We start from the raw sequence: 114,079 nt of genomic DNA on the forward strand, positions 1-114,079 counted from the left end.
AGGCGCAGCGCCAGGCCGAGCTCGAGCAGCACGAGGCCGAGCAGGCCGAGCCCGGCGGTGACCAGGACGGCGCGGTCGCGCGGGGTGCGCGGCGCCTTGGGGGCCTTGGGGGCCTTGGGCGCCTTCTGCTGGACGGGCGCGGGGGCCGGGGCCGCCGCCGGCGGCGGGGGCGGCGGCGTGCCGAAGAAGGAGTCCAGTGGCCCGGTCGGCAGCGGGCCGTCGGCGGCCGGGGCCGGGGTCACCGGCGGGACGACGGCGGTCGGCGCGTCGCCGGCCAGGGGCTGGGCCACCGGCTGCGGCGCGGTGGTCGGGTAGGCCGGCGGCGGCAGCGGCATCGAGGGCGGCACCGAGGGCGGCACCGAGGGCGGCGCGGGGGCCGCGTGTGCCGGGGCGCCGGCGTGAGCGGGGACGTGGGCGGTGGCGTGGGCGGGGGCGGCGTGCGCGGCGGCGTGGGCCGGTGCGGCGTCGGGAGCGCCCGCGGCGGTGGCGCCGTGCGGGGCGTCGGCCTCCGTCGGTACGGCGATCTCCTGCGTGCGCGGGCCGGCCGGCGGCGTCGAGGCGGTCACGGTCGTTCCTTCCTGCGGGGGGCGGGGCGGTCGGCGGCGGACCGGGTCGGGCCCTCCCCGCACGCTAACCGCGGCGGCGGGCGGGACCGCGCAGGTGCGGCGGCGGGTCCGGCCGTCGCGCCGCGGGTCCGCGTCACACCTAGGGTCGGGCGGGTGGTCACGCGCGCGGGCATCGTCGTCACCGGCACCGAGGTCCTCACCGGCCGCGTGACCGACCGCAACGGGCCGTGGCTCGCCGAGCAGCTCCGGCAGGCGGGCGTCGACGTCAGTGCCGTCCTCGTGGTCGGCGACCGGCCCGACGACATGCGCGGCGCGCTCTCCTACTTCGCCTCCGCGGGGGTCGACCTGGTCGTCACCTCCGGCGGGCTCGGGCCCACCGCCGACGACCTGACCGCCGCCGTCGTCGGCGAGGTGCAGGGCCGCCCGCTCGACGTCGACCCCGAGCTCGAGCAGCGGGTGGGCGCCGTCGTGGAGAAGCTGATGAGCCGCCGCGGCTGGCGCGCCGACCCCGAGGCGACGGCGGCCGGCGTCCGCAAGCAGGCGCAGGTGCCGGCCGGCGCCACGGTGCTCGAGCCGGTGGGCACCGCGCCCGGGCTGGTCGTCCCGCCGGCCGACGGCCGCGGCGGCCCCGTCGTCGTCGTGCTGCCCGGGCCGCCGTCGGAGCTGCAGGGCATGTGGCCGGCGGCGCTGGACGCCGCGCCGGTGCGCGCGGCCCTCGCCGGGGCCGCGGAGCTGCGGCAGGAGACGGTGCGGCTGTGGGGCACGCTCGAGGCGCAGCTGGCGGCCACCCTGCGCGAGCACGACGACGAGCTCGCCGGCCTGGAGATCACCACCTGCCTGCGCGAGGGCGAGCTGGAGATCGTCACCCGGTACGCGCCCGGCGCCCAGCCCGCCTACGACCGGCTGGCCGCGGTGCTCGCCGAGGAGTACGCGGCGACGCTGTTCTCCACCGGGCCGACGCTCGACGACCTGGTCGCCGACGCGCTGCGGTCCCAGGGCCTGACGATCGCCACCGCCGAGTCGTGCACCGGCGGGCTGCTGGTCGCGCGGCTGATCGAGCGGGCGGGCTCGTCGGCGTGGGTGCTCGGCGGGATCACCTCGTACGCGAACTCGGCGAAGGAGCACCTGGTCGGGGTGCCGGCCGGGATGCTGGCGGAGTTCGGCGCGGTGAGCCCGCAGGTGGCGCTGGCGCTGGCCGAGGGGGCGCGGGAGCGGTTCGGCGCCGACGTCGGCGTCGGCATCACCGGCATCGCGGGGCCCGGCGGCGGGTCGCCGGACAAGCCGGTGGGCACGGTGCACCTGTGCGCGGTCGGCCCGTCGGGTCAGCAGGCCCGCTCGGTGCGGCTGCCCGGCTCCCGGACGGCGGTGCGCGAGCGCTCGGTGGTGCTCGCCCTGCACATGCTGCGGCAGCTGCTGCTCGGCGGCCCGCCCGCCTGACGTCCGGGAGGACCACGTGACCACGCTGACCCTGCACGCGAGCGGGCCGGTCGCCCCGGCCGAGGCCTGGGAGCGCTACGCGGAGCCGGCCCGCTGGCCCACGTGGGCGCCGCAGATCCTCGGCGTCCAGGTGCCGGAGCCGCGGCTGCGGGCCGGGCTCGAGGGGCGGGTGCGCGGGCCGCTCGGGCTCACGCTGCCGTTCGTCGTCGAGGCGGTGGACGAGGCGGCGCGGCGGTGGGCGTGGACGGTGTCGGCCGGGCCGGTGCGGCTGCGCCTGCTGCACTGGGTGTCCGACGGCCCCGACGGCGGCAGCACCACCGGCCTGCGGGTCACCGGCCCGGCGCCCGTGGTGGTCGGCTACGCGCCGCTGGCCCAGCTGGCGATCGGCCGCCTGGTCCGCCTGCTGACCTGACCCCGCCACCCCGCCACCCCGCCACCCCGCCACCCCGCCACCCCGCCACCCCGCCACCCCGCCCGCGCGTCCCCGGCCGCGCCCCTGACCGCGCTGCGTGCACACGGCGCGGTGCGGCGGCCCTCCGTGCCGCGGTACGTGCACACAGCGCCGTTCCACGTGGAACGCCCGGTGTGAGCGGGGCGACACCGGGACGTACGGTGCCCGCCGTGGGCGCCACGCACGAGGTCACCAACCAGGTCCCGCCGCTCGCCGGGTACGACCCGGTCGCCGGGGACGCGGCCCTCGCCGAGGCCTGCGTCCGGCACGCCGACGAGGCGACCCTGGCCTCGCTCGCGGACCTCGGGCGGCTGGCCGGCAGCGAGCAGGCGCGCGAGTGGGGGCGGCTGGCCGACGAGAACCGCCCCGTCCTGCGCACCCACGACCGCTACGGGCACCGGGTCGACGAGGTCGAGTTCCACCCCGCCTGGCACGAGCTGATGCGGACGGCGTTCGCGCACGGGCTGGCCGGCGCGCCGTGGGCGGCGGCAGAGGCCGGGAACCGGCACGCCCACGTCCGCCGCGCCGTCGGCTACCTCGCCTGGACGCAGGTCGAGGCCGGCCACGGCTGCCCGGTGACGATGACCTACGCCGCCGTCCCCGCGCTGCGGGCCGCCCCGGAGCTCGCCGCCCGCTACGGGCCCGGCCTCACCGGCACCGGCTACGCCTTCGGCCTCACCGACCCCGCCGCCAAGCCCGGCCTCGTCGCCGGCATGGGCATGACCGAGAAGCAGGGCGGCTCCGACGTCCGCAGCAACACCACCCGCGCGGTCGCGGCCGGCGACGGCACCTACGCGCTCACCGGGCACAAGTGGTTCACCAGCGCCCCGATGAGCGACCTGTTCCTCGTCCTGGCCCGGCTCGACGAGGGCGTGTCCTGCTTCCTCGTGCCGCGGGTGCTGCCCGACGGCAGCCGCAACGTGTTCCGCCTGCAGCGCCTCAAGGACAAGCTCGGCGACCGCGCCAACGCCTCCAGCGAGGTCGAGTTCGACGGCACCACCGGCTGGCTGGTCGGCGACCCCGGCCGCGGCGTCCCGACGATCCTCGAGATGGTCAACGCCACCCGGCTCGACTGCGTCATCGGCTCGGCGGCCACCGTCCGCGCCGCGCTCACCCAGGCGCTGCACCACGCCCGCCACCGCCGGGCCTTCGGCGCCCTGCTCGCCGACCAGCCGCTCATGCAGAACGTGCTCGCCGACCTCGCCGTCGAGAGCGAGGCCGCCACCGCACTGGCCGTCCGGCTGGCCGCGGCCGTCGACGGCGGGGAGACGGCGTTCCTCCGGCTGGCGGGCGCGGCGGCGAAGTTCCTCGTCTGCAAGCGCACCCCCGCCGTCGTCGGCGAGGCGATGGAGGTCCTCGGCGGCAACGGCTACGTCGAGGACTCCGGCCTCCCGCGGCTCTACCGCCAGGCGCCGCTCAACAGCATCTGGGAGGGCTCGGGCAACGTCATCGCCCTCGACGTCCTCCGCGCGCTCGGCCGCTCGGGCGAGGCGCTGGCCGCCGTCACCGCCGAGCTCGAGCTCGCCCGCGGCGCGGACCCCCGCTACGACGACGCGCTCAAGCGGCTGGCCGCCGAGCTGGGCGACCCCGGCGCGCTGCCGCTGCGGGCGCGCCGCATCGCGGGCCTGCTGGCCCTGTGCCTGCAGGGGTCGCTGCTGCTGCGCCACGGCCCGACGGAGGTCGCGCACGCCTTCTGCGCCAGCCGGCTGGGCGGCGACTGGGGCAGCGTGCTCGGGACGCTGCCCCACGACACGCCCGTGGGCGCGCTCGTCGAACGTTCAACGATCGCCCCTGTCTGAGGAGGCATCGCTCCACTACCCTCGGGTACGCGTCGCGCACGGACCGACTTCCCATCCCGTCCCGGTCCGTACCCGGGACACCCCCCAGGGGGCAGGACCCGGAGTGCGGCGGGGGGAGAGAGATCAGCGTGCACCAGTCCGACCACGCAGGCGCGGTGGCACCACCGGACCTGCTGGCCAGCGTCCCCGACGCGGTCTGCCACCTCGACCGCGAGTGGCGCTTCACCTGGGTGAACACCCCGCTCGAGGAGCTCCTCGGACGCCCCGCGCACGCCCTGCTCGGCCGGACGGCGCTCGCCTGCGTGCCCGACCTGCGCGGCTCGGAGTTCGAGGACCAGCTGCGCGGGCTGATGACCGACGGGCGGCCCCGCGTCTTCGAGTACCTCCACCGCCCCCGGGACCGCTGGTTCGAGGTGCGCGCCTCCGCCGACGCCACCGGCCTCGTCGTCTTCATCCGCGACGTCGACTCCCGGCACCGCGAGCAGGCCGCCCAGGCGCACGCCCTCCGGCAGACCGCCGCCGTCCTGGACGCGCTGCCCTCCCCCACCGTGCTGCTCGACGGCGGCGGCCGGATCCGCAGCGTCAACCGCGGCTGGTCGGCCAACGACGACCTGGTCCGCGCCGCCGGCTGGCAGGTGGCCGGCACCGGCGACGACTACCTGGCGCAGATCGCCCAGGGGCTGCCCCCGTCCGACCTCGCCCGCATCGCCGAGGGGCTCACCGAGCTGCGGGCCGCGCCGCCCGGCTCCACCGACCGCGTCTTCGCCTGCGACTACGCCCAGCAGCTGGCCGACGGCGACTCCTGGTGGCGCCTGCAGGCCGCGCGGGTCGACGACTCCGGCCAGCTCGTGGTCACGCACACCGACATCAGCGAGCGCGTCCGCGACCAGCACCGGCTGGCCTGGCAGGCGTCGCACGACGACCTCACCGGCCTGCCCAACCGCGCCCGGCTGCTCGAGCTCATCGAGCAGGCCCTCGCCGACGACGACGGCCGCACCGCGCTGCTGTTCCTCGACCTCGACGGCTTCAAGACCGTCAACGACTCCCTCGGTCACGAGGTCGGCGACGAGCTGCTGCGCCGGGTGGGCGCCCGCCTCGCCGGCCAGGTACGCCCCGGCGACGCCGTCGGCCGGCTCGGCGGCGACCAGTTCGTCGTCCTCGCCCGCTCCTGCGACACCCCCGAGGCCGCCTCGCTGGCCTTCCGGCTGCAGCGCTCCTTCGCCCGCCCGTTCACCGCCGCCGGGCTGACCGTGCCGGTGTCGGCGAGCATCGGCGTCGCCGTCGCCCAGCCGGGCCTGCGGCACGCCCACCAGCTGCTGAGCGACGCCGACGCCGCCGGCTACGCCGCGAAGGCCGCCGGCCGCGACCGCGTGCACCTGTTCTCCCCGGGCCTGCGCGACGCCGCCCGGTGGCGGATGGACGTCGCCAACCGGCTGCGCGACGGCGCCCAGGACCAGTTCGTCGTCCACTACCAGCCGGTCGTGCGCCTGGACACCGGCGAGGTGGAGGGCGTGGAGGCGCTGCTGCGCTGGCAGCACCCCGAGCGCGGCCTGCTCGGCCCCGACGCGTTCCTCTCCGTCGCCGAGGAGACCGGCCAGCTCATCCCCATCACCCGCTGGCTGCTGCACGAGACCACCCGGCAGGCCGCGGAGTGGGCCGAGCAGGGCCTGGCGCTGCGCATGGCGGTCAACATCAGCGCCCGCCACTTCTCCGCGGAGACCCTGGTGCGCGACGTCCGCGCGGCCCTGCGCGACTCCGGCCTCGCCCCCGAGCAGCTGATGCTCGAGCTGACCGAGACCTGCGTCGCCGAGGACCCCACCCGCGCCGAGGACCAGCTCGCCGTCCTGCAGGGCTTCGGCGTCCGGGTCGCCATCGACGACTTCGGCACCGGCTGGTCCTCCCTCGCCCAGCTCATGGCGCTGCCCATCGGCACGCTCAAGATCGACCGGTCGCTGATCACCGCGGCCGAGCGGTTGGCCGCCGGCGGCACCGGCGCGGTGCTCGGCGCGATCGTCGAGCTGGCGCACACCCTCGGCATCCGCTCGGTGGCCGAGGGCGTGGAGACCGCCGACCACCTGCGGATGGTGCGCGAGGCCGGCTGCGACTCCGCCCAGGGCTACCTGCTCGCCCGCCCGATGGCCGCCCGCGACGTCGAGCGGTGGGCGAACCGGGTGTCCGACGGCGGCGGCGACTCCTGCGCGCTGGCCCTCGCCGGCCGCCTGGGCTGAGGCCGCGGGGGAGCGGGCGCGCATGACGGGACCGGTGCGCCGCCGGGCGGTCCGCCGGGCGACGTCCCCGGCCGGGCCGCCCGCGCCCGCCCAGCCCGCGCCCGCCCAGCCCGCGCCCGCCCAGCCCGCCCCCGAGCCCGCTCCCGCACCGGGGGCGTCCGCGCCGGTCACCGGGCCGACGGGGCAGACTGCCCCCGTGACGGTGACGAGCGGGCCCGACGGCGCGACCACGGGGACGGCGACCCTCCCCGACGAGACGCAGGGCCGCGGCCGGCCGGCGCTGGACCTGCTCATCTGGGACGCGCCGAACATCGACATGACCCTGTCCACGGTCATCGGCGCCCGCCCGACCGCCGCGTCCCGCCCGCGCTTCGACGCGATCGCCGCGTGGTTCGTCGACGGCGCAGGCGACCCGGCCGCCGCGGACGCGCCCGAGGTCGAGGCCTGCGTGTTCGCCAACATCCCGCCCGTCGTCGGCTCGCTGCAGCGCTGGGTGGAGGCGCTGCGCGGCTTCGGCTACGCGGTGTTCGCCCGCCCCAAGCAGCAGCCCGACGACGACATCGACCAGGCGATGCTCGACCACATCGAGGTGCGCACGCACAGCCACCGGCTGCGCCGCCTGGTCGTCTTCTCCGGCGACGGCCGCAACTTCGCCGAGCCGCTCGAGGAGCTCGCGCGGGCCGGCACGCAGGTCGTCGTCGTCGCCTTCAGCGAGGTCGCGGGCTACGCGATCGGCTCCGACCTGCTCGAGTTCATCGACATCGAGGACGTGCCCGGGGCGTTCACCGCGCCGCTGGACCGCGTCCGGCTCGACGCGCTCCCGGCGGACGGCGCCTGGCTGCGCCCGACCCGCAGCCTGCGCGACTTCGTGTCCGGGTGGACCGCCCGCAACGGCTGACACGCCGGTCGGCGGTGTCCGCGGGCGCCTCCCGGGGAAGGGAGGCGCCATGGCGGTCTGCGAGGTCTGCGGCAACGACTACGCGATGAGCTTCGAGGTGGTGGCGCAGGGCGTCACGCACACCTTCGACAGCTTCGAGTGCGCGATCCACCGCATGGCCCCGATCTGCGAGCACTGCGGGGTCAAGGTGGTCGGCCACGGCGTCGTCGTCGAGGGGCAGTTCTACTGCTGCGCGCACTGCGCGCGCGCCGAGCACGAGGGCGCCGCGGTGGCCGACTCCGCCTGAGCCCGCCGGCGGCCGGGTCAGTCGCGCGGGAACTCGGGCGTGCGCGGCTCGGGCACGCGGTCGCCGATGCCCTCGAGCGGGGCGAGCCCCGAGGGCAGCCGGGACCAGACGTGCTTGCGGCCGGGCCGGCGCTCCCAGCCGTAGGCCACCGACAGCTGGGCCACCAGGTGTAGCCCCATGCCGCCCAGGGACGGGTCGCGGTCGACGGCGGGCACCGGCGGCCGGTCGGGCGCCTCGTCGCTGAGGTCGAGCAGCCACCCGGCGGGGCTGGCCACCACGAGCGCGCGGACGTCGCCGCCGCCGTGCCGCAGCGCGTTGGACGCCAGCTCCTCGAAGACCAGCAGCAGCCCGTCGCGGGCGTCCTCGGTGGAGGACGTGCTCACCGACGGGTGGGCGATGCGCGCCCGCAGGTCGGCCCGGACGCGGGAGACGACGTGCATGGCCTCCAGCTGCCAGTGCCAGACGTCGCCGGCCACGGAGGGCACGGGTGTGAGCGGCCACGCCTCCTGGCCCATCGTCCACCCTCCGTCGCTCCGCAGCACCGGCGCCCATCCTCGCCGAAACCCCGTCGTCCCGCAGCGGAGGGTCCGCCGTGGGTCGCCGGACGCCCCGAACGGGGGGTCCCAGGGCAGGATGGGCGCGTGGAGGACCTGTGGAGGGCGCTGAGCCGGCTGCGGCTGGCCGACCGCGAGCTGTCCGACGTCCTGGGGGAGGTGACGCGCCTGGCGACCGAGCACGTGCCCGGCGCCGAGTCGACGTCGATCACGCTGGTCCGCGGCGACGTGCCCACCACCGCCGCCCACGACGGCGACATGGCGCTGGCGGCCGACGAGCTGCAGTACGCCCGCGGCTACGGGCCCTGCCTGGACGCCGGCCGCGGCGGGGTGCAGCTGCGGGTCGACGACATGCGCACCGAGACCCGCTGGCCCGACTACACCGCACGCGTCCTCGCCGTCGGCGTGCGCAGCTCGCTGTCGACGCCGCTGCCCTACCAGGGCACCACGATCGGCGCGCTGAACATCTACTCGACGCGGCCCGGCGCCCTCGCCTCCGACACCTCGGCGGAGGCGGCCCGCGAGGTGGCCGAGGCGGTGGCCGTCGCCGTCGCCAACGCCGACGCGCACGCCCTGCTCGGCGAGCACGCCCGCAACATGGAGCTGGCGATGCAGTCGCGGGCGGTGATCGAGCAGGCCAAGGGCGTGCTCATGGCGCAGCGCCGGGTCGACGCCGACGCCGCCTTCGACCTGCTGCGCGACGCCTCGCAGCGCTACAACCGCAAGCTGCGCGACATCGCCGCCGGGATCGTCGCCTCCGTGGCGCAGCCGGCCGGGGGCGTCAGCCCCGACGGGCGGCCAGGTCGCTCAGGCGGCTGACCAGGAACTCGACGGCGGCCGGGCTGTCGACGGTCTCGGCGACGTCGACCGCGGTGGGGGAGTCCGACACGGTGCGGCGGTCGACCAGCGTCTGGCCGCGTCCGGCGCCGCGGGTGGTGTCGACGACGACGTCGCGCCGCACGGTGCCCAGCGTGCCCGGCGCGATGGCCTCGGTGAGCGCCAGCGCGTCGTGCACCACCACGCCGGTGGTGCCGTAGGAGCTGCGCGCGTGGTCGAGGTACTGCTGCAGGATCGCCGCCGCCGTCGCGCCGACGGGGCCCGCGGCGGCGAAGCGGGCGATGCCGCCCTCGTCGAGCACGGTGGGCAGCGTGACGTCGAGCCCGACCAGCACCGTGGGCACCGTGGCGCCGAGCACCCGGGCCGCGGCCTCGGGGTCGGCCCACACGTTGAACTCCGCCGCCGCGGTCACGTTGCCGCCGCGGCCCGCCGAGCCGCCCATGAGCACCAGCCGGCCGATGCGGGCGGCGGCCTCCGGGTAGGTGGCCAGCAGCAGCGCGACGTTCGTCCACGGGCCGATGGCGGCCACGGTCACCGGGGTCTCGGACGCCAGCAGCAGCTCGGCCAGGGCGACCACCGCGGGCCGCGGGTCGACGGCGGCCGGCGAGGGCGGCAGGTCGACCCCGCCGAGCCCGGTCCGCCCGTGCACGTGCCCGGCCCGCTCGGGCTGCGCGTAGACCAGCGACTCGGCGGCACCGGCGGCCACCGGGACGTCGGAGCGGCCGGCCAGGTGCAGCACGCGCAGCGCGTTCTCGGTGGTCTGCGCGAGGTCCACGTTGCCGTGCGTGGTGGTGACCAGCCGCAGGTCGACCTCGGGGCTGGCGAGGGCCAGCAGGATGGCGAGGGCGTCGTCGATGCCCGGGTCGGTGTCGATCACCAGGGGGGTGGCAGCCACCCGCCCATCCCAGCAGACGCCGCCGGGCCCGGTCCTCCCCGCCGGTCGCCACCGGTGCCGCTGCGGTCCCGTCAACCGCCCCGCGCCCCGGACCGCAGGGCCTCCGCCTGCTCGACGACCGCCCGCGCGGCCAGCGCGGCCGCCCGGTCGGGCGGGCGCCGGGTGACCACCAGGGTCCGCCGGCCGGGCCAGGACGGGTCGTCGATCGCGACGACCCGCACGCCGGCCGGCACGGCGGCGGCCATGGTGCCGGGCAGCACCGTGACACCGAGCCCGGCGGCCACCAGGCCCAGGCGGGTCGTCCAGTGCCGGACGGAGAAGGCGACCCGCGGCTCGGCCAGGGTGGGCCACGGCCCGAACTGGGGCTCCCCGGGCGCGCCGGTGCCCACGATCCACGGCACGTCCGCCAGGTCGCCCGGCCGGACCACCGGCGTCCGGGCGAGCCGGTGCCCCTCGGGGACGGCGACCAGCAGCCCGAGCGGGACCAGCGGGGAGACCTCCAGTCCCGCGAGGTCCGGATCGGGCAGCCCGGGGCCGGCGGCGACGACGGCGACGTCCGTGCGCCCGGCGCGCAGCCGGCGCAGCGCCACCGGGCTCGCGGCCTCGTCCAGGACCACCTGCAGGGTGGGGTGCGCCGCCGCGAGGTCCGCGACGGCGCGGGGCACGAGCACCGCGGCCGCGGTCGGGAAGGCGCTCACGGTGAGCCGTCCGGCGAGCCGGTCGTGCAGCCGGGCCAGCTGCTGGCCGGTGGCGTCGAGCTCGGCGAGCGCGCGCCCCGCACCCCGCAGGACGACCTCACCGGCGGCCGTCAGCTGCACGCCGCGCCGCCCCCGGGTGAACAGCCGCTCGCCGACCGCGGACTCGAGCGCCGCGATCTGGCGGGACACCGCCGACTGCGTGTAGCCGAGCTCGACGGCAGCCGCGGCGAAGGAGCCGCTGGCCGCCACCTGCCGGATCACCCGCAGCCCGAGCACGGTCACCTCGCCGGTCACCGGACCAGCGTGCCATGCGTGTCCCGCATGGCTGGGATGCCGATCCCTCGCTACCGCGCAGACCAGATTGGGCGGAGGGTGGAGGCATGACGACGACGTGGTTCATCACCGGGGCGGGCAGCGGGTTCGGGCGCGAGTGGGCGGAGGCCGCCCTGGAGCGCGGCGACCGGGTGGCGGCGACCGCGCGCTCGGCCGACCGGCTCGGGGAGCTGGCCGACCGGTACGGCGACGCCGTCGTCCCGCTGGCCCTGGACGTCACCGACCGCGAGCAGGTGCGCGCCGTGGTGGCCGAGGCGCACGACCGGCTGGGGCGCCTCGACGTCGTGGTGAACAACGCCGGCTTCGGCCACCTCGGCATGGTCGAGGAGCTGGGCGAGGACGAGATCCGGGCGTCGCTGGAGACCAACCTCCTCGGGACGCTCTGGGTGACCCAGGCCGCCCTGCCGCTCCTGCGGGCGCAGGGCAGCGGCCACCTCGTGCAGGTGACCAGCGAGGGCGGGGTGACCGCCTTCCCCCAGTTCGGCGCCTACCACGCGGCCAAGTGGGCGGTGGAGGGCCTGTCGCAGTCGCTGCGCCAGGAGGTCGCCGGCTTCGGCATCCGCGTCACCTGCGTGGAGCCCGGGCCCTACGCCACCGACTTCGCCGCCCGTGGCCTGCGGCGCAGCGACGAGCTCGCCGCCTACGACGACCTCCGCGGCTCGATCGACCGCACCGCCTGGCAGCTCGGCGACCCCCGGGCCACCCGCGCGGCGATCCTGGCCGTGGTCGACGCGGAGGAGCCGCCCGCGCGGATCGTGTTCGGCCGCGCGCTGGCCGGCATCGAGGCCGACTACGCGGAGCGGCTGGCCACCTGGCGCCGGTGGGAGCCGGTCTCGCTGGCCGCCTTCGGGGAGGGCGCGGGCACCGCGGCCGTCTGACCGAGCGGCCGTCTGACCGAGCGGCCGTCCGACCGAGCGGCCGTCCGACCGAGCGGCCGTCCGACCGAGCGGCCGTCCGAGCGGGCCGCCGGCCGGCGACCGGGCCGGCGTGCGGCAGGATCGCGCCGTGCCCGACGTCCTGCTCGCCAGCTGTGCCGAGGCCGCCGGGAGGGACGAGGACGAGCCGCTGCTCGTCGCCGCCCTGGCCGCCGAGGGCCTCACCGCCTCCGCCGCCGACTGGGCCGACCCGACGGTCGACTGGTCCGCCGCGACCGCCGTCGTCGTCCGGTCCACCTGGGACTACGCGCCGCGGCGCGACGAGTTCCTGGCCTGGGCGCGGCGCGTGGAGGAGGGCACCCGGCTGGCCAACCCGGCCGCGGTGCTGGCCTGGAACACCGACAAGCGGTACCTGCGCGAGCTGGCCGGCGCCGGGGTGCCCGTCGTCCCCACCGCCTGGGCGGAGGGGCCCGGCGACGTCGACGGCGCGCTGTCCCGCTGGCCCGGCGACGTCGTGGTCAAGCCGGTGGTCTCCGCCGGCGCCCGCGACACCGTGCGCTTCCCCCCGGAGCGGCGGGCCGGCGCCCGCGAGCTGGCCGAGGGGATCCTCGCGAGCGGCCGGGCGGTGATGGTGCAGCCCTACCTCGCGCGGCTCGACGCGGAGGGCGAGACGGGGCTGGTGTACGTCGGCGGCGTGTACAGCCACGCGTTCGGCAAGGGCGCGCTGCTGGCCGGTGAGGCGCTGGGCCCGGGGCTGTTCGCCGAGGAGACCATCACCGCCCGCACCGCCGGGCCGGAGCAGCGGGCGCTCGGCGACCGGGTGCTGGCATGGGTGCGCGAGCGGACGGGGGAGACCCCGCTCTACGCGCGCGTCGACCTGGTCCCCGGCGACGACGGCGCGCCGCAGGTGATCGAGGTCGAGCTGACCGAGCCGAGCCTGTTCCTCACCACCGACGACGGCGCGGCCGCCCGGTTCGCCGCGGCGATCAGGAGCCGGATCGGCTGACCCCCGCGCCCGGCGACCCCGCGTCCTCCCGCGCGGCCGCCCGGCGCCGCGGCAGCGCCGTCACCAGGTACAGCAGCAGCCCGACGGCGACCAGCACCCCGGCGAACGCCCAGGTGCGGGCCTCCTGCTGCCAGAGCAGCACCAGGCAGGACGCGACGCCGAGCACCGGCACCACCGCCGGCACCCGGAAGTGCGGCACGTCCACTCGGTCGCGGCGGAGCACCAGCACCGCGGTGTTCGTGCTGATGAAGACGAACAGCAGCAGGAGCACCACGGTGTTGGCCAGCGTGGCGAGGTCGCCGAGCAGGCTCAGCCCCATCGCCACCGCGGTGGTGACGGCGATGGCCACCCACGGCGTGCGCCGGCGGGGCAGCACCCGGCCGAGGGCGGCCGGCAGCAGCCGCTGCTCGGCCATCCCGAACGCCATCCGGCTGGCCATGATCATGGTGAGCAGCGCGCCGTTGGCGACGGCGACGAGCGCGACCACGCTGAAGAGCTGGTCGGGGATCCCGGCGTCGGCGGCGCGCACCACCTCCAGCAGCGGCCCGGTGGAGTCGGCGAGCCGCTCGGGCGGCAGCACGACCGCCGCGGCCAGGCCGACCAGCACGTAGACGGCGCCGGCGGTGAGCAGCGCGCCGAACAGCGCCCGCGGGTAGACCCGGCGGACGTCGCGGACCTCCTCGGCCACGTTCGCCGACGTCTCGAACCCGACGAACGAGTAGTAGGCCAGCAGCGCCGCGGCCAGCACCGCCGTCCCCGCCGACACCCCGGGCGGGAACTCCAGCGCCCGCGCCGGCTCGCCGTCGCCGCGGAACAGCACCACCGCGCCGAGGACGACGACGAGCACCAGGCCCGACGTCTCGACCAGCGTCATCACGAGGTTGGCGCGCAGCGACTCCTGGATGCCGCGGGCGTTGAGCAGCGCCACGGCCAGCAGGAACACGATCGCGGCCGGCGCGGCGGGCACGTCGAGGAAGACGCCGAGGTAGTCGCCGGCGAAGGCCAGCGCCAGCCCGGCGGCGCTGGTGACCCCGGCAGCGAGCATGCAGAAGCCGACGAGGAACGCCACGACGGGGGAGCGGAACGCCCGCTCGGCGAACACCGCGGAGCCGCCGGCCCGCGGGTACTTGGTGACCAGCTCGGCGTAGGAGGCCGCCGTCAGCAGGGCGAGCAGCAGCGCCACCAGCAGCGGCACCCAGATCGCGCCGCCCACCTCCCCGGCCACCTCGCCGACCAGCGCGTAGACGCCGGCGCCGAGGACGTCGCCGAGGATGAACAGGTACAGCAGCTTCCCGGTGACGGCGCGGCGCAGCCTGGTGTCCGGCGCGCCGTCGCCCGGGGAGTCCTGTGCGCCGACCGCCGTCCGGGAGGCGCCCGTGGCGCCGGAGTCCGTCACCGCACGATCGTGGGCACCCCTCCGGGCACCGGCAACCGGGCGGCACGGACGGGCGACCCCCGCGCCGGGCCCGACACGCCGGGCGCGGCGGGACGTGTCGCGGGGTGACCGGAGGCCCCCCGGGGCCCTCCCACGCTCAGGGGCGGTCGACGGGTCGACAAGTGCTCGCCGTCAGCACACGGTCACCAACCCGCAGGTCAGAGCGTCACAACGGTTGCGTCACGGGGGCTGCGGGACGTGTCCGGAACGGCCGTCCGCGGGGGTGGCGGTCCCTACCTTTCTCCTTGTCCGCGGCACCTTCCCCGGCCGCGGACACAGACCCCCAGGAGGACGGCATGGCGATCGACCGGGCACCCGCCCCGGCGTCGGCGACCCTGCCCGACGACCTGGTCCCCGCCGGCTGGGTCGAGCTGCTCGAGCGGGCCGAGGCCCTGCCGCACCGCCGCCGCCCGGCGCGCGCCGCCACCGTGCGCACCAGCGGCACCCGGGTCGCCGGCAGCCGGGCCGCCGGCGCCGCCCCGGGCCGCGCGCTGCGGCCGCTGCCGGTGACCCGTCCGGTGCCGGTGCCGCGCCCGCGGCCGGTCCCGCCGGCCACCGCCGCCGCGCCGGCCGCCCCGGTCCGCGCCCAGCAGCCCCCGGCCCCCGGCTCCCGGCTGCGCGCCCGGCTCCGCGCCGGCGTCCGCCGCCTCGCGATGTGGGGCGCCGGCCCCGACGGGGCGCACGCCGCCTGGCCGACCGCGCCGGTCGCCGTCCCCCCGCGCGGCCCCGGCCTCGTCCGGCGCCTGGCGATGTGGGGTGCCGGCCCCGGCGGGGAGCACCTCGCCTGGGGTGCACCCCGTCCCGCCGCCCCCGTCCTGCGCCGGCCCGGCGCGGACGGACCCGTGGTGCTCACCGAGATGCCGAGCACCCCCACGATCACGCCCGCGGTGTCTTCCCCCACCGCGGCGTCTCCTCCGGCCGGCACCGCCCGGCCGGTGCACCCGGTGCCGCGGCCCCGCCCGCCCGGCCCGGCGCTGGCCCCCGCGGGCTGGCCCGCCCGCCCGTCGGCCGCCCGGCCGACCGCGCGGGCACCCGACCCCCCACCGCCGGCCGACGGCGCGGTGCGCACCCGGGGCGACCCGGTGCCACCGCCGGCCCGGGGCTCGCCCCGGCCACCGCCACCCGCCCCCGGCTGACCCCCTGCGCGCCTCCTCCCGGAGACCGCGCGTCCGCTCTCCTCGTCGACGTGCTCGACGGGCCCGGCTCCCGCCCCGGAGCCGGACCGCCGGCCCGCTCCCGCGAGCAGTTCCTCCCCGGCCCCGTGGCCGCCCCCTGACCCCTCCGCGGCACCCGCGCCGCCGGCAGACCCCACCGCACGACGATCCGGCCTCGCCCCTCCCGCCGACTGCCCCGCCCGGGGACAGCGCGCGGGCCCTCCCGGGAGGCGCGGACGCGACGCGGCGGGTGGTGCCCGGCGGCAGCGGGACCCCTGCCGCCGGCGAACCCCACCGCACGACGATCCGGCCTCGACCCTCCCGCCGACTGCCCCGCCCGGGGACAGCGCGCGGGCCCATCCGGGAGGCACGGACGCGACGCGGGACGGCGCCGGCAGCAGCCGCCGGCGGAGGCGGACCAGGACCTGCCGGTGCCCGGCACGGACGACCCGCCCCGTCGTCCCCCGGGTCTCTGACCGGCACGGCCTGGCAGGACGGCGCCCCGGAGACCGGCGCGGCCCCGCCGCCCGAGGAGCGCTCCCGGACCCGGCCCGCGGTCCCCGGCCCGGCGCCGCGACAGGAGACCGCAGGACGCCGGCCCGCGAGCCCGCGGCGCAGGGACACCAGCGGGGACACCAGCGGGGACACGACCTCGACGGGCGCTCCCGGAGCGCCGGACCGGCAGCCCGCCGGCCGGCCTCCCGGGGCGCCCGTCCGGCGTTCCGGACGGCCCCGGCCCGTTCGAGTTGCGTATCCCCTCCGTGCACGGTTCGTTGCCCTCCGTGGAGTCGCTCACCCGGCGGCTCCTGGCCCACCGAGGGGACGAGGGATGCACGCACGCACGAAGGCAGTGCTCGCCGGAGCCGCTGCCCTGCTCACCGCCGGCCTGGTCGCGCCGGCACCCGCCGGCGCCGTCACCGGCGGCATCGAGGACCGGACGAACATCTACGACAACGTCGGCATGCTCGTCTTCTACGACGGCACGGGCGGGCGCTTCCGCTGCTCCGGGACGCTGGTGTCCGAGGACGTCGTCCTCACCGCCGCGCACTGCACCGCCGGCACGGTGGGCCGGACCCTGGTCACCTTCGACCCCGTCGTCGACGAGGCCGCGCCCGCCGACCTGCCGGTCGCCGACCCGGCGGTGGGGTACCTCGGCTCCGAGGAGACCGACGCGGTCGACTGGGTGTCCGGCACCGCGTACACGCACCCGGACTACTCGGACTTCACCGACACGGACAACTGGAACGACGTCGGCGTCGTCGTGCTCGACGAGCCGGCGCCCGCGGGCGTGGAGCCCGCGCAGCTGGCCGCGCCGAACGAGCTGGAGCAGTACCGCCAGCCCGCGCTCAACCGGACGCTGTTCCGCGCCGTCGGCTACGGCACCGAGGTGCGCCAGCCCGACTCCGGCCCGCAGAAGCCGACGCCGCAGAGCTACCCGATCCTGCGCCGCTACACCGACGTCGTCGGCCAGAAGCTGACCGCCCAGATCCTGCAGGTCAACGGCAACGAGCACGACAACCGCGGCGGCGGCGGCACCTGCTTCGGCGACTCCGGCGGCCCGAGCTTCGGGCCCTCGGGCAACGTCGTCACCGTCACCAGCTACGGCTACACCGCCAACTGCCGGTACATCGACGGTCTGCAGCGCGTGGACATCCCGGTCGTCCAGGACTGGCTGGCGACCTTCGGGGTCCAGCCGGCCGCCTGACCGCACCCCCGGGGCCCCGGTCCGCCCTCGCGGGCCGGGGCCCCCGCCGTGTCGTCCCCGGCACCCCGGTTGTCGCGCCCGCGCCGCGCATGGGAGAAAGGACGGCGTACCGCAGCTCTCCCACTGATTGGACCCGCACCCCCGTGACCGTCCCCGAGCAGCGCCCGGGGCCGCCGGGGAAGGCGTCCCGGCCGCTGTCCCTGCTGCCCGACGACCCCGACGTCAGCCGGATCCGCTTCGAGCTGGCCATCGACGCCGCGGGCATCGGCAGCTTCGACTGGGACCTCGTCACCGGCCGGCTGTCCTGGGACGACCAGCTGATGGCGATCTTCGGGTACCGGCCCGGGGGCTTCGACGAGTCGATCGACGCCTTCGCCGCGCGGCTGCACCCCGACGACCGCGAGCGCACGCTGCAGGCGCTGCAGGACGCCATCGACGACGTCGGCGTCTACGACGCGGAGTTCCGGGTGGTGCTGCCCAGCGGGGAGACCCGCTGGGTGCAGGGCCGCGGCCGGGCGCTGGCCGACGACCGCGGCACGGCGGTGCGGCTGCTCGGCGCCGGCATCGACACCACCCGCCTCCGCGAGGGCGACGCCCGCGTCTCCCGGGTGCTCGAGACCATGCGGTCGGCGTTCTTCGCCCTCGACCGCAGGTGGCGGTTCACCTACGTCAACGCCGAGGCCGAGCGGGTGCTGCACCGCTCCCGCGAGGAGCTCCTCGGCGGCGTCGTCTGGACGCTGTTCCCGGCGGCCGTCGGCAGCGCCTTCGAGGTCCACTACCGCGCCGCGATGGAGGGCGGCGAGGAGCGGGTCTTCGAGGCGTACTACCCGCCGCCGCTGGACTCCTGGTACGAGGTGCGCGCCTGGCCCGGGCCCGACGGCCTGTCGGTGTACTTCCTCGACGTCACCGAGCGCCGCGCCGCCGAGCAGCGCGCCCGGGACAGCGCGGCCCGGCTGGCCCTGGTCGCCGAGGTCAGCGCGCTCATGTCCGCGACGCTCGGCTCACCGGCGGGGGAGCGCACCGCGCTGCAGCGCGTGGCCGAGGCCGTCGTCCCGGTGCTCGGCGACTGGGCGATCCTCACCCTCGCCGACGGCGCCGACGGGCGCATGCACGACGTCGCGAGCTGGCACGCCGACCCGGCGCTGCGCCCGGTGACGGCGACCTACGCCGCGCTGCGCCTGGCGTCGATCGCCCCCGACGCCCCGGTACTGCGCGCGCTGGGGTCGGGCCGGCTGCTCACCGTGGCCGACGTGCCGGCCGCGATCCGGCCGACCCTGCCCGAGGGCGAGGTGCTCGACGCCTTCGACGCGCTGGCCCCGCGGACCGCGGTCACCCTCCCGCTGCTGGCCCGCGGCCGCACCCTCGGCGCGCTGAGCGTCTACCGCGGCGCCGGCCGGCCGGCGGCCACCGACGAGGACGTCGCCGCGGCCCGCGAGGTGGCCGACCGCGTCGCGCTGGCGCTGGACAACGCCCGGCTGTTCGACCAGCAGCGGCGTCTCGCCGAGGCGCTGCAGCGCAGCCTGCTCACCGCCCCGCCGCAGCCCGACGAGGCCGAGATCGTCGTCCGCTACCAGCCCGCGGTGCAGGTCGCCCAGGTCGGCGGCGACTGGTACGACGCGTTCCAGCAGCCCGACGGCGCCACCGTGCTCGTCATCGGCGACGTCGTCGGCCACGACACCGAGGCGGCCGCCGCGATGGGCCAGCTGCGCGGGATGCTGCGCGGCGTCGCCCACCGCGGCGACACCCCGCCGGACGCCGTCCTCGCCGAGCTCGACGCCGCCGTCGACGCGCTCGGCCTCGACACCATGGCCACCGCCGTCGTCGCCCGGGTGGAGCAGACCCCGGAGCAGCGGGCGGCCGGGACGACGACGCTGCGCTGGTCCAACGCCGGGCACCCCCCGCCGCTGCTGCTCACGCCCGAGGGGGAGGTGCGCCGGCTCGGGGGCGAGCGCGGGGAGCTCATGCTCGGCGTCGACCCCGCCGCCCGCCGCACCTCGCACGAGGTCGAGGTCCGCCGCGGCTCGACGCTGCTGCTCTACACCGACGGGCTGGTCGAGGGCCGCGACCTGTTGCTCGACGAGGGCATCGAGCGGCTGCGGGACGCGCTGACGGAGCTGGCCGGGCTGCCGCTGGAGCGGCTGTGCGACGCGCTGGTCCGCCGGCTGCGGCCCGAGGGACTGCAGGACGACGTCGCCCTCGTGGCCATCCGGCTCCACCCCCAGCCGGAGGGCCCCCGGCCCTAGCGGGGCAGGACCGCCCAGACGGTCTTCGCGTCGCCGTCGACGTACCAGCCGTGCGCCGTGGACAGCTCGGCGATCAGGTAGAGGCCCAGGCCGCCCTGCGCGGGGTCGCGGTCGACCGCGGGGGTCGGCGCGGTGCGCGTGTCGCCGTCGGTGACCGCCACGAGGAACGCGTCGCCGGTGCGGCGCACGGCGGCCTCCACCGACCCGCCGCCGTGCCGCAGGGCGTTGGACGCCATCTCGTCGAGGACGAGCAGCAGCCGGTCGCGCAGGTCCGCCGGGACGCCGACGGTGCGCGACCGCCGCAGCTCCGCGCGCATCCGGGGGAGCTCGGCGACGTCGGACAGCTGCCAGGAGACGCCGTCCCAGGCGGGGGGTGGGGGAGCCGACGGCCAGCCGAGGCCGGCCGGTCCGCGTCTCACCCGTGTGCTCCCCGTGACTGTCGGGCGCCCGTGCGGGCGCCGTGGTCGAACACCTGCGTATGGCTCGCGCGGGGCCCGCTCAAACACGGTTGCGAGGAGCGTCACACCGGCGGGACCGGAACGGACCCGCCACGCGCCCGGAACGTGCCCGGAACACCGCGCCGGGACGCTGCTGCGGGTACCCGCCCCCCTGCGGCCGAGGAGTCCCCCCGATGGTCCTGTCCTCCGTGCGGTCGCGCGCCGCCGGCACCGCGCCCCGCGGCACCGCACCCCGCAGCACCGACCCGGCTGACCCCGACAGCCGCCCGCCGTGGCGGGTCGCGGTGCCGCTCGGGCTGCAGCACGTGCTCGCGATGTTCACCTCGAACCTGACTCCGGCGATCCTGCTGGCCGGCGTCATCGGTGCCACGACCGGTGAGGCCACCCTGCTGGTGCAGGCCGCGCTGCTGTGCGCCGGCCTGGCCACCCTGCTGCAGACCGTCGGCATCGGCCCGGTGGGCAGCCGGCTGCCGCTGATGATGGGGTCCGGCTTCGCGTTCATCGCCGTCGCGGTGCCGCTGGCCGAGGACCACGGGCTGTCGGCGGTGCTCGGCGGCGTGCTGGTCACCGCCGCCGTCCAGGTGGCCATCGCGCTCGGCATCCACCGGGTCGCCGCGCTGTTCCCGCCGGTGGTGACCGGCACGATCATCCTGGTCATCGGCCTGGGCCTGCTGCCCAGCGGGATCACCCTCGCCGCGGGCGGCGCCAACTCACCGGACTTCGGCTCGCCGGTGAACCTCGGCATCGCCGCGCTGGTCTGCCTGCTCGCCGTCGCGCTCAACCAGTTCTGCCGCGGCCTGCTGTGCAGCGCGTCGGTGCTGGTGGCCGTCGTCGTCGGCTACCTGGTGTCCATCCCGTTCGGCCTGCTCGACCTCTCCGGCGTCGGCGACCGGCCGCTGGTCGCCGTGCCGCTGCCCTTCGAGTTCGGCCTGTCGTTCCCGCTGGTGGCGGTGCTGTCGATGGCCGTGGTCGGTGTGGTCAACATGGTCGACTCCGTGGGCACCGTGCACGCGGTCACCGAGGGTGGCGCCGGGCGGCCGGCCACGCGTCGGGAGCTGCGCGGCGGCATCCTCGCCGAGGGCGGCAGCGCGGTGCTCGGCGGCGTCTTCGGCGCCCTGCCGACGACGATGTTCAGCCAGAACATCGGCCTGGTGGCGCTGACGAAGCTGATGAGCCGGCACGTGGTGACCATCGGCGCGCTGGTGCTGGTCGGCCTCTCGCTGCTGCCGCAGGTCGCCGCGGTGCTCGCCGCCATCCCGCCCGCGGTGCTCGGCGGCGGCGTGCTGGTCCTGTTCGGCATGGTGTGCGCGATCGGCGTGCAGATGCTCGCCAAGGACGGCCTGGACACGCGCTCGCTGCTGATCGTGGCGCTGTCGCTGGCCCTCGGCCGGGGCATCGCGTCGGTGCCCGGGGCGCTGGACCGGGTCACCGGCGAGTGGGGCGCGCTGTTCGACTCGGGGATCGTCGTCGCGGCCGTCGTCGCCGTCGTGCTCAACCTGGTGCTCCCGGGCCGCCCGGGGGCACGTCAGGCGGCGGCGAGCGCCGCGCAGTAGTCGGCGACGACGGCGGGGTCGCGCATCGCCGGCCCCATCACCGCCACGCCGGACGCCCCGGCGGCGAGGCAGCCCGCCACGTCGCCGGGGCGCACGCCGCCCAGCGCCAGCACCGGCGGGGCGCCGGGGCCCCGCGCGGCGACGTGGGCCGCCAGGCCCGCCGGGCCCAGCGCGGGCCCGTACCCCGGCTTGGAGTCGGTGGCCGCGAACGGCGACAGCGTCACCCAGTCGCAGCCCTCGGCCGCCGCCCGCGCCAGCTCGGCCGCCGAGTGGCAGGAGCGGCCGACCAGCGGCGGGCGGGCGTCCGGGAACGGGTCGGCGGCCGACAGGTGCACCGGCAGTCCGGCGGGCGCGCCGGCCGCCCCGCCCCACACCAGCAGCCCGCCGACCGGGTCGAGCAGGTCGCGCAGGTCGGCGGCCAGCGCGGCCCGCTCGGCGGCGGGCAGGTCCTTGTCGCGCAGCAGCACCGCCCGCGCCCCGACGGCCACCGCCGCGGCCACCGTCTCGAACAGCGGGCGGGCCGCCTGCGTGCGGTCGGTGACGACGAGCAGCCGGGGGGTCACAGGGCGGGCAGGCCCTCGAAGGAGGTGGAGGCCTCGGCGTGCCAGCGGCGCGGGATCCGCCCGGCGAGCCGCGCCAGCCGCCCGCCCTCGACCGCCTGCCGCATGGCCAGCGCCATCCGCTCGGGGTCGCGGGCGCGGGTGACCGCGGAGGCCAGCAGCACCGCGTCGCAGCCGAGCTCCATGGCCAGCGCGGCGTCCGACGCGGTGCCGATGCCGGCGTCGAGGACCACGGGCACGTCGACGGCGTCGCGGAGCAGCGCGATCGAGTGCGGGTTGCGGATGCCCAGGCCGCTGCCGATCGGCGAGCCCAGCGGCATCACCGCGGCGCAGCCGGCGTCGGCCAGCCGGCGGCCGAGCACCGGGTCGTCGGTGGTGTAGGCGAGCACGGTGAACCCCTCGGCGACCAGCTGCTCGGCGGCGTCGAGCAGCTCGACGGCGTCGGGGAGCAGCGTGACGTCGTCGCCGATGACCTCGAGCTTGACCCAGTCGGTGCCGAACGCCTCGCGGGCCAGGCGGGCGGTGCGCACCGCCTCCCGCGCGGTGCGGCAGCCGGCGGTGTTGGGCAGCAGCCGGACGCCGGCGCGGTCGAGCACCTGCATCATCGAGCCGGCCGCCGACGCCTCGACGCGGCGCAGCGCGACGGTGACCAGCTGGGTGCCCGAGGCGCGGACGGCGGCCTCCAGCGCCTCCAGGCTCGGCACGCCGCCGGTGCCCAGCAGCAGCCGCGAGGTGAGGGTCTGCCCGCCGAGGACGAACGGGTCGCCGGCCTCCTCGGCGGCGAGGGCGGGCGCCAGCCGCCCGGTGAGGTCCTCGGTGGTCATCGTCAGCCTCCTGCGGTCGGGGCGAGCACCTCGACGGCGTCGCCGGGGGCCAGCGGGGTCTGCGCCCAGCTGCTGCGCGGGACGACGTCGCCGTTGCGGGCGACGGCGACGCGGTCGTGGCCGGACGCGCGCTCGGCCAGCAGATCGGCCACGAGGTCGGCCACGGTGGCGCCGTCGGCCAGCTCGGCCGCGTCGCCGTTGACGGTCACCTGCACTCAGGTCCTCCCGAAACGGTCGGTCGTGAACGGCGCCGCCACCCCGGGCAGGGCGCCGGTGGCGAGCAGCTCCGCGGTGGCCTCGGCGGTCACCGGGGTGAGCAGCACGCCGTTGCGGTGGTGGCCGGTGGCCAGCACCAGGCCGGGCAGCGGGCCGGGGCCCAGCAGCGGCGCGTTGTCGGGGGTGCCGGGGCGCCAGCGGGCGAGGGTCTCGACCAGCTCGAGCTCCTCCACCTCGGGCACCACCTCGACGGCGTCGTGCAGCAGGTCGTGCACGCCGCCCGCGGTCACCCGGGCGTCGAAGCCGCGGTCCTCCACGGTGGCGCCGACCACGAGCCGGTCGCCCCCGTACGGGACGAGGTAGACGTGCCGGCCGCGGACCAGCGCCCGCACGGTGCCCCCGAGCAGCCCGTCGGCGCCGGCCAGGCGCAGCACCTGCCCCTTCACCGGGCGCACCGGCAGCGCCGGGACGCCGGGGAGCGCGCCGCTGTGCGCGCCGAGGGCCAGCACGGTGGCGCCGGCGGCGACCGGCTCCCCGGACGCGAGCACCAGCCCCGCGGCCCGCCCGCCGTCGACGGCGACGTCGGCCACGCGCTCCCGCCGCAGCTCCACCCCGGCTGCCTCCGCGGCGGCGAGCAGCGCGGCGTGCACCGCCCGGCCGTCGACGGAGTGGTCGCCCTCGACCAGCAGCCCGCCGCGCACCCGGGTGGCCAGCGCGGGCTCCCGGCGGCGGGTCTCGCGCGGGGTCAGCCGCTGCGCGACCAGGCCGAGCTCGCGCTGGAAGGCGTGCAGCGCGTCGAGCTCGCGGACGTCGTCCTCGTCGAAGCCGACCACCAGCGTGCCCGCGGTGCGCAGGCCCACCTGCAGGCCCGAGTCCGCCTCCAGCTCGGCGGCGAAGGCGGGCCACCGCTCGAGCGAGGCCGCGCCGAGCCGCAGCAGCGCCTCCTCGCGGTACCCGGCCTCGGTGACCGGCGCGAGCATCCCGGCCGCGGCGAGCGAGGCGCCGGTGCCGGGGGCGTCGTCGACCACGGTCACCGACAGCCCGCGCCGCGCCGCCCGCCAGGCCACCGCGAGGCCGACCAGGCCGCCGCCGGCGACGGCGACGTCGGTCACGCGGCGGCGCGCTGCCGGCGGCCGCGCAGCACCAGCGGCAGGGCGAGGGCGACGGCGACGGCGAGACCCACCAGCGAGGCCGACCAGCCGTTGCCCGGGTCGATGCCGAGGTCGGCCTGGCGGGCGCTCCACCACGCCGTCCAGCCGGCGCCCGGGCCGGGGAAGTAGGTGGGCAGGGTGAGCTGGTAGGCGACGAACCCGGCGGCCCACGGCAGCAGGTACAGCGGCCGGGCGGGCGCGGTGTCGGAGGTGTCCCAGGCCCCGCGCGGGGTGAGCCAGTAGGCCACGATCAGCACGCCGGCCAGCGGCACGAACACCGCGCCGATGAGGAAGAGGAACGGCTCGTAGGCGACGACGTCGAGGGTGAGCGCGAGCAGCGTGGCCGCGGCGCCCACGCCCACCACGAGCACCCGCCGGTCGAGCCGGCCGACGACGTTCTGCGCCGACACCGCCGTCGAGTACAGGTTGGCGAAGGCCTCGTCGAGCTCGACCGAGACCAGCACGAGCACCGCCACGGCGCCCAGCGGCACCGCCAGCAGCGCGCCGATGACGTCGAGGCCGGAGCTGCCGTAGGCGGCCAGCGCGAGGACGCCGAGGGCGAACATCACCACGGTGGCCAGGCCGTAGCCGACCGCGGAGCCGACGCCGGCGGCGCGGGCGCTGCGGGCGTGGCGGGTGTAGTCGGCGGCCAGCGGCAGCCAGGACACCGGCAGCGCGATGACGATGTCGGCGGCGGTCCAGAACGACGTCGCCCCGCCGTCCTCCAGCGGCGGCAGCGGCTCGGCCAGGACCTGCACGAACAGGTAGGCGACGGCGGCCAGCGCAGCCCAGACGGCGTAGCGGGCCAGCAGCCGGACGACGCCGAGCGGGCGCAGCGCCATCGCGGTGGCCAGCACGCCCGCGGCGAGGACGAACGGCCAGCGGGGCGCGTCGAGCACCCGGGCGGCGGCCTCGGCGATCACGACGATCTCGAAGGTCGCCCAGCCGATGCACTGCACGAGGTTGAACGCCGTGGGCAGCCAGGACGTGCGCCGGCCGAGCAGCCCGCGCAGCAGCACCATGCCGGGCACGCTCTCCCGGGCGCCGGCGGCGGCGACCGCGCCGAGCAGCAGCGAGCCGACGACCGCCCCGACGACGACGGCGGCGAGGGTCACCCACAGCGGCCGGCCGGGCAGGACGACGAACACCGCCGCGACCGGCAGCAGGAGGCTCACGCCGAGGTTGGCCCACAGGCCGAGGGACTCGCCGAGGCCGAGGGTGCGTGGCGGCGCCTCGTCGAGGGTGAGGGGCGCGTCGGAGGTGCGGGCGCCGGTACGGACACGGTCGGACGTGCTCATGGCTGCTCCCTACGCCGGCATTACCCGGTCAGGTTCCAGCGGTCGGCGGCGCGCTCAGCCGCCCTCTCAGCCCGGTTGCCCCGAGCTCCCGCACATGGCGCCGCCACGATAACCACCCCGTAGGGTCGGCCGCCGTGCCGGTCGCCGACCTGCTCGCCCGCCACGCCGACGCGTGGGGCCGAGCCACCCGCTCCCCGTTCCTCGACGCCGTCCGCGACGGCACGCTGCCCGACGCCTCCTTCGACACCTGGCTCGTGCAGGACGCCCACTTCCTCGGTGACCTGCTGCGCTTCCAGGCGCGGCTGCTCGCCCGCGCGCCGCGCTCCGCGCAGGCCGTCCTCGCCGACGGCTGCGTCGCGCTGGTGCAGGAGCTCGACTGGTTCGGCCGGGTCGCCGCCGAGCGCGACCTCGACCTCGCCGCGCCGCAGCTGCCGGCCACCATCGCCTACGGCGACCTGCTGTACCGGCTCGACGTCGCCGACGTCGGCACCGCCCTGACCGCGCTGTGGGCCGTGGAGCGCGCCTACCTCGACGCCTGGTCCGGCGCCCGCCCCGGCGCCGGGCAGTACGGGCCGTTCGTGGAGCACTGGACGACGCCGGGCTTCGCCGGGTACGTCGCGGCACTGGAGACGGCGGCCGACGCGGCGGGCCCGGGCGACGAGCCCGCCTTCCTGGAGGTCGCCGCCGCGGAGGCGGACTTCTGGGCGATGACCGCATGAGGACCGCGTGAGCCTCTCGGCCGACCTGTGGCGGGGCAGTGCCGCCCTCGCCGCGGCGTCGCTGGACTCGCCGTTCGTCCGCGGGGTCGCCGACGGCACCCTGCCGCGGGAGCGGTTCGCCGGGTACGTCGCCCAGGACGCGTTCTTCCTCGAGGCGTTCGCCCGCGCCTACGCGCTCGGGGTGGCGCACAGCCGCGACCGGGCGACGCTCGACGCCTTCGCCGGCCTGCTGGCCGGGGTCCGCGACGAGCTGCGGCTGCACGACGGGTACGCCGCGCGCTGGGGCATCGACCTGGCCGCCGTCGAGCCCGCCCCCGCGACGACGGCCTACACCGACTTCCTGCTGGCCACGGCCGCGCTCGGCGAGCTCGGTGAGGTCTGCGCGGCCATGACGCCGTGCATGCGGCTGTACGCCCATCTCGGCCAGGCACTGGTCCCCGTGGCGGTGGGTGCGTACCGGGAGTGGGTCGACACCTACGCCGACCCGGGCTTCGAGGAGCTGGCGCGCACCCTCGAGGCGCTGCTCGACCGGCTGGCCGCCGACACGCCGGCCGTGCGCCGGGCCTACCGGCGGGCGATGGAGCTGGAGCTGGCGTTCTTCGACTCGGCCTCCTCCGGCGGGCCCGCACCGGCCGGGGGTACCGTCGCCGGTCAGTGACCCGGGGTGTCCGCCGTCCGGCGGGCTGAGAACACACCCGTCGAACCTGTCCAGGTCATGCTGGCGAAGGGACGTCACGGTGGATGCCGCCGCTCTGACCGCTGCCCGGTCCGCCCTCGCGGGCCGCGCGCCGCTGGTGCACTGCCTCACCAACACCGTCGTGCAGACGCTGACGGCCAACGCGCTGCTGGCCGTCGGCGCGGCGCCGGCGATGGTCGACGAGCCCGCCGAGGCCGAGGGCTTCGCTGCCGTCGCCTCGGCGGTGCTGGTCAACGTGGGCACCGTCAACCGGGCCACCGCGGAGGCGATGCGGCTGGCCGCCCGCTCGGCCGCGGCCGCCGGGACGCCGTGGGTGCTCGACCCGGTCGCCGTCGGGGCGCTGCCGTTCCGCACGGAGCTCGCCGCCGAGCTGCTGGGGTCGCGGCCCGCCGTCGTCCGCGGGAACGCCTCCGAGGTGCTGGCGCTGGCCGGCGCGGGCTCCGGCGGGCGCGGCGTCGACTCCACGGACAAGACCGACGACGCGCTCGACGCGGCTGTCGCGCTGGCCGGGCGCACCGGCGGCGTGGTGGCCGTCAGCGGCGAGGTCGACGTCGTCACCGACGGCACCCGCACGGTCCGGGTGGGCGGCGGATCGGTGCTGCTCACCCGCACCACCGGTGCCGGGTGCGCCCTCGGCGCGCTGGTCGCGGCCTACCTGGGCGCGGGCGCCGACCCGCTCGCCGGCGCCGTCGCCGCCCACGCGCACGTGGCGCTGGCCGCCGAGGCCGCGGCCGCCGTCGCCGCCGGGCCGGGAACCTTCGCGCCGCTGTGGCTCGACGCGCTCGACGCGGTGACCGACCTGTCCGCCGCCCGGGTCGACGCGTGAGGCCCGCCTTCGACCCCACGCTCTACCTCGTCACCGACACGGCGCTGTCCGGTGAGCGCGGCGTGGCCGAGGTGGTGCGGGCCGCGGTCGCCGGCGGGGTGACCGCGGTGCAGGTGCGCGACAAGACGGCGTCGTGCCGGCAGCTGTACGCGCTCGCGCTGACGGTGCGGGAGGTCCTCGCCGGCACGGGCGTGGCGCTGTTCGTCAACGACGACGTCGAGGTCGCGCTGATGGCCGGCGCCGACGGCGTGCACGTCGGGCAGGACGACACCCCGGCCGCCGAGGTCCGCGAGCGGATCGGCCCCGACCGGCTGCTCGGGCTCTCGACCGGGTCGCCCGACGAGCTCGCCGTCGCGCTGGCGCTGCCGCCGGGCACGGTCGACGTCGTGGGCATCGGGCCGGTGTGGACCACGCCCACCAAGCCCGACGCCGGCAGCGGCCTCGGGCCCGAGGGGGTCGCGGTCCTGGCGGCGGAGGCCGCGGCGGGCGGGCTGCGGTCGGTCGCCATCGGCGGCATCGACGTCGAGCGGGCGCCGCTGGTGACCGGGGTGGACGGCATCTGCGTCGTCTCGGCGATCTGCGCCGCCCCGGACCCGGCGGCCGCCGCGCGCGCCCTGCGGGCTGCCCGGTGACCGGGCGGTCGGGGGTGCCGGTCGCGCTCACCGTCGCGGGCAGCGACCCCAGCGGCGGCGCCGGCGTCCAGGCCGACCTCAAGACCTTCAGCGCGCTCGGCGCCTACGGCACCGCGGTGCTCACCGCGCTGACCGCGCAGAACACCCGCGGCGTCACCGGCGTGCACCCGGTGCCCGCGGAGTTCGTGGGCGAGCAGATCGCCACCCTGCTCGACGACGTCACGGTGCACGCGGCCAAGACCGGCATGCTCGGCACCGCCGCGGTGGTGCGCGAGGTCGCCGCCCGGCTGGCCGGCCGCGCCGCCGGGCCGGTCGTCGTCGACCCGGTCATGGTGGCCACCAGCGGCGACCGGCTCGTCGACGACGACGCGGTCGCCGCCGTCCGCGACGTGCTGCTGCCGGTGGCCGACCTGGTGACGCCGAACGTGCCGGAGGCGGCCGCGCTGCTCGGCACGGCGCCGGCCACCACGGTGGACGAGCTGCCCGGCCAGGCGCGGGCGCTGCTGGAGCTGGGCCCGCGCGCGGTGCTGCTCAAGGGCGGCCACCTCGGCGGCGACGTGTCGGTCGACGTGCTCGCCACCGCCACCAGCGTGGTCGAGACCGTGCGCCCGCGGATCGACACCCGGGCCACGCACGGCACCGGCTGCACGCTGTCGTCGGCGATCGCGGCGCTGCTGGCCCGCCGGCGCGCGGCCGCCACCGAGGACGCGGAGCCGGACTGGGCGCCGGTGGTCGAGGGCGCCCGCGACTACCTGCAGGCCGCGCTCGCCGGCGGGGCGGCGCTGGGGATCGGCTCCGGGCACGGCCCGGTGCACCACTTCGCGGGCATCTGGGCGGTCTGAGGAACCGCGTTGCGCCCCGGGCTACAACGGACGGGTGCGCATCGTCGAGACCGGCCCGGACGGCGCGCTGTTCGCCGCCTGGTGCGAGGTGTGGGCCGCCGCGCAGCGCGCCGACCGCCCCGGCGAGCGGCCGCGGCCGGCGCGGGAGCACGTCGCCCTGGGGCGGCGGCTGACCACCCCCGGCGGCGCGCAGCGGGGCACGCACCGGGCCGCGGTCGACGGCGGCCGCGTCGTCGGCGCCCTGCGCGTGCTGCTGCCGGTCCGGGACAACACGTCCGTGGCGTACCTCGACGTCGCCGTGCACCCGGGGGCCCGCCGCCGCGGGACCGGCACCGCTCTGCTGACCGAGGGCCTGCGGCTGGCCGCGGCGGCGGGGCGCACGACGGCGGTCGCCGAGGTCGACGAGCCCGGGCCGGGCACGGCCGGCCGCGCCTTCGCCCGGACCGCCGGGTGGACGTGCGACCTGCAGGAGACCCGCCGCGACCTGCTGCTGCCCGCCGACGAGGAGCGGCTCGCCGCGCTGGAGGCCGCGGCGGCCGCCGCGAGCGCGGGGTACGAGGTGGTCACCTGGCGGGACCGGACGCCGGACGCGCTGCTGGAGGACCGCGCCCTGCTCAGCCGGCGGATGTCCACCGACGCCCCGACCGGGGACGTGCCGGTGGACGAGGAGGTCTGGGACGGCGCGCGGGTGCGGGAGATGGAGGCCCTGGTCCTCGACCGCGGGCGCACCGTGCTGTCGGCCGGCGCGCTGCACCAGGGGCGGCTCGTCGCGTTCACCGACCTGCACGTCCCGCTGGAGCAGCCGGAACGGGCGAACCAGAGCGGGACGCTGGTGCTGCGCGAGCACCGCGGGCACCGCCTCGGCGCGCGGATCAAGGCCGCCGTCGTCCGCGAGTTGGCCGCCACGATGCCGCAGGTGCGGCGGATCAGCACCTACAACGCCGACAGCAACCGGCCGATGGTCGTGGTCAACGAGGCCCTCGGCTTCCGGCCCGCGGGCGGGCTGTCGACCTGGTCGACCCGGATCTCCCCGTGAGGGGTTCTCCCCGGCTGATCGCCGGCCGCTGGTCGGGTCGGCTTGACGGGGTCGTCCCGCGGCCGGGACCGTGACCCATGGCGACTGACCGCCCGCGCCCCGTCTTCAGCCGCTGCTACGACCGGGTCAGCCGGCGCCTGGAGGACGCCGGCATGGCCGACCTCCGCCGGGAGCTGCTGGGCGGGCTGGCCGGCGTCGTGGCCGAGGTCGGCTGCGGGAACGGGCTCAACTTCCGGCACTACCCGCCGGCGGTCACCCGCGTGGTCGCCGTCGAGCCCGAGCCGCGGCTGCGGGCCGCCGCCGAGCGGGAGGCGGGCGCCGCCGGGGTCGCCGTCGAGGTGCACGCCGGCACGGCCGAGGAACTGCCGCTGCCCGACGGCGCGGCCGACGCCGCCGTGCTGTGCCTGGTCCTGTGCAGCATCCGGGAGCGCGCGCGGGCGCTCGCCGAGGTGCGCCGGGTGGTCGGGACCGGCGGGGAGCTGCGCTTCCTCGAGCACACGGTGGCCGAGGACCGGCGGCTGCGGCGGGTGCAGCGGTTCGTCGACGTCGCCGGCTGGCCGCTGCTCGCCGGGGGCTGCCACACCGCCACCGACCAGGTCGCCGACATCGAGCGGGCCGGCTTCACGGTGCGCCGGGCGCGGCGGTTCGACTTCCCGCCCGCGCGGGTCCGCGTGCCGGCCAGCCCGCACGTGCTGGGCGTCGCGGTCGCCTGAGTCAGTCCCCGGCCGCGCCGAAGAGCCGGTCCAGGCGGTAGGCCACCACGCGCTGCGCGTCGGCGACGTCGCGCTGCTGCCCCAGCACGCTGCTGACCAGGCCGTTGGTCAGCGCCAGCAGGCCCACCACCTCGATCCGCGGGTCGACGCCGGCCGGCACCTCACCGGCGTCGACGGCGCGCTGCAGCACCCCGGTGAGCCACCGCTCGAGCGCGTCGGGGGCGTAGCGGCCGTCGACGGCCTCGGCCGGGTCGGTGAGCCCGGCGGCGTAGTAGGCGGTCCAGGCCAGCTGGTCGGCGCGGCTGGCCTCGTCGGTGGGCAGGATCGCGCCGAGGACCACCTCGAACACGGTCCGCGGCGGGAGCCCGGTGCCGATCGCCGCCGCCCGCTCGCGCACCCGCCGGTCCAGCCGGGCGGCGAGCTCGGCGATGCCCGAGAGCATCAGCGTGCGCTTGTCGGTGAAGTAGTACTGCACGACCCGCAGCGAGACGCCGGCCTCGGCGGCGACCTCGCGCATCGACACCGCCTGCAGGCCGCGGGTGCTGGCGATGCGCAGCAGCGCGGCGGTCAGGTGCCGGCGCCGCTCGTCGTGGTCGACGCGTCTCGGCACGGGCACCCCTTTCGTGGTACGACTGTATCCCCATAGACCGCCCGGGAGGCAGCCGTGCCCATCCTGACCGCGCGTTCCGGTGATCCGGACACCCCCGTCGAGATCGCGTACGAGGTCCTCGGCCCCGCGGACGGCGACCCGCTGCTGCTGGTCATGGGCCTGGGCGCCCAGATGGTCGGCTGGCCCGACGGGTTCTGCGCCGAGCTGACCGCCCGCGGCTTCCGCGTCGTCCGCTTCGACAACCGCGACGTCGGCCTGTCCACCCACCTGGACACCCCGGTCCCGGCGCAGCCGTGGCGGCGGGTGGCCCCGGCCTACTCGCTGTCGGACATGGCCGGCGACGCGCTCGCGGTGATGGACGCCGTCGGGTGGCCCGCCGCGCACGTGGTCGGGGCGTCGATGGGCGGGACGATCGCCCAGGTGCTCGCCGTCGAGCACCCCGCCCGGGTGCTGTCGCTGACCTCGGTCATGTCCACGCCGTCGCCGCGGATCGGCCGGATGCGGCCGCGCACGACGCTGGCCCTGGTCCGCCGGGCGCGGCGGCTCGCGAGGGAGCGGGGCCCGGCGACGACGCCGGAGGCGATGGCGGACGTCATGGTCGCGATGCAGGAGGTGACCGGGTCGCCCGGCTACCCGGCCGACCGCGAGGACCACCTGGCGGTGCTGCGGGTGGCCATGGCCCGCGACGCGTCCGGGCTCACCGGCCCCGGTGCCCGCCGGCAGCAGGCCGCGCACCGGGCCTCCCGCGACCTGCGCGCGGAGCTCGCCGCCGTCCGGGTGCCGACGCTGGTCGTGCACGGCGACGCCGACGTGATGATCCGGCCCGAGGGCGGGGAGGCGACGGCGGCCGCGGTGCCGGGCGCCCGGCTCGTCGTCCACCCGGGGATGGGGCACGAGCTGCCGCGGGCGCTGTGGCCGCGGCTGGCCGAGGACGTCCGCGCCACCGCCGACCTCGCCGCAGCCCACCGGACCTGACGCGACGGCCCGACGCGACGGCCCGACGCGAAGGGACCCGACGCGAAGGGGCCCGACGCGGAGGGGCCCGACGCGGTGCGCGCGGCCGGGCGCGCTGGTTGACTCGGCGGATGGTCTCGCCGATCCCAGAACCGGAACCGGTCATCGACCCGACGGAGCCGGTGCCCGACGACCCGGGTGAGCTCCTGCCCGACGCGCCGGAGCCGCTGCCGCCCCCGCCCGTGGAGCCCACCCCGGGCGACCCGGGCGGCGACCCGGGCGGGGTACCCGAGCCGGCCTAGACACGGAGCCGCGACACCGTGCGCGGAGGTGCAGTCCGACCGGCGCGGACTGCACCTCGGCGCACACCGTCGAGCCCGCGCGGCCTAGGAGACGAAGCCGATCAGCAGGTGGGCGTTGAGGCCGATGATCAGCGCGGCCACCACCGAGCCCACCACCGTCGTGGTGCGGCGGTTCACCCAGCCGCCCATGAGGTCGCGGCGGCTGGTCAGCCACAGCAGCGGCACCAGCGCGAACGGGATGCCGAAGCTCAGCACCACCTGCGACCAGACCAGCGCGGTGGTGGGGTCGCCGCCGAGCACGAGCACCGCGAGGGCCGGGGCGAGGGTGATCAGCCGCCGGGCCAGCACCGGGATGTGCCGCTTGAGGAAGCCGGCCATCACGACCTGGCCGGCGTGCGTGCCCACCGACGACGACGCGAAGCCGCTGGCCAGCAGCGCGATCGCGAAGGCGAGGGCGGCGCCGGTGCCGAGCTGGTCGCCGAGGCCGGCGTGCACGCTCTCCAGCGACGCGATCCCGTCGTCGGCGGTGAACAGCTGCGCGGCGATGATCAGCATGGCCGCGTTGACCAGCCCGGCGACGCCCATGGCGACCAGCACGTCGAGGCGCTGCGCCCGCAGCAGCCGGCGCCGTCCCTGCTCGGTCTTCCCGGCGGTGACGACGTCGCCGTAGCGGCCGGGCGTGAGCGCCGAGTGCACGTAGATGACGTGCGGCATGACCGTCGCGCCGAGGATGCCGGCGGCCAGCACCAGGCTGTCGGGCCCCTCGAAGGTCGGCACCATCCCGCCGGCCACCCCGCCGAGGTCGACGCCGGAGCCGACCAGCGTGTAGCCGAAGCCCAGGCCGATGACCAGCAGCAGCCCGGCGATGACCCGCTCGAAGGGCCGGTGCCCGCGCGACTGGGCGCCGAGCAGGACGAAGGCGACGACGGCGGTGATGATCCCGCCGACCGGCAGCGGCACCCCGAACAGCAGGTTCAGCGCGACGGCGCCGCCGACGATCTCGGCGAGGTCGGTGGCGATGGCGACGGCCTCGGCCTGCAGCCACAGCCCGCGGGTGACCGGCTTCGGCAGGCGCTCGCGGCAGTTGGTGGCCAGGTCGCGGCCGGTGGCGAGGCCCAGCTTGGCGGTGAGGCTCTGGATGAGCATCGCCATGAGGTTGGCCGCGACGATCACCCACAGCAGCGTGTAGCCGAACGAGGCGCCGCCGGAGAAGTTGGTGGCGAAGTTGCCCGGGTCGACGTAGGCGACCGCGGCGACGAACGCGGGGCCGAGCAGCGGCCAGATGCGGCGGCGGCCGGTCGCGGGGGGCGGCGGGGTCCTCGGGGTGCCGACCAGCGTCGTCGGCAGGACGGCGGCCTCGGTCTTGGACAGGTACACGGCGGCCTCACAGGGGCGGGGGCTGGTCGGGCGGGCTCTGTGCCGGTTCTGCCCGCCGGGGGTGTCACGGTCGGGCCAGGAGGTGGCCCGCGCGGGCCGAGGTGAGCCTTGCCTGCGTCCCGGGGCCGCGGACCGCGTCCGCGGCCCCGGGAGGCGCTCAGGCCGCCGGGACGATGAGCCCGGCGGTGGCGGTGCGTGCCCGGGTGAAGCGGTCGGTGACGTCGGCCCAGTTGACGACGTTCCACCAGGCCTTCACGTAGTCGGCCTTCACGTTCTGGTACTGCAGGTAGAAGGCGTGCTCCCACATGTCGAGCAGCAGCAGCGGCACCAGGCCGACGGCGAGGTTGCCCTGGTGGTCGTAGAGCTGGCAGATGACCAGCTTCTGGCCCACCGAGTCCCACGCGAGGATCGACCAGCCCGAGCCCTGCACGCCGTTGGCGACGGCGGTGAAGTGCGCCTGGAAGCCGTCGAAGGAGCCGAAGTGCTCGTCGATCGCGGCGGCCAGCTCGCCGTCGGGGCGGTCGCCGCCGTCGGGGCTCATGTTCGGCCAGAACACCGAGTGGTTGACGTGCCCGGCGAGGTTGAACGCCAGGTTCTTCTCGTGCAGGTTCGCCGTGCCCAGCCCGTCGTTCTCCCGCGCCTCGGCGAGCTTCTCCAGCGCGGTGTTCGCGCCGGTCACGTAGGTCTGGTGGTGCTTGTCGTGGTGCAGCTCCATGATCCGGCCGGAGATGTGCGGCTCGAGGGCGGCGTAGTCGTAGGGCAGGTCGGGGAGCGAGTACTCGGGCACGGGGTTCCCTCCGTCGGGCTGGGCGGACGCCCGTGCTCCTGCCCGGCGGGGCTGACACGCGCGGGCCGACTCGTGGCCCCCGCGGGCCAGGAAGCGGCGGTCGTAGCGCTGATGGCCCGTGACGCTCCGGGCGCGGGCGACCAGGGCGTCGATGCGGCGGGCGTGCGCGCCGCGCCAGTAGACGCGCCCGCAGCCCGGGCAGCGGGTGAAGTCGGTGGCGGTGCGCCGGGTCCCGGGCTCGAGCTCGCCGGCCACCTCCGCCGCGGCCACCGGCACCGGGACGCCGTTGCAGGCCGGGCAGCGGGTGAGCGGCGCCAGCGGCGGGCGGAACCGGTCGAGGACGTCGTCGAGCTGCGCGTCCGGGCCGCCGCCGCGCACCCACGCCCCGGCGGGCAGCGCGCGGCGCATGAGCAGGCCGCGGTCCTGGGTGAGCAGCACCCGGTCCTCGGCGACGGCGGCCGCCACCAGCTCGGCGTCGTCAGCGTCCGGGGCGCGGGCCTCCGGCGACCAGGCGGTGTCGAGGCCCAGCAGCCGCATCCGGCGGGCCAGCGCGCCCAGGCCGACGTCGCACAGGAAGCCGCCGGCGGGGACCGGCTGCGGCCGGGGACGGGCCCGGACGACGACGACCGCGCCCGGCCGGGCGCCCGGCCCGACCGGGACGCCGTCGGCGAGCAGCTCGCCCACCTCCGTCAGCGGCACCCCGGCGGCCTGGACCAGGTGGCCGACGGTCGCGTCGGGGCCGGCGGCGAGCACCCGCCGGCCGGCCGCGCGGTCCCGGGCCGGCAGCAGCGGGCGCAGGGCGTCGTCGACGACGACGGCGACGGGGACCGGATCCACGGGCGCCTCCTACCCGCCGATGCGGGTCGCGGCCGTCCCGGATGGGCATGACCGGGGCGACCGCACCACCTCGATCCCCGGGAGTCCTCGTGACCGTCCCCACCGACCGCCCCCTCGCCCTCGTCACCGGGGCCTCCAGCGGCATCGGCCTGGAGCTGGCCAAGCAGTTCGCCGAGCACGGCTTCGACCTGGTGGTGGCCGCCGAGGACGACGAGCTCGACGCCGCGGCCGAGACGCTGCGCGGGATGGGCGCGCACGTCTCCCCGGTGCGCGGCGACCTGACCAGCTACGACGACCGGGAGCTGCTCGTGGCCGCCGTCCGCGGCTCCGGCCGCCCGCTGGCCGCCGCGGCGCTGAACGCCGGCGTCGGGGTGGGCGGCGCCTTCGCCGAGACCGACCTCGACGCGGAGCTCGGCATGGTGGCGCTCAACTGCGGCTCGACGGTGCACCTGGCCAAGCGCGTCGTCGAGGACATGAGGGCGCGCGACGAGGGCCGGATCCTGTTCACCTCGTCGGTGGCCTCCCAGGCGCCGCAGCCGTTCCAGGCCGTCTACGGGGCGACCAAGGCGTTCGTGCAGTCCCTGGCCCTGGCGCTGCGCGAGGAGCTGTCCGGCACCGGGGTCAGCGTCACCGCGCTGCTGCCCGGCCCCACCGACACCGAGTTCTTCGACCGCGGCGACCTCACCGACACCAAGCTCGGCGCCAGCGACGCCAAGGACGACCCGGCGCTGGTGGCCCGCCAGGGCTACGAGGGCCTGATGGAGGGCGAGGCGTCGGTGTTCGCCGGCTCCCTCACCAGCAAGGCGATGGGCCGCGTGTCGGCGATGACCCCGGACACGGTGGCCGCCAAGACCATGAAGCCGATGTCGGCCCCGGGGTCCGCCGAGAGCTGAGCACCCCGGCACGATCGGAGGCGTGCGCGCCCCCGACGAGCTGCCCGCCGGCCCGCTGCTGCTGCGCCCGTGGCGGGCCGGCGACCTCGACGCCGTCTGGTCGGCGATGCAGGACCCGGCGCTGCGGGCGTGGAGCGCCACGCCGCTCGACGGCAGCCGGGAGACGGCGGAGGAGTGGCTCGCCCGCCGCCTCGACGTCGACGACCGCCCGTTCGTCCCCTGGGCGGTCGCCGACGCGGCGGACGGCGGCCTGCTCGGCTCGGTCGCGCTGCACTCGGTCGACCTCGAGCAGGGCGACGCCGAGGTCGGCTACTGGACGGTGCCCGCCGCGCGGGGCCGCGGGCTGGCGGCCCGCGCCGTCGACGCCGCCGTCCGGTGGGGCTTTGCGGCGCTGCCGGTCGACCGGGTCGAGCTGGTGCACGCCGTGGACAACCCGGCGTCGGGCCGGGTGGCGGCGAAGGCCGGCTTCACGCTGGAGGGCCGGCTGCGCCGCTCGTTCCGCTACGCCGACGGCGTCAAGCACGACGAGCTGCTGTGGGCCCGCCTCGCCGACGACGACGCGCCCGACCTCAGCACCCGCAGCTGACCGCCCGCGGTGCGGTGAGCGGGTCGACGTCGGGCCGGGTGAGGCCGTCCGCCGTCGCCACCGGCAGCCCCTCGCGGGCCCAGTACTCGAACCCGCCGATCATCTCCCGCACCCGGTAGCCGAGTCCCGCCAGCACGAGCGCGGCGCGGGTGGCGCCGTTGCAGCCCGGGCCCCAGCAGTAGGTGACGACCGGGACGGACCGGTCCAGCTCGGCCTCCGCGCGGTCGGCGAGCTCCCGGCCGGGCAGGTGCACCGCGCCGGGCACGCGGCCCTGGTCCCACGACTCCCGGCTGCGGCTGTCCAGCAGCACGAACCCGGGGTCGCCGGTCTCGAGGGCGGCGTGCACGTCGGAGACGTCGGTCTCCACGGCCAGCCGGCGGGCGAAGTGGGCGGCGGTCTCGGCGGGGTCGGTGCTCCAGTCCATGCGGCGATCCTGCGGGCGGGCGCCCGGCCCGACGAGGCCCCGGACGGCCAGCAACCGCAAGAGAAGGGCCGTTGTCGCGCTTCTCGCCCTTGACGGGCGGACATCTGACATCTGAGATGTCAGTTGTGACCGCTCCGCTCGCCCCCGTCGGCCGGGTGCTGCTGCGCGACCAGGCGCTGACCCGCATCCGCGCCGCGATCGTCACCGGCGAGCTCGCGCCCGGCGCGGTCGTCAAGGACGCCGAGCTGGCCGGCCGCCTCGGCCTCTCGGTGGCGCCGGTGCGCGCCGCGCTGGCCAAGCTGGTCGACGAGGGGCTGGTCGAGGCCAAGCCGCAGAGCCACACCCGGGTCACCCCGCTGCGCCCGCGGCAGGTGCGCGACGCCGCCGCCGTCGTCCGGGTGATGCACGAGCTCGCCGCCCGGGAGGCGGCCGGCCGGGTGACCGGGGACGACGTCGCCGCGATGCGCGCGGCCAACGCGCGGTTCGCCGCGGCCGTGGACGCCGGCGACCTCGACGCGGCGCTCGCCGCCGACGACGAGCTGCACGGCGTGCTGCTCGCGCGGGCGGGCAACGGCGCGCTGACCGCGACCGTCGAGCGGCTCACCCCCGCGATCCGCCGGCTGGAGCGGGCCCGGTTCGCCGCGGCGCACGGGCGGGGGTCCGTCGGGCTGCACGAGCGCCTGATCGCCGCCTGCGCGGCCGGGGACGTCGACGCCGCCGTCGCCACGACCACCGAGATCTGGACGGCGCTGCTGTCCGAACTGGAGGAGACCCATGACCACTGACCACGCCCCTCCCGCCGCCCCGAGGGCGACGACCCTCGCCGACTTCCCGCGGCACCCGCTGCTCTTCGGCCCCTCGCCGGTGCACCGCCTCGACCGGCTCACCGCCTCCCTCGGCGGCGCCGCCGTCTGGGCCAAGCGCGAGGACTGCAACTCCGGCATCGCCTACGGCGGCAACAAGACCCGCAAGCTCGAGTACCTCGTCGCCGACGCCCTCGCGCAGGGCTGCGACACGCTCGTCTCCATCGGCGGCGTGCAGAGCAACCACACCCGCCAGGTGGCCGCCGTCGCCGCGCACGTCGGGCTGTCGTGCGTGCTGGTGCAGGAGAGCTGGGTCGACTGGCCCGACGCCGTCTACGACAAGGTGGGCAACATCCTCGTCAGCCGGCTCGCCGGCGCCGACGTGCGGCTGGTGAAGGCCGGATTCGGCATCGGGTTCAAGGAGAGCTGGGAGTCCGCGCTCGCCGAGATCGAGGCCCGCGGCGGCACGCCCTACGCCATCCCGGCCGGCGCCAGCGACCACCCGCTCGGCGGGCACGGGTTCGCCAACTGGGCGCTGGAGGTGGCGGAGCAGGAGGCCCAGCTCGGCGTCTTCTTCGACACCGTCGTCGTCTGCTCGGTCACCGGGTCCACCCAGGCCGGGATGGTCGCCGGGTTCGCGCTGCTGGAGGAGCAGGGCGGCCGGCCGCGGCGGGTGCTCGGGATCGACGCCTCCGCCAAGCCCACCGAGACCCGCGACCAGGTGCTGCGCATCGCCCAGCGGACCGCGCGCGCGATCGGCGTGCAGCGCGAGCTGACCCTGGACGACGTCGAGCTCGACGAGCGCTACCACGGCGGCGTCTACGGCATCCCCGACGAGGCGACGATCCGCGCCATGGAGACCGCCGCCCGCACCGAGGGCATGGTCACCGACCCGGTCTACGAGGGGAAGTCGATGGCCGCGACGATCGACCTCGTGCAGCGGCGCGAGATCGACCCGTCGTCGACCGTGCTCTACGCCCACCTCGGCGGCCAGCCCGCGCTGAACGGCTACAGCGCGCTGTTCTCCTGAGCCGGCGGTCCGCCTCCCGCGCGCGGGAGGCGGACCGGGCCGTCGAGCGCGGGGGCCGCGTCCGGGAGCCGGTCGAGCGCGGCGGTGATCCGCCGCTCCTCGAAGGAGAAGTGCGACTCGGCGATCGCGGCCAGGCCGTCGAGCTCGCCGGCCAGCCGCGGGGAGCTGCCCGAGGCGGCGAGCTCGCCGGCCAGCTGCTCCACGCGGGCGAGGATGCCGGAGATCATCTCGTGGTCCTCGGCCATCTTCGCCAGCACCGGCGCGAGCTCCGGGAAGCGCTCGGCGAGCAGCGGGAAGACGGCGGCGTCCTCGCCGGTGTGGTGGGCGGCGAGCGCGGCGCAGAACGCCAGGCAGTGGGCGGGCAGCGTGCGGCGCGCGTCGGCGGGCGCGCCGCCGGCCGCGGCCGCCTGCAGGGCGCGGAGGTCGGCGCGGAGGGTGTCGTGCACACGGCGCAGCTGGGCGCCGAGGGGATGGGTCATGCGGGGTCCTGTCCAGGAGGGCGAGCGGGGAGGGGAGGACAGGACGACGGGGCGGGCCGCGGGCCCGCCGCGGGCTCACCCGGCGGCCGGGGACCCGTTCCGTGCGCGGCGCGAGGCCGACCCGGCAGTCACGCGGGGCAGGCTAGCGGGGCTCACAGCGGAACGGCCAGCCCCTCCGGCGGCGTCGCGGCGAGGGCGCCGCGGACGTCGTCGCGCCACGGCGCCAGGCCCGACCCGGCGAGGACGACGTCGCGCACCAGCCCGTGCCACCGGCCGACGGCACGGACCATGCCGTGCCCGCCGGGGAGGGTGAACCGCGCGACCCGGACGCCGGCCCGCGAGGCGCGCACCGCGAACTCCGCGGACAGCCGGGCGGGCACCCACCGGTCGCCCCGGCCGTGCGCGAGCACGACGGTGCGCCCGCGCAGGTGGGCCACCGGCTCGCCCGGCGGCGTCCAGGGCGCCAGCCCGCAGACGGCGGTCACCGACGGGTCGTCGCCAGCGCGCAGCACCGCCCGGCCGCCCATCGAGTGCCCGACGAGCACCACCGGCACGTCGCCGTGCCGCTCGCGCACCTGGTCGAGTGCCCAGCGGACGTCGGCGTGCGCGTCGGCGGCGGCCCCGTTCCAACCGGCCACCCGGTAGCGGACGAGGTAGGTCTCCACCCCCCGCGTGGCCGCCGCCCGCGAGACGGCCTCCTGGATCGCCCGCATCCGCACGAGCGACAGCGCCCGCTCCCGCGGCGGCTCCACGCTGGCCACCGTGCCGCCGTGGGCGAAGACGGCGACCGCGCGGGTGGGCGCGGTCGCCGCCAGGTGGTCGAGGGCGGGGACGCGGGCGGCGGTCGTCACCGGCGCCGTCGGCCGCCGCCGCGCAGCCGGGCCCGAGCCCGGTCGCCGAGGTCACCGGCCTGCAGCAGCGCCCGGCTCAGCGGGGTCGAGCCGCCGCGCCGCTCGAGGGTCTGCCCGAGGCGACGGAGCAGCCCGGTGGCCAGGGGGACGACGACGGTCACGATCAGCCAGACGCGCAGGCGCCGGGTCAGGAACAGCCACATGCCCGGCCCCTTCCCGGTGCCGGCCCGCCTCAATCCGGGTCGGGTGCCAGCCGGACGACCATCTTCCCGGTGTTGGCCCCCTTGAGGAGGTCGAGGAAGGCGGGGACGGCGTTCTCCAGGCCCTCGTAGACGGTCTCCCGCACGGTCAGCTCGCCGGAGCGGATCCACCCCGACACCGTCTCGGCGAACTCGCGGTAGAGGTCGGGGTGGTCGCTGACGAGCAGCCCGGAGACGGCGAGCCGCTTGCTGATCATCAGCGAGCTGAAGTTCGCCGGCCCCGGCACGGTCTCCGTGGCGTTGTAGGTGGAGATCGAGCCGCAGATGACCGCGCGGCCGTGCACGTGCAGGGCGCCGAGCGCGGCGTCGAGGTGCTCGCCGCCGACGTTGTCGAAGAAGACGTCGATGCCGTCGGGCGCGGCCTGCGCGAGCAGGTCCTTGACGCGCCCGTCGTGGTAGTCGAAGGCGGCGGTGAAGCCGATCTCGCGCAGCCAGGCGACCTTCTCCGGCGTGCCGGCGCTGCCGACCACGGCCGACGCGCCGCGCAGCCGCGCGAACTGGCCGACGGCGCTGCCCACCGCGCCTGCCGCGCCGGAGACGAACACGACGTCGCCCTCGCGGAAGGCGCCCACCCGGAACAGGCCGGCGTAGGCCGTGTGCCCGGGCATGCCGAGGATCCCCAGGGAGTAGGTCAGCGGCAGGTCGCCCGTCGGCGGCAGCTGCCGCACCGAGCGGGCGTCGAGGACGGCGACGTCGCGCCAGGCGGCGTCGGCGAGCACCAGCGCGCCCTCGGGGACGTCGGGGGAGCGGGACTCCACGACCCGCCCGACGGCGCCGCCCTTCATCACCTCGCCGACCTCCCACGGCGCGGCGTAGGACGGGCCCAGGCGCATCCGCCCGCGCATGTAGGGGTCGACCGACATGGCGACCATCCGCACGACCACCTGGCCCTCGGCCGGGTCGGGGTGCTCGACCTCGACCAGCGCGAAGTCGTCGGGCGTCGGCTCGCCGTGGGGCCGGGCGGCGAGGTGCCACTCGCGGGCGGTGATCGGCACGGGCGCTCCCTGCGTCGTCGGATGGGGTGCGGGACCGATCCTGCCCTCATGGCATAGGAAGCTCTACGCACGTCCTGGGCGCCAGGACGGAGGAAGAGCTTCCACTGCCTCGGGAGGTCGGGAATGGACGTCGTCCGCACGCCGGAGGAGCGGTTCGCCGCGCTGCCGGACTTCCCGTACCCGCCGACCTACGTCACCTTCGACGCCGGCGAGGGCACGATGCTGCGGGTCGCCGTGGTCGACGTGGGGCCGGCCGACGGCGAGGTCGTCGTCCTGCTGCACGGCGAGCCGTCCTGGTCGTTCCTCTGGCGGCACGTGATCCCCGAGCTCACCGCCGCCGGCCTGCGCGTCGTCGCGCCCGACCTGGTCGGCTTCGGCCGCTCCGACAAGCCGACCGACCCGGCCGCCTACAGCTACGCGGCGCACGTCGAGTGGATGCGCCAGACGCTGTTCGAGGGTCTCGGCCTGGTCGGCGTCACGCTGGTCGGCCAGGACTGGGGCGGGCTCGTCGGGCTGCGGCTGGTCGCCGAGCACCCCGACCGGTTCGCCCGCGTCGTCGTCGCCAACACCGGCCTGCCCACCGGCGACACCCCGATGAGCGAGGCGTTCCTCGCCTGGCAGCGCTTCGCGGCCACCGCGGACGCCTTCGACGTCGGCCGGGTCGTCGCCAACGGCACCGTCGCCCCGCTGCCGCCCGAGGTGGTCGCCGCCTACGACGCGCCGTTCCCCGACGAGGCGTCGAAGGCCGGCGCACGGGTGTTCCCGAGCCTGGTGCCCACCGCGCCCGACGACCCCGCCGCGGCCGCCAACCGGGCCGCGTGGGAGGTCCTGTCGCGCTGGGAGAGGCCGTTCCTCACCGCGTTCTCCGACGCCGACCCGATCACCGGGGGCGGCGACCGGGTCTTCCAGCGGCTGGTGCCCGGCGCGCAGGGCATGCCGCACACGACCCTGCGCGGCGGCGGGCACTTCCTGCAGGAGGACGTCGGCCCGGAGCTCGGCCGGGTCGTCGCCTCCTTCGTCGCCGCCACGTGACCCCTGACGAGGTGCTCGCGCTGCTGCGGCGCGAGCCCGACGTCGAGGCGCCCGACCTGGTCGCCGTCGACGCCACCGACCGGCTGCTGCTCGACACCGCCCGCGAGACCGCGCCGGACCTGTCGCGGCAGCGGGTGGTCGTCGTCGACGACGCGTACGGCGCGCTCACCCTCGGCGCGGTCGCGGCCGGTGCCCGCGACGTCCGCGTGCACCAGGACCTGCTGGTCGGTGAGCAGGCGCTGGCCCGCAACGCCGCGCGCACCGGGCTGGCCGGCGCGTACGGGTCCGGGCCGCTGACCGCCGAGCTGTTCGACGGCGCCACGCTGGTGCTGGCCAAGGCGCCCAAGGCCCTCGACGCGCTGCGCGAGCTCACCGAGCTGGCCGCCGCCGCGGCCGACCCCGCCGTCACCGTGCTCGTCGGCGGGCGGGTCAAGCACATGACGCACGGCATGAACGACGTGCTCGGCGCCGGGTTCACCGAGGTGTCGGCGTCGCTGGCGCGGCAGAAGTCGCGGCTGCTGGTGGCCCGCGGGCCGCGGCCCGGCGTCCGCTCCTCCTTCCCGCGCTGCCGGCACGACGACGCCCTCGGCCTCGACGTCTGCGCGCACGGCGCGGCCTTCGCCGGCACCCGGGTCGACGACGGCACGCGCCTGCTGGTCGCCGCGCTGGAGGGCGCCGCGCCGGAGGCCCGCACCGCGCTCGACCTCGGCTGCGGCACCGGCGTGCTCGCCGCCGTCCTCGCCCGCTCCCGGCCGGACCTGACGGTCACCGCCACCGACCAGTCCGCGGCCGCCGTCGCCTCGGCGCGGGCCACCCTGGCGCGCGCCGGGCTCGACCGGGTGCGGGTGCTCCGCGACGACGCGGCCGCCACGCTGCCGGACGCGGGCACCGACCTGGTCGTCTGCAACCCGCCGTTCCACCTGGGCGCCGCGGTGGTCACCGCCGCCGCCGACCGGTTGTTCACCGCCGCCGCGCGGGTGCTGCGCCCCGGCGGGGAGCTGTGGGCGGTCTGGAACAACCGGCTGCCGCACCGGGCGGCGCTGCGGCGCGTGGTCGGCCCCACACGGACGGCCGCGCACGACCGCCGGTTCACCGTCACGGTGTCCACCCGCCGCTGACCGGGGACGCGCACGCTGGACCCGCGGCCGCGGGCGGGCCACGGTGCGGGGGCATGACGACGTCCCTCCCCGGTCCCGAGGCGCTGTCCGAGCGGCTCGTCGCCTCCGTCACCGCAGCCCTCGAGGTCGCCGCGGTCGAGCTCGGCCGCCGGCTCGGCTGGTACCGCGCGCTCGACGGGGCCCCGGCGACCGCCGCGCAGCTGGCCGAGCGCACCGGCACCGACCCGCGCTACGCCCGCGAGTGGCTCGAGCAGCAGGCCGTCGCGGGCGTCCTCGCCGTCGACGACCCGGCCGCCGCTCCCGAGCAGCGCTGCTACGCCCTGCCGCCCGGCTACGGCGCCGTGCTGGTCGACGAGCTCGACCCGCTCTACACGGTCCCGCTGGCCTGGGCGGCCATGGCCTTCGTCCGGAACGTCCCGCGGCTGGAGCGGGTCTACCGCGAGGGCACCGGCCTGGGCTGGGCGGAGATGGGCCGCGACGCCCGGGAGGCGCAGGCCGCTGCCAACCGCCCCTTCTTCGCCGGGCCGCTCGGCTCGGAGGTGCTGCCCGCGCTGCCCGACGTCGACGCCGCCCTGCGGGCCGGTGGCCGCGTGGCCGACGTCGGCTGCGGGCTCGGCTGGTCCTCGATCGGCATCGCGACCGCCTACCCGGCCGCCCGGGTGGACGGGTTCGACGTCGACACCCCCTCGATCGAGCAGGCGCGCGCGGCGGCCGAGACCGCCGGGGTGGCCGACCGGGTCACCTTCACGGTGGCCGACGTCGCCGCCCTCGGCGAGCGGGACGGCGGCTACGACCTGGTCACGGCGTTCGAGTGCGTCCACGACCTCGCCGACCCGGTCGGCGTGCTGTCGGCGGTCCGCGGGCTGGTCGCGCCGGAGGGGACGGTCCTGGTGGCCGACGAGAAGGTCGACGAGACGTTCACCGCGCCGGGCGGGGACGTGGACCGGCTGATGTACGGCTACAGCCTCACCTGCTGCCTGCCCGACGGGCTGTCCACCCGGCCCTCGGCGGGCACCGGCACCGTCATGCGGCCCGCGACGCTCGCCGCGTACGCCTGGGAGGCGGGGTTCGCGGGCGTCGACGTGCTGCCCGTCGAGCACGACTTCTTCCGCTTCTACGTGCTGCGGCCGGGCTGACCTGCGGCGTTTCCGCTGTAGTCGCTCCAGCGGATGCCGATGGACCTCGCGACGGCACCGGCCGTCCCCTCGCGAGGAGGCCCCCGTGGTCCGCTCCTGGTCCGACCGCCCGCTGGGCGTCAAGCTCGCCGCGCTCGTCGCCGTCGGGGCGCTGGCCCTGGCCGCCTTCGCGGTCCTCACCGTCTCCGCGCTGCGCGGCACCGGGGAGCGCACCGACGTCCTGCTGGTCACCACGCGCGCCACCGGGCAGGCGCTGGAGGCGGACATGATGCACGACGCCGTCCGCGGCGACGTGCTGCAGGCGCTGCTCACCGGCACCGGCGAGCAGTACGCCGGCGCGGTCGCCGACCTCGCCGCGCACGACGCCACGTTCCGCGAGGTGCTCGCCGCCGTCGGCTCCTCCGGCCTGGGCGACGACGTCGCGGCCGCCGTCGAGCAGGTCACGCCGGAGGTCGAGGCCTACCTCGCGAGCGCCGACCGCATCGTCACCCTGGCCGGCCGCGACCCGGCCGCCGCCCGCGCGGCCTACCCGGAGTTCGCCGCCGCGTTCGCCGTGCTCGAGGACGACCTGCCCGCCGTCGGGGAGGCCGTGCACGCGCGGGCCGACGACGCCGCGCGGGCCAGCGCCGACCAGCGGGACACCGCCGTCACCCTCGCCGTCGTCGTCGCCCTCGCCGGCGTGCTGGTGCTCGCGGCGCTGGGCTGGGCGGTCACCCGCTCGGTGGTGCGGCCGCTGCGCCGGGTCGCCGCCGTCGTGGCCGGGATGGCCGACGGCGACCTGCGCGGCGGCAGCGGCGTGACCAGCGGCGACGAGGTCGGCCGGATGGCGGTCGCGCTGGAGACCGCGCTGGCCGACGTGCGCGGCGTCGTCGCCGCGATCGGCGACGGGTCGGCCACCCTCGCCGCGGCCACCGAGCAGCTCTCGGCCAGCGCCGCGGACATGGCCCGCCTGGCCGACAGCTCCTCCACCCGCAGCGGCGTCGTCGCCACCGCCGCCGGGGAGGTGTCCACGACCGTCTCCACCGTCGCCGCGGGCTCGCAGCAGATGGGCGCGAGCATCCGGGAGATCGCGCAGAACGCCGCCGAGGTGGCCCGGGTGGCCGGGCAGGCCGTCGCGGTCGCCGGCGAGACGACGGCCTCGGTGGAGCGGCTCGGCACGTCCTCGGCCGAGATCGCCGACGTCGTCCGGGTCATCACCGGCATCGCCGAGCAGACCAACCTGCTCGCGCTCAACGCGACGATCGAGGCGGCGCGGGCCGGCGAGGCGGGCAAGGGGTTCGCCGTCGTGGCCACCGAGGTGAAGGAGCTGGCGCAGGAGACCGCGCGGGCCACCGAGGACATCGCGCGGCGCGTGCAGGCCATCCAGGCCGACACCGACGGTGCGGTCCGGGCGATCGGGGAGATCACCTCGGTCATCTCCGTCATCGACCGCTCGCAGGGGACCATCGCCGCGGCGGTCGAGGAGCAGACCGCGACGACGGCGGAGATGGACCGCAACGTGGCCGCCGCGGCCGGGTCCGCCGAGCTGATCGCCGCGAACATCGCCGAGGTCGCGGGCGCGGCCGGCGCGACGACGCAGGCGATGGGCGACGCCCGCGCCGCCATCGAGGAGGTGGCCCGCATGGCCGCCGGGCTGGCGTCGTCGGTCGCGCGCTTCCGCTACTAGGAGGACCCTCCTGTCCCCCGCCACTCGCACGCTCGCGGCGGGACCCTGCAGGAGGGCCGACCCGGCACGTCGCAGCCGCGGCTCAGAGTCCGAGGGCCAGCACCGGCTCGTCGTCGGCCATCTCGCCGGTACGCGCGAAGCCGAGCGAGCGGTAGAACGGCTCCGGGCCGCCCTCGCCGTCGACGACGCTGACCCGCAGCTCCCGCACGCCCTGCGCGCGCACGTACGCGGCCACCTGCCCGACCACCTGCCGGCCGATGCCCCGGCCCTGCGCCGAGGCGTCGACCATCAGCCGCCACAGCATGTGCCCGAGCTCCTCGGGGGAGTCCCAGAGCATCACGAAGCCGACCAGCCGCCCGTCGGAGCGCACCGCGCGGCACCAGGCCTGCGGGTACACGTACGCCTCGGCGATCGAGACGGCGTTGGGCGCCACCAGGTGCTCCTGGCCGGGGGCCACGCGCAGGTCGCACACCGCCCGCACGTTCTCCGGGGTGAGCGGCTCGAGCTCGACCGCCATCAGTGCGGCGGGCGGGCGCTGCGGGTGCGCACCGGGGGCTGCGAGGACCACGGGAAGTCGATCCACGCGTCGGTGCGGCGCCACACGTAGTCGCACTTGACCAGCGACCGGGACTTCTCGTAGACGACCGCGGTCCGCACGTCGGAGACGTAGCCGGCGCAGAAGTCGCGCACCAGCTCCAGCGTCTTGCCGGTGTCGGCGACGTCGTCGGCCACGAGCACCCGTGCGCCGGTCAGGTCGACGGCGTCCAGCGTCGGCGGCAGCACCACCGGCAGCTCCAGCCGCTCGTCGACGCCGGTGTAGAACTCGACGTTCATCACGAACAGGTTCTTGACGTCGAGCGCGTAGCCGAGCGCCCCGCCGAGGAACAGCCCGCCGCGGGCGATCGACAGGATCAGGTCGGGCTCGAACCCGTCGTCGGCCACCTGCTGCGCCAGCTCGCGGGCCGCGCCGCCGAACAGCTCGTAGGTCAGGACCTCGCGCTCGTCGCTCACGGGTGCCACCTCAGCAGAAGCCGGGCGGCGCCGGCCACACGGACCTGCCCGGGTCGACATGGCGAGCGGCCGGGGACGGGTCACCGCACTTTCCCGGATCTCCGCTCAACGCCGCTCCGATCCGGGCGAAGTCTCCCCGGACGGACGGCACCGCGGACACGAGGAGCAGGGATGACGGGACGGCTGCGCGGACTCCGGGTGAGCACCCGGTTGCTCGCGCTGGTGCTGGCGGCGGTCGTGGGCATGGCCACGGTCGCGGTCATCGGCGCACTGGCCGTGCGCGACACGATCGAGGAGGAGCAGCGCGCCCAGGCGCGCACGGCGGTGGAGACCGCCCTGGGCACCGTGGCCGCCTACGGCGCGCAGGAGGCCGCCGGGGTGCTCACCCGGGAGCAGGCGCAGGCCGCGGCGATGGACGCCGTGCGGGAGCTGCGCTACGCCGGCGAGGAGTACTTCTGGATCAACGACATGTCGCCGACGATGGTCATGCACCCCATCAAGCCCGAGCTCGACGGCACCGACCTGTCCGGGAACCGCGACCCCGACGGCAAGGCGCTGTTCGTGGAGATGGTCGACGTCGTGGCCCGCGACGGCAGCGGCTTCGTGGACTACATGTGGCCCCGCCCGGGCGAGGAGGACCCGCAGCCCAAGATCTCCTACGTCGCCGGCTACGAGCAGTGGGACTGGGTGGTCGGCTCGGGTCTCTACGTCGAGGACCTCGACGGCGCGGTCCGCAGCGAGCTCGCCTCGATGGCGCTGTGGTCGGTGCCGGTGCTGGCCGCCATGCTCGGCCTCTCCCTGCTGGTCTCGCGCAGCATCACCCGCCCGCTGCGGGAGATGACCGAGGTCCTCGGCACCGCGAGCCTCCGCCAGCGCCTGGCGACCGGGGGCACCGGCAACGAGTTCGACCGGCTCGGTGCCGCGGTGAACGACACCCTGGACCGGGTCGCGGGGGTCGTCGCCGAGGTCGGTGCGGCCTCGAGCGCGCTCGAGCGCTCCGCCCGGGAGCTGTCGTCGACCAGCGAGGCCATCGCCGGCACCACCGAGCGCTCGACCGAGCAGGCGGGCAGTGCCACCGCCGCGGCGACCGAGGTCAGCGCCGGCATCGAGGCGGTCGCCGCCGGAGCCGAGCAGATGGGCGCCTCGATCCGGGAGATCGCGCACAACGCCGCGGAGGCCGCCCGCATCGCCGGGACCGCCGTCGCGGCCGCGGAGAGCGCCAACGCGACGGTCGCCGAGCTCGGGACGTCCTCGGAGGAGATCGCCACCGTCGTCAAGACCATCACCAGCATCGCCGAGCAGACCAACCTGCTCGCGCTCAACGCGACCATCGAGGCGGCGCGGGCCGGGGAGGCGGGCAAGGGGTTCGCGGTCGTGGCCAACGAGGTCAAGGAGCTGGCGCAGGAGACCGCGCGGGCCACCGAGGACATCGCCCGCCGCGTGCAGGCCATCCAGGGGGGCACCCGGGGTGCCGTCCAGGCCATCGGCAGCATCGCGGAGGTCATCGCCCAGATCGACGGCATCCAGACGACGATCGCCGCGGCCGTCGAGGAGCAGACCGCCACGACCAACGAGATGAGCCGGTCGATCGGCGAGGCCGCCCGCAGCGGCCGGGCCGTGGCGGCCTCCGTCGGCGACGTCGCCTCCGCGACCCGGGAGACGGACGCCGGCCTCGGCGGCGTGCGCGCGGCCGCCGCAGAGCTGGTGGGCACGTCGCGCGAGCTGCAGGAGGCCGTCGCCGCCTTCACCGCGGGCTGAGCGCCGCACCTCCCGCCGGGGCGGTCGGGACGACGACCGCCCCGGCGGGACCGGGGGTCAGCAGAAGCCCGGCGTGCCGAGCCAGGCGACCTCCGCCGGCGGCACGTCGTCGCGCAGCACCGTGCCCTCGATGAGGCCGTAGGGGCGGTCGTCGGCGTGGTAGACGAGCACGTCGTCCTCACCGGGGGTGTTGGTCAGGCCGTAGGCGGAGAGGTCCTGCAGGAAGTGGTGCCGGTTGGGCATCGACATCCGCACCTCGGCGACGTCGGGGAAGCGCTCGAGCACCGCCTCGCCCATCGCGTACAGCGTCTGCTGCAGGGCGCGGGAGTGGGTGGCGGCGAAGGTCTCGAGCAGCGTCGTCCGGACGCCGTCGAAGTGCGCGTCCCAGTCCAGCTCGGCAGAGGTGTGGCGCCACCGGGCGGTGACCGCGGTGGCGAGGACGCGGTCACGGGTCTCGGGCAGCGTCGTGTACCGGTCCCGCGGGTAGCCCCAGAACTCCGAGCCGGTGGTCTTGAGGACGACGAGGTCGGTCAGGCCGGCGAGCACGTGCGCCTCGTCCCCGTCCACGGTGACCACCGCCGTGCGCACCTCCCCGCCGGGCCGGCGGAGGGCGTGGTCGTGCGGCCGGCCGCCGACGGCGATCCGCTCCCAGCCGTAGGACTCGACGGCGACCCGCGCGCCGGTGATCCAGTCGTAGGAGCCGGCGAGGTGCCGGGCCAGCCGCAGGCCGAACGCCTCCGGCGAGCCGACGCCGTCGCGGGCGAAGGCGAACACGGTGTTCTTCTGCGCGTCGGTGGTCAGGACGTGCGCGTTGTCGCCCTCGGTGTGCGCGGCGGTGAAGTCGCCGCGCAGGCTCGTGCTGACGTTCAGGTCCGCCACCTCGTGGCGGGGGCCGCTGCGGTCGACCGCGACGACGCGGACCTCCGCCTTCCCGTACTGGTTGGGTCCGAGCACGATCGCCATGCCGCGCAGCCTGCCGCACTCCGGTTGCGCGGGTGTTGCACGTGGAACCGCGCCCTCAGCTCCCGCGGTAGGTCGAGTAGGCGAACGGGGACAGCAGCAGCGGCACGTGGTGGTGGGCGGCGGGCTCGGCGACGGCGAAGGTCAGCGTCACCTCCGGCCAGAACGCCGCCGTCCCGCGCGCCTCGAACCAGGCGCCGGTGCCGAACACCAGCCGGTGCGGGCCGGCCGCGGTGGCCTCCTCGGTGAGCCGGCACCGGCCGTCGTCGTCGGTGACGCCCTCGGCGAGCAGGTCGTCGCCCGCGAACAGCCGGACGGCGACCCCGGCCGCCGGCCGCCCCGCCACCGCGTCCAGGACGTGCGTCGAGACGCTCACGACACCAGCCCCCGCACCCGCAGCTCGGTGATCTGCGCGAGCTGCTCGACCACCTCGGCGCGCTCGGCGTCCTCGTCGTTGGTCAGCCGGCGGCGCAGCTCGGCGAGCATCTCGTCGGGGGAACGGCCGGCCGCGCGGATCAGGTAGACGTGGCCGAACCGCTCCTCGTACTCGCGGTTGCCCGCGACGATGGCGGCGCGGGTGTCGTCGTCGGCGCCGCCCATCGAGCCCTGCTCCCGGCGGGAGGCCTGCGCCTCGGCCGAGGAGCCCTCCACCCGGTCGCCGATCCGCGGGTGCGCGGCGAGCGCCATCTGCACCTCGTCCCACGGCAGCGCGCGGGCCACCTCGCCGGCGCGGCGGACCAGCGTGTCGGCGTCGGGGAACGGGCGGCCGGCGACCAGCCCGGCGGCGAAGCGGGGGGCGGCGTTGCAGCCACGGAGCGCCTCGACGGCGGCGTCGGCGGGCTCGCTGTTGAACTCGTCGAGGCGGGACACGGTGACAGGATGGCAGCCCGGCCGGCCGAGGAGAGGACGCAGCGGTGACGGACGTGCGCGTGGAGGGCCCCGACGTCGATCGGGCCGACGAGGTGCTCACCCCGGAGGCGCTGGAGTTCGTCGCCGACCTGCAGCGCCGCTTCGGCCCCCAGCGCGACACCCTGCTGGCGGCCCGCGCCACCCGCCGCGCCGAGATCGCCGCCGCCCGGTGGCTGGACTTCCGCCCCGAGACCGCGGGGATCCGCGACGGCGACTGGCGGGTGCCCCCGCCGCCGCCCGGCCTGGTCGACCGCCGCGTGGAGATCACCGGCCCGACCGAGCCGAAGATGGCCGTCAACGCGCTCAACTGCGGCGCCCAGGTGTGGCTCGCCGACCTGGAGGACGCCAACACCCCGCACTGGCGCAACGTCGTCACCGGGCAGCTCGTGCTGCGCGACGCCGTCCGCCGGACGCTCGCGTTCACCACCCCGGAGGGCCGGGAGTACCGGCTGCGCGAGGACGGCGACCTGCCGACGATCGTGCCCCGCCCCCGCGGCTGGCACCTGCCCGAGCGGCACCTGCTGGTCGACGGGCAGCCCGCCGTGGGCGCACTGGTCGACGCCGGGCTGTACCTGTTCCACAACGCCGCCGAGCAGCTCGCCCGCGGCAGCGGGCCGTACTTCTACCTGCCCAAGATGGAGGGGCACCTCGAGGCCGGGCTGTGGAAGCTGGTCTTCGACCACGCCGAGCAGGCCCTCGGGATCCCCGAGGGGTCGATCCGGGCCACGATGCTCGTCGAGACCATCCCGGCGGCGTTCGAGATGGAGGAGATGCTGCACGCGCTGGGCAGCCACGCCACCGGCCTCAACGCCGGGCGCTGGGACTACCTGTTCAGCGTCATCAAGGTCTTCCGCGAGGCCGGGCCGGACTTCGTGCTGCCCGACCGGGCCGCGGTCACCATGACCGCGCCGATGATGCGCGCCTACACCGACCAGCTCGTCGCCGTCTGCCACCGCCGCGGCGCCATGGCGATCGGCGGCATGGCGGCGGCCATCCCCTCGCGCCGCGACGCCGAGGCCAACGAGCGAGCGCTGGCCAAGGTCCGCGAGGACAAGACGCGCGAGGCCGGCGACGGCTTCGACGGCTCCTGGGTCGCTCACCCCGACCTGGTGCCCGTCTGCCGGGAGGCCTTCGACGCCGTCCTCGGCGACCGGCCCAACCAGCTCGACCGGCAGCGCCCCGAGGTGTCGGTCACCGCGGCCCAGCTCCTCGACGTCGCCGGCGTCCCGGGCGGACGCACGATGGCCGGCCTGCGCGCCAACGTCGAGGTGGCGATCCGCTACCTGGCCGCGTGGCTCGGCGGCAACGGCGCGGTCGGCATCCACGGCCTCATGGAGGACGCCGCCACCGCCGAGATCAGCCGCTCGCAGGTGTGGCAGTGGGTGCACGCGGGCGTGGAGCTCGACACGGGGGAGACCGTGACCGCGGAGCTGGTGCGCCGCGTCGTCGCCGAGGAGGTCGCGGGGATCGGGGAGCTGCCGCGACTGGACGACGCCCGCCGGCTGTTCGAGCAGGTCGCGCTCGCCGACGACTTCCCGGACTTCCTGACGCTGCCGGCCTACGAGCTCGTCTCCTAGTGCTCGACGACCAGGTCCACGCCGAGCTGGACCGCCGCCTCGCCCCGGTCGACGCCGCCCGCGCGGTTGCGTACCGGGGGGAGCGGCCCGGCCGGCAGCCGGTGCACACCTGCTACGTGCCCGCCGACGCCGTCGTCCCCGGGCTGGCCGCCGCGTGGGGCGCCGCGGCGCTCGCGGCGCTGGATGAGCACGGCCTGCCCGACCTCGGGTACGACGGCGCGCTGCTGGACGAGGTGCTGCCCCGGGTGCGCGCCAAGCTCGCCGCCGAGCCGGTGGAGGACCTGCGGGTCGACGCCGAGGACGGTTACCGCGGGCACCCCGACGCCGAGGACGGCGACGTCGTCCGTGCCGCGCAGGCGGTGGCCGCCGACCTCGCCGCCGGCGCCGCGCCGCCGTCGGTCGGGATCCGGGCGAAGTCGCTGGAGGGTCCGACCCGCCGCCGCGGCGTCCGCTCCCTCGACCTGTTCCTGGGTTCCCTGGGGGCCGGGAGCGCCACGAGGGCCACCGTCACCCTGCCCAAGGTGACCGACGTCGAGCAGGTGCGCGCCTTCCTGCCCGTGCTCGACGCGCTGGAGGCCGCGCACGGCGTCGCCCTCGACCTCGAGCTGCAGGTGGAGACGCCGCAGGCGGTGCTCGGCGGCGACGGCGCGGTGACGCTGGCGCGGATGGTGCACGCCGCCGGCCCGCGGCTGACCGGCCTGCACCACGGCACCTACGACTACAGCGCGGCGCTGGGCATCGCGGCGGCGCACCAGTCCTCCGACCACCCGGCGCTCGACCTCGCCAAGCAGCTCATGCAGGTCGCCGTCGCGGGCACCGGCGCCCGGGCCGTCGACGGGTCCACCAACGTCCTGCCCGTCGGCCCGCGGGAGCAGGTGCACGCCGGCTGGCGGGTGCACGCCGGCCTCGTCCGCCGGGCGCTGGAGCGCGGTCTGTACCAGGGCTGGGACCTGCACCCCGCCCAGCTGGTCACCCGGTACCTCGCCACCTACGCGTTCTTCCGCGGCGCGCTGCCGGCCGCGGCCGCCCGGCTGTCGGCCTACGTGGAGCGGGCCGACGCCGGCGTGCTCGACGAGCCGGCCACCGCCCGCGCGCTCGCCGGCGTGGTGCTGCGCGGGCTCGACTGCGGCGCCGTCGACGACGCCGAGGTGGCCGCCGCGACCGGACTGGACCGTCCGGTTCTCGACGGCCTGGCGGGACGCACCGGAGCACCCGCCCCCGGCAGCGCCTAGGCTGCCCAGCGTGGTGGCGCGGTGACCGGGGACGCGCTCGGTCCCCGCACGTCCCCCTCCGGAGGCGGAGCGGGGGGCCCCGGCATGGCCGAGCGCGTGGCGGCCCTCGACTGGTCGTCCACCCCGCTCGGTCCGCGGGAGTCCTGGCCGCAGAGCCTGCGCACCGCGCTCGACATCTGCCTCACCTCGCGCTTCCCCATGCTCGTGTGGTGGGGCCCCGACCTCATCGACTTCTACAACGACGCCTACCTGCCCACCCTCGGGGACAAGCACCCGTCGGCGCTGGGCCGGCCGGCCTCGCAGGTGTGGCCCGAGGCCTGGGACGACCTCGGCCCGCTGGCCGACCAGGTGCTCGGCGGCGGCGGTGCCACCTACAACGAGGACCAGATGCTGCTCCTCGAGCGCCACGGTTACGTGGAGGAGACGTACTGGACGTTCTCCTACAGCCCGATCGCCGAGGAGAGCGGCGGCGTCGGCGGGGTCTTCGTCGTCGCCACCGACACCACCGACCAGGTGCTCGGCGAGCGCCGGCTGCGCGTGCTCGGCGACCTGGGCGAGCTGTCGGCCGCGGCCATGACGACCGCCGCGGAGGCCTGCCGGGCCGCCGTCACGGTGCTCGACCGGCACCGGCACACGGTGCCCGCGGCCGTGGCCCTGCTCCGCGAGGACGACGGCGAGGACCTGCGCCCGGTCGCCGTCTCGGGCGCGGAGCCCGGCACGCCCGCCGCGGACGGGGTGCTCCCGGCCGCCGTGGACGAGGTCGTCCGGCGGGTGCTGCGCACCGGCGCCGCGGAGGTCTGCGACGGTCTCGCCGCCTCCGACCGGCTGCGGCCCTGCACCGTGGGGCCCGCCGTCCCCGACCGGGCCGTCGTGCTGCCCGTCTCGGTGTCCGGGGAGGAGGAGACGGCGGGGGTGCTCGTCCTCGCCGTCTGCCCCTACCGCGCGCTCGACGCCACCCACCGCGGGTTCCTCGACCTCGTGGCCGGGCACGTCTCCACCGCGGTCACCGACGCGCGCGCCTACGAGGCCGAGCGGCGCCGCGCGGAGGCCCTCGCCGAGCTCGACCGGGCCAAGACCGACTTCTTCAGCAACGTCAGCCACGAGTTCCGGACGCCGCTGACGCTGATCATGGGCCCGGTCGCGGAGCTGCGGTCCTCGCCCGCGCTCGCCGCCGACGCGCGGGCCGTCCAGGAGCTCGAGGTCGTCGAGCGCAACGCGTTGCGGCTGCAGAAGCTGGTCAACACCCTGCTCGACTTCTCCCGGCTGCAGGCCGGCCGCATCGACGCCCGCTTCGAGCCGGTCGATCTCGCCGCGGTCACCACCGAGCTCGCCAGCGTCTTCCGCTCGGCCGTGGAGCGGGCGGGGCTGGCGCTCACCGTCGACTGCCCGCCGCTGTCCGGGCCGGTGCACGTCGACCGGGACATGTGGGAGAAGGTCGTCCTCAACCTGCTCTCCAACGCGCTGAAGTTCACCTTCACCGGCGGCATCACCGTCCGGCTGCGCGAGCGCGACGGCGCCGCGGTGCTCACCGTCGCCGACACCGGCACCGGCATCCCCGCCGCCGAGCTGCCCCGGCTGTTCGAGCGGTTCGCCCGCGTCTCCGGCGCCCGCGCCCGCTCCGGCGAGGGCAGCGGCATCGGCCTGGCGATGGTGCGCGAGCTGGCCGGGCTGCACGGCGGGACGGTCGACCTCGAGAGCGCGCCCGACGTCGGCACCACGTTCACCGTCACGGTGCCCACCGGCACCGCGCACCTGCCGGCCGACCGCGTCGTCCCCGGGCGGGCGGAGGCACCGGCGGTGTCCCCGGCGGCCACCCCGTTCGTCACCGAGGCGCTGCGCTGGCTGCCCGGCGACGACCCCGACGGCGGGCCGGTCCCCGCCGCGGTGCCCGGCGTGCGCGCCGGCCGGGTGCTGGTCGCCGACGACAACGCCGACATGCGCGACTACGTCGTCCGGCTGCTCGCGCCCGTGCACGAGGTGCGGGCGGTCTCCGACGGCCGGGCGGCGCTCGAGGCTGCCCTCGCCGACCCGCCGGACCTCGTCGTCAGCGACGTGATGATGCCGCGGATGGACGGCATGGAGCTGCTCACCGCGCTGCGCGCCGACCCGCGCACCGCGCGCGTGCCGGTGGTGCTGCTCTCGGCGCGGGCCGGCCAGGAGGCCGCGGTCGAGGGGCTGGCCGCCGGCGCCGACGACTACCTGGTCAAGCCGTTCTCCGCCCAGGAGCTGCTGGCCCGGGTCGACGCCCACCTGCAGCTGGGCCGCGCGCGGCGGGAGGCCGAGGAGCGGTTCACCACCATGGCCGACCTCGCCCCGGCGCTGATCTGGGTGGCCGGCCCCGACGGCCGGCGGGTGTTCCTCAACGCCGGCTGGACCGCCTACACCGGCCGCCCCGACGCGGCCGAGCTCGGCGACGGCTGGCGCGAGGGCCTGCACCCGCAGGACCGGGAGCGCTACGACGCCGCCGTCGCCGCGGCCACCGCCCGCGGCGAGGGCTGGGAGGTCGAGTTCCGGCTGCGCCGGGCCGACGGCGCCTGGCACTGGCTGCTGGAGCGGGCGGTCCCGATCGGCGGCACCGGCGGCCCCGGCGGCTGGGTGGGCAGCTGCACCGACATCAACGCCCGGTACCAGGAGACCGAGCGGCAGACGCTGCTGGCCGGGGTCGGCACGGCGCTCGACCGCGAGACCGAGGTGGACGGCCAGCTCGCCGAGCTCGCCCGCCTGCTGGTCGAGCGGCGACTGGCCGACGTGTGCTCGGTCCGGGTGGTGGGGGAGGACGGCCGCCTGCGTTACGCCGGGCGGGCGGGCGTCGACCCCGGCGCACGCGTCGCGCTCGACCACCTGGAGCCGCACGCCGGGATCGGCCTGGAGGTGCTGGGTACCGGGACCCCGGTGCTGCGCACCCGGCAGTCGGGGGGCGACGACGGCATCCGGCTGGACATGCACTCGGCGCTCGTCGTGCCGCTCAGCGTCCGCGGGCGGGTGCGTGCGGTCATGTCCCTGGGCCGGCGGGGGGACGCCGCCGCCTTCCACGAGGACGACCGGGCGCTGGTCGAGGAGATCGCCGCCCGTGCCGCGCTGGCCCTCGACAACGCCCTGCTGCTGGCCGACGAGCGGGCGACCGCCCGGCGGCTGCGGCTGCTGCAGCGGGTCACCGCCGAGCTGTCGGCGGCCACCACGCCCGAGGAGGTCGCCCGCGTCGCGGCCGGCCACCTGGTCACGCTGGCCGGGCACGACGCCCGGGCCGGGGTCTTCGAGCTCGACGACACCGGCCGCGGCCTGCTCCTGCTCTCCCTCACCGGCGACGACCCGGTCGACCGGGCGCGGTGGTCGGCGCTGCCGCTGTCGGCGCCGCTCGCCGTCACCACGGCGGTCACCGAGCGCCGGCCGCTCTGGATCGACGACATGGCCGACTGGCCGGGTGCCCGCGGCGACCTCGCGCCCGACCAGGCCGAGACGCTGCGCTCGTTCCGCCTGGCCGCCACCGTGGCGCTGCCGCTGCTGGTGGCCGGCCGGGTGGTCGGCGTCGTCGGGGTCGGCTTCCCGCAGCCGCGCTCCTTCTCCCCGGCCGAGCGCGGCATGCTGCTCGCGGTCGCCGAGCAGTGCGCGCAGGCCCTCGACCGCGCCCGCCTCTACCGCGCCGAGCAGGGCATCGCGCAGACGCTGCAGCTGAGCCTGCTGCCCTCGCAGCTGCCCCGCCTCGAGCGGCTGGCGCTGGCCGCCCAGTACCTGCCCGGCGCGGCCGGCACGTCCGCCGGCGGCGACTGGTACGACGTCGTCGAGCTCGGCGAGGACCGCGTGGGGATCGCCGTCGGCGACGTCGTCGGCCAGGGCCCGTCGGCCGCGGCGGTCATGGGCCAGCTGCGCAGCGCGCTGTCCGCGGCCCTGCTGCAGGGCTGCGCGCCGGCCGAGGCGCTGGAGCTGCTCGACCGCTTCGCCGCGCGGCTGCCCGGCTCGCTCGCCTCGACGGCGGCGTGCCTGGTGCTGGACTGGCGGGCCGGCACGGTGCGCTACGCCCGGGCCGGGCACCCGCCGCCGCTGCTGGTCGCCGACGGCCGCGCCGGCTTCCTCGAGGACGGTGCCGGCGCGGTGCTGGGCGCCCCGGGCCGCCGGCCCTACGCCGAGGGGTCGGTCGACGTCGCGCCCGGCACTACGCTGCTGCTCTACACCGACGGCCTCGTCGAGCGCCGCGGCGAGCCCCTGGACACCGGCCTGCAGCGGGTCGCCGACGCCGCCGCCGCGCTCTCCGACGTCGCCCCCGCCGGGCTGACCCGCGCGCTGCTCGCCGGCGTGCTGGACGAGACGGCGCTGCCCGACGACGTCGCGGTGATCGCCGTGCGCGTCACGCCGCCGCCGCTGCACGAGACGCTGCCCGCCGACCCCGCCCGGCTGCGCGGCGTCCGGCGCGCGGTGACCGCCTGGGCCCGGGCGGCCGGCCTGTCCGAGGACGGCGTCGACGACCTGCAGCTGGCCCTGGGCGAGGCGCTGGCCAACGCCGTCGAGCACGCCTACGCCGGCAACGGCGGCGGGGGGCGCTGCGAGTACCGCCTGGAGCGGACCGCCGACGGCAGCGTCGACGTCTGCGTGCGCGACGAGGGCGTGTGGCGTCCCGCGCCGGCCGACCGGGGCCACCGCGGCCGGGGCCTGGAGCTCATCTCGGCGCTGGCCACCGACGTCGAGGTCGCCCGCACGCCCGACGACGAGGGCACGGACGGCACCGGCACCACCGTGCGCTTCCGCTTCGTCCCGGCCGGCCCCGGCCCGGACGCGCCGCCGGTCCGGCTGCGGCCTGTCGCGGAGGCGGGGGAGCCCGCCCGGCTGACCGTCTCCCGCGGGCCGGACGGCCTGCGGCTGGCGGCGTCCGGCGAGGTCGACCTGGCCGCCGCCGCCGCGCTGCGGGCCGAGGCGCTGCGGGCGCTGGAGGATCTGCCGGCCGGCGGGCGGGCGGTGCTCGACCTGCGGGAGGTCACCTACCTGGCCAGCGCCGGTGTGGGCCTCGCGCTGGAGCTGCGCGCCGCGGCCGCCGCCCGGCGGGGCCGGCTCGACATCGCCACCTCCGAGGGCAGCGCGCCCCGCCGGGTGCTGGCCCTGGGCGGGGTGCTCGAGAGCGCCTGAGCCGGGTCCGACGGCGCGCCGCCCGCCCCGTCCGGAGGACCCGGAGCCGACCCCGGGAGCGATCACCCGGGGACGTGGCCCACAATCGGGGAGATGGGCCGGAGCAGTCCCGGCCCCGGGGTGGTCGAGGGGCCAGTGGACCGAGGCACGGGGACGCCGCCGGCGAGGGCCGGAGCGGGATCGGACGCGCCTGCGTCGGACCCCGCCGCGTCCGCGTCCGCCGGTCCGGGCCTGCGGCACAGCGCCGCGCTCGTGCGCGGCCCCGGCGAGGTCGTCGACGTCGCCGCCGCGTTCCTGGACGAGGGCCTGCGCGCCGGTGACCTGCCGGTGCTCGCCGCCCCGCCCGAGGCGGCCGACGCCGTCCGCCGGGCACTCGGGGTCCGGGCCGGCGCCGTCGAGGTGGACGGGCGGGTCTGCCTGCTGGGAGCCCGCGCCCCGGACGCCGTGGGCGTGCTGCGGACCGCGCTCGACCGTGCGGTGGCGAGCGGCTCGGGCCGGCTGCGCGTCCTGGCCGTGACGACGTTCGGCCCCGACCCCCGGCACTGGCGTGAGATCCGGCGCTACGAGGCGGCCTCCAACGCACTGGTCGCGGCGCTGCCGGTCACCGCCCTGTGCGTCTACGACCGGTCCGACGTCCCGGACGACGCGCTGGACACCGCCCGGGCCACCCACCCCGAGCTGCTGATGGGCGGCCTGCGGGTGAGCAACTCGGAGTACGTGCTGCCCGATCCGTGCCTGCGCGAGCTGGCCGCCGCCCGGGAGCCGCTCGAGACCGGGACGCCCGTCTTCGCCGTCGACGACGTCCCCACGCTGCCCCGCCTGCGCGGTGCCCTCCGCGAGGTGCTGGCGGCGGTCGTCCCCGACCCCGACCAGCGCGCCGATCTGCACCTCGCCGCGAGCGAGGTGGCCGCCAACGCCTTCCGGCACGGCCGGCAGCCCGTCTCGGCGCGGGTGTGGGCCGACGAGCGGAGCGTGGTCTGCACCGTCACCGACTCCGGGCGCGGTCACGACGACCCCTTCGCCGGCTTCGCGCCCGCGCACGGCGACGACCTCGCGGCCGGAGGGATGGGGCTGTGGCTGGCCCGCAAGCTGTGGGACTCCGTGGACCTGCTCCCGGGCCCGGTCGGCGGGCTGACGGTGCGGCTGGCCACCACGCTGCACGCCCCGTCGTCCGGCCGCGGGGCGGCTTGACGCTGCCGTTGTCTCACTGCTGAGGTACCGGGGTGGAGGATGCCGTCGACCTCATCCTCGAGCAGTGGGCCCGGGAGCGGCCCGACCTCGACTGCTCGCCGATGGGCGTCATCGGCCGGATCACCCAGCTGCAGCGCGAGGTGCACCTCGCCCAGCGCGCGACCTTCGCCCGGCACGGCCTCGACGCGCCGTCCTTCGACGTCCTCGCCGCCCTGCGCCGGGCGGGGGAGCCCTACCAGCTCACCCCGACCGCGCTCATGCGCACGGCCCTGGTGACCTCCGGGGCGATCACCCAGCGGCTGGACCGACTGGAGGAGAAGGGGCTGATCACCCGCACCCGCAGCGAGGCCGACGGGCGGGCCGTCGTCGTCACCCTGACCCGGGCCGGCCGGGAGGCACTGGACGCCGCGCTGCCCGACCACCTGGAGACCGAGCGCGGCATGCTGGCCGGGCTGTCGGAGGCCGAGCTCGCGCAGCTGTCCGGGCTGCTGCGCCGGTTCCTGGTGTCGCTCGGGCGGCTGCCCCAGCGCCCGTGACCGGCAGCGCCCCGGCCGCTAGTCCGCGGGGGGCACGTCCTCGGGCCGCAGGTCGCGGCGGACACGGACGAAGCGCAGCGGGTGGCGGAACACCCCGGCGGTCAGGGCGGCGTCGGCGCTGACCTCCACGACGGCGGTCGGCTCGACCCGCGTCAGCGCCACCGACAGCCGCCCGCCGCCGAAGCGGCCGGTGCCGATCCGCTCCGGCCAGGGGTGGTCCTCCCCGGCGGGGGTGAGCACGGCGGCCAGCTCGGCCGACTGGGCGGGCGTGAGCGGGCCCGTGCGGCCGACGACGACGAGCTCGCCGTCGCGGTACCGGCCCGCGACCAGCTGGCCCGGCCCGTCGAGGGTGCCGATGACGCCGCCGGCGACCACCTCGGTGGTGTCCCACGTCTTGACCTTGAGCCACTCCCGCCGGCCGCCGGCGTAGCGGGTGGCCGCGCCCTTGGCGACCACGCCCTCGACGCCGAGCGGGCGCAGGTCGGCGGCCCACTGCCGCGCCTCGGCCGGGTCGGCGGTGACGGGGGAGAGCTGCAGCGGCGGCACCCACCGGCCGGCGAGCTCCTCGAGCGCGGCGCGGCGGCTGCGCAGAGGGCGGCGGCGCTGGTCGGCCCCGCCCGCGGCGAGCAGGTCGAAGGCGACGTAGGAGGCCGGGTGCGCGGCGGCCAGGGCGGCCATCCGCGACGGCGGGGTGACCAGGCGCCGCTGGAGCAGGCCGAAGTCCAGCCGCTCGCCGTTCCAGACGACCACCTCGCCGTCGAGGACCGTGCCGGCCGGCACCTGCGCGAGGGCGGCCGCGGCGACGTCGGGGAAGCGGTCGGTCAGGTCGCGGCCCTGCTTGGACCACAGCCGGGTGCCGGTGGCGCCGCGGACGACGACCAGCCGGTAGCCGTCCCACTTCGGCTCGTACCGGCAGCCGCCGGGCAGCGCGTCGCCGGTCGGCAGGTCGCGCACCGGCTTGGCCAGCTGCACCGCGACCGGCCCGGCGAGGTCGGGCGGCAGGCCGGGGAGGCCCGGGGCGGAGAACGGCACCCGGCCAGCGTCGGGGGTGCCGGGGCGGTGCGCAGGCCCCTGAGCTGCCGGATCACCCCATCAGGGCATGTCCGCGACGCTGCGCGACGGCGGCGGAGGCGGGCACGAGCGGTCCGCCGGTGTCCAGGCACGATCGGGTCACGGGCTGCGGGCGGGATCACGCTGCGTCCGGGATGCGGTCCTCGCCGCCGACGGTTGAGCACTCAACGAAGCGTCCCGTCGTCGTCCGGAGGTCCCGGTGTCCCGTCCCGTCCTGCAGGTGGTCGCCGCCAGCACCCGTCCCGGCCGCCGCGGCATCGCCGTCGCCCGCTGGGTGCAGCGCCTCGCGGAGGCCCACGGCGCCTTCGACGTCGAGCTCGTCGACCTCGCCGAGGTGGGCCTGCCCGTGTTCGACGAGCCGAACCACCCGCGGCTGCGCCAGTACGTGCACGACCACACCAAGCGGTGGAGCGCGACGGTCGACCGCGCCGACGCGTTCGTCTTCGTCACCCCGGAGTACAACCACTCCTTCCCGGCGTCGCTCAAGAACGCGCTGGACTACCTGTCGGCCGAGTGGGCGGACAAGGCCGCGGGCCTGGTCACCTACGGCGGCGTCTCGGCCGGGCTGCGCGCCTCCTCGGCGCTCAAGCCGGTGCTCGGCGCGCTGCGGGTGCACACCGTCCCCGAGGCGGTGTCGGTGCCGTTCTTCGCGCAGTTCCTCGACGAGGACGACGAGTTCGTGCCCAACGCCGAGCTCGAGGCCGGCGGCAAGGCGATGCTCGACGAGCTCGCCCGGGTCACCGCGCCCCTGCGCACCCTCCGCGCCGCCTGACGAAGGACCCCTCTGCCCCGCGGGAGGGGGCCATTGTCGCGCTAATGGCCCCTCAGGAGGAGCAGGGCCCAGGCGGCCAGGGACGGGCCGTCGGTGAACCGGCCGTCGGCGACCATGGCGCGCAGTTCGGTCTCCGTGACGAACGCGCTCACCATGTCGGCCTCGGTCGCCTCGCGCGCCGTCGGGCCGGGGGTGAGGTCGCCGGCCAGCCAGACGTCGAACTCCTGCGTCGACAGGCCCGGCGCGAGGTCGAGCCGGCCGAGGTGCTCGAGCCGGCCGGCGCGCAGCCCTGTCTCCTCCGCCAGCTCGGCGCGGGCCAGCTCCTCCGGCGTCCCGCCCTGCCCGGCCGTCAGCGCCTCGACGGACCAGGTGCCCTGCGGGAACTCCCAGGCGCGGCGCGCGATCGGGTGCCGGAACTGCTCGACCAGCCAGAACCCGCCGCGCTCGACCGCCATGACGATCGCGAAGTGCGGCTTCTCGACGACGGAGTAGACGCCGGTCGAGCCGTCGGCCCGCTCGACGGTGTCCTCCCGCAGCCGGATCCAGGGGTTGCGGTAGACCTCCCGGCTGCCCGTGGTGCGCATGCAGGGGAGCCTGGCAGAGGCGGACGATGGGGGCGTGACCGACCGCAAGCCGCCCGGGGTGTCCTTCGAGACCTGGGTCGAGCGGCAGATCGGCCAGGCGCAGGAGCGCGGTGACTTCACCGGTCTGCGCGGGACCGGCCGGCCGCTGCCGGCCTTCGACCCCGACGAGACGGTGTTCGACTGGGCGGTCGCCAAGGCCCGCCGGGAGGGCATCGCGCCGGCGGAGATGCTGCCGCCCGGGCTCGCGCTGCGACGCGAACGCGACGACCTGCCCGCCCGGGTGGCCGGGCTGCCGTCGGAGGACGCCGTCCGGGCCGTCGCCGAGGACTACAACGCCCGCGTCGAGGCCTTCTGGCGCCGGCCGCAGGAGAGCCGCTGGTCGCCGGTGCCGGGCCTGGCCGACGTCGAGGCGCTGGTCGAGGGCTGGCACCGGGACCGCCCGCCGCCCCCGCCGCCGACCGCCGCGCTCCCGGACACACCACCGCGCCGCCGCTGGTGGCAGCGGCGGCGCGGCTGAGGTCGCGGGACGGGTCCCGCGGGACGGGGTCAGGACGGCACGCGGTCGAGGAAGCCGAGCACGGTGGCGATGCGGCCGTCCCCGTCGGTGACGGCGACGTCGAACCCGGTCACCGGGGCCTCCGCGCCGTCGGGCCCGAGGTGCCACGTGAAACGCACCTGGTCGTGGTGGGCGTCGGCGTCCCCGGCGGGCCGGAAGACGAAGCCGGGGAACTGCGCCTGGACGGCGCCGATGAGGCCGGAGAGCTGCTCGCGGCCGGAGACGTCGGCCAGCGGGTCGGTGTAGCGGACGTCCTCGGTGAACAGGGCGTCCACGAGGGCCCGGCGGGCGGCGGGGTCGGTCTCGTTCCAGGCGGCGAGGTAGCGGTCGGCGAGGGCGGGGGTGGCGGTCACGGGGGTTCTCCTTCGGATCAGCGGGTGCGGAGGGTGGCGAGCTGCAGGGCGGCGAACCCCGCGACGACGGCGGCCTGGAGCAGCACCCAGACGGTGCCGGCGGTCGTGAGGTCGAAGCGGCCGGCGACGACGGCGGCGACGCTGCCCGCCGTCCACAGCAGGTTGCCGCCGACGACGACCTCGACGGCGCCGGCGCGGACCGGGCGTCCGGCGGCGACCAGCGCGACGCCCGCGGCGAAGACCAGCAGGAAGCCGCCCAGGCCGCGCAGCGCCCCGGCGGGGACGCCGAGCAGGTCGGCCAGGAGCGGGGCGGCGGCGAGGTAGGCCAGGCCGTTGGCGCCGGAGACGACGGCGTCGAGGCGCAGCGCGGTGCGCAGCGGGTCGGCGCCCAGGAGGGACGGGGTGCGGGGGCGGGAGGTGGTCGTTGTCATGGCCGAGACCGTGGCCCCGGCGGGGAAGCGCGTCGATTACCTGCGAGGTAGGCGACGCCGGCCGCCGTCGTCACTAGCGTCCGCGCCGTGACCACCGCCGTCCGCCCACCCGTCGGGGAGCTGCTGCGCGGCTGGCGGCAGCGCCGCCGGCTGTCCCAGCTCGACCTGGCCTCCGACGCCGAGGTCTCCGCCCGGCACCTGAGCTTCCTGGAGACCGGCCGCGCGCGGCCGAGCCGGGAGATGCTGCTGCGGCTGGCCGAGCGGCTGGAGGTGCCGCTGCGCGAGCGCAACGAGCTGCTGCTGTCGGCCGGCTTCGCGCCCGCCTACGGCCGCCGGGGGCTCGGCGACCCCGACATGGCGGCGGTCACCCGCGCGCTGGACCTGGTGCTCACCGCGCACGAGCCGTTCCCCGCGCTGGTGGTGGACCGCTCGTGGGAGCTGGTGATGGCCAACCGCGGCGTCGACCTGTTCCTCGAGGGCCTGCCCGCGCACCTGCTGGAGCCGCCGGTCAACGTGCTGCGGCTCAGCCTGTCGCCGGAGGGGCTCGCGCCGCGGGTGCTCAACCTGCCGCAGTGGCGGGCGCACGTGCTGCACCGGCTGGCCCGCGAGGCCGACCTCACCGGCGACCCCGCGCTGGCCGCCCTGCACCGCGAGCTCACCGCGCTGCCCGGCGGCACCGACCGCTCGACGCCGGACGGGATCGCGGTGCCGCTGCGCCTGCGCGCCGGCGACGACGTCCTGTGCTTCCTCAGCACGGTGACCACCTTCGGCACCGCCGTCGACCTCACCGCCGCGGAGCTCTCGGTGGAGGCGTTCCTGCCCGCCGACGCCGCCACCGCCCGCTGGCTGGCGGCCCGTTCAGCCGGGGGCGAACCGGGGCCTGTCGCCCGGACCGCGGGGTAGGGGAGGGGCGACCGACCCCACCCGACCGCCGCGCGACCCCACGACAGGGAGGACCCGATGACCGAGGTACCCGGCACCGACCGCGACCAGGCCAGGGAGAACGTGCTCGAGGAGACGCCGCTGCGTCCCGACGGCGTCGAGGAGGACACCTCCGCGCAGGGCGACGAGGGCGTCACCGGCGACGACGCCAAGCCCGACCCCGGCACCACCGACCCCGTGACCTGAGTCCCACCGGCTGTCCCCGACGGCTCGTGCTCCGCCCCGCGCCACGGGGCAGAGCACGAGCCGTCAGAGGACGTCGAACTCGTTCGAGGTCGCGCCGCCGGACAGCAGGGCGTAGCCGGGGCCGCGGTCGAAGAACGGCTCCTCGCCGGTGCGGCTCGCCCGTATCGACGCGCGCAGCTCCTCGGTGGCCGCCTCGTCGGCGGTCCCGTCCTCGCGGACGACGACGCCGTAGTCGTCGCGGGCACCCGCGACCGACACCTTGCGCCAGGCGATGTCCCGCAGCACCTCCTCGACCGGCCGGTCCAGCGGGTCGCCCCAGCCGCCGCCACCCGTCGTCCGGATGCGGACGACGGTGCCGGCCTTCAGCGGCTCCGCGTCGGCGAGCGCGTCGACCTCGTGCTCGTCCGGGCCGCCCGGGTCGACGGTGATCTGGAACGGCCGGCCGGCCTTGCCGCCCTTCACGCCCCAGCAGGCGAGGATCGAGCGGTCGGCGATCGACATGAAGTGCGCGTCGCGCAGCACACGGATGTGCTTCTCGTAGCCGCAGCCGCCGCGGTAGCGCCCGGCGCCGCCGGAGTCCATCGCCAGGCCCAGCCGCTCGATGCGCAGCGGGAAGCGACCCTCGGTGAACTCGGTGGGCAGGTTCCGGGAGTCGGGGACGACGTGGATGGTGTCCTCGCCGTCGGCGTAGTACCGCCCGCCCGAGCCGCCGCCGAGGACCTCGCGCATGAGGTAGGGCTCGCCGTCGACGTCGGTGCCGTAGACGCCGGTGTATCGGATCGTCTCCTGGTCGGCCGGCATCCGGCCACCGGTCGCCTTCGCGAGCACACCGGCCAGGACGCCGAGCAGCCGCAGGATCACGAAGGTCCGGGCGTTGGTGGGTGCCGGGAAGACCGGGGTGAGCAGCGTGCCCTTCTCCGGGAACCGCATCTCGATCAGCGGGACGACGCCCTCGTTCACGTCCAGCTGGGCCATCCGCTCCGGCGTCTCGGCCAGGTTGCGCAGGATCGGCGCCAGCCACTTCTTGAGGAAGTTGCCATCGGCGTAGTCACCGCAGTGGTTGATCGGGCCCTTGGCCTGGGGGCCGGTGCCGGTGAAGTCGATGACCAGCGGGGTCTCCTGGGTGGAGTCCATGGTGAGCGTGATCCGCTGGCGGTGCAGCTGCGGCTCCTCGACGCCGTCGTGCTCGGCGTAGTCCTCCCAGACGTAGGTGCCGTCGGGGATCTGGCTGAGGATCTCGCGGCGGTAGACCTCGGTCGAGCTGGCCAGGATCGCGTCGAAGCAGGCCTCGACCGCGGCCACGCCGTACCTGTCGAACAGCTCGCCGAGCCGGCGGGCGCCGGCCAGGCAGGCGGAGCACTCCGCGTCGAGGTCGGCCGCCAGCGAGTCGGGCATCCGCGAGTTGCGGGTCATGATCTTCAGCGCGCTCTCGTTGGGCACGCCGCGGTCCCACAGCTTGATCGGGGGGACCATCAGGCCCTCCTCGTACACGCTGGTCGCCGCCGACGGCATCGAGCCGGGCACCGCGCCGCCGATGTCGTCGTGGTGGCCGAACGCCTGGATGAACGCGACGACGCGCTGCTCACCGGATTCGGCGTCGTGCGCGAACACCGGCACCGTGACGCACAGGTCGGGCAGGTGCCCGATCCCGCCCTCGGACTGGTAGACGTCGTTGTGGAAGAAGACGTCACCGACGTTCATCGTCTCGATCGGGTAGTCGCGCACCACGGGGTGCACGAGCGCCGAGTACGAGCGTCCGGTGAGCTTGCGCAGGTTGCGGTCGTGGATGCCGGCGCGGAAGTCGTGCGCGTCGCGGATCATCGGCGACCGCGACGTCCGCCCGATGGAGGTCTCGACCTCCTTCTCGATCGCGGCGAGCGTGCCCGCCACGATCTCGACGAGGACCGGGTCGGCGTCGACCTTCGTCGCGTTCAGCGGCCCGGTGGGGAACGTGGCGGTCACTCTGCCTCCTCGCTGGCGCTCGTCGGCTTCGTGACGAGTGGTGCTCTGCTCGATGGGTTCGCTCGCGAGCTCGCTCACCTGCCCGACTCCTTCGTCAGCAGCAGGTTGCCGTAGGTGTCCACGGTGACGGCGAAGCCGGGGTGCACCGGGACGGTGGAGCCGAACTCCTCGACGATCGCCGGGCCGGAGACGACGTCGCCGGGGGCGAGGTCGGGCCGGTTGTAGGTCGGGGTGTCCACCCAGTCGTCGAAGAAGACGCGGCGGGAACCGGTGCGGGCCCGCTCGATGCCGCCGTCCTCCACAGAGAGCGCCACGATGTCGGGACGGCGGATCGGCCCGATGCCGCTGACCCGCAGGTTCACCCACTCCACCGCCTGCCGGGGGTCGTCGGCGAAGTCGTAGCCGTAGAGCTGCCGGTGCGCGGCGTGGAAGGCCTGCGCGACGTCCTCGGCCGCGGCGCGGTCGAGCTCCCCGTCGGCGACCGGCACCCGCACCTCGAAGGCCTGGCCCACGTAGCGCAGGTCGGCGGTGCGCTGCATCCGCTGCTCGTCGCGGCCGAAGCCCTCGCCGTCCAGGGCGGTCCGCGCCTGCGCCTCCAGGTCGGCGAACACCGACTGCACCCGGCCGAGGTCGAGGTCGAGGTGCTTGGAGACGACGGTCTGGACGTAGTCGTTGCGGACGTCGACGGTGAGCAGCCCGAACGCGCTGACGTTGCCCGGGTTCGGCGGCACCAGCGTGCGCGGCAGCCCGAGGACGTCCATGAGCCGGCAGGCCAGCAGCGAGCCCGAGCCGCCGAACGTGGTGAGCGTGAAGTCGCGGACGTCGAGGCCGCGGGCCACCGTGACCTGGCGCAGCGCGTTGGCCTGGTTCCAGGCCGAGATCTCCAGGATGCCGAGCGCCGTGCGCTCCAGCGACAGCCCCAGCTTCCCGCCGAGCGCCTCCAGGCCGGCCCGCGCGGCGTCGGCCGACAGCGGGATCTCCCCGCCGAGCAGGTGCGGGGGGATCCGGCCGAGGACGACGTGCGCGTCGGTGACGGTCGGCTGGTCGCCCCCGGACGGGTAGCACATGGGGCCGGGATCGGCGCCGGCCGACTTCGGGCCCACCTTGAGCGTGCCCTCCGGCGAGAGCCAGGCGATCGAGCCGCCGCCGGCCCCCACGGTGACGACGTCGATCATCGGGATCTTGCTCGGGTAGTCGCCCACCGAGCCCTCGGTGGTGAGCGCCGGCTCGCCGTCGACCACCACGGTGACGTCGGTGGAGGTGCCGCCGCCGTCGCAGGTGAGCACCCGGTCGAAGCCCGCCGTCCCGGCGATGAGCGCGGCGCCCAGCGCCCCGGCCGCGGGGCCGGACAGCATCGTGGTGATCGGCTGGTGCACCACCTCGGCCGCCGACAGCACGCCGCCGTTGCTCTTCATCACGTAGAACGGCACGCCGGGCGCGATCTCGTCCAGGCGGGTGCGGATGTTGGTGACGTAGGCGCCCACCCGCGGCTTGACCGCGGCGTCGACCAGCGTGGTCACCGACCGCTCGTACTCGCGGTACTCGCGCAGCACCTGCGAGCTGATGCTGACGACGGCGCCCGGGTGCTCCTCGCGCAGCACCTCGAGCATGGCCCGCTCGTGCGCGTCGTCGGCGTAGGCGTGCAGGAAGCAGACGCCGATCGTGGTGATGCTGGCGTCGCGGAAGAACCGGGCGGCGGCGACGGCGTCGTCGCGGTCGAAGGGGCGCACCTCGGCGCCGGTGTGGTCCAGCCGCCCGCGCACGGTGCGCACCAGGTCGGCCGGGACGATCCGCGGCGGCTTGACCCAGAAGTAGCTGTTGCCGTAGCCGTCGGGCACCGACTGGCGGGCGATCTCCAGCACCGACTCGTAGCCCTCGGTGGTGACGAACCCGATCCGGTCGAGCCTGCCCTCGAGCAGCTGGTTGGTGGCCACCGTGGTGCCGTGGCTGACCGCGGTCACCGCGGAGCCGTCGAGCCCCATCAGGCCGAGCACCTTCCGCACGCCCTCGAGGAAGCCCTCGGCGGGGTCGGCCGGGGTGGACGGGGTCTTCGTGGTCGTGGTCTGACCGGTCTGCTCGTCGACGGCGACCACGTCGGTGAACGTGCCCCCGGTGTCGATGCCGATCCGGACCCGGCGCGCCGCTGCCATGCCCGGATACCTTAGTGCTGAGACATCTCGACCGGAAGGCACGCCGCGCGCGTCGCCCGCGACACGCCGCTGACCTGCGCCGACGGCCGACCTCTCGCCATGTCGACGCCCCGGGGACGGTCGCCGACCTTTCTGCCGCGACACGACCGCGGCGTCCCCGCGCGCCCCGTCCCGCGCTGTCAGGTTGCGCACCACCGAGTGACCGGTGGGGTCAGCGGGACCGGAGTGGACGCGGGAGGCGGACGTGCGGCGGACGGTGCGGAGGCGCTCGCTCGCGTGGGGCGCGCTGGCCCTCGCCGGCGGGCTCTGGGCGGGCGCCGTCGTCGCCGTCGTGCCCGCCGCGCCCGTGACCCCCGTGGACACCGCCGCCCAGGACCCGGTCTCCTGCTCCTCGACGGTGGCGCTGCAGAACGGCGGCTTCGAGCTGCCGGCCATCCGCGCCAACGACCTAGCCTTCCTCCACCAGGACCAGGTGCCCGGCTGGACCACGACGGCCACCGACAAGCAGATCGAGCTGTGGCGCGGCTACCAGGGCGTGCCGGCCGGGTCGGGCGCCCAGTTCGCCGAGCTCAACGCCAACCAGGTGTCCACGCTCTACCAGGACGTGCCGACCACCCCCGGCCAGACGCTGCGCTGGGAGCTGCAGCACCGCGGCCGCCTGGGCACCGACACGATGGCCGTGCACATCGCCGTCCCGGGCACGCCGCTGACGCTCGCCACCCGCCAGGGCGCCACCCTCAGCGACGGCAGGACCTGGGGCCGGCACAGCGGCGTCTACACCGTCCCGGCCGGCCAGACGGTCACGCGCTTCGCCTTCCAGTCGGTCAGCGCGGCCGGCGGCAACACCTCGGTCGGCAACTTCCTGGACGGCATCTCGTTCGGCACCGGACCCTGCCTGGTCACCACCGAGACGGTGACGACGCAGCGCGGCGGCACGACCGCGCAGGTGGGCGACGTTCTCACCTACACCGTCACCACCCGGAACGACGGCGGGAACCCGGCCCAGGGCACCGTGGTCTCCGACGAGCTCCCGGCCGGCGTCGCGTTCGTGCCCGGCTCCCTGCGCGTCACCAGCGGCACCGTGACGGCCGCCCGCACCGACGCGGCCGGCGACGACGCCGCCGAGTACGACGCCGCGACGCGGACCGTGCGGGTGCGGATCGGCGACGGCGCCGGTGCCGGCGCCGGCGGGGCCGTCGCGCCGGGGGAGGCGCACGGCGTCAGCTGGCAGGTGCGCGTGCAGCCCTCCGCCTCGGCCACCACCGTCTCCGACGACGCCACCGTCGCCTTCACCGACCCGCTCACCGGCACGACCCGCACGTCGCGGTCGACGACGGTGGCCACGGCCGTCGGCGCGGCCGCCGACCTCGCCGTCACGCTCGCGCAGAGCCCCGCCGCGCTCGTCGCCGGCACGCCGGTGACCTGGACGGCGACCGTGCGCGGCAACGGCCCGGCGACCGAGGCCGCCCCCGTGGTCACGGTGACCGTGCCGGCGCAGCTGGCGGGCCTCGCGGCGAGCAGCTCCGGCGGTCCCTGCACGGTCGCCGGCACCACGGTCACCTGCCGGCTGACGGCGCTGGCGCCGGGGGCCTCCCGCACGGTGACGGTGTCGGGCACCGTGCCGGCCGGCGCTCCCCCGGGCACCCAGTACACGGTGTCGGCGGCGGCCACCGGCGACGCCTTCGACCACGCCGCGGGCAACAACACCGCCGCGCTCACCGACTCGGTGACCGCCTCCGCCGACGTCTCGGTGGCGCTGGCCGCCGACCGGGCCCAGGGCGTCGCCGGCGGCCCCGTCGTCTACACCGCCACCGTCCGCGCCGACGGCCCGTCCACCGCCCGCGGCGTCGTGCTGCTCGACGCCCTCCCCGACGGCGCGGTGCTGGTGGCCGCCACCGTCCCGGGCGGCTCGTGCACGTTGCCCGCCGGGTCGCGGACGCTGCGCTGCGCGCTGCCCGAGCTCGCGCCCGGCGACGCCGCGCAGGTGCGCATCGAGCTGCAGCTGCCGGCCTCGGGCACCGGCGCGATCGACAACGCCGTGTCGGTCTCGGCCGCCACGCCCGACCCCGACGTCTCCGACCTCACCGCGGAGGTCGCCGGCAGCGGCAGCCAGTCCGCCGACGTCGGCGTCGACCTGCAGGTGGACCCGCAGCACACGACCGTGCGCCCGGGCGACCGGTTCCCCTTCACCCTGGTCGTCACCAACGCCGGCCCCTCCGACGCCACGAACGTCGTCGTCCGCGCCACCCTCGCGCCCGGGCTGGTCACCACCGCCATCTCCTACGCCGGCTGCACCCCCGGCGCCGGCTGCAGCATCCCGCTGCTGCGGGCCGGCGAGCAGCTGGTCATCACCGGCCAGGCGGTCGTCGCTCCCGACGCCGAGGAGGGGCCGGGCGGGGCGAGCGTCACCGCCGTCTCCGCGGTGCCCGACGGCGACCGCACCAACGACTCCGACGCCGTCTCCGGCCAGATCGTGCTCGAGGCCGACCTCGCGCTGGCCCAGACCGTCGAGAACGCCGCGGAGCCCGGGGCGCCGGTGGTCCCCGGCACCGACGTGCGGACCGTGGTCACGGTCGCCAACGCGGGGCCCACCCGCGCCGAGAGCCTGCTGGTCAGCCAGGCCGTCGGCGCGGGGCAGGCGCCGCCCGCGACCACCGTGAGCGGCGGGAGCTGCACCTTCTCCGGGGAGCTGCGCGACGGCGTCGCCGTCGACGGCGGGGTGCTGCTGTGCGCGCTGCCCGAGCTCGCCGCCGGAGCCACCTGGCGGCTCACCCACGTCGGCCTGCTGCGCGCGAGCTGGACCGACGCGACGCTCACCCGCAGCCGGACGGTCACCGCCGCCTCCGCCGACCCGGTGCGCGCCAACGACACCAGCAGCGTGACGGTGCCGGTCGAGCGGCGCGCCGACGTCACCGTCGCCAAGACCGCCGACACCCCCGCCGTCGTGCAGAGCGACCCGGTCCGGTTCACCGTCACCGCCACCAACGCCGGCCCCTCCGACGCCCGCGACGTGCTCGTGCGCGAGGAGCCCCGGCCCGGCGTCGTGGTGACCGGCGCGTCGCCGTCGGCCGGCACCTACGGCGACGCCGACGGCACCTGGCGCATCCCGTTCCTCGCCGCCGGCCAGACCGTCACGCTCACCGTCGACGGCACCGCCGAGGCCGCCTCCGACGTCGTCAACGGGGCCGTCGCGCTCGGCTCGGACGCCCGCGACCCGCAGCCGGCCAACGACACCGCGACGGCGACCGTCGCCGTCACCCCGGCCGACCGGGACCTGCTGGTGCGCACCGTGGCCGCCGTCGCCCCGCCCGCCGACGCCGCGGCGCTGCGCACCGGGGACACCGTGACGCTCACCTACGAGGTGGCCAACGACGGCAACGTCGTCATGTCCGGCATCCGGCTCACCGACCCGCTCACCGGCGGGGGCGTCACCTGCCCGCGCGACCGGCTCGCGCCCGGCGAGACCATGACCTGCCGAGCCGACGCCGGGCACCGCGTCACCCAGGCCGAGTTCGACCTCGGCGCGCCGCTGGCGAGCCTGGTCACCGCGTCGGGCCGCTCGCCCGACCGCACCACCGACCTGGTCTTCGACCCGGTCCGCACCGACCTGCCGCTGGCCGCGACCGCCCCCGCGCTCGAGGTGACCCTCGTGCCTGCCTGGGACGACGCCGACGGTGACGACGCGCTCGACGCCGGCGAGACGGTCGCGTGGACCGCCGTGGTGGCCAACCGGGGTGACGTCACCCTCCGGGACGTCGCCGTCGCCGCGCCCGGTGCGCCCGCCCTCGTCTGCGCCGCGACGGAGCTCGCCCCCGGCGCGGTCACCACCTGCACCGCGCCCGCCGCGCCGGTCACCTCCGCCGACGTCCTCGCCGGCCAGCGGTCGGTCACCGCCGAGGCCACGGCCTCGGACGGGCGCACCGGCGGAGCGGTCCGCAGCGCCCCGTCGTCGGCCGCCGTGCCCGACGACCCGCGCGCCGCGCTCGGCCTGGCGGTCACCGGGGAGGGCCCGGTCCCGGGCCGCGCCGCGGGCCTCGGCGACGTCGTCACCTGGCACTACGTGGTGACCAACCTCGGCACCGTCGCCGTCCGCGACGTCGCGGTCGAGGACGCGGGCGCCGGCGCGGTCGGCTGCGACCGGACGGTCCTGGAGCCCGGCGCCTCCACCGCGTGCACCGCCGTCCACGGCTCCGTCGTGGGTGAGGCCGACCTGCTCGCCGGCCGGCTCGCGGCCCGCGCGAGCGCCGTCGGCACCCCGGCGGCGCTGGGCGGGACCGTCCGCTCCGCGCCCGCCGTGCAGTCGGTGGGCCTGGCCGGCGTCGTCCGCGCCCTGGAGGTCGGGGTGCGGGCCGCCGCCGGCAACCCCTCCGTGGTGCGGGCCGGCAGCGAGCTGCGCTGGGAGCACGCCGTCGCCAACACCGGCAACGTGACCATCCGCCTGGTCACCGTCACCGACGACCTCGTCGGCCCGGCCGGCTGCGTCCAGGACGTCCTCGCCCCCGGCGAGCGCACCACCTGCACCGCCGGCGGCGCCCACCGGGTCACCCAGGCCGAGTTCGACGCCGGCCGTCCCGTGGGCGGCACCGCCTGGGCCTCCGGCATCCCGGCGGGGTCGGACACCCCGCTGCCGTTCGGCCCCGCCTCCGACCCGGTCGTCCTGGCCGCGGCCGCTCCCGAGCTCGCGCTGACCGCCGTCCCCGACTGGCAGGACGACGGCGACGGCGTGCTCGAGGCCGGCGAGACGGTCGAGTGGTCCCTGGTCGTGACCAACCGGGGCGACGTCACCCTGTCCGCCGTCAGCGCCAGCACCCCGCGCACCGGCGCGGCGACCTGCCCGCCGGCCGGCCTCCCGCCGGGCACCACCGCCGTCTGCCGCACCGCCGTGCACGTGGTCACCGCCGCGGAGGAGGCCGCCGGGACGCTGCCGGAGGACGCCGTCGCCGTCGCGACCGACCCGCGCAGCGGGCACGGCACCGGCGCCACCGCCTCGTCCACCGTGCCGGCCACCCCGGATCCCCGGCTGGCCGCCGCAGTCACCGCGGTCGTCGACGACGGGTCGGTCCCCGCCGACCCCGGTGACCGGGTCACCTGGCACTACACGGTCACCAACGTCGGCACCGTGCCGCTCGACGGGGTCACCGTCCGCGAGCCCGGCGGCACCGCGCTGCCCTGCGGCGCCGGCTCCCTGCGCCCCGGACGGTCGGCGACCTGCGTGTCCGCCGCCGCCCGCACCGTCACCGAGGCCGACCTGCGCACCGGGCACCTGACCCGCACCGCCGACGCCACCGCCACCTGGACCGCCGGCGCCCGGACCGTGGACTCCGCCCCGGCCACCGGCGAGCTGGCCACCGCCACCCCGGCCGGCCGCCTCACGCTGGCCGGCGCCGCCTCGGGCACCGCGGCCGCCGTCGGCGACCGGGTCACCTACACCTGGACGGTCACCAACACCGGCAACGTCACGGTCGCCGACGTCGCGGTCACCGACTCGGCGGGCGGCGCGCCGGCCTGCGCCGCGGCCGTCCTCGCCCCGGGCGCCTCGACCGCCTGCACCGGCGGCAGCGCGTACGTGCTCGCCCAGGACGACGTCGACGCCGGCCTGCCGGTCGGCCTCACCGCCTCGGCCGTCGCCACCACGACCGGCGGCCCGGCGCTGCGCTCGGCGCCCGCCGCCGCCCCGGTCGCCGCGCCCGCCTCGGCGCCCGCGCTCCGGCTGGTCACCACCGCGGACTGGGCCGACGACGGCGACGCGGCGCTGGAGGCCGGCGAGACCGTCACCTGGCTGGTGCAGGTGACCAACACCGGCAACGTGATGGTCGAGGACCTGCTGGTCACCGCGCCGGGCCTCTACGTCGGCTGCCCGGTCGGCCGGCTGGCGGCGGGCGCGTCGGTGCGCTGCGCGTCCGACCCCGTCGTGCTGACCGACGGCGACGCCGCGGCCGGCGCGCTGGCCGCGACCGCGAGCGCCACGGCCCGCGCGGTGCGCGACGGTGCGGCGGTCGCGGGCCCCGGCGCCGCCGCCCGGGTGGCCACCACGCCCGCCCCGGCGCTCGCCCTGACCTCGGTCGCGCGGGTACAGCCGGCCGCGCGGCAGGCCGCCGCCGACCTCGGCGACACCGTCACCTGGCACCTCGTCGTCACCAACACCGGCAACGTGCCGGTCACCGGCGTCACCGTCGCGCTGACCGGGGTGTCCGCCGCCGTCCCGGCCGGCGGCGTCCTGCCGGCCGGCGCGCCCGCCGTGCCCGCCCCGGGCTGCGGCACGCCGGTGCTCGTCCCGGGCGCCTCCGCGGAGTGCGACACCGCCGCCCGTGCCGTGACCGAGGACGACGTGCTGGGCACGCCCGTCGCCGCGCCCGCCGTCGCCACCGGCACCGCGGCGCTGACCGGGGCGGTGGTGTCCTCGGCACCCGCGGACGACCCCGTGCCCACCGCGGCGCCGCGCCGCGCCGTGGACCTCGTCGTCGTCTTCACCGACGCGGACAGCGGCACCCCCGTCGTCGCCCCGCGGGTCGGGGACGTCGTGCGCACCCGCTACGCCGTGCGCAACACCGGGACGGTGACGCTCAGCGGCCTCGCCGTGGCCGACCCGGCCGCGGGCGACGTCGTCTGCCAGCGGACCGACCTGGCCCCGGGGACGGCCACCGGCTGCTGGGCCGACCGCGGCCGCGAGGTCACCGGTGAGGACCTCGCGCTCGGCCGGCTCACCAGCGCCGCCACGGTCACCGGCACGCCGCCGGTCCGCTCGGGCCTGGGCGCGGCCACCGCGAGCGCCGGGCTGACCGTCCCGGTGGACGCCGCGCCGGTCGCCGTCCCGGTCCCCGTCCCGCCGGTCCCCGCGCCGGTCGCCGCGCCGCCGTCGTCCCCCGTGGCCGTCCCGCCGTCCTCACCGCCGGCGACCCCGCCGTCGGCACCCGCGCCGTCCCCCGCCGTCCTGGCGCGGACCGGTGCCGAGCCCGCCCTGCCCGCCGGCCTCGGCGCCCTCCTCGTCCTCACCGGTGGCCTGCTCGTGTGGGGGTCCCGCCGCAGGTCCGCCGCGCGTCGGTGATCCGGTACGGCGGTGCGCCGTATCGACGTGCGACGGTGGGCGTGGTCTCATCGCGCGGGGGACGACGGGGAGGTGCCGGGATGACCATCGGGCACGACGACGACCGCGGCGTCCTCGCCGAGCGCGGCTGAGTGGACGTCCGGCTCGCGCACGGGTTCGTCGAGGGCACCGACGCGCTCGTCTGCGTGGTGGACGGGGCGGGGCGGATCCTGCTGGCCAACCCGGCGCTGCAGCGGTTCACCGGACGCCCGCCCGAGCGGCTGCTCGGTGAGCTGTTCGTCGACGTCTTCGTGGCGCCGGAGCACCGGGAGCTCGCGCTCGACGCCGTGGCGCGCGCCGTCGACACCGGCCGGGCGTACCCCCAGGAGGGCGACTGGCTGACCGCCGACGGGACGCGGCGGCTCATCGCGATGCGCAACAACGTGCTGAGCGGTCCCGACGGGCGCCCGTTCGGGGTGGCCACCGTGGGCCTCGACGTCACCGAGCAGCGGCGCCGCGAGGAGGCGCTGGCCCAGCGGGCGCGCACCGACCGGCTCACCGGCATCCCGAACCGGCACACGTTCTTCGAGGAGCTCGGCCGGCGGCTCGCGCAGGAGGACGGGGTGCCTTGCGGCGTCCTGTTCTGCGACCTCGACGGCTTCAAGGTGGTCAACGACGTGCACGGGCACGCGGTGGGCGACGCCGTGCTCGCCGAGGTCGCCGCCCGGCTGCAGGCCGCGGCCGGGGGCGACGACGTCGTCGCCCGGTTCGGCGGGGACGAGTTCGTGGTGCTGTGCCCCGGCTGCGAGGAGGACGACGTCGCCGAGCTGGCCGCGCGGGTGCGCGAGCGGGTGACCGCGCCCGTGCCCACGGTCGCGGGCGCGCTGCGGGTGGGGGTGAGCGTCGGGGGTGCGGTCGGCCGGCCGGGCGACGCGCCCGACGAGGTGGTCGCGCGCGCCGACCGGGCGATGTACGGCGCCAAGACCCGCCAGCGCCGCCGCTCCGAGCGCTGACTCAGCGGCGGGGGCGCCCGATCCCCGTGGCGTAGAGGACCGCGAGCACCGCGCCCGACGGGGCGAGCCAGATGAACCACGGGTAGACAGGGCCGCCGGCGCCCAGCGAGACCAGCAGCCAGACGACGACGTTCACCGCCACCACGCTCGCCCACACCGTGGTGAGCACCCGCATCGTGGTGCCGCCCGGGGTGGTGGAGAAGACGCGGTGCCGCGGGGCCGGGGGCGGCGGGGGCGGCGGCTCGGGCAGGTCGAGGGTCACCCGCTGCAGCTCGCCGCGGGTGCGGGCGGCCCACACCGCCTGCAGGCGCTCGTCGAACTCGTGCAGGTCGAGCTGGCCCGCCCCGACCGCGCGGCGCAGCCGCTCCTGCACGGCGGCCCGCTCGACGTCGGACACCCGCAGCTGCTCGGCGCGCACCGGCTCACCCATGTGCCGATCGTGGCACCGCGGTCCACCCCTGCGGGTCCACCGATCGGTGGTCCCGCCTCCCGCCCGGAGTCAGGGGCCGACAGCGCTACGAGGGCCCCCGCCCGGGCCGGCGGTGGGGTCAGTCGGTGAGGGCGCGCAGCAGGCGGGCGAGCTGGGCGCGGTCGTCCGGCGACAGGCGGGCCAGCAGCTCGCGGCTGTCCGCCGCCCGGGCGGCGTCGACCTCCGCCCGCACCCTCAGCCCCTCCTCGGTGGCCCGCAGGACGACGGCGCGCCGGTCGGCCGGGTCGGGGGTGCGCTCCACCAGGCCGCGGGCCTGCAGCGCGTCGGCGACCTCGGTGGCCGAGCGGGGGGCGATGCGCAGCGCCTCGGCGAGGTCGGACAGCCGGGTGCCGTCGCGGCCGGCCACCGCCCGCAGCGCCCGTGCGTGGTGCGGCGTGAGGTCCCACGGGGCGAGCGCGTCGAGCCAGCGCCGCCGCTGGGTGCGGGCGGCGCGCATGAGCAGGTCGACCACGGCCGCGTCGTCGTCCCGGGAATGCGCCGCCATACCCTGAGGTTACCGGACCGTGAGGTAGCCTCAACAACCGGAGGTGGTCGCCATCGACGAGGGACCCATGGGCCGCGGCAGCGGCTCCGGCGGGCGGTCGGGCCGCGCCGTCGACCCCGCGGACCGCGCGCAGCTGGAGCGCGCGCCGGTCCCGCTGCGCCGCGTGACGGCGCTGTTCCGCCCGTACCGCTGGCAGGTCGCGACCGTCGTCGTGCTGATCGTCAGCTCCTCGGCCGTCGCGCTCGCGACGCCGTTCCTGGTGCGCCTGGTCATCGACGAGGCCATCCCGCGGCAGGACGTCGACCTGCTGGTCCTGGCCGTCGCCGGGATGGTCGCCGTCACCGCGCTCACCGCCGTCCTGGGCGTCGTGCAGACGTGGCTGTCGACGACCGTGGGGCAGCGGGTCATGCACGGCCTGCGCACCGCCGTCTTCGCCCACCTGCAGCGCCAGTCGCTGGGCTTCTTCACCCGCACCCGCGGGGGAGAGGTGCAGTCGCGGCTGACCAACGACATCGGCGGCATGCAGTCGGTGGTCACCTCGACGGCGACGTCGCTGGCGGCCAACGCCACCACCGTCGTCGGCACCGTGGTCGCCATGGTCGCGCTGTCGTGGCGGCTGTCCCTGCTCTCGCTCGTCGTGCTGCCGCCGGCGATCGCGCTGACCCGCAAGGTCGCGCGGATGCGGCGGGCGGTCACCGCGCAGCGGCAGCGGCACCTCGCCGACCTGCACGGCCAGGTCGAGGAGGGGCTCAGCGTCAGCGGCGTGCTCCTCGGCAAGACCCTCGGCGCCGGCCCCGCCGCCTCCCGGCGGTTCGCCGCGACGTCAGAAGACCTCGTCGGCCTCGAGGTGCGCTCCCAGCTGGCCGGCCGCTGGCGGATGGCCACGATGAGCATCGTCTTCGCCGGCATCCCGGCGCTGATCTACCTGTTCGCCGGCCTGCCGGCGACCTCCGGCGGGATGACGATCGGCACGCTGGTCGCCTTCACCACGCTGCAGGGCGCGCTGTTCCGCCCGCTCATGGGCCTGCTCGACGTCGGCGTCACCGTGACCAGCTCGATGGCCCTGTTCAGCCGGGTGTTCGAGTACCTCGACCTGCCGGTGGAGATCGACGACCCGGCCACCCCGGTCGGGCTCGACCCCGCCGCCGTCCGCGGCGAGGTGCGGTGGGAGGGCGTCGGGTTCACCTACCCCGACGGCGCCCGGCCCGCGCTCTCCGGCGTCGACGTGACCGTCCCCGCCGGCACGACGCTCGCGCTGGTCGGCGAGACCGGCTCGGGCAAGTCGACGATGGCCTCGCTGGTCGCCCGGCTCGCCGACCCCACCACCGGCCGGGTGAGCATCGACGGCGTCGACCTGCGCCACCTGCGGCTGGCCACGCTCGCGCAGGTGGTCGGCGTCGTCTCGCAGGAGACCTACCTGCTGCACGCCACCGTGCGGGAGAACCTGCGGCACGCCCGCCCCGGCGCCACCGACGCCGAGATCGAGGCGGCGGCCCGACGGGCGCAGGTGCACGACGTGATCGCCGCGCTCCCCGACGGCTACGACACCGTCGTCGGTGCCCGCGGGCACCGGTTCTCCGGCGGGGAGAAGCAGCGCCTGGCCATCGCCCGCACGCTGCTGCGCGACCCGCGGGTGCTGGTCCTCGACGAGGCCACCAGCGCGCTGGACACCGCCACCGAGCGCGCGGTGCAGGCGGCGCTGGACGAGGCCCGCCGCGGCCGGACGACGATCACCATCGCCCACCGGCTGTCCACGGTGCGGCACGCCGACCGGATCGTCGTGCTCGACGCCGGCCGGGTGGTCGAGTCCGGCACGCACGCCGAGCTCGAGGCCCGCGGCGGCCGCTACGCGGAACTGGTCGCCGCCGGCGACGACGCGCAGGACCTGCTCGCCGCCTGACCCGGTGCCCGCGCGGAGGCCGGGGACGGTCCGCCCGTCCCCGGCCGGGCCGGTTGCCTCGCCGGGGTCAGTCGCGCCGGCCGTGCGCGGCGACCGACAGCGGCTCCCAGCGCCGCCACTCGGCGAGCCGGGACTCGTAGTCGCGGGTGGCGATGGCCAGCGGGCCGTCGCCGAGGAACACGCGCAGCGGGGGCTCGTCGGCGTCGACGAGCTGCAGGACGGCGTCGCGGGTGGCGACCGGGTCGCCGGGGTTCCCGGCACGCGCCCTCCGCTGCTCCGCGGCCTTCTCGCGGAAGGCGTCGTAGGCCGGGTCCGGCGTCGCGTGCCTCGCGGACGAGCCGCCCCAGTCGGTGCCGTAGGCGCCGGGCTCGATGATCGTCACCCGGATCCCGAAGTCGGCGACCTCGGCGGCCAGCGACTGGCTGAACGCCTCGAGCGCCCACTTGGACGCGTTGTAGATCCCGATGTTCGGGAAGGCGCTGATCCCGCCGATCGAGGACACCTGCAGCACGTGGCCCGAGCCCTGCGCCCGCATGACCGGCAGCGCGGCCTGGGTGACCCACAGGGCGCCGAACACGTTGGTCTCGAACTGGGCGCGGGCCTCGGCCTCGGAGACCTCCTCGACCATGCCGAACTGGCCGTAGCCGGCGTTGTTGACGACGACGTCGAGGCGGCCGAACCGCTCGGCGGCCTGCCGGACGGCGGCGACGTCGGCCTCGCGGTCGGTGACGTCGAGCCGCAACGGCAGGACGGCGTCGCCGAAGCGCTGCACCAGGTCGTCGAGGGTGGCGGTGTCGCGGGCGGTGGCGGCCACGGTGTCGCCGCGCTCGAGGGCGGCGATCGCCCACTCGCGGCCGAACCCGCGGGACGCGCCGGTGATGAACCAGGTCTTGGGCATGTCGGCGGCAGCGCGGCCGCCGGGCGGGATGTTCCCGGCCGGGGGCTCAGCGCCGGGAGCGCCGGACGCTCTTCACCCCGTACATGGCCATGTCGGCGCGGTTCATGACGCTGTCGGGGTCGTCGCCGGGGCCGCCGGTCGCCGTCCCGGTGCTCACGCCGATCCGCACCGCCTCGCCGGCGACGTCGAACGGCTCGCCCACGGCGGCCTCGATGCGCCGCGCCCGCTCGGCCGCGCCCTCGGCGTCCAGGCCGCGGGCGACGACTACGAACTCGTCCCCGCCGAGCCGGGCGACGACGTCGTCCGGGCCGGCCAGGTCCCGTAGCCGCCCGGCGACGGCGACGAGCAGCCGGTCGCCGGCGGCGTGGCCGAAGCGGTCGTTGACGCCCTTGAAGCCGTCGAGGTCACAGAACACCAGGCTGCACCCGTCACCGGTCTCGACGTGCAGCCGCGCGGCGAGGACGGCGAACAGGGCGCTGCGGTTGGCCAGGCCGGTGAGCGGGTCGGTGACCGCCTGCCGGCGCACCTGGGCCTCCCGCTCGCGGTGGGCGGTGACGTCGATGCCGACGAACGCGATCGCGTAGGGGGTCCCGTCCTCGCGGGTCAGCACGCTGGTCTGCAGCTCGATGCGCCGCCGGTCGCCGTCGCCGGTGAGCCAGTCGACCTCGCCGGGGATGGATGGGCGTCCGGAGACCACCATCGCCATCGCGGCCCGGGCGAGCTCCACCTCCTCGGGGATGGTGACCACCTCCCAGAACGGCAGGCCGACGAGCTCCTCGCGCCTGCGCCCGGCGAAGCGCTGCAGCGCGGGGTTGGCCAGCAGGACGCGGCCGGCGTCGTCGCAGACGAGCACGAGGGCGGCGGTGGCCTCCAGCGTGGCGCGGGCCAGGCCGTCGAGGGCGGTGGGGGTGACGGAGACCGTCGCCGTCCGCGGGGTGCCGCCGGACGGGGACGGCCGTCGGGATGCGTGCACGGTCGGTCTCCTCGGGAGAGCTGCTGTCCCCCTCTCCATCGGCCCCGGGACGCCGTTCCTCGAGCGCGCATCCCCCGTCGGGGGTGCCCGCGCCCTACGGTGGCGGCGTGCTCGACGGCCCGGTGGGCTTCCGCCCGCTGACCCGCGCCGACCTGCCGCTGCTGGGTCGCTGGCTGGAGGAGCCGCTGGTCGCCCGCTGGTGGGCGCACGAGACGACACCGGAGGCGCTGGAGGCCGACTTCGGGCCGTGCATCGACGGCACCGACCCCGCCGAGGTGCTGCTCGCGCTGGCCGACGGCCGGCCGTTCGGGCTGGTGCAGCGGTACCGGATCGCCGACTTCTCGGAGTACGTCGGCGAGCTCACGCCGGTGGTGGCGGTGCCGCCGCGCGCGCTGTCGATCGACTACCTCATCGGCGAGCCCGGCGTCCGCGGCGGGGGTGCGGGCGCGGCGATGCTGCGGGCGTTCGTGGCGGAGAGCTGGGCGGCGTACCCGGAGGCCGACGCCGTCCTCGTGCCGGTGGCCGCGGGCAACGTCGCGTCGTGGCGGGCCCTGGAGCGGGCCGGGTTCACCCGCGTCGCGGAGGGCCCGCTGACGCCGGACAACCCGGTCGACCCGCCCGACCACGTCGTCTACCTGCTGCGCCGGCCGCCTGAGCTGCGGGGTACCTGAGCTGCGGGGCGCCTGAGCTGCGGGGTGTCCGAGCCGGCTGGTGCGCGCGTCGGGGTCCTCAGGCGGGCTGGCGCTCCGCGGCCCGGGGCGCGGGGACCGCGGGGGCCACCGGGGACAGCGCCTCCGGCGGGCCGGGGCGGCCGAAGTACCAGCCCTGGCCGAGGTCGACGCCGAGGTCGCGCAGCCGCGCGGCCTCCTCCGCCGTCTCGATGCCCTCGGCGACCACCTTCACGCCGCACCCGTGGCCGAAGCTGACCAGCGACTCGACGAGCTTGGACAGCACCGGGTCGGTGTGCAGGCCGCTGACGATGCTGCGGTCCATCTTGATGACGTCGGGGTTCGTCACCACGATGTGCCGCAGCGAGGAGAAGCCGGCGCCGACGTCGTCGATGGCCAGCCGCATGCCCGCCGCGCGGAAGGGCACCAGCGCGGTGGTCAGCTCGTCGTAGTCCTCGACCGGGTCGTGCTCGGAGAGCTCGAGCAGGACGCGGTCCAGCGGCAGGTCGGCCAGCAGCGCCGCGAACCCCGGCGTCAGCAGGGTCTGCGGGGACACGTTCATCGCCACGTAGCCGCCCACCCGGTCCAGGTGCGCGGCCGCGCCGCGGAGGGCGAGCAGCTCGACCTCGTGCCCGCGGCCGACGCTGTGCGCCTCCTCGAAGACGACGTCGGGGCCCTTGCCCCACTCGCGCGGGAAGCGGCTGAGCGCCTCGGCGCCCACCCGGACGCCGGTGGCCAGGTCGACGATCGGCTGCAGGACGACGCTCGGGCCGCCGGCGGCGACCAGCGGGTCGAGCCGGGCGTCGATGTCGTCGCGGCGCTGCTGCTCGCGGATCTCCGGCTCGATGATCACCGAGGCGGCGGAGGCGAGGACCTTCATGAGCGCCTCGTCGCGGCCGGTCAGCTCCTTGTCGGAGGTGAATCCGAACGCGCAGAAGGTGCCGTAGAGCGAGCCGTCGGACAGCGTCACCGGCGTCGAGACGTAGCTGCGGATGCGGGGGATGCGCGCCGACGGCAGCGACATCGCCAGCGGGTAGCGCTTCACGTCGTCGATGACGGCGGGCAGCTTCCCGTCGAGGATCGCCTGGCAGAACGAGGTGTCCTGGGCGACCTTCGCCTTCTCCTGCACGAGCACCGGCACCCGGGTGTCGACCACCTCGAGGTGCTGCGTGGTGCCGTCGAGCCGGCTGAGGAACGCCACGCTCATGTGCAGCGACTTCCTCGCCGTGTGCAGCAGGTCGGCGATCTGCTGCTCGGCGTCCGTGCGCTGTCGGGCCATCGGTGCTCCTCGTCCGTGAGGGTGACGTCCCCCCATCGGCACCGGTTGCGCGCAACTGGAGCGCAGGCCCTGGGACTCGCCCGGACCTCACCCGGACCGATGAGTCGCGGCGCCCGCCGACGTCTGTCCCTCCGACAGCCCCGCTCCCCAGGAGGACCCGATGCGCGCGCTCACCGTCACCACGTTCCTGACCCTCGACGGCGTCGCCCAGGCGCCGGGCGGCCCGGAGGAGGACACCTCCGGCGGCTTCCCGTACGGCGGGTGGCTGGTGCCCTTCTTCGATGAGCGCCTCGGTGCGCAGATGGACGCCTGGTTCGCGCCCGCCGAGGACTTCCTGCTCGGCCGCGGGACGTACGAGATCTTCGCCCAGCACTGGCCGCACGTGGACCCCACCGGCGACGCGGTCGCCACGGCGCTGCAGACCAAGACCAAGCACGTGGCGTCGCGGACGCTGACCTCGCTGGAGTGGTCCACCGCCCGGATGCTCGACGGCGACGTGCCGGCCGCCGTCCGCGCGCTCAAGGCCGCCGACGGCGGGGAGCTGCAGGTGCACGGCTCGATCGGGCTGGTGCAGACCCTGCTGGCCGAGGACCTCGTCGACGAGCTGCGCACCGTCGTGTTCCCCGTGGTCCTCGGGCGGGGCAAGCGGCTGTTCGAGGGCGGCGCGGCACCGCGGACGTGGCGGACGGTCTCCTCCGAGGTCACGACCACCGGGGCGGTCATGTCCGCGCACCGGCGGGACGGCGAGGTGGCCACGGGCGCCTTCGGGCTCGAGTACGAGGACGCCACGTCGGTTTGATCCTCCTACTGACTGGTGTACGGTCCTGAGGCTTCGGTTGGACGGTCCAACCGACGCCTCAGGAGGAACCGTGGACCTCGCCGCCACCACCGCCCTCGTCACCGGCGCCAACCGGGGGCTCGGCCGGGCGTTCGCCCTCGAGCTGCTCGCCCGCGGCGCCACCGTGTACGCCGGGGCGCGCGACCCCGACGCCGTCGACCTGCCCGGCGCGAAGGCGGTGGCCCTGGACGTGACCGACCCGGCGTCGGTCGCGGCGGCGGCCGCGGCCACCGGCGACGTGACGCTGCTGGTGAACAACGCCGGCATCGACTCCCGGGTCGACCTGCTCACCGGCGACCTCGCCGACGTGCAGCGCGAGCTCGACGTCAACTACCTGGGCCCGCTCGCCGTCACCCGGGCCTTCCTGCCGCAACTGCCGGCCGGCGGCGGGGTGCTCAACGTGCTCTCCGCGCTGTCCTGGCTGGCCTTCCCGGGAACCGGCGCCTACTGCGCGTCGAAGTCGGCGGCGTGGGCGATGACCAACGCGCTGCGCCAGCAGCTCGCGCCCCGCGGGATCCGCGTGACGGCGCTGCACGTCGGCTACGTGGACACCGACATGACCGCCGGCATCGACGCCCCCAAGTCCGCCCCGGCCGACGTCGTCCGTGCCGCGCTCGACGGCGTCGCGGCCGGCGCGTACGAGGTCCTGGCCGACGACGTCAGCCGCCGGGTGCAGGCCGGCCTGGCCGGCGGCGTCGCGGCGCTGTACCCCGCGCTGCCGGCGGTGGCGTCGTGACCGCCGTCGTGGGGTCGGGCGTCGTGGGGTCGGGCGCTCAGGACGTCGTCGCTGGTGACGTCGTCGCGCCGGCGCTGGTGGTCGATCCGAGCTGGCGGTCGTTCACGCACGTCCAGGGCGGGCTCGTGACCGGGCACCTGCTGGCCGCGGCGGCCGACGCCACCGGCGCCGCGCCGCGGACCGTCTCCGCCCACCTGCTGGCCGGCGTCGAGCCGGGTGTGCCGGCGGTCGTGGGGGCGGTGCTCGACCGGGCCGGCACGACCGGGAGCGTGCGCGCCACGCTGCACCAGGCGGGCCGGCTCGCCGCCGTCGCCCAGGTGCTCACGGTCGCCCGGCCGCCGGTCCCGGGGCCGTCCGTGCCGGTCCCGCCCGTGGCCGAGGGGGTGCCGTTCGCGCTGCCGCGGGACCTGGTGCCGATCGCCGACCACACGGCGATCCGCGCCCTGGGGACGTCGCGCCCGCTCGCCGGCGGGGACGAGCCGCGGCTGACCGCGTGGGTGCGCATCGACGGCGACCTCCCGCCGCTGGTGCAGCTCGGCGTCCTGCTCGACGCGCTGCCTCCGTCGCTGTTCGCCGTCCGCACGGCCCCCGCGGCGATGCCGACCGTGGAGCTCACCGCGCACCTGGCCGGCCCGCCGCCGGCGACGGGCGCGTGGGTGCTGGTCGACCAGGTGACCACCTGGGCCGACGACGCCGTCGCCGTCGACGAGGCGGAGCTGCGCACGGAGGACGGCGCGCTGGTGGCCCGTGCCCGCCAGACCCGGCGGCTGCTCGTGCGCTGACCGGACCCGCGGTGAGCGGGCTCGCGCCGAGCGGGGCTCAGCCCTCGAGCAGGCCGGCCTCGTGGGCCAGGATCGCCGCCTGCGTCCGGTTGGCCAGGTCGAGCTTGGTGAGCAGCCGGGAGACGTAGGTCTTCACGGTGGCCTCGCTGACGAACAGCCGGCCCGCGAGCTCGGCGTTGGAGCCGCCGCTGCCGAGCAGGACGAGCACCTCGCGCTCGCGGTCGGAGAGGGCGGCCACCCGCTGCAGCGCCTCCGCCCGCCGCGGGGTGGCCCGGCTGCCGACGTAGGAGGCGATCAGCCCGGCCGTGACGGCGGGGGAGAGGGTCGCCGTCCCGTCGGCCACCGCCCGGACGGCGGCCGCGATCTGCCGCGGCGGGGTGTCCTTGAGCAGGAATCCCGCCGCCCCGGCGGCCAGCGCCGCGTAGACGTACTCGTCGACGTGGAAGGTGGTCAGGACGGCGACCTGCGGCGGGTCGGGCAGGGCGAGGATCGCGCGGGTGGCGGCCAGCCCGTCCATGCCGGGCATGCGGACGTCGGTGAGCACGACGTCGGGCCGCAGCTCGCGCGCCGCGGCCACCCCGGCGGCGCCGTCGCCGGCCTCCCCGACGACGTCCATGTCCCCGGCGGCCTCGAGGACCGTGCGCAGGCCGAAGCGCACCAGTTCCTCGTCGTCGACCAGCAGCACCCGGATGCGGCGCCCGTCCCCGGTCACGCGGGCAGCTCCGCCTCGACGCAGAAGCCGCCGTCGAGGCGCGGCTCGGCGCGGAGCCGCCCGCCGAGGGTGCGCACCCGCTCGCCGAGCCCGATCAGGCCGAAGCCGCCGCCGGGCACCGGCTCCGCCGCGCGGGCGGGCGGGCCGTTGACCACCCGCACGTGCAGCTCGTCGGGACGGCGCTCGACGGTGACCTGCACCGGCGCGTCGGGGGCGTGCCGCCCGGCGTTGGTGAGCGACTCCTGCACGATGCGGTACGCCGCCCGGCCGACGACGGGGTCGACCGGGGCGGTCCCCTCCGCGGGGCCGGTCCAGCCCACGTCCATGCCGGCCTCCCGCGCGGAGGCCACCAGGCGCGGCAGCTCGGGCAGGCCGGGCTGCGGCCCGAGCGGGGCGGCCTCGTCGACCTCCCCGGCGCGCAGCACCCCGACCATCTGCCGCAGCTCCTCGAGTGCCTGCCGCCCCGCCGTCTGCACCTGCCCGGCCAGCTGCTCCACCCGGTCCGGATCGGCGGCGGCCACCTCGATCGCGCCGGCCTGCAGCACCATCAGGCTCACCCGGTGCCCGACGGCGTCGTGCATCTCGCGGGCGATGCGGGTGCGCTCGGCCAGCACCGCGGCCGACGCCAGCCGCTCCCGCTCGGCCTCGGCGCGCGCGGCCCTCTCGCGCAGCGCGGCAAGCAACTGGGCGCGGGTGCGCTGCCAGATGCCGAGCGCCGCGGGCAGCACGAGGGCGATGGCCACCCCGCCGAGGGCGCCCACCGCCTCGTCCGGCGTCCCGATCGCCCAGGGCTGCACGAGCGCGACCGTCCCGAGGACGCCGGCTGCCGCGCGCACCGGCCAGCGGCCCTCGTAGCGGCCGACCGCGTAGGCGGTGAGCAGCATGCCGACCACCAGCGCCGGGACCAGCACCCCGAGGACCGCGCTGACGACGAAGGGCACCACGGGCGCCGACCGGCGGAACAGGAACAGGGTGGCGACCAGCAGCAGGCCGCCGACGAGCAGGACGGCGTCCGCGGTCAGCCGCGCCTCCGGGGTGACGACGCCGACCGTCACCGTGCCCGCGCCCAGCAGCGCGACGAACGCCTCGAAGCCGATGCTGCACGCGCGCAGGCCCGGCCACACGCGCTGCCGGGACCCCATGGGCGGAGCGTAGGTCGGCCGGCGGCGTCCGCGGGTCGTCCGTCCGGCGCGGTCCCGTGTCCACTTCCGGACGACACGGCGACGCCGTCCGTCGACCCGGATCGGCTGCCTCCGGCCGACGCGGGGGCCCGCCCCCGGGCGGCAGGTTCTCCGGTGACCGCAGCGAGAGCCCGGAGGCAGCGATGATCGAGGTCAGCGGACTGACCAAGCAGTACGGCGCCCGGACCGTCGTCGACGACGTGTCCTTCACCCTCGAGCCCGGCACGGTGACCGGCTTCCTCGGGCCCAACGGCGCGGGCAAGACGACGACGATGCGGATGATGACCGGCCTCGTGCCGGCGACCGCGGGCAGCGCCTCCTTCGACGGACGGGCCTACCCCGGCTTGCCGAACCCGGGCGCCGTCGTCGGCACCCTGCTCGACGCCTCCGCCGTCCACCCCGGGCGCACCGGCCGGACGCACCTGCGGCTGCTCGCCTCGGTCGTCGGCGTGCCGGCGGCACGGGTGGAGGAGGTGCTCGGTATGGTCGGGCTCACCGCGGCGGCCGGCCGGCGCATCGGCGGCTACTCGCTCGGCATGCGGCAGCGGCTGGGCATCGCCGGGGCGCTGCTGGCCGACCCGCCGGTGCTGGTCTTCGACGAGCCGGCCAACGGCCTGGACCCCGAGGGCATCCGCTGGATGCGCGACCTGCTGCGCGGCCACGCGGCCCGCGGCGGCACGGTGCTGCTGTCCTCGCACCTGCTCGGCGAGGTGGAGTCGACCGTCGACCGGCTGCTCGTCATCGGCGCCGGGCGGGTGGTGGCCGACGGCCCGGTGGGCGACCTGCTCGGCGGCGACGGCGCCGCGGTGCGCGCCACCGATCCCGCGGCGCTGGCCCGGGCGCTCGAGACGGCCGGGTTCCACGTGCAACACGGGTCCGACGGCGCCCTCGTGGCGCCGGGCGCCGAGCCGGGCCAGGTCGGCGCGGTCGCCGCGGCGGCCGGCCTCGTGCTCACCGACCTGCGCCCCGTCCGCCGCGGCATCGAGGACCTGTTCTTCCAGCTCACCGCCGCGACCTGAGCCCTCCTCCCGCCCGTCCCGACTCCTCCCGCGCCGATCCCGACCCCTCCCGCCCGTCCCACTTCCTCCTCTGGAGACCGTCATGGCCACCGTCCTGCCCGCCGACCTCCCCGCCCGGGGCGCTCCTCCCGCCGCGTCCCCTCCCGGCGCCCGTCCGCCCGTCCGCTCCGGGGCGCCGTCGGTCGCCACGCTGGTCGGCGTCGAGATCCGCAAGTCGCTGTCCACCCGATCGGGCCGGTCGCTGGCCGCGGCGGCCACCCTCCTCGCGCCGGCCGCGACCGCGCTGATCGCGTCCGCCAGCACCGAGGAACTGGGGTCGGTGACCGGCCCGATCGGCGTGATGGGGATGCTCACCGGCCTGGTGCTGGTCGCCCTCGGCGTGCTGTCCACCGCGGGGGAGTGGAGCCACCGGACCGTGCAGACGACCTACCTGCTCGTCCCTCGCCGGGGCCGGGTGCTGGCGGCCAAGGCGGCGGCCGTCGGGCTGCTCGGTGCGGTGCTGGCGGCGGTGTCCGCGGCGCTCGTCACCGGCGCTCTGGCGCTGCTCGCCGGCGACGTGTCCTGGGACGGCACCGGGCGCGCGCTCGGGGTGGTCGTCGCCGCGGGCGCGGTGTTCGCGCTGGTCGGCACCGGGTTCGGCGCGGCGCTGGCCAACACCCCGGCCGCGCTGACGTCCTTCTACCTGGTCGTCCTCGGCGTGCTGCCGCTGGTGCGCACCTTCAAGCCGGAGGTCGGCTCGAGGCTCGACCCGGCCGAGGCCGTGCTCACCCTCGCGCAGGGCGGAACCCCGACGCAGTCCCTGCTGGTCCTCGCCGGCTGGCTGGGAGTCAGCCTGGCCGCCGGGGCGGTCGTCACCCGCCGCCGCGCGGTGGCCTGACCGACGACGTCCCGTCCAGGGTGGCCGGAGCCGCTGCTCCGGCCACCCTGGACGCGTCCTCGTCCGGCTCCCCGCGGGCTCCGGCGCGATGTGCGGGCGGGCGTTCCCGCGGGAACGCCGGGCGGGTCAGGCCGCCCGTCCGCCGCGTTCGGCTGCGAGCCGGCGCTCCAGGTCGCGGTTGCCGAGCAGCACCCCGACGACGTAGCCCAGGTCCATCCGCTCCCCGCCGACCGCGAGCGTCCCGGGCAGCTGCCGGTCCCCACCGGGCAGCAGCCGCAGGACGCTCCCGCGCTCGGCGTCCGGGGCCGCGGCATCGAGGAGCTCGACGCCCGCCTCGACGCCCGCGGTGAAGGCGGTGTCGCCACGGGCCCACACCCGGCGGCCGTCCGGTGTGACGGCGACCAGCTCGCCGCCGCGCCGGCTCATCCGCAGGTCGAGGTCGTGCGCGAGGCCGTGGTCGGCGTCGCAGAGGAGCGCCATGTTGTCGATGTCGGTGCTCCCGCCGGCGGACCAGGGCCGCAGGTGGTGGGCGTGCAGCCGCTCGGGGCGGGTCTCGGGGCAGCCCGGCCGGATGCACCCGCCGTCGCGCCGCACGAGCGCCCGGCGCTGGGCCCGGGTGGCCAGACGCCGCGCCCGGCCGACGGCCAGCGGTTCCCGGTCCCGCTCGAGCATCGTGACGACGGTGGCCTCGCAGAGCATCCGGCGGACCTGGCTGCCGTGCAGGGCCGGCCCGTTCTCCAGGTAGGCGCGACCCGCTGCGGCGTCGTCGGCGAGGACGGCGGCGTCGACGTGCACGACCACCTCGCGTCGTGGCGGGTCGCCGGCCCGGCGGTCGGCCTCCGATGCGGCGGCGCCCAGTCGGGCCACGGCGGCGCAGCGGCGCTCGGCCGTCCGCTCCCGCGCCAGCGCGACCTCGTCGAGCGGCTCGTCGTGGGTCCGGCTCCCCGCGCTGCCGGAGGTCCCGCCGTCCGGGCTGCCGCCGTCCGGGCTGCCGCTGTCCGGGGTGGTGCCGTCCGGGGTGGTGACGTCCTCCGCGGTGGTGGCCGCCGCTGCGGCGGCCGCTCGCTTGGCGGCGGCCCGGTCGCGGCGCGCGTCGCGCTCGGCCAGCGAGTCGATCCCGGTGAGGAACGCCGCACCCTGCTCGGGGTCGAGGCGCATGCGCACGACGAGCATCCCGTCGTCGTCCCACCAGTACTCGAAGCGCCGCTTCTCGCGGACGGTGCTGGCGTCGACCGCGTCGGAGCGGCGCCACCCCCGGACCACCCGCTCCACCTGCGCGGCGGTGGCCTCGCGCGCGAGGTCGAGCAGGGCCGCCTCGGTCTCGGGGGCCGCGACGCGGGTCATGGCGCGGACCTTGGAGTAGGACAGCCGGCCGGCGGTGAAGGCGCCGCGGATCCCGGGCAGCGTGGTGAGGGCACGGGCGACCCGGACCTGCTCGCGTGCGGTGCCTGGGGACAGCCCGCACTGCCAGGCCAGCCAGTGCGCGCACGACCGGAGACCGTGGCCCGCCCAGCCCTCGCGCCGGTCGAACTGGGCGATGAGCAGCAGCCACTCCGCCGTGGCGGCGGCCAGCCGGACGGCGGCGCCGGTGATGCGCTCCGCGAGCTCGTCGAGCGGCAGTTCCGTCTCGGCGGCGGCAGGGTCCTCGGTCACGGCGTCCTCCTCGAACGTGTGTTCGGGACGTTAGGCGGAGCTGCCGACAGAACCGCAGCTCAGCGGCCTGAGGGCGTTCCCGCGGGAACGCCTCCGGGTGGGACTGTGCTGCGGACAGGCGTTCCCGCGGAAACGCGCTGGGCCCTTGGTGGGATGCGCAGAGCCCCCGGCGTCAGGAGGGGAGCGGTCCGAGCGTGGCGGTGCCGGTGATCGACGCCGGCCCGCCGACCGCGCCTGCCGACAGCGACCACCGCTCCCCGTCGGCCCGGCCGGTCGCCCGGACGGGCGTGCCCGCGTACACCGGGCGGATCAGCCGGTGGGTGGAGGACGTGACGGACCGGTCCGGGGCGGACCCCTCCGACATGGCGCGGCGCGGGACCTCCAGGAGCAGCAGCGCCAGCAGCGGGCCGTGCACGACCAGCCCGGGATGACCCTCGACGCCGGTGGCGTACGGCGCGTCGTAGTGGATGCGGTGCGCGTTGTAGGTGAGCGCGCTGAAGCGGAACAGCAGCGCCTCGTCGGGGACCAGGTCCACCGAGGCGCCGCCGTCCACGCCCGGCACCCCGGCACCCGCCGGCGCCGGTGAGGACCCGCCCGGCTGGGAGCGGTAGACGACGTCCTGCTCCTCGGTGAGCAGCAGCCGCCCCGCCGAGCGGAACTCGCTGCGCACCGTGACCAGCAGCATCTCGCCGCTGCGCCCGGCCTTGACCTCGCAGCGGGCCAGCGACGACGTCCGCTCCACCGTCGAGCCCACGACCAGCGGGGCGACGGCCTCGAACCGGCCCCCGGCGATCATCCGGCGCCGGTGCGGGAGCGGCGGGAGGAAGTGCCCCTCGCGCGGGTGGCCGTCCTCGCCGAGGTCGGCGGTGGCCGGCCGCTCGACGAAGGTGAACCAGTGCCAGCCCAGCGGCAGCGGGTCGCCCTCCGCGGGGGCGTCGGCGGGGCGGTCGAGCAGCGCCGCGAAGGCCGCCGCGGGCCCGGGCGCGACGACGGCGGTGTCGGTGATCGGGCCGGGTGACCAGCCCTCGACGGCGGCGGCGAGCGGGCTCACCGGTCCATCGTGCCGGGTGTGACACCGCCCGCACTCCGGAAGATCCCGGCCCCGCGCGGTGTCGGAACCTCCCGTGGACCTGTTCTCCCCCGTGACCCTCGGCGACCTCGAGCTCGCCAACCGCGTGGCCATGGCGCCCCTGACCCGCATGCGCTCCGGCAGCTCCGGCGTCCCCGGCGACCTCGTCGTCGAGCACTACGCGCAGCGCGCCTCCATCGGCCTGATCGTCACCGAGGGCACCTATCCCGTCCACGAGTCGCAGGCGTTCGTCGGCCAGCCCGGCATCGTCACCGACGAGCAGGTCGCCGGCTGGCGCCGCGTCGCCGACGCCGTACACGCCCGCGGCGGCCGGATCGTCATGCAGGTGATGCACGGCGGCCGGGTCACCCACCCCGACGTCAACGGCGGCCGCCGCGTCGTCGCCCCGAGCGCGATCGCCATCCAGGGCGAGGGCCACACCGAGAAGGGCAAGCAGGCCTACCCGGTGCCGCACGCGCTCACCACGGACGAGGTCCGCGACGTCGTCCGCGACTTCACGCGCGCCGCCGAGCGGGCCCGCGAGGCCGGCCTCGACGGCGTCGAGATCCACGGCGCCAACGGCTACCTGCTGCACGAGTTCCTCTCGCCGGCCTCCAACGTCCGCGACGACGTGTACGGCGGCTCCCCGGAGAACCGCGCCCGGCTCGTGGTCGAGGTGGTCACCGCGGTCGCCGAGGCGATCGGCGCCGGGCGCGTCGGGCTGCGCATCTCGCCCGAGCACGACATCCAGGACGCCCTCGAGCCCGACCGCGACGACGTCCTCGCCACCTACGGCGCGCTGCTCGACCAGCTGCGCCCGCTGGGCCTGGCCTACCTCTCCGTGCTGCACCGCGAGCCGGCCGGCGACCTGGTGCAGGAGCTGCGCCGCCGCTTCGGCGGGCACCTCATGGCCAACAGCGGCTTCGGCAGCGTGACCACCCGCGAGGAGGCGCTGGCGCTCATCGAGGCCGCGCACGCCGACGTCGTCGCGGTCGGCCGGGCGGCGATCGCCAACCCCGACCTGGTCGAGCGCTGGGCCGGCGAGCACCCGGAGAACGAGATCCGGTCGCACCTGTTCTACGCGTCCGGCGCCGAGGGCTACACCGACTACCCGGCGCTGCGCGCCGGCTGACCTCCCGCCGCGTCGCCACCGTCGCCGGCCCCGACCACCCGGCCGTCCGACAGCCGCACCACCCGGTCGGCCGCCGCGACGACCAGGGGGTCGTGGCTGGCGACGAGCACCCCGGTGCCCGTGTCGGCGCACGCCCGCAGCACGCCGAGCACGTGCACCGACAGCTCCTGGTCCAGCCGGCCGGTCGGCTCGTCGGCGACGAGGAAGGCCGGCCGGAGCACCAGCGCCCGCGCCAGCGCGGTGCGCTGCTGCTCGCCGAGGGAGACCTCGTCGGGCAGCCGGTCGGCCAGGGCGCCGAGCCCCAGCTGCTCCAGCCCGGCGAGCGCGGCGGCCCGCGGGTCGGGGGCGCCCGCGAGCCGGGCGGGCATCGCCACGTTGTCGGCGAGGGTCAGCTCGTCGAGCAGGCCCAGGCGCTGCGGGACGACGGCGAGGGTGCTCCAGTCGGCCTCGCCGGGGGAGCGGGCGCCCGGCACGGTGACCTCGCCCCGGTCGGGGCGCTCCCAGCCGACCAGGCAGTGCAGCAGCGTCGTCTTGCCCGACCCGGAGCGGCCCAGCAGCGCCACGACCTCGCCGGGGGCGACGGCGACGTCGACGCCGCGCAGCGCGTGCACCTCCTCGCGGCCGCGCCGGTGGGTCCGGTACAGGCCGGTGCCGCGGAGCGCGGCGCCGCCCGCCGCGGGTCCGCCGGCAGCGGGAACGCCCGCCGCGTGCACGCCGGCCATCACGGCTCCCGCAGCAGCACGCCGTCGGCGGTGAGCTCGACGGCGACCCGCCGGCCCGGGAACCGCGCCATGGCCTCCTCGGGCAGCTGCACCCGGCCCTCGCCGTCGACCACCGCGAGCCGGCGCCCGGCGACCTCCTCGTGCGCCACCGCCCCCGACCGCAGGTGCACCACCCGGTCGGCGGCAGCGGCGGCCTGCGGGTCGTGGGTGGCCATGACGACGCTCGTGCCGTCGCGGGTGAGCTCGGCGACCGCGGCGAGCAGCTGCCCGGTCGTCGCGGAGTCCAGCTCGCTGGTCGGCTCGTCGGCGACCACCAGCGCCGGCCGGCCGAGCACCGCCTGGGCCAGCGCCAGCCGCTGCTGCTCCCCGCCGGACAGCTCCGCCGGCAGGTGCCCCGCGCGGTCGGCCAGGCCCAGCACGTCGAGCAGCTCGGCGCCCTGCCGCGCCGCCTCGCGGCGGCCCATCCCGCGCAGCCGCCCGGCCAGGACCAGGTGCTCGGTGCCGGTGAGGTGCGGCAGCAGGTTCTGCCCGGGCCGCGGGAAGACGTAGCCGATCTCCCGGCGGCGCAGCGCCCGCAGCCGCCGCGCGGACAGGCCGGTCAGCGACGTGCCGGCCACCTCCGCCACGCCCGCCGTCGGCCGGTCCTGCGCGGCGAGGATCCGCAGCAGCGAGCTCTTGCCCGACCCCGACGGTCCGGTCACCGCCGTCAGCCGCCCGGCGGGCACGACGACGTCGACGCCCTTGAGCGCGTGCACCTCCCCGCTCGGCGACGGGTAGATCCGGACCAGCCCCTCGCACCGGGCGGCCGGCGCGTCACGGCGCACCGCGCACCACCAGCCCGGCGTCGGCGGTCCGGCGGGCGCGCGCGGCCAGCACCGCGGACACCCCGGCGACCGCCGCCACCCCCGCCGCCACCACGGCGAGCGTGCCCGCCGGCACCGCCAGCACGGGCCCGGGCAGCACGCCCGGGTCGGGGTCGAGCAGCCGCACCACCAGGGCCGACGCCGGCAGCGCCACCGCGACCGCCACCGCGGCGCCGAGCCCGGCGAGCAGGCCGGTCTCCAGCGCCACCGCGAGGTCCGCGGACCGCCGCCGCAGCCCGGCCCGCGCCAGCATCACCGCGGCCACCCGGCGCCGCCGCTGCTGGGCCAGGGCGTGCAGCACCACGCCGAGCAGGCCCAGCGCCCCGGCGGCGAGCCCCACGGCGCGCAGGTACTCCAGCGACCACAGCTGCGCCCGCGCCGCGGGCCGGGCCGGAAAGGCGCCGGCCGTCGTCACGGTCTCGCGGTCGAAGGCGTGCCCGCCGGCCTCCAGCTCGGGCAGCAGCACCCCGGGCGGGGTGCCGGCCCACACCTGCCGGTCGAGCAGCTGCACCGGGTCGCGCCCGCTCGCCGCGAGCACGGCCTCCACCGCGCCCCGGTCGGCGACCACCAGCGGCGTCCGCGACGGCTGCCCCGGGAACGCGGCCACCCGCCCGACCACCTCCAGCGGCAGGGTGTAGGACCGCACCCGGGTGAGCACCAGGTCGGTGCCGGGGGCGCCGAGCGCGTCGTCGGGCAGCGGGCCGGCGAGCAGCACCGGCACCCGGTCGCCGCGGTAGCCGGCGAGGGCGTCGAGCACGTCGCGCACGGGCCGGTCGGCGAGGCCGTCGTCCCACCGCAGGACGCCCGCCACCTCGGCGGGGTCGAGGGCCAGCAGGTCGGCGTCGAGGTCGCCGGGGGAGAGCGTCACGCCGGCCTCGGTGGACACCAGGGCCGTTCCCGCGGGAACGGGTCCGGGCTCGTCGGTGCGCCGCAGCAGCGGGACGACGGTCTCCGCGCCCGCCGCGACCGCCGCCTTCGCGTCCATCGTGCGCTCGGCCGACCCGGCCAGCGTGGTGGCGTGCACGACCAGGCCGAGCGACACCGCCGTCGTCACCACGACCAGCCGGCTGGTGCCGCTCGCGGCCGCCACCCGGCGCACCGCCAGGAAGGCCGGGGCGGGCAGCCGCCGCCCGGCGCCCCGGCCGACCCGGGACAGCCCGGCGGTCAGCAGCCCCGCCACGACCGCGGCCACCGGCAGCGGCAGCAGCAGCGGCAGGACGCCGAGTCCGCCCCCGCCGTCGTCGCCGGCGGCCCCGGTGTCGGCACCCGCCACCGCCGGCACCGCCACGACGGCGGTGACCGCGGCGGTGACCGCCAGCCAGGGCAGCCGCGCGGGGGCGGGGCGGCCGCCGCGGTCGAGTCGGGCGACGAGCAGCGCGGTGGTGAGCGCGAGGACGGCGAGACCGGCCAGGGCGCCGGCGGCGAGGACCGCAGCCGCCGGCGGCAGCGTCCCCGCGGGGAACCGCGGCGCCGGCCCGAACTGCCGCACGAGCAGCCACCCCGCCGCCGCGCCCGCCGCCGTCCCGGCGAGCACCGGCAGCAGCGCCTCCCGCACCGCCTGCCCGGCCGCCCGCACGGGGGAGCCGCCGCGGGCCAGCAGCAGGCGCAGCTCGTCCTCCCGTCGCCGCACCCGGTGCCCGGCCCACGCGCCGACCAGCACCAGCGCGGTCAGCCCCGCGCCCGCGCCGACCGCCCGGACCGGGGAGCGCAGCAGCGCCACGGTGTCGTCGACGGCGACCAGCGCGTCCCCGAGCCCGCTGCGCGGCGTGGGCCGGGCGACGTCCTCCTGCGCGGTGAGCCGCCCGACCGGGGAGGCGGGGTCGGCGAGCGCGTCGCGGAGGCCGTCGACGCGGGCGAGGACGTCGCGGGCGCCGTCGGTGCCGATGCCGTCGGGCACGGCCACCCGCCACTGGAGGAAGAGGTCGACCTGCAGCTCCGTCGCGGTGCCGAGGACGACCTCCCGCGGCGCGAGCAGCACCGGGGGGCGGGGGATCGGCAGCCCGGTGACCTTCCGGATCCGCGGCACGAACAGCGACGCCTGCTCCGCCCAGTAGGCGGGCAGCGGCGCGACCGGCTCGGCGTAGACGCCGGTCACCGGCAGCGACACCGGCAGCCCCTGCGCCGACGTCGCCTCGAGCACCCCGCCGGGCGCGAGGCCGGTGGCCTCCGCGAGCCGCCGCGGGACGGCGACGCCGTCGCCCGGGCCGCCCGCCACGAAGTCGACCTGCTCCTCCCACCCGGTGCGCGCGAGCAGCTCGAGGCCGGTGAGGCCGCCCGGGCCCTCGGCGAGCAGCGGCTCGCGCAGCCGGACCTGCAGCCGCGGGTCGGGCAGCCCGGCGGCGGCGACCGCGGCGGTCACGCCCTCGTCGAGCTCGCCGGCCCGGCCGATCCGGGCGGGGGACGGCGCGCCGCTGGTGGGCACGGTGGTCGTGTCCAGGACGGCGCCGAGGTCCGCCTCGTCGGTGCGGCCGCGCTCCCCGAGCCAGGCGCCCTCCTCCGCGGCGGCGAGGAACAGCGGTGCCGACACCAGCGCCGCGGCCAGCAGCGCGGCGAGCGCGGCCAGCGCCAGCGCCTGGCCGCCGCCGGGGACGAGCGCCACCCGGAGCCGCCGCAGCAGGCGCCGGGCCGTCGTCATGGGCGGACCGTAGTGGCGGACGCCACACCCGCGTTCCTCCCGACGCGCCACGGCGTGCCGGGAGGAACGGGCGGGGACGGTGGGATCAGAGCGCGTAGACGCCGGCCAGGTGCTCCCGCAGCGTGTCCTCGCGCACCGGCCGGGCGCGGAACCCGACGTGCCCGTCGGGCCGGACGACGTAGGCCGCCGTCCCCGCGCCGGTGATCCCGTAGGCCGCCCGGAAGCGGCCGTCCGGGTCGCTGAGCACCGGCAGCTCCACCAGCGGCGGGACGGCGGTGCCCGGCGCCAGCACCAGGTAGGGCCGCACCTGCCCCCGGGTGTCGCGCCGGACCGCCGCGGCCAGCTCCTCCAGCGCGCCGGTGTCGGCGGTGCCGTCGGCCGAGAGCAGCAGCGTGGCGTGCGTCCCGCGGGTGAGGTCGAAGACCCGCAGGTCGTGCGCGACGCCGAACCGGCGCAGCCCGGTCACGTCCGGCGCCCGGTGCCCCGGCTCCGGACCGCCGTCGAACCCGTCGCGCGCGCCCGGCCGGCCGGCGTCCTCGCCCACCAGCGGGCTGCCGGCGTAGTTCATGGTCATCTGCATCTCGAGCAGGAACTGCGCCTTCTCGTCCTCCATGTCCATCTCGTCGGTGAACGCGATGGCCACGGCGCGGTCGACGATCGCCTTGCCCGCGGGGCGCCGCTCGGCGTCGTAGCTGTCGAGCAGGCCGGGCGAGGCCTCCCCGCGGACGGCCAGCGCCAGCTTCCACGACAGGTTCCACGCGTCCTGGATGCCGGTGTTCATGCCCTGCCCGCCGGCCGGCGGGTGCAGGTGCGCGGCGTCGCCGGCCACGAACACCCGGCCCTCGCGGTACCGGTCGACGATGCCGTGCTTGATCCGGAAGATCGACGACCAGCGCAGGTTGCTCGCCGTCGTCCCGGCCGGACCGAGGTCGTCGATCGCGGCCTGGATGTCGGCCAGCCCCGGCGGGTCGTACTCCTTCCAGAACCCGGGCGGGACGACGCCGGTGCCGATCGTGTCCTGGAGCCGCTTGGGCGCCAGCGTGGCCACCCGGTAGCGGTTGCGGCCGCGCAGCGGGACGCAGACCAGCATCCCGGTGAAGTCGCCGTCGTCCTCGATGCGCACCCAGCGCACCAGGTGCCCGGGCGGCATCTCCCAGTCGACGTCGACGTCGCCGAGCATGAACAGCTGCGGGAACATCGACAGCCCGCCCTCGAAGCGCAGCCCGAGCTGGGCGCGCACCGCGCTCGACGCGCCGTCGGCCCCGACCAGGTACGCCGCGCGCGCCGCCTCGACGTCGCCGGAGGAGTGGGTGAGCGTCGCGGTGACGCCCTCGTCGTCCTGGGTGAAGCCGGTGAGCTCGACCCCGCGCTCGACCTCGACGCCGAGCGAGCGCAGCCGGCCGGTGAGGATGCGCTCGGTCTCGTACTGGGGGAGGCCGAGGTGGGCGTAGGGCAGCTCCTCCAGCCCCGACCAGTCCACCTGGTGGGTCCGCTTCCCGTTGACGAACACCGTCTGGCCGTAGAGCCAGCTGCCGGCGTCCATCGCCTCGGTGACGACGCCCTGGTCCTCCCAGATCTCCATCGTCCGGCAGTGGATGCCGATCGCCTTGTCCGCCTGGGTGGAGGCCTCCGGCCGCTTGTCGACGACGCGGACGGCGACGCCGCGGCGGGCCAGCTCGATGCCGGCGGTCAGCCCGGCCGGGCCGGCGCCGACGACCAGCACCTCCGACGCCGCGCGGGTGCGGGCGGCCGGGGGCGCCGGCACGGGGGAGGGCAGCGAGCCGAGGTCGATCGGCGCGGTGACCGGCTCGGACACCGCCGCCCGCGGGGCGGGCACCTCGGCCGGGGCCTCCACCGGAGCCGGAGCCGCCGCCGGGGCCGCGGGCACCGCCGGGGCGGGAGCGGGAGCCGGGACCGGGGGCGCGGCGGCGGCCCGGATCCCGCGCACGCCGGCCTCCTGCGGGCGGAACCGGATCTCGTAGAGCTTGCGCTGGAAGAACACCGACAGCCAGCGGATCAGCGGCCCGCTCTGGTCGGCGTGGGAGGGGTCCTCCACCCAGTTGCGGAAGTCCTCGTCGGACTCCCACTCGGCGAAGATGTGGTAGAGGTCGGAGTCGGGCTCGCGGAGCAGCTCCTCGCGGATCAGGCCCTTCGTCCCGCGCAGCCGGTCGGTGACGATGGCGTAGGCCCGCTCGAACGCCTCCTCCTCGCCGGGCGCCACCTTCGTGCTGATGTCCACCCGCACGTGCGAGGCCTGCTCGCCGCCGGTGATCCCGTAGAGCACCTCGAACGTGCTGCGGTCGGCGTCCTCGCGCAGGTCGCGCAGTGCGGCGGTGAGCGTCTCCCGGGCCTCCGACCGGCCGAAGCCGTCCACCGCCGCCCGGTCGGCCCAGTCGGCGGCGACGAGGAACGTGCGCGGGTCGGCGGCGTCGCGCAGCAGCTCCTGCCGCACGTTGCCCGGCACGGTCGCGATCTGCGCCGCCGCCTCCCGCCACGCCTCCTCGAACGCCTGCTCGCAGCCCTCCCGCACGCGCATCCGCAGCAGGGTGCGCACCGCGCCGTCGTGCGTGGTGGCCGGCCGCTCCTCCAGGGTCGTCATGACGTGGGTCCTCCCGCGGGTCGGCGCAGCACCAGGCTGCTGTTGAAGCCGCCGGCGCCCCGCGCGAGGACGACGACGGTGGACAGGTCCCGCACGCGCCCGGCGGTGACCAGGTCGACCCCGGCCGGCGCCTCGACCGGGTCTGTGAGGAAGGCGGTGCCGGGCACGATCCCGTCCCGCATCGCGAGCAGCGCCGTCGCGACGTCGAGCGCCGACCCGCCGGCCATCAGCCGCCCGGTGAACGACGACGGCGCGGTCACCGGCACCGGGGTCGTGCGCCCGCCGAACACCGCGCCGAGCGCCTCGAGCTCGAGCCGGTCGAGCTCCGGCACGCCGGCACCGTCGGCCATGACCAGGTCCACCTCGTCCGGCGAGACGCCGGCGTCGGCCAGCGACAGCCGGATCGCCCGCGCGTACTGGACGGCGTCGGGAGCCGGGTCCTCGTGGTGGTGGGCGTCGTGCGTGGCCGCGTAGCCGGCCACCTCGCCCCACACCTTCGTCGCCCCGCGGGCGGCGGCCGCCCCGGGCTCCTCCAGCAGCAGGATCGCCCCGCCCTCGCCGACGACGTGCCCGTCGGCCCGCCGGTCGAAGGGCAGGTAGGCGTCCTCGGGGCGCTGCGCCGACGACAGGCGCCCGCCGGTGGCCTGGCAGAGCACCGCGTACGGGCACAGCCCCGCCTCGGTGCCGCCGACCAGCACCGCGGGCGTGCCGCGGCGGGCCACCCGCCGGGCCCAGCCGATGCTGTCCAGCCCTCCGGCGCCCTCGCTGACGACGACGCCGGAGGGCCCCTTGAACCCGTCGCGGATGGACACCTGTCCGGTCGAGGCCGCGTAGAACCAGGCGATCGACTGGTAGGCGCCCACCGACCGCGGCCCCTTCGCCCACAGCCCCTGGATCTCGTGCTGGCTGAACTCGTTGCCGCCCGAGCCCGAGGCCAGGAACACCGACGTCGCGTAGACGTCCTCCGGCGCGGTGTAGCCGGCGTCCTCGGCGGCCAGCGTGGCGGCGGCCAGGGACATCCACGTCCACCGGTCGGTCTGCACCATGAGCTGCGGCGACACGTGGTCGGCCGGGACGAAGTCGCGCACCTGCCCGGCCAGCGGGACGCCGTAGCGCCCGGAGTCGAAGCCCTCGACCGGCCGGATCGCCGGCTCCCCGCGGACCAGCGACGCCCAGTGCTCCTCGACGCCGACCCCGGTGGGGGCGACGACGCCGATCCCGGTGACCAGCAGCCCCGTCACGACTCCCTCCGCGTGGGTGCGGCCAGCACGATCGCCGACTGGAACCCGCCGAACCCGCTGCCCACCGAGATGGCGACGTCGACCTTCTGCTCGCGGGCCGTCCGCGGCACGTAGTCGAGGTCGCACTCGGGGTCGGGCACCTCGTAGTTCGCCGTCGGCGGCAGCACGCCGCGCTGCACCGCGAGCGCCGTGGCGGCCACCTCGATCGCCCCGATCGCGCCGAGCGAGTGCCCGACCATCGACTTGATCGAGCTCATCGCCACCCGTCCGGCGGCCGGGCCGAGGCTCTTCTTCACCGCCGCCGTCTCGTGCCGGTCGTTCTGCTTGGTGCCCGAGCCGTGCGCGTTGACGTAGCCGACCTCGTCGGGGTCGGTGCGGCCCTGGCCGAGCGCGACGGTGATCGCCTCGGCCATCTCGGTACCGTCGGGCTTGAGGCCGGTCATGTGGAAGGCGTTGCAGCGGTTGGCGTAGCCGGTGACCTCGCAGTACACCTCCGCGCCGCGCGCGCGGGCGCGGCCGAGCTCCTCGAGCACCAGCACCGCCGCGCCCTCGCCCATGACGAACCCGTTGCGCCGCGCGTCGAACGGCTTGGACGCGTGCTCGGGGTCGTCGTTGCTGTCGGTGGTGGCCCGGATGGTGTCGAAGCAGGCCATCGAGATCGGCGAGATCGGGGCGTCGCTGGCCCCGGCGATCACGACGTCGGCGTCGCCGTCCTCCACCAGCTGCGCGCCGTAGCCGACGGCGTCGATGCCCGACGTGCAGCCGGTGGACACCACGGTCGCGGGCCCGTGCGCGCCGAAGCGCACCGCGAGCTCCGTCGCGCCGCAGCTCGGCACCAGCGCGGAGGCGAGGAACCGGGAGGCGTAGCGGGGGTCGACCTCCCACAGCCGGCCGGTGTCGCTGACCGACACGTACTCCTGCTCCAGCCGCATCGTCGCCCCGACGGCGCTGCCCAGCGTCACGCCGACCCGGTCGGGGTCGGGCCCGCCGTCGGCACCGAACGCCAGCCCGCTGTCGGCCACCGCCTCGTCGGCGGCGACCATCGCCATCTGCACGAAGCGGTCGGTGCGGAACACCTCCTGGGCGGTGAGCCCCAGCCTGCGCCCGTCGAAGTCGACCTCCGCGGCCACCTGCGAGCGGAAGCGCGCCGGGTCGAAGAAGGTGATGCGGCGGGTCGCCGTCCGGCCCGCGGTGATCATGTCCCAGAAGCCCTCGCGGCCCATCGACCCGGGGGCGACCACCCCGATCCCGGTGACGACGACCCGCCGCCGGCCGGTGCTCACCGCACGCCCGGCGGCAGCTCGGTGTCCACGTGGCCGAGCTCGGGCCTCGGCGCGAGCGGGCCGCAGAGGAAGACGAACTCGGCCGTCGTCGCGGAGTCGTTCTCGATCCGGTGCCGCACCCCGATCGGGATGTGCACCGCCGACTCCGCGACCAGCCGCCGCGGCTCGCCGTCGAGGGTGACCAGGACGTCACCCGCCTGGCAGTAGAGGAACTCCTCCGAGTAGGGGTGCCAGTGCTCGGTCACCACCTCGCCGGGCTGCAGGGTCAGCGTCCCCATGAAGCCGGCGGTGGAGCCGACGCTGGCCGGGGACAGCAGCACGCGGATGTCCCCGCCGCGCCGGCGGTTGGGCGGAGTGTCGGCGCGGGAGACGGTGGGGCCGCACCGCGTCGGCGTGGCCGGCGCGTGCTGGATGGTCGTCATGGTTCTCCTCGGTCAGGTCACGGAGCCCGCGAGCGCGGGACCGGGCACGGCGGCGGGGGCGGGCGGGAGGGGCCCGCTCACCAGACGGACGGGCAGCCCCGGGACGGTCTGGGCCGCCCACGGGCCGACCAGCGGCTCGGCGCCGATCTCGAGCAGCGCCGTCGCGCCCGTGCGGGCGAGCGCGTGCGCGGTGGCCTCCCACAGCACCGGCGCGGTGAGGTGGCGGCGCAGGGCCGCGGCCAGCCGGTCCGGGTCGCGGGTGGGCACGGGGTCGGCGTTGGGGACGACGGGCAGGGCGGGAGCCGACCAGTCGAGGTCGGCGAGCGCGGCGGCGAGGTGGTCGGCCACCGGGCGGACCAGCGCCCCGTGGCACGGCGCCCGGCCGGGCATCCGCACCAGCTCCAGCCCCGCCGCGCGGACCAGCTCGCCGGCGTGCGCGAGCTCGGCCCGCCCGCCGGCGAGCACCGCCCGCTCCGGCGCGTCGAGGGCGGCGATGCACAGCGGCCCGCCGGCCCCGGCGACCGCGACGGCGGCCGCCGCGATCGCCGCGGCACCCGGGCCGAGGACCGCGGCCTGCCCGGCACAGGAGGGCCGCGGGGCCAGCGAGAGGAGCTCGGCGCGCCAGTGCACCAGCTCCACCACCTGCTCCAGCGGCAGGGCGCCGGCGGCGGCGAGCGCGGCGAACTCGCCGACGCCGTGACCGGCCACCGCGACGGGCTCGAGGCCCCGGGCGGTGAGGCTGCGGAAGCCGGCGACCCCGGCCACGACCACCTCGAGGTGGGCCGCGACGGGGTCCGGTGCGGTCGCGGGGTCCCGCCACCAGGCGGCGACGTCGCGGCCGACGACGGCGTCGACCCCGGCCACGGTGGCCGCGGCCACCGGGTCGGCCAGCCACGGGTCGACCATCCCGGGCCGGGAGCCGTCCTCGCCGGGGAGGACGACGGCCGGACCCCGCGCCGCGGTCACCCCTCGGCCCCGCGCGCGGTGCCGCTCGAGGTGGCGGCGGCCGCCTCCACCTTCTGCTTGATGACCGACATCTGGACCTTGCTGTTGGCGTCGATCCGGCGGGTCATGCCCTCGGTGTCGACCGGCGCCTCCGGCCGCATCCGGAAGTCCTGCACCCAGCGCATCCGGGTGCCGTCGCCCTCGGGCGTGTAGGTCCAGTGGATGTCCATGTGCTCGAACGGGCCCGGCTCCACGCGGCGGGCGCGCACCTCGCGCGCGGCCGGGTCGAGGGTCCGCTCGGACACCCAGCTCCACGTCCGCCCCGACTCGTCGGGGTGCATCGTCAGCCGGAACCGGAACCAGGTGTCGGTGGACTCCAGGATCTCCACCGAGCGGTACTCGGTGAACAGGTCCGGCCACGACGCGAGGTCGTTGGTCATGGCCCAGACGTGGTCGATGCCGGCGTCGATGACGATCTCGTTGTCGGTGTGCCCGACGGTGAGGGTCTGCCGGTTGTCGGTGGTGGTCATCGCGGGCGCCTACGCCGGCTGGGAGGCGGCCGCGCGGACGGTCTCGACGATCTCGCCGAAGGTGTACGCCTCCGGGTCGTCGTCGGGCATCGTCGTGCCGAAGCGGTCGTGCAGCTCGGTCTGCATGGACAGGAACGCCAGGGAGTCCAGGCCGACGTCGGCGAAGCGGGCGTCGGGGTCGGTGCTGTGCGCCTCCTGCGGCAGGCCCGCCTTCTCGGTGAGCAGCTGCATGAGGTCGGACTGGCTGAAGGGCATGACGGTGTCCTCCTCGGGACGGGGGTGCGGATCGGCCGGCACGGCGGGCTCGCCGTCCGGGACGAGGTGCAGGGGCCCGCGCAGGGCGGGCAGCGACGGTTCGGGGCACGCGGCGATCGCGGCGGCCCGGACCAGCAGGTCGGGCAGCCGGCGGTCGAGGAACTGGACGTCGTGCCGGTCGGCGCGCACGTCGGGGTCGCGCAGCAGGGCGCGGTGCAGGGCGGTGGTGGTGTGCACGCCCGGGCCCTCGACGCGCAGCTCGGCCAGCGCGCGGTCCATCCGGCGCAGCGCCTGCTCGCGGTCGGGCGCCCAGACGACGAGCTTGCCGAGCAGCGAGTCGTAGTGCGGGCTGACCTCGTCGCCCTGCCGGTAGCCGGTGTCGAAGCGGGTCCAGGGGCCGTCGGGCACGCGCAGCACGTCGAGCCGGCCGGGTGCGGGGGCGAAGCCGCGGGCCGGGTCCTCGGCGTTGATCCGGCACTCCACCGCGGCGCCGCGCACGACGACGTCCTCCTGTCGCAACCGCAGCGGCTCCCCGCCGGCCACCAGCAGCTGCTCGCGCACCAGGTCGACGCCGGTGAGCAGCTCGGTCACCGGGTGCTCGACCTGGATGCGGGCGTTCATCTCCATGAAGTACGCGCGCCCGGCGTCGTCGACGAGGAACTCCACGGTGCCGGCCCCGGTGTAGCCGACCGACAGCGCGCCGCGGACCGCCATCTCGCCGAGCGCGGCCCGCTGCTCCGGCGTCAGGTGCCCGGCCGGGCCCTCCTCGAGCAGCTTCTGGTGGCGGCGCTGCAGGGAGCAGTCCCGCTCGCCGAGGTACACGCCCGCGCCGTGCTGGTCGCACAGCACCTGCACCTCGACGTGCCGGGCGCCGGAGAGGTAGCGCTCGACGTAGACGGTGGGGTCGCGGAACACCGCCCGCGCGACGGTCCGGGTGGTGGCGAAGGCCTCGGCGAAGTCGGCCGGGTCGCGCACCACGGTCATGCCGCGCCCGCCGCCGCCGGCCGCGGCCTTGATGATCACCGGGTAGCCGATCTCGTCGGCGACGGCCTGCCCCTCCTCGGCGGTGCGCACCGGGTCGACGACGCCGGGCAGCAGCGGCAGCCCCGCCGCGGCCATGAGCCGCCGCGCCGTCGCCTTGTTGCCCACCTGCTGCATGACCTCCGGCGGCGGGCCGACGAAGGTCAGCCCCTCGGTCTCGCAGATCTCGGCGAAGTCGGGGTCCTCGGAGAGGAACCCGTACCCGGGGTGGACGGCGTCGGCGCCGCTGCGCAGCGCCGCCTCCACGACGTTGGGCACGTGCAGGTAGCTCGCCCGCGGGGCGGGCGGGCCGATGTGCACGGCCTCGTCGGCCATCTCGACGACGGCCGAGCGCCGGTCGGCGGTGGAGTGGACGGCGACCACCTCGATGCCGAGCTCCCGGCAGGCGCGGGCGACCCGGACGGCGATCTCGCCCCGGTTGGCGATGAGCAGCCGGCCGATCACCGGGCGCCCCCGGACGGCGGCCGCAGCAGCAGCAGGACCTGGTCGTACTCGACCGACTCCGCGTCCCCGGCGCGGATCTCGGCGACCACCCCGGCGGCGTCGGCGAGGATCGGGTTCATCAGCTTCATCGCCTCGACGATCCCGAGCGTCTGGCCGGCCTCCACCTCGTCGCCGACCCGCACGAACGGCTCGGCGCCGGGGGAGGGGGCGGCGTAGAAGGTGCCCACCAGCGGCGCGCGGACGGCGACCGTGCCCTCCGGCACCTCCGGCTCCGGCCCGGGGTCGGCCGGCGCGGGGGCGACGGCGGTCAGCCCGCCGGGCTGCGGCGCCGGGGCGGGGGCCGCGGCGGGCGCCGGCGTGCCGGCCCACTCGACCTCCACCGCCCGGTCGCCGCTGCGCACGGTCAGCCGGCGCAGCGGTCCGGGCAGCGCGCGGGCGAGGTCGACGACCTCCTCGTGCAGCGGGCGGGACTCGCCCGCCCCGCCGTCGGCCCGCGGCGGCAGCTCAGCGGGCCGCACGTCCGTCACCCCCCGGGGCGACCACGCGCAGCGGCCGGGCGTCCTCGCCGCCGATCCGCGACAGCCGCGCGGCGCGCCGGGCCAGCAGCGTGCCGACGTCGAGCCGGCACAGCTGGTCGAGCTCGGCGGCCAGCGCCTCGCGGACCAGCCGGGTGGCCTCCGCGGGGTCGGCGTGCGCCCCGCCGGGCGGCTCGGGCACCACCGCGGTGGCGATGCCGCTGGCCAGCAGGTGACCGGCGCCCAGCCGCATCGCGCGGGCGGCGGCCGGGGCGGCGGACGCCGTCCGCCACAGGATCGCCGCGCAGCCCTCGGGGCTGATCACCGACAGGTAGGCGTTCTCGCTGACCAGCAGCGAGTCCGAGGTGCACAGCGCCAGCGCGCCGCCGCTGCCGCCCTCGCCGGTGAGGACGGCGACCACCGGCACCCGCAGCCGGCTGCTGCGCATGATCGTCTCGGCGATGGCGTGCGACTGGCCGCGCTCCTCGGCCTCCGGGCCCGGGTGGGCGCCGGGGGTGTCGACGAGGGTGACCACCGGCAGGCCCGCGGCCTCGGCGTGCGCCATGAGCCGCATGGCCTTGCGGTAGCCCTCGGGGTGCGGCATGCCGAAGTTGCGGGTCACCCGCTCGCGCACCGTGTGGCCCTTCTCGTGGCCGATCACCACCACGGTGCGGCCGCCGAGGGAGGCGACGCCCCCGACGACGGCCGCGTCGTCGGCGTGCGTGCGGTCCCCGTGCAGCTCGACGAAGTCGTCGAACCCGGCGAGGTGGTCCAGCGTCGTCGGCCGCTCGGCCACCCGCGCCCGCTGGACGACGTCCCACGGGTCGGCCTCGCGCAGGACCGGCGCGGGGGCGGCGGCCGGGGCGGGCGCGTCCGGCTCGGGCCGGGCGTGCAGGCGCAGCAGCCGGCCCAGCAGCGGGCGCAGCTCGGCCCGGCCCTCCACCCGGTCGACCAGCCCGTGGGCCAGCAGGAACTCCGCCGTCTGGAAGTCGCCGGGCAGCTCGGCGCGGATGGTCTCCTGCACCACCCGGGGCCCGGCGAACCCGACGTGCGCGCCGCGCTCGGCGACCAGGACGGTGGCCAGCGTGGCGAACGACGCCGACACCCCGCCGTACGTGGGGTCGGTCAGGACGCACACCGACAGCAGCCCGGCCTCGCGCAGGCGGGCGTAGGCCTGCCCGGCGCGCGCCATCTGGAACAGCGAGAGGACGCCCTCCTGCATGCGGGCGCCGCCGCTCGCGCACACGGTGACCAGCGGCAGCCGCTGCTCCACCGCCAGGTCGGCCGCGGCGCTGACCCGCCGGCCCACCTCCACGCCCATGCTGCCGCCGAGGAAGCCGAAGTCCATCGCGGCCAGCACCACCGCGGTGCCGCCGATGCGCGCGGTGCCGGTGACGACGGCCTCGGTCTCCCCGGACCGGACCGCGGCCTCCGCCAGCCGGTCGGGGTAGTCACGCAGGTCGCTGAACGCCAGCGGGTCCGCCGGCCCCGGCGGGCAGGCCCGCTCGGTGAAGGACCCGGCGTCGGCCAGCAGCTCGATCCGCGCCCGCGCGCCCAGCCGCAGGTGGTGGTCGCACTCGGGGCAGACCGACAGGTTGCGCTCGAGCCGCTTGCGGTAGAGCAGCCAGCCGCAGCCCGGGCAGCTCACCCAGTCCGCGGCGCGCGGGGCCGCGTCCGGGCGGCGCGCCGGGGTGGTCGCGGTCACGGCCGGTCCGCCGACCACTCGTAGAAGCGCCGCGCCATCGCGTCCTGCGGCGAGCGCCAGCCCGGGTCGTAGGCGGCGATGTAGGGCCGCAGCTCCTCGCTGACCGACCGGAAGGCCGGCAGCCCCTGGGCCACCCGCATCGCCTCGGCCGGCGGGCGGTCGAACTCGATGAGGTGCACGTAGAGCTCGTGGAACGTGAACAGCGAGCGGTGCCGCACCCCGATCTCGTGCGGCATCGACGTCGCGTCGGACCGGGCGAAGACGTCGGCGACGCGCTCGGCGTCGGCCGGGGTCATCCTCGCGATGATCATCGTCTGGTGCACGGGCACTCCAGCGTCGCTGCGGGCCGGCCGCGGACGGGTCGGCCGGGGGCGGATGCCGGGCGACGCTAGGACCGCGCGGCGGGCCCGGGCACCGGCCACGGGTCGGGTTTCGCGCGCCCGCCCCGCGGTGGAGGGGGCCGGTCACCGGGGCGGGCGCTCGGAGGAGGGGTCGCCCGCGCCTCCCGGTCCAGCGCCGGGGGAGCGGTCCGCACCCGCCCTCCGGCCCGCCGGGACCGCGACCCGGGTATGAAACGCCGGTCGCTCCCCGCCCGGCGGGCGCGGCGGTTGTGGCGGACCGTCCCGTTCCGTCGCTAGCGTCCGGGCCCGGCGACAGGCGCGGGGGCACCCGACCGAGCGGAGCGGACGCATGGGCGGCGAACCGGACAGCGGGGTCCTCGGGCCCCTGGGGGCGTCCTCTCCCGACGGGGCCTCGGCCTCGGTCCTCGTCTGCGACGACCACGAGGTGCTGCGGCACGGGCTGCGCGCGGTGCTGCGCTGGGCGCCCGACCTGCACGTCGTCGCCGAGGCCGGGGACGCCGGGGAGGCCCTGGCGCTGGCCGCCGACCTGCGGCCGGAGGTCACCCTCGTGGGCCTGGGCACCGGCGGCCAGGGCATCCCCGAGCTGGTGCGGGCGCTCACGGCGACCGGCACGCACGTCCTGCTGCTCGGCGAGGCCGGCAGCACCGGCGACCTGGTGGACGCGTTGCGGGCCGGGGCGCGGGGCTACCTGCACACGACGGTGAGCTCCGACCGGCTGGTCGAGGGCGTGCGCGCGGTGCTGCGCGGGGAGACCCTCCTCGACGCGGCCGTGACCGGGGAGCTGCTGACCCGCCTCGACGGCGCCCGCCCCGGCACCCTCGGACCCGGCGGCCACAACCCGCTGACCGCCCGGCAGCAGGCGGTGTCGGAGCTGGTGGCCGAGGGGCTGACCAACGCCGAGATCGCCACCCGGCTGCAGGTCAGCCGCGCCACGGTGAAGGGCCACATCACCGTCGCCCTGCGCCGGCTGGGCCTGCGCGACCGCACCCAGCTGGCCATCCACGTCAACCGCGTCGCGCGCCCGGGGCCGGGCTGGGAGGCCGGGCCCGTCGGCGGCTGAGTTCCGTGGTCGTGTCGTCACGCAGCGTGCGGGGCGGGCCAGCGGCCCCGGAGAGTCGCGCGGCTCCCTGGCAACTGCCTGGACGCCCGCTGTGACCACGAGCACGATCCGGTCCGCACGGGGGTGATGCAGGACTGTTCAGGCTGGTCCGTCCCGACGGGCGGATCCGGTCGGACCGGAGATCCCGGTCCCCGGAGCCGGTCGCCGGCCGGACAGGGGGGAACGACATGGCCGACGACGTCCCGATCCGGCCGGGCCCACGTGTGCACCGGCCGCACGGACCGACCGCCTCCGCACCCGGCGGCGCCGCACCGCCGCGCCCGAGACCGGCGCCGCGGCCCGTCCGGCCGCAGCTCGCCCGTCCGCCGTCGCACCTGGTGCGGGTGCTGCTCTGCGAGGACCAGGAGGTCTTCCGGCTGGGCCTGCGGGTGGTGCTGGAGGCCCAGCCCGACATCGCCGTCGTCGCCGAGACCGCCTCGCTACCCGGCGCCCTGGCGGCCACCGCGCAGGTGCCCGCCCAGGTCGTCGTCGCCCGGCAGGGACTGGTGGAGGGCACCACGCTGCCGCTGCTGCGCGACCTGTGCCGGCAGGGGACGGCGGTCCTCGTGCTCGCCGAGCCGCGCGAGGACCCCTGCGGCGACCTGGTCGAGGTGCTGCGCGCCGGGGTGCGCGGCTACCTGCCCCGGCGGGCGTGCGCCGCGCGGCTGGTCGAGGCCGTGCGCGCGCTGTCCCGCCACGAGCCGGCCATCGACTCCACGGCCACCAGCGAGCTGGTGCGCTACCTCGCCGAGCCCGGGGCGGCAGGCGGGCTGCCGCAGCGCCCGCTGGACCGGCTCACCGACCGGCAGCGCGAGGTGGCCGAGCTGGTGGCGCAGGGGCTGAGCAACGAGGAGATCGCCCGGCGGCTGTTCCTCAGCCTGGCCACCGTCAAGAGCCACCTGACGGCGTCCATGCGGCGGCTCGGGGTCCGCAGCCGCACGCAGCTGGCGATCCTGGTCAACCGGGACTCCTCACCCGCCGCGTGACGGGCCGGCCCGCCGCGGCCTCAGGTGAGGTCGCGGCGGGTCAGCAGCAGCGCGGTGAGCGCGCTGGCGGCGGCGAGGAAGGCGGCCAGCACCCAGGCGGCCTGCCCGCCGTCGACCACCGCGACGACGCCGGGCGTGCGCACGTCGCCCCCGGCCAGCGCGGCCACCAGCGAGCCCGCGTTCACCCCGGGCAGCCCGCGCTGCAGGGCGTCGAAGAACCCGAGCAGCGGCGCGGCCACGTTGACCACCAGGCTCTCGACGGCGAGCACCCACACCAGGCCCAGCCCGATGGCCAGCGCGGTTCCGCGCAGCGCCGTCCCGAGCAGCACACCCAGGGCGCCCCAGGTGGTGGCCACGAGCAGGCCGCCGCCGAACCCGCGCGCCAGCTCGCCGGCGCCCGGCCAGTCGGCGGGTGCGGACTCCGCCCCGGCGATCGCGGCGCTGACGGCGGCGGTGAGCGCGAAGCTCACCACCACGGTGGCGGCGAGCACTGCCACCAGTGCGAGCAACTGACCGGCGAGCACGGTGGTGCGCCGCGGGCCCTGCCCCAGCAGGCTCTTGAGCGTCCCCCAGCCGTACTCGCTGCCGGCCAGCAGCGCGCCGAGGGTGAGCAGCAGCGCGCCGCCGAAGAGCGGCAGCCCCGACAGGGCGTTGGCCACCAGCCGGTCGGGCAGCGTGCTGGTCAGGACCTGCTCCGGCGGGATGCCCTCGAAGGACGACCCCCGCGTGTAGCTGATGTAGGGGATGACCAGGCTGAACACCAGCTGCAGGGCCGGCCACAGGCCCAGCAGCACCCAGGTGGCCGGCCGGCGGCGCAGCTTGAGGAGCTCCGCGCCCACGATCGCCGGGAGCGACCCCGACGAGCGGGCCGGACGGGCGCCCGGCGCGGCGACGGCGGCGCTCACCGGGCGCTCCGGCCGACCCGGCGCGGGCGCCGTCCCGGGGTCTCTGCCGGTGGCGGGTCGCCGGGCTCGGTGAGCTGGAGGAAGACCTCCTCGAGCGTGCGCGCCTCCTGCCGCAGCCCGGTGACGCCGACCCCGGCGGTGACCAGCGCGCGGTTGACCGCCGCGGTCTCCCCGGGCGCGGCCTGCAGGTGCAGGGCGCCGTCGACGACGGAGACGCGGTCGGCGCCGAGCAGCCGGCCGGCGACCGCGACGGCGGTCTCCAGCGGGTCGGCGTCGACCACCAGCCGGCCGAGCCCCCGCAGCTCCTCGACGCTGCTCTCCACCAGCAGCCGGCCGGAGGCGACCACGGCCACCCGGTCGCAGATCTGCTCCACCTCGCCGAGCAGGTGGCTGGAGAGCACCACCGTGCGGCCCTCGGCGGCGAGGCGGCGCAGCAGC

At 77.2% G+C, this 114,079-nt stretch carries 106 protein-coding genes and 2 riboswitches (2 of these 108 only partly in view); of the genes, 52 read left to right on the forward strand and 54 right to left on the reverse strand.

Annotated elements, in window-relative coordinates:
* Positions 1–566, reverse strand: the 5' portion of a protein-coding gene (locus BUE37_RS19610) for a hypothetical protein (RefSeq protein WP_073422125.1). Its footprint begins 283 nt before the window's first position; the window shows 566 of its 849 coding nt (coding positions 1–566); its start codon is at positions 564–566; the stop codon falls past the left edge of the window.
* Between the two features lie 153 nt (positions 567–719).
* On the opposite strand from BUE37_RS19610, the gene BUE37_RS19615 reads away from it, so the two are divergent.
* The 6 genes from BUE37_RS19615 to BUE37_RS19640 all read left to right on the forward strand — a co-directional run bounded on the left by BUE37_RS19615 (position 720) and on the right by BUE37_RS19640 (position 7,665).
* On the forward strand, positions 720–2,003 hold the full coding sequence (locus BUE37_RS19615; protein ID WP_073422126.1) for a competence/damage-inducible protein A: 1,284 nt from the start codon (positions 720–722) through the stop codon (positions 2,001–2,003).
* Between the two features lie 16 nt (positions 2,004–2,019).
* Complete coding sequence (locus BUE37_RS19620) at positions 2,020–2,415, forward strand: SRPBCC family protein (RefSeq protein ID WP_073422127.1); 396 nt, start codon at positions 2,020–2,022, stop codon at positions 2,413–2,415.
* 209 nt (positions 2,416–2,624) lie between these two features.
* Positions 2,625–4,253 carry an acyl-CoA dehydrogenase family protein gene (locus BUE37_RS19625; RefSeq protein WP_073422246.1) on the forward strand — a complete coding sequence of 543 codons (1,629 nt, stop codon included), beginning with the start codon at positions 2,625–2,627 and terminating at the stop codon, positions 4,251–4,253.
* A 128-nt stretch (positions 4,254–4,381) separates the two neighbouring features.
* Entirely contained in the window at positions 4,382–6,481 is a 2,100-nt protein-coding gene (locus BUE37_RS19630; RefSeq protein ID WP_073422128.1) for a putative bifunctional diguanylate cyclase/phosphodiesterase, read from the forward strand.
* 196 nt (positions 6,482–6,677) lie between these two features.
* A complete protein-coding gene (locus BUE37_RS19635) occupies positions 6,678–7,379 on the forward strand; it encodes an NYN domain-containing protein (protein WP_245794778.1) in 702 nt (233 codons plus the stop codon).
* A gap of 49 nt (positions 7,380–7,428) precedes the next feature.
* Positions 7,429–7,665 (forward strand): hypothetical protein, encoded by a 237-nt coding sequence (locus tag BUE37_RS19640; RefSeq protein ID WP_073422130.1) that lies wholly within the window; start codon positions 7,429–7,431, stop codon positions 7,663–7,665.
* A gap of 17 nt (positions 7,666–7,682) precedes the next feature.
* Here BUE37_RS19640 and BUE37_RS19645 read toward each other — a convergent pair whose 3' ends face one another.
* Complete coding sequence (locus tag BUE37_RS19645; RefSeq protein WP_245794780.1) at positions 7,683–8,207, reverse strand: ATP-binding protein; 525 nt, start codon at positions 8,205–8,207, stop codon at positions 7,683–7,685.
* Positions 8,208–8,306: 99 nt separating this feature from the next.
* Here BUE37_RS19645 and BUE37_RS19650 point away from each other — a divergent pair, with 99 nt between their 5' ends.
* Positions 8,307–9,038, forward strand: a complete 732-nt coding sequence (locus tag BUE37_RS19650; RefSeq protein WP_073422131.1) for a GAF and ANTAR domain-containing protein — start codon at positions 8,307–8,309, stop codon at positions 9,036–9,038.
* Here BUE37_RS19650 and BUE37_RS19655 read toward each other — a convergent pair.
* Entirely contained in the window at positions 9,001–9,951 is a 951-nt protein-coding gene (locus BUE37_RS19655; protein WP_073422132.1) for a nucleoside hydrolase, read from the reverse strand. The two genes, BUE37_RS19650 and BUE37_RS19655, sit on opposite strands and share 38 nt — an antisense overlap.
* Positions 9,952–10,022: 71 nt before the next feature.
* Positions 10,023–10,943 carry a LysR family transcriptional regulator gene (locus BUE37_RS19660; protein ID WP_139253071.1) on the reverse strand — a complete coding sequence of 307 codons (921 nt, stop codon included), beginning with the start codon at positions 10,941–10,943 and terminating at the stop codon, positions 10,023–10,025.
* 86 nt (positions 10,944–11,029) lie between these two features.
* On the opposite strand from BUE37_RS19660, the gene BUE37_RS19665 reads away from it, so the two are divergent.
* Together BUE37_RS19665 and BUE37_RS19670 are read left to right on the forward strand one after the other, a co-directional pair.
* Positions 11,030–11,860: an SDR family NAD(P)-dependent oxidoreductase gene (locus BUE37_RS19665; protein WP_073422133.1), complete on the forward strand. Its 831-nt coding sequence runs from the start codon at positions 11,030–11,032 to the stop codon at positions 11,858–11,860.
* A gap of 127 nt (positions 11,861–11,987) precedes the next feature.
* A complete protein-coding gene (locus BUE37_RS19670; RefSeq protein WP_217651331.1) occupies positions 11,988–12,863 on the forward strand; it encodes an ATP-grasp domain-containing protein in 876 nt (291 codons plus the stop codon).
* Here BUE37_RS19670 and BUE37_RS19675 read toward each other — a convergent pair.
* On the reverse strand, positions 12,844–14,259 hold the full coding sequence (locus BUE37_RS19675) for an APC family permease (RefSeq protein WP_083628937.1): 1,416 nt from the start codon (positions 14,257–14,259) through the stop codon (positions 12,844–12,846). The two genes, BUE37_RS19670 and BUE37_RS19675, sit on opposite strands and share 20 nt — an antisense overlap.
* A gap of 335 nt (positions 14,260–14,594) precedes the next feature.
* Here BUE37_RS19675 and BUE37_RS24025 point away from each other — a divergent pair, with 335 nt between their 5' ends.
* The 3 genes from BUE37_RS24025 (at position 14,595) to BUE37_RS19690 (ending at position 19,400) form a co-directional block, all read left to right on the forward strand.
* Positions 14,595–15,434 carry a serine/threonine-protein kinase gene (locus tag BUE37_RS24025; RefSeq protein ID WP_073422135.1) on the forward strand — a complete coding sequence of 280 codons (840 nt, stop codon included), beginning with the start codon at positions 14,595–14,597 and terminating at the stop codon, positions 15,432–15,434.
* Positions 15,435–16,281: 847 nt separating this feature from the next.
* Positions 16,282–17,157 (forward strand): trypsin-like serine protease, encoded by an 876-nt coding sequence (locus BUE37_RS19685; protein WP_073422136.1) that lies wholly within the window; start codon positions 16,282–16,284, stop codon positions 17,155–17,157.
* A 143-nt stretch (positions 17,158–17,300) separates the two neighbouring features.
* Complete coding sequence (locus BUE37_RS19690; RefSeq protein ID WP_245794782.1) at positions 17,301–19,400, forward strand: SpoIIE family protein phosphatase; 2,100 nt, start codon at positions 17,301–17,303, stop codon at positions 19,398–19,400.
* On the opposite strand, the gene BUE37_RS19695 is transcribed toward BUE37_RS19690, so the two are convergent.
* Positions 19,397–19,819: an ATP-binding protein gene (locus BUE37_RS19695; RefSeq protein ID WP_073422137.1), complete on the reverse strand. Its 423-nt coding sequence runs from the start codon at positions 19,817–19,819 to the stop codon at positions 19,397–19,399. The genes BUE37_RS19690 and BUE37_RS19695 overlap by 4 nt on opposite strands.
* 212 nt (positions 19,820–20,031) lie before the next feature.
* Between BUE37_RS19695 and BUE37_RS19700 the strand changes: the two genes are divergently transcribed.
* Positions 20,032–21,411: a uracil-xanthine permease family protein gene (locus BUE37_RS19700; protein ID WP_073422138.1), complete on the forward strand. Its 1,380-nt coding sequence runs from the start codon at positions 20,032–20,034 to the stop codon at positions 21,409–21,411.
* Here BUE37_RS19700 and BUE37_RS19705 read toward each other — a convergent pair.
* The 5 genes from BUE37_RS19705 to BUE37_RS19725 form a co-directional block, all read right to left on the reverse strand.
* A complete protein-coding gene (locus BUE37_RS19705) occupies positions 21,384–21,974 on the reverse strand; it encodes a thiamine phosphate synthase (RefSeq protein WP_073422139.1) in 591 nt (196 codons plus the stop codon). The genes BUE37_RS19700 and BUE37_RS19705 overlap by 28 nt on opposite strands.
* On the reverse strand, positions 21,971–22,795 hold the full coding sequence (locus tag BUE37_RS19710) for a thiazole synthase (protein ID WP_083628941.1): 825 nt from the start codon (positions 22,793–22,795) through the stop codon (positions 21,971–21,973). Before BUE37_RS19710 ends, BUE37_RS19705 begins: the two co-directional genes overlap by 4 nt.
* A 2-nt stretch (positions 22,796–22,797) precedes the next feature.
* Complete coding sequence (gene thiS / locus BUE37_RS19715; protein WP_073422140.1) at positions 22,798–23,010, reverse strand: sulfur carrier protein ThiS; 213 nt, start codon at positions 23,008–23,010, stop codon at positions 22,798–22,800.
* A complete protein-coding gene (gene thiO, locus BUE37_RS19720; protein ID WP_073422141.1) occupies positions 23,011–24,123 on the reverse strand; it encodes a glycine oxidase ThiO in 1,113 nt (370 codons plus the stop codon).
* Positions 24,120–25,460, reverse strand: a complete 1,341-nt coding sequence (locus tag BUE37_RS19725) for a purine-cytosine permease family protein (protein ID WP_073422142.1) — start codon at positions 25,458–25,460, stop codon at positions 24,120–24,122. Before BUE37_RS19725 ends, thiO begins: the two co-directional genes overlap by 4 nt.
* A riboswitch (TPP riboswitch) is annotated at positions 25,450–25,562 on the reverse strand. (Overlaps the previous gene by 11 nt.)
* A 32-nt stretch (positions 25,563–25,594) precedes the next feature.
* On the opposite strand from BUE37_RS19725, the gene BUE37_RS19730 reads away from it, so the two are divergent.
* The 7 genes from BUE37_RS19730 (at position 25,595) to BUE37_RS19760 (ending at position 30,925) form a co-directional block, all read left to right on the forward strand.
* Complete coding sequence (locus tag BUE37_RS19730) at positions 25,595–26,179, forward strand: TenA family protein (RefSeq protein ID WP_073422143.1); 585 nt, start codon at positions 25,595–25,597, stop codon at positions 26,177–26,179.
* A gap of 7 nt (positions 26,180–26,186) precedes the next feature.
* Entirely contained in the window at positions 26,187–26,837 is a 651-nt protein-coding gene (locus tag BUE37_RS19735) for a TenA family protein (protein WP_073422144.1), read from the forward strand.
* A riboswitch (TPP riboswitch) is annotated at positions 26,830–26,926 on the forward strand. Its footprint overlaps the gene before it by 8 nt.
* Complete coding sequence (thiM, locus tag BUE37_RS19740; protein ID WP_073422145.1) at positions 26,917–27,702, forward strand: hydroxyethylthiazole kinase; 786 nt, start codon at positions 26,917–26,919, stop codon at positions 27,700–27,702. It overlaps the preceding riboswitch by 10 nt.
* Positions 27,699–28,334 carry a thiamine phosphate synthase gene (thiE, locus tag BUE37_RS19745; RefSeq protein WP_073422146.1) on the forward strand — a complete coding sequence of 212 codons (636 nt, stop codon included), beginning with the start codon at positions 27,699–27,701 and terminating at the stop codon, positions 28,332–28,334. The genes thiM and thiE overlap by 4 nt, the downstream gene beginning before the upstream one ends.
* Positions 28,331–29,176 (forward strand): bifunctional hydroxymethylpyrimidine kinase/phosphomethylpyrimidine kinase, encoded by an 846-nt coding sequence (gene thiD, locus BUE37_RS19750; RefSeq protein ID WP_245794783.1) that lies wholly within the window; start codon positions 28,331–28,333, stop codon positions 29,174–29,176. Before thiE ends, thiD begins: the two co-directional genes overlap by 4 nt.
* Positions 29,177–29,210: 34 nt before the next feature.
* Positions 29,211–30,212, forward strand: a complete 1,002-nt coding sequence (locus BUE37_RS19755; protein ID WP_073422148.1) for a GNAT family N-acetyltransferase — start codon at positions 29,211–29,213, stop codon at positions 30,210–30,212.
* A gap of 77 nt (positions 30,213–30,289) precedes the next feature.
* A complete protein-coding gene (locus BUE37_RS19760; protein ID WP_073422149.1) occupies positions 30,290–30,925 on the forward strand; it encodes a class I SAM-dependent methyltransferase in 636 nt (211 codons plus the stop codon).
* Between the two features lies 1 nt (position 30,926).
* Here BUE37_RS19760 and BUE37_RS19765 read toward each other — a convergent pair whose 3' ends face one another.
* Positions 30,927–31,541, reverse strand: coding sequence for a TetR/AcrR family transcriptional regulator (locus tag BUE37_RS19765; RefSeq protein ID WP_217651332.1), 615 nt, complete (start codon positions 31,539–31,541; stop codon positions 30,927–30,929).
* A gap of 48 nt (positions 31,542–31,589) precedes the next feature.
* Between BUE37_RS19765 and BUE37_RS19770 the strand changes: the two genes are divergently transcribed.
* Together BUE37_RS19770 and BUE37_RS24030 are read left to right on the forward strand one after the other, a co-directional pair.
* Entirely contained in the window at positions 31,590–32,510 is a 921-nt protein-coding gene (locus BUE37_RS19770; RefSeq protein WP_217651333.1) for an alpha/beta fold hydrolase, read from the forward strand.
* 110 nt (positions 32,511–32,620) lie between these two features.
* Positions 32,621–32,791, forward strand: a complete 171-nt coding sequence (locus BUE37_RS24030) for a hypothetical protein (protein WP_175562940.1) — start codon at positions 32,621–32,623, stop codon at positions 32,789–32,791.
* An 84-nt stretch (positions 32,792–32,875) separates the two neighbouring features.
* Here BUE37_RS24030 and BUE37_RS19775 read toward each other — a convergent pair whose 3' ends face one another.
* Together BUE37_RS19775 and BUE37_RS24615 are read right to left on the reverse strand one after the other, a co-directional pair.
* Positions 32,876–34,168 carry an Nramp family divalent metal transporter gene (locus tag BUE37_RS19775; protein WP_073422150.1) on the reverse strand — a complete coding sequence of 431 codons (1,293 nt, stop codon included), beginning with the start codon at positions 34,166–34,168 and terminating at the stop codon, positions 32,876–32,878.
* A 157-nt stretch (positions 34,169–34,325) separates the two neighbouring features.
* Positions 34,326–35,792 carry a Fe-Mn family superoxide dismutase gene (locus tag BUE37_RS24615; RefSeq protein WP_083628942.1) on the reverse strand — a complete coding sequence of 489 codons (1,467 nt, stop codon included), beginning with the start codon at positions 35,790–35,792 and terminating at the stop codon, positions 34,326–34,328.
* A gap of 89 nt (positions 35,793–35,881) precedes the next feature.
* Here BUE37_RS24615 and BUE37_RS19795 point away from each other — a divergent pair, with 89 nt between their 5' ends.
* Together BUE37_RS19795 and BUE37_RS19800 are read left to right on the forward strand one after the other, a co-directional pair.
* Positions 35,882–36,685 (forward strand): SDR family NAD(P)-dependent oxidoreductase, encoded by an 804-nt coding sequence (locus tag BUE37_RS19795; RefSeq protein ID WP_083628943.1) that lies wholly within the window; start codon positions 35,882–35,884, stop codon positions 36,683–36,685.
* A gap of 22 nt (positions 36,686–36,707) precedes the next feature.
* Complete coding sequence (locus BUE37_RS19800; RefSeq protein ID WP_217651334.1) at positions 36,708–37,271, forward strand: GNAT family N-acetyltransferase; 564 nt, start codon at positions 36,708–36,710, stop codon at positions 37,269–37,271.
* Here BUE37_RS19800 and BUE37_RS19805 read toward each other — a convergent pair.
* On the reverse strand, positions 37,255–37,695 hold the full coding sequence (locus BUE37_RS19805) for a rhodanese-like domain-containing protein (RefSeq protein ID WP_073422152.1): 441 nt from the start codon (positions 37,693–37,695) through the stop codon (positions 37,255–37,257). The genes BUE37_RS19800 and BUE37_RS19805 overlap by 17 nt on opposite strands.
* Positions 37,696–37,820: 125 nt before the next feature.
* On the opposite strand from BUE37_RS19805, the gene BUE37_RS19810 reads away from it, so the two are divergent.
* Both BUE37_RS19810 and BUE37_RS19815 read left to right on the forward strand, forming a co-directional pair.
* A complete protein-coding gene (locus BUE37_RS19810) occupies positions 37,821–38,480 on the forward strand; it encodes a GntR family transcriptional regulator (protein WP_425432427.1) in 660 nt (219 codons plus the stop codon).
* The gene (locus BUE37_RS19815; protein WP_073422154.1) at positions 38,470–39,528 is read left to right on the forward strand and encodes a 1-aminocyclopropane-1-carboxylate deaminase; all 1,059 of its coding nucleotides are present in this window, start codon (positions 38,470–38,472) and stop codon (positions 39,526–39,528) included. The genes BUE37_RS19810 and BUE37_RS19815 overlap by 11 nt, the downstream gene beginning before the upstream one ends.
* On the opposite strand, the gene BUE37_RS19820 is transcribed toward BUE37_RS19815, so the two are convergent.
* The 4 genes from BUE37_RS19820 to BUE37_RS19835 all read right to left on the reverse strand — a co-directional run bounded on the left by BUE37_RS19820 (position 39,507) and on the right by BUE37_RS19835 (position 42,113).
* A complete protein-coding gene (locus BUE37_RS19820) occupies positions 39,507–40,007 on the reverse strand; it encodes a hemerythrin domain-containing protein (protein WP_073422155.1) in 501 nt (166 codons plus the stop codon). The genes BUE37_RS19815 and BUE37_RS19820 overlap by 22 nt on opposite strands.
* A gap of 152 nt (positions 40,008–40,159) precedes the next feature.
* Entirely contained in the window at positions 40,160–40,858 is a 699-nt protein-coding gene (locus BUE37_RS19825) for an alpha/beta fold hydrolase (protein WP_073422156.1), read from the reverse strand.
* Positions 40,855–41,061, reverse strand: coding sequence for a hypothetical protein (locus BUE37_RS19830; protein WP_073422157.1), 207 nt, complete (start codon positions 41,059–41,061; stop codon positions 40,855–40,857). Before BUE37_RS19830 ends, BUE37_RS19825 begins: the two co-directional genes overlap by 4 nt.
* A gap of 29 nt (positions 41,062–41,090) precedes the next feature.
* A complete protein-coding gene (locus BUE37_RS19835) occupies positions 41,091–42,113 on the reverse strand; it encodes an NADP-dependent oxidoreductase (RefSeq protein ID WP_073422158.1) in 1,023 nt (340 codons plus the stop codon).
* A gap of 123 nt (positions 42,114–42,236) precedes the next feature.
* Here BUE37_RS19835 and BUE37_RS19840 point away from each other — a divergent pair, with 123 nt between their 5' ends.
* The 4 genes from BUE37_RS19840 (at position 42,237) to BUE37_RS19855 (ending at position 47,065) form a co-directional block, all read left to right on the forward strand.
* Entirely contained in the window at positions 42,237–43,145 is a 909-nt protein-coding gene (locus BUE37_RS19840; RefSeq protein ID WP_073422159.1) for a haloalkane dehalogenase, read from the forward strand.
* Positions 43,142–44,263: a class I SAM-dependent methyltransferase gene (locus BUE37_RS19845; protein ID WP_073422160.1), complete on the forward strand. Its 1,122-nt coding sequence runs from the start codon at positions 43,142–43,144 to the stop codon at positions 44,261–44,263. Before BUE37_RS19840 ends, BUE37_RS19845 begins: the two co-directional genes overlap by 4 nt.
* A 53-nt stretch (positions 44,264–44,316) precedes the next feature.
* Positions 44,317–45,399, forward strand: coding sequence for a class I SAM-dependent methyltransferase (locus tag BUE37_RS19850; protein ID WP_073422161.1), 1,083 nt, complete (start codon positions 44,317–44,319; stop codon positions 45,397–45,399).
* A gap of 85 nt (positions 45,400–45,484) precedes the next feature.
* Entirely contained in the window at positions 45,485–47,065 is a 1,581-nt protein-coding gene (locus BUE37_RS19855) for a methyl-accepting chemotaxis protein (RefSeq protein WP_073422162.1), read from the forward strand.
* A gap of 82 nt (positions 47,066–47,147) precedes the next feature.
* Here the strand turns inward: BUE37_RS19855 and BUE37_RS19860 are convergent, their stop codons facing one another.
* Positions 47,148–47,582 carry a GNAT family N-acetyltransferase gene (locus tag BUE37_RS19860; RefSeq protein ID WP_073422256.1) on the reverse strand — a complete coding sequence of 145 codons (435 nt, stop codon included), beginning with the start codon at positions 47,580–47,582 and terminating at the stop codon, positions 47,148–47,150.
* The gene (locus BUE37_RS19865; RefSeq protein WP_073422163.1) at positions 47,582–48,076 is read right to left on the reverse strand and encodes a phosphoribosyltransferase; all 495 of its coding nucleotides are present in this window, start codon (positions 48,074–48,076) and stop codon (positions 47,582–47,584) included. Before BUE37_RS19865 ends, BUE37_RS19860 begins: the two co-directional genes overlap by 1 nt.
* Positions 48,077–48,247: 171 nt before the next feature.
* Between BUE37_RS19865 and BUE37_RS19870 the strand changes: the two genes are divergently transcribed.
* Positions 48,248–49,834 carry a methyl-accepting chemotaxis protein gene (locus BUE37_RS19870; RefSeq protein ID WP_073422164.1) on the forward strand — a complete coding sequence of 529 codons (1,587 nt, stop codon included), beginning with the start codon at positions 48,248–48,250 and terminating at the stop codon, positions 49,832–49,834.
* A 57-nt stretch (positions 49,835–49,891) separates the two neighbouring features.
* Here BUE37_RS19870 and pucL read toward each other — a convergent pair whose 3' ends face one another.
* The 3 genes from pucL to uraD are packed head-to-tail and all read right to left on the reverse strand — an operon-like array spanning position 49,892 to position 51,664.
* A complete protein-coding gene (gene pucL / locus BUE37_RS19875) occupies positions 49,892–50,797 on the reverse strand; it encodes a factor-independent urate hydroxylase (RefSeq protein ID WP_073422165.1) in 906 nt (301 codons plus the stop codon).
* A 55-nt stretch (positions 50,798–50,852) separates the two neighbouring features.
* Complete coding sequence (uraH, locus tag BUE37_RS19880; RefSeq protein ID WP_073422166.1) at positions 50,853–51,170, reverse strand: hydroxyisourate hydrolase; 318 nt, start codon at positions 51,168–51,170, stop codon at positions 50,853–50,855.
* Positions 51,167–51,664 carry a 2-oxo-4-hydroxy-4-carboxy-5-ureidoimidazoline decarboxylase gene (uraD, locus tag BUE37_RS19885; protein WP_073422167.1) on the reverse strand — a complete coding sequence of 166 codons (498 nt, stop codon included), beginning with the start codon at positions 51,662–51,664 and terminating at the stop codon, positions 51,167–51,169. Before uraD ends, uraH begins: the two co-directional genes overlap by 4 nt.
* A 44-nt stretch (positions 51,665–51,708) precedes the next feature.
* On the opposite strand from uraD, the gene aceB reads away from it, so the two are divergent.
* The 5 genes from aceB to BUE37_RS19910 all read left to right on the forward strand — a co-directional run bounded on the left by aceB (position 51,709) and on the right by BUE37_RS19910 (position 61,354).
* The gene (gene aceB, locus BUE37_RS19890; protein ID WP_073422168.1) at positions 51,709–53,280 is read left to right on the forward strand and encodes a malate synthase A; all 1,572 of its coding nucleotides are present in this window, start codon (positions 51,709–51,711) and stop codon (positions 53,278–53,280) included.
* Positions 53,280–54,512 (forward strand): DUF6986 family protein, encoded by a 1,233-nt coding sequence (locus BUE37_RS19895; protein WP_073422169.1) that lies wholly within the window; start codon positions 53,280–53,282, stop codon positions 54,510–54,512. Before aceB ends, BUE37_RS19895 begins: the two co-directional genes overlap by 1 nt.
* Before the next feature lie 84 nt (positions 54,513–54,596).
* Positions 54,597–59,627, forward strand: coding sequence for a SpoIIE family protein phosphatase (locus tag BUE37_RS19900; RefSeq protein WP_073422170.1), 5,031 nt, complete (start codon positions 54,597–54,599; stop codon positions 59,625–59,627).
* A 93-nt stretch (positions 59,628–59,720) separates the two neighbouring features.
* Positions 59,721–60,818, forward strand: a complete 1,098-nt coding sequence (locus tag BUE37_RS19905; RefSeq protein ID WP_083628944.1) for an anti-sigma factor RsbA family regulatory protein — start codon at positions 59,721–59,723, stop codon at positions 60,816–60,818.
* 32 nt (positions 60,819–60,850) lie between these two features.
* Entirely contained in the window at positions 60,851–61,354 is a 504-nt protein-coding gene (locus tag BUE37_RS19910; protein ID WP_073422171.1) for a MarR family winged helix-turn-helix transcriptional regulator, read from the forward strand.
* A gap of 18 nt (positions 61,355–61,372) precedes the next feature.
* Here BUE37_RS19910 and BUE37_RS19915 read toward each other — a convergent pair whose 3' ends face one another.
* Positions 61,373–62,386 carry an ATP-dependent DNA ligase gene (locus BUE37_RS19915; protein ID WP_073422172.1) on the reverse strand — a complete coding sequence of 338 codons (1,014 nt, stop codon included), beginning with the start codon at positions 62,384–62,386 and terminating at the stop codon, positions 61,373–61,375.
* Between the two features lie 238 nt (positions 62,387–62,624).
* Between BUE37_RS19915 and BUE37_RS19920 the strand changes: the two genes are divergently transcribed.
* Entirely contained in the window at positions 62,625–63,197 is a 573-nt protein-coding gene (locus BUE37_RS19920) for an NADPH-dependent FMN reductase (RefSeq protein WP_073422173.1), read from the forward strand.
* Positions 63,198–63,238: 41 nt separating this feature from the next.
* On the opposite strand, the gene BUE37_RS19925 is transcribed toward BUE37_RS19920, so the two are convergent.
* Positions 63,239–63,781, reverse strand: coding sequence for an NUDIX domain-containing protein (locus BUE37_RS19925; RefSeq protein ID WP_073422174.1), 543 nt, complete (start codon positions 63,779–63,781; stop codon positions 63,239–63,241).
* A 34-nt stretch (positions 63,782–63,815) separates the two neighbouring features.
* Between BUE37_RS19925 and BUE37_RS19930 the strand changes: the two genes are divergently transcribed.
* Complete coding sequence (locus BUE37_RS19930; protein ID WP_175562942.1) at positions 63,816–64,298, forward strand: DnaJ family domain-containing protein; 483 nt, start codon at positions 63,816–63,818, stop codon at positions 64,296–64,298.
* 29 nt (positions 64,299–64,327) lie between these two features.
* On the opposite strand, the gene BUE37_RS19935 is transcribed toward BUE37_RS19930, so the two are convergent.
* Together BUE37_RS19935 and BUE37_RS19940 are read right to left on the reverse strand one after the other, a co-directional pair.
* Positions 64,328–64,690, reverse strand: a complete 363-nt coding sequence (locus BUE37_RS19935; RefSeq protein WP_073422176.1) for a nuclear transport factor 2 family protein — start codon at positions 64,688–64,690, stop codon at positions 64,328–64,330.
* 17 nt (positions 64,691–64,707) lie between these two features.
* Positions 64,708–65,121 (reverse strand): hypothetical protein, encoded by a 414-nt coding sequence (locus BUE37_RS19940; protein ID WP_073422177.1) that lies wholly within the window; start codon positions 65,119–65,121, stop codon positions 64,708–64,710.
* Positions 65,122–65,208: 87 nt separating this feature from the next.
* On the opposite strand from BUE37_RS19940, the gene BUE37_RS19945 reads away from it, so the two are divergent.
* Positions 65,209–66,024 (forward strand): helix-turn-helix domain-containing protein, encoded by an 816-nt coding sequence (locus tag BUE37_RS19945; protein ID WP_073422178.1) that lies wholly within the window; start codon positions 65,209–65,211, stop codon positions 66,022–66,024.
* Between the two features lie 57 nt (positions 66,025–66,081).
* The gene (locus BUE37_RS24045; RefSeq protein WP_175562943.1) at positions 66,082–66,249 is read left to right on the forward strand and encodes a hypothetical protein; all 168 of its coding nucleotides are present in this window, start codon (positions 66,082–66,084) and stop codon (positions 66,247–66,249) included.
* 63 nt (positions 66,250–66,312) lie between these two features.
* On the opposite strand, the gene BUE37_RS19950 is transcribed toward BUE37_RS24045, so the two are convergent.
* Entirely contained in the window at positions 66,313–68,211 is a 1,899-nt protein-coding gene (locus BUE37_RS19950) for a hydantoinase B/oxoprolinase family protein (RefSeq protein WP_073422179.1), read from the reverse strand.
* 74 nt (positions 68,212–68,285) lie between these two features.
* Complete coding sequence (locus BUE37_RS19955; protein ID WP_073422180.1) at positions 68,286–70,361, reverse strand: hydantoinase/oxoprolinase family protein; 2,076 nt, start codon at positions 70,359–70,361, stop codon at positions 68,286–68,288.
* 244 nt (positions 70,362–70,605) lie between these two features.
* Here BUE37_RS19955 and BUE37_RS24880 point away from each other — a divergent pair, with 244 nt between their 5' ends.
* Together BUE37_RS24880 and BUE37_RS19965 are read left to right on the forward strand one after the other, a co-directional pair.
* Entirely contained in the window at positions 70,606–77,406 is a 6,801-nt protein-coding gene (locus BUE37_RS24880) for a DUF7507 domain-containing protein (RefSeq protein WP_073422181.1), read from the forward strand.
* 131 nt (positions 77,407–77,537) lie between these two features.
* A complete protein-coding gene (locus BUE37_RS19965) occupies positions 77,538–78,398 on the forward strand; it encodes a GGDEF domain-containing protein (RefSeq protein WP_073422182.1) in 861 nt (286 codons plus the stop codon).
* A 1-nt stretch (position 78,399) separates the two neighbouring features.
* On the opposite strand, the gene BUE37_RS19970 is transcribed toward BUE37_RS19965, so the two are convergent.
* Complete coding sequence (locus BUE37_RS19970) at positions 78,400–78,828, reverse strand: DUF1707 SHOCT-like domain-containing protein (protein ID WP_073422183.1); 429 nt, start codon at positions 78,826–78,828, stop codon at positions 78,400–78,402.
* 118 nt (positions 78,829–78,946) lie between these two features.
* On the reverse strand, positions 78,947–79,372 hold the full coding sequence (locus tag BUE37_RS19975) for a MarR family winged helix-turn-helix transcriptional regulator (RefSeq protein WP_073422184.1): 426 nt from the start codon (positions 79,370–79,372) through the stop codon (positions 78,947–78,949).
* A gap of 43 nt (positions 79,373–79,415) precedes the next feature.
* On the opposite strand from BUE37_RS19975, the gene BUE37_RS19980 reads away from it, so the two are divergent.
* Positions 79,416–81,272 carry an ABC transporter ATP-binding protein gene (locus BUE37_RS19980; protein WP_281248102.1) on the forward strand — a complete coding sequence of 619 codons (1,857 nt, stop codon included), beginning with the start codon at positions 79,416–79,418 and terminating at the stop codon, positions 81,270–81,272.
* Between the two features lie 67 nt (positions 81,273–81,339).
* Here the strand turns inward: BUE37_RS19980 and BUE37_RS19985 are convergent, their stop codons facing one another.
* Both BUE37_RS19985 and BUE37_RS19990 read right to left on the reverse strand, forming a co-directional pair.
* Positions 81,340–82,170 carry an SDR family oxidoreductase gene (locus tag BUE37_RS19985; protein ID WP_073422185.1) on the reverse strand — a complete coding sequence of 277 codons (831 nt, stop codon included), beginning with the start codon at positions 82,168–82,170 and terminating at the stop codon, positions 81,340–81,342.
* Between the two features lie 46 nt (positions 82,171–82,216).
* On the reverse strand, positions 82,217–83,143 hold the full coding sequence (locus tag BUE37_RS19990; protein ID WP_245794785.1) for a diguanylate cyclase domain-containing protein: 927 nt from the start codon (positions 83,141–83,143) through the stop codon (positions 82,217–82,219).
* Positions 83,144–83,250: 107 nt separating this feature from the next.
* On the opposite strand from BUE37_RS19990, the gene BUE37_RS19995 reads away from it, so the two are divergent.
* On the forward strand, positions 83,251–83,814 hold the full coding sequence (locus BUE37_RS19995) for a GNAT family N-acetyltransferase (protein ID WP_245794787.1): 564 nt from the start codon (positions 83,251–83,253) through the stop codon (positions 83,812–83,814).
* A 58-nt stretch (positions 83,815–83,872) separates the two neighbouring features.
* Here BUE37_RS19995 and BUE37_RS20000 read toward each other — a convergent pair whose 3' ends face one another.
* Positions 83,873–85,090: an EAL domain-containing protein gene (locus tag BUE37_RS20000; protein WP_073422186.1), complete on the reverse strand. Its 1,218-nt coding sequence runs from the start codon at positions 85,088–85,090 to the stop codon at positions 83,873–83,875.
* Between the two features lie 160 nt (positions 85,091–85,250).
* Between BUE37_RS20000 and BUE37_RS20005 the strand changes: the two genes are divergently transcribed.
* The 3 genes from BUE37_RS20005 (at position 85,251) to BUE37_RS20015 (ending at position 87,446) form a co-directional block, all read left to right on the forward strand.
* Positions 85,251–85,889 carry a dihydrofolate reductase family protein gene (locus tag BUE37_RS20005; RefSeq protein WP_073422187.1) on the forward strand — a complete coding sequence of 213 codons (639 nt, stop codon included), beginning with the start codon at positions 85,251–85,253 and terminating at the stop codon, positions 85,887–85,889.
* Between the two features lie 70 nt (positions 85,890–85,959).
* Positions 85,960–86,664 carry an SDR family oxidoreductase gene (locus BUE37_RS20010; protein ID WP_073422188.1) on the forward strand — a complete coding sequence of 235 codons (705 nt, stop codon included), beginning with the start codon at positions 85,960–85,962 and terminating at the stop codon, positions 86,662–86,664.
* Positions 86,661–87,446, forward strand: coding sequence for a thioesterase family protein (locus BUE37_RS20015; protein WP_073422189.1), 786 nt, complete (start codon positions 86,661–86,663; stop codon positions 87,444–87,446). The genes BUE37_RS20010 and BUE37_RS20015 overlap by 4 nt, the downstream gene beginning before the upstream one ends.
* Positions 87,447–87,483: 37 nt before the next feature.
* On the opposite strand, the gene BUE37_RS20020 is transcribed toward BUE37_RS20015, so the two are convergent.
* The gene (locus BUE37_RS20020; RefSeq protein ID WP_245794789.1) at positions 87,484–88,158 is read right to left on the reverse strand and encodes a response regulator transcription factor; all 675 of its coding nucleotides are present in this window, start codon (positions 88,156–88,158) and stop codon (positions 87,484–87,486) included.
* On the reverse strand, positions 88,155–89,300 hold the full coding sequence (locus BUE37_RS20025) for a sensor histidine kinase (protein WP_073422190.1): 1,146 nt from the start codon (positions 89,298–89,300) through the stop codon (positions 88,155–88,157). The genes BUE37_RS20020 and BUE37_RS20025 overlap by 4 nt, the downstream gene beginning before the upstream one ends.
* A 182-nt stretch (positions 89,301–89,482) precedes the next feature.
* Here BUE37_RS20025 and BUE37_RS20030 point away from each other — a divergent pair, with 182 nt between their 5' ends.
* On the forward strand, positions 89,483–90,358 hold the full coding sequence (locus tag BUE37_RS20030; RefSeq protein WP_073422191.1) for an ABC transporter ATP-binding protein: 876 nt from the start codon (positions 89,483–89,485) through the stop codon (positions 90,356–90,358).
* An 82-nt stretch (positions 90,359–90,440) separates the two neighbouring features.
* Positions 90,441–91,235 carry a hypothetical protein gene (locus BUE37_RS20035; RefSeq protein WP_073422192.1) on the forward strand — a complete coding sequence of 265 codons (795 nt, stop codon included), beginning with the start codon at positions 90,441–90,443 and terminating at the stop codon, positions 91,233–91,235.
* Positions 91,236–91,361: 126 nt separating this feature from the next.
* Here the strand turns inward: BUE37_RS20035 and BUE37_RS20040 are convergent, their stop codons facing one another.
* Both BUE37_RS20040 and BUE37_RS24055 read right to left on the reverse strand, forming a co-directional pair.
* Positions 91,362–92,888 (reverse strand): DUF222 domain-containing protein, encoded by a 1,527-nt coding sequence (locus tag BUE37_RS20040; protein WP_073422193.1) that lies wholly within the window; start codon positions 92,886–92,888, stop codon positions 91,362–91,364.
* A gap of 172 nt (positions 92,889–93,060) precedes the next feature.
* The gene (locus BUE37_RS24055) at positions 93,061–93,939 is read right to left on the reverse strand and encodes an HTD2 family dehydratase (RefSeq protein ID WP_073422194.1); all 879 of its coding nucleotides are present in this window, start codon (positions 93,937–93,939) and stop codon (positions 93,061–93,063) included.
* A 73-nt stretch (positions 93,940–94,012) separates the two neighbouring features.
* Here BUE37_RS24055 and BUE37_RS20050 point away from each other — a divergent pair, with 73 nt between their 5' ends.
* Entirely contained in the window at positions 94,013–95,089 is a 1,077-nt protein-coding gene (locus BUE37_RS20050) for an alkene reductase (protein ID WP_073422195.1), read from the forward strand.
* Here the strand turns inward: BUE37_RS20050 and BUE37_RS20055 are convergent.
* The 13 genes from BUE37_RS20055 to BUE37_RS20115 all read right to left on the reverse strand — a co-directional run bounded on the left by BUE37_RS20055 (position 95,065) and on the right by BUE37_RS20115 (position 110,612).
* Positions 95,065–95,811 carry an ABC transporter ATP-binding protein gene (locus BUE37_RS20055; protein ID WP_073422196.1) on the reverse strand — a complete coding sequence of 249 codons (747 nt, stop codon included), beginning with the start codon at positions 95,809–95,811 and terminating at the stop codon, positions 95,065–95,067. The genes BUE37_RS20050 and BUE37_RS20055 overlap by 25 nt on opposite strands.
* Positions 95,811–96,635, reverse strand: coding sequence for an ABC transporter ATP-binding protein (locus BUE37_RS20060; protein WP_073422197.1), 825 nt, complete (start codon positions 96,633–96,635; stop codon positions 95,811–95,813). The genes BUE37_RS20055 and BUE37_RS20060 overlap by 1 nt, the downstream gene beginning before the upstream one ends.
* Positions 96,625–99,309, reverse strand: a complete 2,685-nt coding sequence (locus BUE37_RS20065; RefSeq protein WP_073422198.1) for a hypothetical protein — start codon at positions 99,307–99,309, stop codon at positions 96,625–96,627. The genes BUE37_RS20060 and BUE37_RS20065 overlap by 11 nt, the downstream gene beginning before the upstream one ends.
* 85 nt (positions 99,310–99,394) lie before the next feature.
* Positions 99,395–101,908 (reverse strand): FAD-dependent monooxygenase, encoded by a 2,514-nt coding sequence (locus BUE37_RS20070; RefSeq protein ID WP_073422199.1) that lies wholly within the window; start codon positions 101,906–101,908, stop codon positions 99,395–99,397.
* Entirely contained in the window at positions 101,905–103,149 is a 1,245-nt protein-coding gene (locus tag BUE37_RS20075; protein ID WP_073422200.1) for a beta-ketoacyl synthase N-terminal-like domain-containing protein, read from the reverse strand. The genes BUE37_RS20070 and BUE37_RS20075 overlap by 4 nt, the downstream gene beginning before the upstream one ends.
* Complete coding sequence (locus BUE37_RS20080; protein WP_073422201.1) at positions 103,146–104,432, reverse strand: beta-ketoacyl-[acyl-carrier-protein] synthase family protein; 1,287 nt, start codon at positions 104,430–104,432, stop codon at positions 103,146–103,148. The genes BUE37_RS20075 and BUE37_RS20080 overlap by 4 nt, the downstream gene beginning before the upstream one ends.
* A complete protein-coding gene (locus tag BUE37_RS20085; protein WP_073422202.1) occupies positions 104,429–104,854 on the reverse strand; it encodes a cupin domain-containing protein in 426 nt (141 codons plus the stop codon). Before BUE37_RS20085 ends, BUE37_RS20080 begins: the two co-directional genes overlap by 4 nt.
* Positions 104,855–104,866: 12 nt before the next feature.
* Positions 104,867–105,820 (reverse strand): ACP S-malonyltransferase, encoded by a 954-nt coding sequence (locus BUE37_RS20090; protein ID WP_073422203.1) that lies wholly within the window; start codon positions 105,818–105,820, stop codon positions 104,867–104,869.
* Positions 105,817–106,329 (reverse strand): SRPBCC family protein, encoded by a 513-nt coding sequence (locus BUE37_RS20095; RefSeq protein WP_073422204.1) that lies wholly within the window; start codon positions 106,327–106,329, stop codon positions 105,817–105,819. Before BUE37_RS20095 ends, BUE37_RS20090 begins: the two co-directional genes overlap by 4 nt.
* A 9-nt stretch (positions 106,330–106,338) precedes the next feature.
* Entirely contained in the window at positions 106,339–108,069 is a 1,731-nt protein-coding gene (locus BUE37_RS20100; RefSeq protein WP_073422205.1) for an acetyl-CoA carboxylase biotin carboxylase subunit, read from the reverse strand.
* On the reverse strand, positions 108,066–108,587 hold the full coding sequence (gene accB, locus BUE37_RS20105; RefSeq protein ID WP_245794791.1) for an acetyl-CoA carboxylase biotin carboxyl carrier protein: 522 nt from the start codon (positions 108,585–108,587) through the stop codon (positions 108,066–108,068). Before accB ends, BUE37_RS20100 begins: the two co-directional genes overlap by 4 nt.
* Positions 108,574–110,289, reverse strand: coding sequence for an acetyl-CoA carboxylase carboxyltransferase subunit alpha/beta (gene accA, locus BUE37_RS20110; RefSeq protein WP_073422262.1), 1,716 nt, complete (start codon positions 110,287–110,289; stop codon positions 108,574–108,576). Before accA ends, accB begins: the two co-directional genes overlap by 14 nt.
* Entirely contained in the window at positions 110,286–110,612 is a 327-nt protein-coding gene (locus tag BUE37_RS20115) for a TcmI family type II polyketide cyclase (protein WP_073422207.1), read from the reverse strand. The genes accA and BUE37_RS20115 overlap by 4 nt, the downstream gene beginning before the upstream one ends.
* 367 nt (positions 110,613–110,979) lie before the next feature.
* Between BUE37_RS20115 and BUE37_RS20120 the strand changes: the two genes are divergently transcribed.
* Both BUE37_RS20120 and BUE37_RS20125 read left to right on the forward strand, forming a co-directional pair.
* Complete coding sequence (locus tag BUE37_RS20120) at positions 110,980–111,711, forward strand: LuxR C-terminal-related transcriptional regulator (RefSeq protein WP_083628947.1); 732 nt, start codon at positions 110,980–110,982, stop codon at positions 111,709–111,711.
* A 377-nt stretch (positions 111,712–112,088) separates the two neighbouring features.
* On the forward strand, positions 112,089–112,736 hold the full coding sequence (locus BUE37_RS20125) for a response regulator transcription factor (protein WP_073422264.1): 648 nt from the start codon (positions 112,089–112,091) through the stop codon (positions 112,734–112,736).
* A 20-nt stretch (positions 112,737–112,756) separates the two neighbouring features.
* On the opposite strand, the gene BUE37_RS20130 is transcribed toward BUE37_RS20125, so the two are convergent.
* Together BUE37_RS20130 and BUE37_RS20135 are read right to left on the reverse strand one after the other, a co-directional pair.
* Positions 112,757–113,641 carry an ABC transporter permease gene (locus BUE37_RS20130; RefSeq protein WP_245794793.1) on the reverse strand — a complete coding sequence of 295 codons (885 nt, stop codon included), beginning with the start codon at positions 113,639–113,641 and terminating at the stop codon, positions 112,757–112,759.
* Positions 113,638–114,079 carry the final stretch of an ABC transporter ATP-binding protein gene (locus BUE37_RS20135; protein ID WP_083628949.1) on the reverse strand. Its footprint extends 572 nt past the window's final position, so 442 of the gene's 1,014 nt are visible here — the last part of the coding sequence; its start codon lies off the right edge, out of view; its stop codon occupies positions 113,638–113,640. Before BUE37_RS20135 ends, BUE37_RS20130 begins: the two co-directional genes overlap by 4 nt.

The organism is Geodermatophilus nigrescens (assembly GCF_900129495.1).
Taxonomy (GTDB): Bacteria; Actinomycetota; Actinomycetes; order Mycobacteriales; family Geodermatophilaceae; genus Geodermatophilus; species Geodermatophilus nigrescens.

What these genes read in the sequence shown, in the direction of transcription:
- BUE37_RS19955 (WP_073422180.1), bottom strand. Translation starts at nt 70,361, where the DNA reads ATGGCAGCGGCGCGCCGGGTCCGGATCGGCATCGACACCGGGGGCACG.
- BUE37_RS19940 (WP_073422177.1), bottom strand. Translation starts at nt 65,121, where the DNA reads ATGACAACGACCACCTCCCGCCCCCGCACCCCGTCCCTCCTGGGCGCC.
- BUE37_RS20005 (WP_073422187.1), top strand. Translation starts at nt 85,251, where the DNA reads ATGCGCGCGCTCACCGTCACCACGTTCCTGACCCTCGACGGCGTCGCC.
- BUE37_RS19985 (WP_073422185.1), bottom strand. Translation starts at nt 82,170, where the DNA reads ATGCCCAAGACCTGGTTCATCACCGGCGCGTCCCGCGGGTTCGGCCGC.
- BUE37_RS20065 (WP_073422198.1), bottom strand. Translation starts at nt 99,309, where the DNA reads ATGACGACGGCCCGGCGCCTGCTGCGGCGGCTCCGGGTGGCGCTCGTC.
- BUE37_RS19820 (WP_073422155.1), bottom strand. Translation starts at nt 40,007, where the DNA reads ATGACCCATCCCCTCGGCGCCCAGCTGCGCCGTGTGCACGACACCCTC.
- BUE37_RS19870 (WP_073422164.1), top strand. Translation starts at nt 48,248, where the DNA reads ATGACGGGACGGCTGCGCGGACTCCGGGTGAGCACCCGGTTGCTCGCG.
- BUE37_RS20120 (WP_083628947.1), top strand. Translation starts at nt 110,980, where the DNA reads ATGGGCGGCGAACCGGACAGCGGGGTCCTCGGGCCCCTGGGGGCGTCC.
- BUE37_RS20085 (WP_073422202.1), bottom strand. Translation starts at nt 104,854, where the DNA reads ATGACGACCATCCAGCACGCGCCGGCCACGCCGACGCGGTGCGGCCCC.
- BUE37_RS19970 (WP_073422183.1), bottom strand. Translation starts at nt 78,828, where the DNA reads ATGGGTGAGCCGGTGCGCGCCGAGCAGCTGCGGGTGTCCGACGTCGAG.
- BUE37_RS20030 (WP_073422191.1), top strand. Translation starts at nt 89,483, where the DNA reads ATGATCGAGGTCAGCGGACTGACCAAGCAGTACGGCGCCCGGACCGTC.
- BUE37_RS19975 (WP_073422184.1), bottom strand. Translation starts at nt 79,372, where the DNA reads ATGGCGGCGCATTCCCGGGACGACGACGCGGCCGTGGTCGACCTGCTC.
- BUE37_RS20095 (WP_073422204.1), bottom strand. Translation starts at nt 106,329, where the DNA reads ATGACCACCACCGACAACCGGCAGACCCTCACCGTCGGGCACACCGAC.
- BUE37_RS19905 (WP_083628944.1), top strand. Translation starts at nt 59,721, where the DNA reads ATGGGCCGGAGCAGTCCCGGCCCCGGGGTGGTCGAGGGGCCAGTGGAC.
- BUE37_RS19815 (WP_073422154.1), top strand. Translation starts at nt 38,470, where the DNA reads ATGACCACTGACCACGCCCCTCCCGCCGCCCCGAGGGCGACGACCCTC.
- BUE37_RS19725 (WP_073422142.1), bottom strand. Translation starts at nt 25,460, where the DNA reads ATGAGCACGTCCGACCGTGTCCGTACCGGCGCCCGCACCTCCGACGCG.
- BUE37_RS19925 (WP_073422174.1), bottom strand. Translation starts at nt 63,781, where the DNA reads ATGCGCACCACGGGCAGCCGGGAGGTCTACCGCAACCCCTGGATCCGG.
- BUE37_RS24030 (WP_175562940.1), top strand. Translation starts at nt 32,621, where the DNA reads ATGGTCTCGCCGATCCCAGAACCGGAACCGGTCATCGACCCGACGGAG.
- BUE37_RS20000 (WP_073422186.1), bottom strand. Translation starts at nt 85,090, where the DNA reads ATGGCCCGACAGCGCACGGACGCCGAGCAGCAGATCGCCGACCTGCTG.
- BUE37_RS19860 (WP_073422256.1), bottom strand. Translation starts at nt 47,582, where the DNA reads ATGGCGGTCGAGCTCGAGCCGCTCACCCCGGAGAACGTGCGGGCGGTG.
- BUE37_RS24025 (WP_073422135.1), top strand. Translation starts at nt 14,595, where the DNA reads ATGGCGATCGACCGGGCACCCGCCCCGGCGTCGGCGACCCTGCCCGAC.
- BUE37_RS19840 (WP_073422159.1), top strand. Translation starts at nt 42,237, where the DNA reads ATGGACGTCGTCCGCACGCCGGAGGAGCGGTTCGCCGCGCTGCCGGAC.
- pucL (WP_073422165.1), bottom strand. Translation starts at nt 50,797, where the DNA reads ATGGCGATCGTGCTCGGACCCAACCAGTACGGGAAGGCGGAGGTCCGC.
- BUE37_RS19830 (WP_073422157.1), bottom strand. Translation starts at nt 41,061, where the DNA reads ATGTGGCTGTTCCTGACCCGGCGCCTGCGCGTCTGGCTGATCGTGACC.
- BUE37_RS19850 (WP_073422161.1), top strand. Translation starts at nt 44,317, where the DNA reads ATGACGACGTCCCTCCCCGGTCCCGAGGCGCTGTCCGAGCGGCTCGTC.
- BUE37_RS19640 (WP_073422130.1), top strand. Translation starts at nt 7,429, where the DNA reads ATGGCGGTCTGCGAGGTCTGCGGCAACGACTACGCGATGAGCTTCGAG.
- BUE37_RS19665 (WP_073422133.1), top strand. Translation starts at nt 11,030, where the DNA reads ATGACGACGACGTGGTTCATCACCGGGGCGGGCAGCGGGTTCGGGCGC.
- BUE37_RS20055 (WP_073422196.1), bottom strand. Translation starts at nt 95,811, where the DNA reads ATGGCCGGCGTGCACGCGGCGGGCGTTCCCGCTGCCGGCGGACCCGCG.
- BUE37_RS20035 (WP_073422192.1), top strand. Translation starts at nt 90,441, where the DNA reads ATGGCCACCGTCCTGCCCGCCGACCTCCCCGCCCGGGGCGCTCCTCCC.
- BUE37_RS19700 (WP_073422138.1), top strand. Translation starts at nt 20,032, where the DNA reads ATGGTCCTGTCCTCCGTGCGGTCGCGCGCCGCCGGCACCGCGCCCCGC.
- BUE37_RS19710 (WP_083628941.1), bottom strand. Translation starts at nt 22,795, where the DNA reads ATGACCACCGAGGACCTCACCGGGCGGCTGGCGCCCGCCCTCGCCGCC.
- BUE37_RS19760 (WP_073422149.1), top strand. Translation starts at nt 30,290, where the DNA reads ATGGCGACTGACCGCCCGCGCCCCGTCTTCAGCCGCTGCTACGACCGG.
- BUE37_RS20070 (WP_073422199.1), bottom strand. Translation starts at nt 101,908, where the DNA reads ATGACGACCCTGGAGGAGCGGCCGGCCACCACGCACGACGGCGCGGTG.
- BUE37_RS24045 (WP_175562943.1), top strand. Translation starts at nt 66,082, where the DNA reads ATGACCGAGGTACCCGGCACCGACCGCGACCAGGCCAGGGAGAACGTG.
- BUE37_RS19685 (WP_073422136.1), top strand. Translation starts at nt 16,282, where the DNA reads ATGCACGCACGCACGAAGGCAGTGCTCGCCGGAGCCGCTGCCCTGCTC.
- BUE37_RS19900 (WP_073422170.1), top strand. Translation starts at nt 54,597, where the DNA reads ATGGCCGAGCGCGTGGCGGCCCTCGACTGGTCGTCCACCCCGCTCGGT.
- BUE37_RS20025 (WP_073422190.1), bottom strand. Translation starts at nt 89,300, where the DNA reads ATGGGGTCCCGGCAGCGCGTGTGGCCGGGCCTGCGCGCGTGCAGCATC.
- BUE37_RS19805 (WP_073422152.1), bottom strand. Translation starts at nt 37,695, where the DNA reads ATGGACTGGAGCACCGACCCCGCCGAGACCGCCGCCCACTTCGCCCGC.